Raw genomic sequence first — 110,696 nt, 5'->3', positions numbered from 1 at the left:
GACGACGCTGTCCATCGTGGCCGTGTTCCTGCCCATTGGCTTCATGCAGGGCATCATCGGCAAGTTCTTCCACGAGTTCGGCCTGACCATCGTGGTGGCGGTGCTGATCTCGATGTTCGTGAGCTTCACGCTCGACCCGATGCTGTCGAGCGTCTGGCATGACCCCAGCGTGCATGGCGAGGCGCGGCAGGACCGGCCCAGGAGCCTTTACGAACGCAGCATCGGCCGCGTCACCGCCTGGTTCGAGCGTGCCACCGACCAGCTCGCCGGCGTCTACCAGCAGATCCTGGCCTGGGCACTGGGCCACCGGCTGGCGACGGCAGTGGCGGCGCTGGCGATCTTCGCGGCCAGCGTGATGATGGTGCCGCTGCTGGGCACCGAGTTCGTGCCCAAGGCCGACTTCTCCGAGACCACGGTGCAGTTCCACACGCCCCAGGGCAGCTCCATCGAGGCCACAGAGGCCAAGGCGCGGCAGGTGGAGGCGGTGATCCGCGCGCTGCCCGAGGTGCGCTACACGCTCACGACCATCAACACCGGCTCGGCGCGCGGCAAGACCCATGCCAATATCTATGTGCGCCTCACCGACCGCAACCAGCGCACGCGCGGCGTCGAGGCGATGGCCATCGAGCTGCGCCAGCAGTTGCGCCGGATCGCGGGCATCACCGTGACCCAGGTCGGGCTGCTCGAGCCCGTGGGCGGGCAAAAGCAGATCGCGTTCTCGCTGCAGGGCCAGGACCTGGCCGAGCTCGGGCGGCTGAACCGGCAGGCAATGGAGCTGATACGCGATATCCCGGGGCTGGTCGATGTCGAATCGAGCCTGGAAAGCGACACCCCGCGCGTGACGCTGGCCATCAAGCGCGAGGCCGCGTCGGATCTGGGGTTGACGACGGGTGCGGTGGCCAGCGCGCTGCGCACGCTGCTGGCCGGCCAGGACGTGGGCAACTGGCGCGCCGGCAACGACGAGACCTATGACGTGCAGCTGCGCCTGGCGCCCGAGGACCGGCTGGCACCGCTGCAGCTCGCGCGGCTGCCTCTGCTGGTCACGGGCGCGGACGGCACGCGCCGCAACATCCGGCTGGACCAGGTGGTCGAGATCCGCGAATCCGCGGGCCCGAGCCAGATCAACCGCCGCGCGCTGACGCGCGAGGTATCGATCACCGCCAACGCTTCGCTGCGCTCGGTGGGCGAGGTCTCGGCCGATATCCGCGAGGCGCTCAAGGGCCTGGCGCTGGCGCCGGGCTACAGCTACCAGTTCAACGGCTCGACCAAGGACATGGATGAATCCTTCGGCTATGCGCTGTCGGCGCTGGCGCTGGCCGTCGTGTTCATCTACATGATCCTGGCCAGCCAGTTCAGGAGCTTCGTGCAGCCGCTGGCGCTGATGACCGCCCTGCCCCTGACGCTGATCGGCGTGGTTCTGGCGCTGCTGATGTTCGGCTCGGCGCTGTCGATGTTCTCGATGATCGGCGTGATCATGCTGATGGGGCTGGTGACGAAGAACGCCATCTTGCTGGTGGATTTCGCGATACGCGCGCGCATGGACAGCGTCGACGCCGCCACCGGCGCCGTCACGCCGGGCCTCGAGCGCGGCCCGGCGCTGCTGCTGGCGGCACGGGTGCGGCTGCGGCCGATCCTGATGACCACGCTGGCCATGGTCTTCGGCATGCTGCCCCTGGCGCTGGCCGTCACCGAGGGGTCGGAGCAGCGCGCGCCCATGGGCCAGGCCGTCATTGGCGGCGTCATCACCTCCTCGCTGCTGACACTGGTCGTGGTGCCCGTCATGTACTGCTATATGGACGATCTCGCCAACTGGGCGCGGCGGCTGGCGGGGCGAACACGCCACAAAGCCGGGCCTGACTGAAACCAGGAGCCCGCACCCTCGTAGAATCAAAGGTTTGTCGAGACAAGCCTTCCCCGAAAGTAACCCCATGAACATGCCCCTGAACACCCTGGCCAACACCGCCGACCCCGTCGAGCAAGCGCGCTTCAACATGATCCAGCAGCAGATCCGCCCCTGGAACGTGCTGGAGCAGGACGTGCTCGAGACGCTCACGGCCGTGCCGCGCGAGCTGTTCGTGCCGCCCGAGCACGAGGGCCTGGCCTTCATGGACATCGAGATCCCCCTGCAGGGCACGCCCGAGGAAGCCGCGGCCAAGGGCTGGACCATGCTGCAGCCGCGCGTCGAAGCACGCATGCTGCAGGACCTGAATGTGAAGTCCACCGACCGCGTGCTCGAGATCGGCGCCGGCTCGGGCTACATGGCGGCGCTGCTGGCGCACCATGCGCGCGAGGTGCTGACCCTGGAAATCGTGCCGGAGCTCGCCGAGATGGCGCGCGAGAACCTGGCCGGTGCCGGCGTGGCCAACGCCACCGTGCGCCTGGCCGATGGCGCCACCGACCCGCTGCCCGAAGGCCCCTTCGACGTGATCGTGCTCAGCGGCTCGGTCGCCGAGGTACCCACGGCGCTGCTGCAGCACCTGGCCGAAGGTGGCCGCTTCGGCGCGATCATCGGCAAGCAGCCCGTCATGCGCGCCACCTTCGTGCGCCGCCTGGGCAACTCCTTCGAGACGATCTCCCCCTGGGACACGATCGCCCCGCGCCTGCACGGCTTTGCCGAGCCCTCGCCCTTCAAGTTCTGAGGTGCATATGCTTGCCCAGGTCCGTCCCGCGCAATTCGATCAATGGCTCGAGCAATGCCGGGCGCAGGGAGTGACGCCGCTGGTGCTCGACGTGCGCGAACCCTGGGAATGCGCCACGGCCAGCGTCACGCCCGACGGCTTCGAGCTGCTGAACATTCCCATGCAGGACATTCCCGCGCGCCAGCAGGAGCTCGATCCCGAACGCCCCGTTGCCTGCCTGTGCCACCACGGCATGCGCAGCATGCATGTAGGCATGTTCCTGCTCAACCAGGGCTTCGAGCAGGTGACCAATATCACTGGCGGCATCGATGCCTGGACGCGCGAGCGTGACAACGCCGTCCCTCTGTACTAGAAAGAACGCAATGCCCCTGGCCCGCCGTGTTCCGCCCTCTTTCCGGCGCCATGCCGGCGCCCTGCTGGCCCTGGCGGTCGGTTGCGGCTTCATGCCGCTGGCATCGGCGCAGAGCCTGGTGGAACTGGTGGAGCGCGCGCGCGGGCATGATGCCATCTGGCAGGCGCGCCAGGCCGAAACCGATGCCGCCTACAGCCGCTCGGAGCAGGCGCGCGCGGGCCTGCTGCCCTCGGTGGGGCTGCAGGCCGGTGCGAACCGCACGCGCACCGAGGTCAGCCAGCCGGCGTTCACCCTGAACGCCAGCAGCCAGACCGCGACGCTCAGCGCCGCGCAGCCGCTGTACCGCCCCGCCAACCGCATTGCCTATACGCAAGGCCAGCGCAGCTTCGAGATCGCGCTGGCGCAGCGCGACGCGGCCGAGCAGGACCTGATCGTGCGCACCAGCCAGGCCTATTTCGATGTACTGGCCGCAGAGGACACCCTGCGCTTCGTGCAGGCGCAAAAGGAGGCGGTGTCGCAGCAGCTGGCGTTCGCGCAGCGAAATTTCGACGTGGGCAACGCCACCATCACCGACTCGCGCGAGGCGCAGGCGCGCTTCGACCTGATCGTGGCGCAGGAAATCGCCGCCGACAACGATCTGCGCGTCAGGCGCCTGGCGCTCGAGCAGCTGGTCGGCGTGCCGGGCGTGCGCCCGCTGCCGCTGGCACTGCCCGTGGCGCTGCCGGCGTTGTCGCCCGCCGATCCGCAGGCCTGGGTGGATGTGTCGCTCGGCACGCAGCCGCAGCTGCGCCAGGCGCAACTGGCGCTCGACGTGGCGCGGCTGGAGACACGCAAGGCCGAAACCGGCCATCTGCCCACGGTGGACCTGCAGGCCGGCTACAGCATCAACAACAACCCGCAGGGCACCGTGACCGCGCCCCAGGGCGGCTACAAAGCCAAAAGCGCCAGCGTCGGCGTGCAGCTGAACCTGCCGCTGTTTGCCGGCTTCTCGGTGCAAAACCGCGTGAAGGAAACGCTGTCGCTGGAGCGCAAGTCCGAAGCCGATCTCGATCAGGCGCGGCGCAATGTCGAGCAGTCCACGCGCACCGCCTTTTATGGCGTGCAGTCGGGCCAGGGCCAGGTGCGCGCGCTGGAAGCGGCCGAGGCCTCCAGCCAGAGCGCGCTCGAGGCCAACCGGCTGGGCTACGAGGTGGGGGTGCGCATCAACATCGACGTGCTCGATGCCCAGAGCCAACTCTTTCAGACCAAGCGCGACCTGGCGCTGGCGCGCTACAACGTGATCCTCGGCCAGCTCAAGCTGCGCCAGGCCGCGGGCACGCTGGGGGACGACGATGTGCAGGCCGTGAACGCGCTGCTGTCCGGCACGCCGGCCGGGTTGCCTGCCGTGCCGGCGGCTGCGCGCTGAGCGGCGGGCTTCAGCGCCGCGAACTGCGCAGCAGTTCGTCGACGGCCTGCGCAGTGGCCCGCGCCGCGCCGCGGTGCGCCTGGGCGAACTCGAGACAATGGGCCACGGCCGCGGTGCGCGCGGGCACATCGTGCACCAGCGCCAGCGCCGCCTGCAGCCCGGCATCGAGATCGGCCACGCGGTGCGCCGCGCCCGCCGCGCAGGCCAGCTCCGCGGCTTCGGCGAAATTGAAAGTGGACGGCCCGACCAGCATCGGGCAGCCGCAGGCCGCCGCCTCGATCAGGTTCTGCCCGCCCAGCGGCGCGAAGCTGCCGCCCAGCAGCGCGGCATCGGCCATCGCGTAGTACATCGGCATCTCGCCCAGCGAGTCGCCCAGCCACAGGCACTCCTCGCCGGCCTGGGCCTGCGCGCGCGGCGGCGCGCCCAGCCACTCGCTGCGCCGCGACACGCGCAGCCCCGCCGCCTGCAGCGCCAGCGCCACGCTCTCGAAACGCTGCGGATGGCGCGGCACCACCAGCCACTGCACCTTCAGCGCCTTCTCGCCCAGCCGGCGCAGCGCGGCGATGAACAGCTCTTCCTCCCCCTCGCGGCTGCTGGCCAGCATCACGACCGGCCGCGCCGAGCGCTGGCGCCACTGCGCACCCTGCGCCAGCTGGCCCGCATCGGGCAGCACATCGAATTTGAGATTGCCCAGCACCGCGCGCACCGGCGCCGCCAGCGCGCGCAGGCGGCGGGCATCGCCCTGGGTCTGCGCCCAGACGGCGGCCAGAGACTGGTAGGCCGGCATCGACAGCGCCGGGAACTTCAGCGCCTTGTCCAGCGAGTGCGCGTTGAGGCGCGCGTTGGCCAGCGCCAGCGGAATGCCGTGGGCGCGGCAGGCGGCGATCAGATTGGGCCAGACCTCGGTTTCCATCAGCAGCCCCACGGCCGGGCGGAACTGCTGCACGAAGCGTTCGACGGCGGCACGCGTATCCCAGGGCAGCCAGACCTGCAGATCGCCGTGGCGCAGCAGCCTGGCGCCCTCGGCGCGGCCCGTGGCCGTGCCATGGGTCAGCAGCAGACGCATATCGGGCCATTGCGCGCGCAGCGCGTCGATCAGGATGGCCGCGGCGCGGGTCTCGCCCAGCGAAACCGCATGGATCCAGATCCAGCGCCCGGCGCCATCGCGCCCCAGGCTCTCGGGCTCGTAATGGCCGAAGCGCTCCTCGACCTTGAGACCATAGCCTGGCTCGGCCTGCGCGCGCTGGCGCAGCTTGTGCCGCAGCAGCGGCTGGCCCGCCCAGGTCAGCGCCGAGTACAGCGCCAGCGCCCAACTCATTGGAAACTCCTGCCTATCTCAATGAACCACTGCACTTCGCATCGCTCGCAGTTCTTGGTATGGGCAGGGTCCAGCGCGGAGACACCGGGCAAGTGCCGCCCCGCGGCGAGGGTGTCGTCCCTATGGCGGGCCTCCCCTTCCACCGAAGGATGAGAGGGGGAAGCGACGAAGTCGCTCAGGTGCCTCATTCAATGTGCCGCGCTGCCGATCTGCGCCCCGGGCTTGACCTGCTCCAGCAGCGCCAGCATGTCCGCCTCGATGCGCTGGAGCGCCTCGGGTGTCTGTCCCTCGAAGCGCAGCACCAGCACCGGCGTGGTGTTGCTGGCACGGATCAGGCCGAAGCCATCGGGCCAGTCGACGCGCAGCCCGTCGATGGTATTGAGCTGGGCCGGGGCCGCGAAGCGGCTTGCGGCCAGCGCCTGCAGCTCGGCCGTGAGGCGGTGCGGTTCGCCCTCGGCGCAAGCGACATTCAACTCTGGGGTCGAATGGCTGGTGGGCAAGGCATTGAGCAGCGCGCTCGGATCCTGGCTGCGACTGACGATCTCCAGCAGACGGCAGCCCGCATAGGTGCCGTCGTCGAAGCCGAACCAGCGCTCCTTGAAGAAGATATGGCCGCTCATCTCGCCGCCCAGCGGGGAGCCGAGCTCCTTCATGCGCGCCTTCACCAGCGAGTGGCCGGTCTTGAACATGACCGGCTCGCCCCCGGCTTCGCGGATCGCGGGCGCCAGGCGCTGGCTGCACTTGACGTCGAACACGATGTGCCCGCCGGGCACGCGCGAGAGCACGTCGCGCGCGAACAGCATCATCTGGCGGTCGGGAAAGATATTGCTGCCATCCCTGGTCACGATGCCCAGCCGGTCGCCGTCGCCATCGAAGGCCAGGCCCAGCTCGGCATCGCTGCCTTGCAGCGCCGCGATCAGGTCGCGCAGGTTCTCCGGCTTGCTCGGGTCGGGATGGTGGTTGGGGAAATTGCCGTCGACTTCGGAAAACAGCTCGATGACCTCGCAGCCCAAAGCGCGGAAGATGCCCGGCGCCGAGGCGCCGGCCACGCCGTTGCCGCAGTCCACCACGATCTTCATCGGCCGCGCCAGCTTCACGTCGCCCACGATGCGCGCACTGTAGTCGGCCAGCACGTCGGCATGGCGCACCGCGCCGCCGGGCAGCGGCTGCCAGCTTTCCTCTTCCATGGTGCGGCGCAGCGCCTGGATTTCCTCGCCATGGATGGCGCGGCCGTTCAACACCATCTTCAGGCCGTTGTAGTCCTTGGGATTGTGGCTGCCCGTGACCTGGATGCCGCTCTGGCACAGCGTCGCGGCCGCGAAGTACAGCATCGGCGTGGTCGCCACGCCGATGTCGATGACCTCGATGCCTGCGGCCACCAGGCCCTCGATCAGCGCCGCCGACAGCGCCGGCCCCGACAGGCGGCCATCGCGCCCCACGGCCACGGTGGTCTGCCCCTCGGCGCGCGCCGCCTTGCCGAACGCCAGGCCGACGCCGCGCACCACGTCTTCGTTCAGGGTCGTCGGCACCACGCCGCGGATGTCATAGGCTTTGAAAATGGAAGGTGTCAGCTGCACGGAGGGCTCTCGAAGGGGAAGGGAAACCGGCACCGCCTGCGGCGCCGGCGCAACAGAAAAATCATTGTAGGCCGGCCCCGGGCGTTGGCGCCGCCGCGGGACCGGGCGTTCACTTGACCAGTGCCAGCAGGTCCTTGAATGCCGGATGCTCGCAGCCACGCAGCCACTCGAACACCACCATCTCGGTCGTGACCAGCTCCACGCCGGCGCCGGCCAGGCGGTCGAAGGCCGCGTCGCGGTTGCGCTCGGTGCGCGAGCTGCAGGCGTCGGTGACGACCCAGACGTCGAATTCCTCCTCGACCAGATCGAGCGCGGTCTGCAAAAGGCACACATGGGCCTCGCAGCCGGCCAGCACGATGGCCGGGCGCTCGGGTTCCTGGTTCTGCGGCTTCTGCAGGTGCTTGGGCAGGCTGCGCGCGTTGCCCCCCTGGGGGCGTGCCGGCGGGCGCAGCCATTCGCCCAGGCCTTCCTCGACGGCGCTGAACTGCATCTTGGCCAGTGTCCTCCCGCACAGCGCGCGCAGTTGCGCGTCGTTGGCGCCCAGCTTCGACGGGTTCTGCTCGGTGCCGAAGACCGGCACCTCGAGCAGCTCGGCCGCGCGCGCGAGCAGGCGCGCATTGGCCAGCACTGCCTCGCCCTCGAACATGGCCGGCATCAGCCGTTCCTGGTAGTCCACCAGCACCAGCTGGGATTCAAGCGCGTCAAGCAACATGGAATTCTTTCTCTACGGTCTGCAATGGCTGCATTGTCGCAGCCTGGACACACCCGGCTAGGTAAAAACGCTGCCATCTTCAGGACTGTGGCGCGGTGCACTGTAGGAAAAGACCTCCCGGATCCGTATCAATTTTCGCCAGGACGTTTTTTCCGTGTTACTCTCCGACCCCATGTCCAGATGGTTGTGTGTACTCCTCTTCACATGTGTCAGCGCCCACGCGGCGCCTGATGCCAGCTCCACCGACGACGACATCCAGCGCCTGCTGGTCAGCCGGGGACTGATTTCACAGATCAATACGCAGTTGCATGAAGCCGGCCACAGTGTCGCGGCGCGCACCTCCGAGCTGGTCGGCACCGCCATGGGCTTCCTCGGCGTGCCCTACCGCCGCGGCGGCAACAGCGCCGCCACCGGCTTCGACTGCAGCGGTTTCGTGCGCGCGATCTACTCGCAGACCGTGGGCCTGGTGCTGCCGCGCCGCGCCGACGAGCAGGCCAAGGCCACGCAGAAGATCGACAAGAACGAATTGAAGCCCGGCGATCTGGTGTTCTTCAACACCATGCGCCGTACCTTCAGCCACGTCGGCATCTACGTGGGGGAAGGCAATTTCATCCATTCGCCCCGCTCCGGCGCCTCCGTGCGCGTGGAGAGCATGCAGACGCCCTACTGGTCGCGCCGCTTCGATGGCGCGCGCCGCGTCGAGACGGCGGAGCTCACGGCTGACACCCTGGCTGCGGTCAGCCGCTGATCAGCCGCCGCCGTGCATGTTGCGGCGCGCCGCCCGGCGCGCCTTGGCCAGCAGCTGGTCGGCGCGCGCGCTGCTTCCCACCGGCATATCCACATCGGCGCTTTGCGCCACGCGGATGCAGTCACGGATATGCTGCTCACCCAGGAAACGCAGCGCCGCATAACCCATGGCGGCCGCCACGGCCGTCCCGACGATCGGCACGAACTTCCCCAGGCGCTTGGCGGCCATGCGCATCGCCACCTTCTGCACCATGCGCACGACCATCTCGCGCGTGACCAGCTTGCCGATCAGCACCGAGCCCACCACCGCCACCGCCTTCTGCACGCCCTCGCGCCGTGACGGCTCGAGCGCATCGATCTGCTCGGCGCTCAGGCCAAACTCCTGGCTGATGCGGGGGATGAGGCGTGCCAGCAGCGCGGCGTCCACAGCCCAGTCCAGCCCCGGGATGGGCAGGCTGCTGGCCACCGCGCCCGCGATGGCGCGGCGGTGCAGCAGCTTGCGCGCGCGCTCGGCCGCGGCGTCGATCTGCGATTGTCTGCCGGGCGGCATGGCGTCGGCGAATTCGGTGGATGCGCTCATCGGCCAGAGGTCTTTCCGCGCACGAATTGGTAGATCACCAGCAGCACGATGGCGCCCAGCACCGATGCGATCCAGCCCGCAGCGTCCCCTTGCTGGTACCAGCCCAGCGCCACGCCGATATAGCTGGCAAGAAACGCCCCGGCAATGCCCAGCAAGATGGTCATGATCCAGCCAAGGCTGTCATCGCCGGGTTTGATCGCGCGTGCGATCAAGCCCACGATCAGGCCCACGATCAGGGTTCCGAGAAGAGAGAACATGGACAAGCTCCTTGGGGTGATGGTTTTGACATGACTCTAGTCCTGGCCCGCCAAGCGCATGTGTCGGACAGAGGCTTAACCTGCCGGTGCCCGCACGCCCACAGCCGCAGGCAGCCAGGAGGCCTGTTCGCCCAGGGATGACGCTTCGCGTCCGCGCCCGCGTGGATCGATGCACACGCCAAGTCATCCGCGCCGGCAGGGCCTCTGGCGCCTGTAACCAGCGACGCATTTACCATGGTTTCGCGGCAGATCGAACGCATTTCGCGTCATTGCCCAGGGGATCGCGGCGCGCGCAGCGTTGCATGGGCCCAGCCTCCAACGCCTGCAGCCCGGCAGTGCCGCAAGTGGTCTGCGCCCATGTCCATGGGAGGCTCTCATCATGTACCGATGCCACTGCCAGTTCATTCCAGCCGACGTGCTGGAGCGCCTGGCTTGCGATCCGACGCTGTCGCAGGAGCTATGCAAGAACGCCGCCTACTCCGCACGGCTGACCCAGCATCTCCTCGACATCCGCCTGCAGACCGAGAAGCTCGCCGGTTTCGTGCTGGAAAATCACAATCTTCTCAAGCTCGGCGACAACCCCGAGGTGTCGGTATTCGACTGCAAGCGCACCCAGAGCCTGCCGGGCCTGCAGATCAGGACTCCGGCGGAGTCGAGCGACACCACGGTCAAACGCACCTATGTGGAAACCGACCACATGGCCACCTTCCTGCGCGAGGTGTTCAAGCGCAACTCCATCGATGATGCAGGAATGACCCTGATGTCCTCGGTGCACTATGGAAAGAAATACAACAACGCCATGTGGAACGGGTTGCAGATGATCTACGGCGATGGCGACGGCGAGCTGTTCCTGGATTTCACCCTGGGCACCGACGTGATCGGCCACGAGCTGGCCCACGGCATCACCCAGTACACGCTGCAGCTGGACTACGACGACGAAGCCGGCGGCCTCAACGAGAGCATGTCCGATGTCTTCGGCTCGATGTTCCGCCAGTGGCGGCTCAAGCAGGACGCGGCCAGCGCCGACTGGCTCGTCGGCAAGGAAGTGATGGGCCCGGTCACGCGCGAACGCGGCTACACCTGCCTGCGCGACATGTCCGCCCCCGCGGGCGAGCATTGCCTGGCGCCGCAGCCCGACCATTTCAGGGACCTCAAGCCCGGGCAGGACCCGCATTACACCAGCGGCCCGCCGAACCTCGCGTTCTGCACCGCCTGCAAGCAGCTCGGCGGCTACAGCTGGGAGACCATCGGCAAGGTCTGGTACCAGGTCATGACCACCGCCGGCCTGGTGCCGCGCATGAAGATGGCGGACTTCGCGGCAAGGAGCCGCCAGGCGGCGGGCGAGCTGTTCGGCAATGACTCGCCGGCGCAGAAGGCCGTGGACAAGGGTTGGAAGAAAGTGGGGTTGTGATGAAATCCCACCAGATGTCCTCGAGCCCGGTGGTCGGCTGGGGCCGCATCGATATCGAGCGCTTCGGCGGCCTGGCGGGCTACGGCATGCCCGGCTCGCGCATCCGCAGCCGCGGCTACATCCTCGCCAAGGACCTCAGCGTTTCCGATCAAGCGCTGCTGCGCGAAGTCTTCCTGGCGCCTGTGGAGGCCCCGACCTGGGTGCGCGATGCCTTCCGCTACCACCTCACGCGGCAAAGCGATTGCGGCCCGCAGACCGTGGTCGTGCCCGAATCGATGGTGCCCGAAGCCATCCGCGACGCCCTGCACGACGAGCTGCTGCCGCGCGAGCCGGCGCCGCCGCCCAAGACACCGCCCAAGACACCGCCCAAGACACCGCCCAAGGACGAGCCGCCCAAGGACGAGCCGCCCAAGGATGAGCCGGCGAAGGAGGTGCCTGTGAGGGACGGCCCCGCGAGGGAAACGCCACGCACGGGCCGGCCGCGTCATGATGAAACGCCGGATGCGAAACCCCCGTAATCGAGCCTCTGGACGCGTGCGGTCGTAAAAAAGCCGCGCAGCCCTCTTCAGGGCCTGCGCGGCTTTTGCTCCGGCGGCGCTTACTTCCGAGCCGGAGGAACGTCCGTGCAGCTGCCGTGCGCCACTTCCGCCGCCATGCCGATGCTCTCGCCCAGCGTGGGATGCGGGTGGATGGTCTTGCCGATGTCGACGGCGTCGGCGCCCATCTCGATGGCCAGCGCGATCTCGCCGATCATGTCGCCGGCGTGCGTGCCGACCATGCCACCGCCCAGGATGCGGCCGTGGCCATGGGCCTCGGGCGAATCATCGAACAGCAGCTTGGTCACGCCCTCGTCGCGGCCGTTGGCGATGGCGCGACCCGAAGCGGCCCAGGGGAACAGGCCCTTCCTGACCTTGATGCCCTGCGCCTTGGCCTGATCCTCGGTCAACCCCACCCATGCGACCTCGGGGTCGGTGTAGGCGACGCTCGGGATGACACGCGCATTGAACGCGGCGGCCGCCAGCTCCTTGTTGCCCTGCTGTTCGCCGGCGATGACTTCGGCCGCGACATGGGCCTCGTGCACCGCCTTGTGCGCCAGCATCGGCTGGCCGACGATGTCACCGATGGCGAAGATATGCGGCGCGCTGGTGCGCATCTGGATATCGACCGGAATGAAGCCGCGGTCGGTCACCGCGACGCCTGCGGCCTCGGCGGCGATCTTCTTGCCGTTGGGCGTGCGGCCCACGGCCTGCAGCACCAGGTCGTAGGTCTGCGGCTCGGGGGCAGTGCCGCCCTCTTCCGCCGCCGCGAACGTGACCTTGATGCCCTCGGGCGTGGCCTCGGCGCCCACGGTCTTGGTCTTGAGCATGATGTTGTCGAAACGCGGGGCGTTCATCTTCTGCCAGATCTTGACCAGGTCGCGGTCGGCGCCCTGCATCAGGCCGTCCATCATCTCGACCACGTCCAGGCGCGCGCCCAGCGTCGAGTACACGGTACCCATCTCCAGCCCGATGATGCCGCCGCCCAGGATCAGCATGCGCTTCGGAACTTCCTTGAGCTCGAGCGCACCCGTGGAATCCACCACGCGCGGGTCCTTGGGCATGAATGGCAGGTGCACGGCCTGCGAGCCCGCGGCAATGATCGCGTTCTTGAACTGCACGACCTGCTTGCCGCCGCTGCGCTCGGTGCCCTCGCCCTGCGTCAACTCCACCGACAGATGGTGGGTGCCGGCGAACTGGCCATAGCCGCGCAGCACCGTGACCTTGCGCATCTTCGCCATCTGCGCCAGGCCGCCGGTCAGCTTGCCGATGACCTTTTCCTTGTGGCCGCGCAGCTGGTCGATGTTGACCTGGGGCGCGCCGAAGTCCACGCCCACCGCCGACAGGTGCTTGACCTCGTCCATGACGGCCGCCACATGCAGCAGGGCCTTGGAGGGGATGCAGCCCACGTTCAGGCAGACGCCGCCGAGCGTCGCGTAGCGCTCGACCAGCACGACCTTCAGGCCCAGATCGGCGGCGCGGAACGCGGCCGAATAGCCGCCCGGGCCGCCGCCCAGCACCACGACGTCGCATTCGACATCGGCAGCGGCGCCAGCGTATTGCTGCGGCACGGGAGCGGCCACGGCGGGCGCGGCACCCTCGGCGGCCTTGGGCAGTTCCACTGCGGGCGCGGGTGCCGGTGCAGCAGGTGCAGGCGCCGCTGCTGCCTGCGGCGCGGGCGCCGCGGGCGCCGAAGCCTCGCCGGCCTCCTGCGCCTCGAGCGTCAGCACCACGCTGCCTTGGGCAACCTGGTCGCCGATCTTCACGCGCAGTTCCTTGACGACGCCGGCATGCGAGGATGGGATCTCCATCGAGGCCTTGTCGGACTCGACGGTGATCAGGCTCTGGTCCACGGCGACCTGGTCGCCAGGCTGCACCAGCAGCTCGATGACGCCGACGCTGTCGAAATCGCCGATGTCGGGAACCTTGATATCAATGATGGCCATCTGCATGACTCCTTACAGCACGATGCGGCGGTAATCCGCCAGCAGCTGGCCCAGATAGGCGTTGAAGCGCGCGGCCAGCGCGCCGTCGATGACGCGGTGGTCGTACGACAGCGACAGCGGCAATTGCAGGCGCGGCACGAACTGCTTGCCGTCCCAGACCGGCTTCATCGCGCTCTTGGACAGGCCCAGGATCGCGACTTCCGGCGCGTTCACGATGGGCGTGAAGTGCGTGCCGCCGATGCCGCCGAGCGAGGAGATCGAGAAGCAGCCGCCCTGCATGTCGCCCGCGCCGAGCTTGCCGTCGCGCGCCTTCTTGGCGAGCTCGCCCATCTCCTGGCTGATCTGCATGATGCCCTTCTTGTCGGCATCCTTGAGCACCGGCACCACCAGGCCGTTGGGCGTGTCCGCCGCGAAGCCGATATTGAAGTACTGCTTGTAGACCAGCGCGTCGCCGTCGAGGCTGGCGTTGAACTCAGGGAATTTCTTCAGCGCCGCGACCACGGCCTTGATCACGAAGGCCAGCATCGTGACCTTGACGCCGCTCTTCTCGTTTTCCTTGTTGGTCGACACGCGGAAGGCTTCGAGCTCGGTGATGTCGGCCTCGTCGTTGTTGGTGACGTGCGGGATCATCACCCAGTTGCGGTGCAGGTTGGCGCCGCTGATCTTCTTGATGCGCGACAGGTCCTTGCGCTCCACGGGGCCGAACTTCGCGAAGTCGACCTTGGGCCAGGGCAGCAGGTCCAGGCCCGCGCCGCCGCCAGCTGCCGGTGCCGCGGCCTTGGGTGCAACCGCACTCTGGGCCTTGGTCTGCACCGCGCCGGACATGACCTGCTTGGTGAAGGCCAGCACATCGGCCTGCGTGATGCGGCCCTTCTGCGCCGAACCAGTGACTTCCTCGAGCGGCACGCCGAGCTCGCGCGCGAACTTGCGCACCGAGGGCGAGGCATGGGGCAGCTTGCCCGTGGGCGCCACCGTGGGATTGTGTGCGGCCGGCGCAGGTGCGGCCGGCGCAGGTGCGGGCTGCGCCGCTGCAGGTGCGGGAGCCTGGGCAGCGGGTGCGGGCGCAGCTGCCGCAGGTGCGGGAGCGGCCGCAGCCGAAGCCGGAGCGGCTGCAGGTGCGGGCGCCGGAGCGGGTGCCGAGGCGCCCTGGCCTTCGGCGGCCGCGCCTTCGAGCTCACCCACCACGTCACCGATGTTGACCTTGTCGCCGACCTTGAGGGTCAGCGACTTGATCACGCCGGCCGCGGGCGACGGGATCTCCATCGAGGCCTTGTCGGACTCGACGGTGAACAGCGACTGCTCGGCCGTCACCGTGTCGCCGGCCTTGACCAGGATCTCGGTCACGGCCACATCCTTGAAGTCGCCGATATCGGGGACCTTCAGGGGCGTGGTCTGGGCTGCCGGGGCCGGGGCCGGGGCAGCCGGCGCAGGAGCCGGTGCCTCGGCTGCGGGCGCAGGGGCCGCAGGTGCTTGCGACTCGGCGGCAGGTGCCGGTGCCGCAGCAGCCTGCTCGGCAGGCGCTGGCGCCGGTGCAGGCGCGGCCGAAGCGGTTTCGATGACCGCGATGACCGAGCCCTGCTTGACCTTGTCGCCCAGCGCCACGCGCAGTTCCTTGAGCACGCCGGCGTGGCTCGAAGGGATCTCCATCGAGGCCTTGTCCGATTCCACGGTGAGCAGCGACTGCTCGGCCTTGATCGTGTCGCCGGCCTGCACCAGCACCTCGATGACCGACACCTCGTCGAAATCGCCGATGTCCGGAATTTGAATCTCTACCATTGCCATATTCGTCTCCCGGATTTCTTAGGCGTACAGCGGGTTGATCTTGTCGACCTGGATGCCGTACTTGGCAATCGCTTCGGCCACCTTGGTCATCGGCAGCTGGCCGCCGTCGGCCAGGCTGCGCAGCGCGGCAACCACGATGTAGTGGCGGTCGATCTCGAAGTGCTCGCGCAGCTTGCGGCGGAAGTCCGAGCGGCCGAAACCGTCGGTGCCCAGCACCTTGTAGATGCGGCCCTTGGGGATATAGGCGCGGATCTGCTCGGCATAGGCCTTCATGTAGTCGGTCGAGGCAATGACCGGGCCGGTGCTGGTGGCCAGCTGCTGCGTGACGAAGGCCTGGCGCGGCGTCTCCAGCGGGTGCAGCAGGTTCCAGCGGTCCACGTCCTGGCCGTCGCGCGTCAGTTCGTTGAAGCTCGGGCAGCTCCACACGTCGGCGGCGACGCCCCAGTCGCTCAGCAGCAGTTCCTGGGCGGACAGCGACTCGCGCAGGATCGTGCCCGAGCCGAGCAGCTGCACGCGCAGCCCGGTCGGCGGCACCTTGATGCCGGGCTTGCACTGGTACATGCCCTTGATGATCTGCTGCTCGGTGCCGGGCGTGAGGCCAGGCATCGCGTAGTTCTCGTTGAGCAGCGTCAGGTAGTAGAAGACGTTTTCCTGCTCCTGCACCATGCGGCGCAGGCCTTCCTGCATGATCACCGCGACTTCGTGCGCGAAGGTCGGGTCGTAGCTGATGCAGTTGGGCACGGTGTTGGCCAGGATGTGGCTGTGGCCGTCCTCGTGCTGCAGGCCTTCGCCGTTGAGCGTCGTACGCCCCGAGGTACCGCCCAGCAGGAAGCCGCGCGCCTGCATGTCGCCAGCGGCCCAGGCGAGGTCGCCCACGCGCTGGAAGCCGAACATCGAGTAGTACACGTAGAACGGGATCATGATCCGGTTGCTGGTGCTGTAGCTCGTGGCCGCGGCGATCCAGCTGGACATGCCGCCGGCTTCGTTGATGCCTTCCTGCAGGATCTGGCCGGCCTTGTCTTCCTTGTAGTACATGACCTGGTCCTTGTCGACCGGGGTGTACTGCTGGCCTGCGGGGTTGTAGATGCCGATCTGGCGGAACAAGCCTTCCATGCCGAAGGTGCGCGCCTCGTCGACCAGGATCGGCACGACGCGCGGGCCGATTTCCTTGTCGCGCAGCAACTGCGTGAGGAAGCGCACATAGGCCTGCGTGGTCGAGATCTCGCGGCCTTCGGGCGTGGGGTCGAGGATCGCCTTGAAGGTGTCGAGCGCGGGCGCGGTGAACTGCTCGTCGGCCTTCACGCGGCGCTGCGGCAGGTAGCCGCCCAGCGCCTTGCGGCGCTCGTGCAGGTACTTCATCTCCGGCGTGTCGTCGGCCGGCTTGTAGAACGGCAGGTCGGCAATCTGGCTGTCGGGGATCGGGATGTTGAAGCGGTCGCGGAAGGCCTTGATGTCCTCGTCGCTGAGCTTCTTGGTCTGGTGCACGGTGTTGCGGCCTTCGCCGATCTTGCCCATGCCGAAGCCCTTGACGGTCTTGACCAGCAGCACGGTGGGCTGGCCCTTGTGCTCGTTGGCCGCGTGGAAGGCCGCATACACCTTCTGCGAATCGTGGCCGCCGCGGCGCAGGTTCCAGATCTCGTCGTCGCTCATGTGCTCGACCATCTTCAGCGCGCGCGGGTCGCGGCCGAAGAAATTCTTGCGCACGTAGGCACCGTCATTGGCCTTGAAGGCCTGGTAGTCGCCGTCGTTGCACTCGGCCATGATCTTGCGCAGCACGCCGTCCTTGTCCTTGGCCAGCAGCTCGTCCCAGCCCTTGCCCCAGATCAGCTTGATGACGTTCCAGCCCGAGCCGCGGAACTCGCCCTCGAGCTCCTGGATGATCTTGCCGTTGCCGCGCACCGGGCCGTCCAGGCGCTGCAGGTTGCAGTTGATGACGAAGATCAGGTTGTCGAGCTTCTCGCGCGCGGCCAGCGAGATCGCGCCCAGCGATTCCACTTCGTCCATCTCGCCGTCGCCGCAGAACACCCAGACCTTGCGGTTCTCGGTGTTCGCAATGCCGCGGGCGTGCAGATACTTCAGGAAGCGCGCCTGGTAGATGGCCATCAGCGGGCCCAGGCCCATCGACACCGTGGGGAACTGCCAGAACTCGGGCATCAGCTTCGGGTGCGGATAGCTCGACAGGCCCTTGCCGTCCACTTCCTGGCGGAAGTTCAGCAGCTGCTCCTCGGAGATGCGGCCTTCGAGGTAGGCGCGCGCATAGATGCCGGGCGAGACGTGGCCCTGGATGTACAGGCAGTCGCCGCCGTGGTTTTCGCTCTCGGCGTGCCAGAAGTGGTTGAAGCCCGCGCCGAACATGTTGGCCAGCGAGGCGAAGGAGCCGATGTGGCCGCCCAGGTCGCCGCCTTCGGGCGGGTGGATGCGGTTGGCCTTGACCACCATGGCCATGGCGTTCCAGCGCATGTAGGCGCGCAGGCGGCCTTCGATCTCGAGGTTGCCGGGGCAGCGCGCTTCCTGCGCGGCTTCCAGCGTGTTCACGTAGCCGGTGTTGGCCGAGAAAGGACGGTCAACGCTGTTCTGGCGCGCGTGTTCCAGCAGTTCCTCGAGCAGTGCATGGGCGTACTCCGCGCCCTCGCGGTCGATCACGGCGGACAGCGCGTCCATCCATTCGCGGGTTTCCTGCTGGTCGGTGCTGGCCGCGGGCGTGGCGCCGGCGCCGGCCTGGGGGTCGGTCTGAGCTGTCATGGGTGTCTCCTGGCAATAGGCGGTAAACGAACAGTGCACGTTGGGCCCATTGTCATCGCGCAGGAACGCCCCTGCCAGATGCTCAACCAGTGGCCGTGCGCGCCAGGCCGCGGATCGGCCTTCACTGAATGAATTCGGCGGAAGTTTCGCACATTTTTTTCCAATTTCAAATTATGCTTTTCGTTTTCATAATGCGATAAATTGCTGCAATCGCACATTTCCACGCCGGCTGGCGCGGTCCCATCCCGATGCCGCTCCTCTACACTCCACCCATGGATCCGACCCCCGCCAAGTCCCCCGCGCCCAGCGCCCCGACCGACACCCTGGTGCCCTCGCCCGCGCGCTGGTGGCGCAGCTGGTGGCGCAGCCTCTCGCCCACGCGCCAGGACCGCTTCGCCGCGCTGGCGCCGCTGGCCGCCGTGCTGATGTTCCTGGCTGCGATCGTCGTGGCGTTCTGGTATCTGCGCGTGGAGGAAGTGGAGCGCGAGCAGGAGGCGTTGCGCCGGGATGTCGAATACGCACAGCAGCGCGTGCGCCTGCGCCTGCTCGAGCGCCAGGAGCAGCTGATGCGCGTGGCGCGCGACATCGCCAACCAGGAGATGAACAAGGGCGATTTCGCGCGCCGCAGCGAGGCGCTGATCACGCAGTACCCCGAGCTGCAGTCCATCACCTGGATCGACGAGCAGCAGCGCATCCGCGCCACCCATTCCGCGCCCACGGTGCACAGCGAGCAGTTGCGCATCGTCGGCGACACGCTCAAGCCCGGCGACACCGCCAAGACCTATGCGCTGGTGCAGGACCTGCAGCAGCCGGTCTACGCGCAGTCGCCGGCGGTGCCCGGCGAGCCCGCGCCGCTGCTGCAGCTGCAGGTGCCGCTCAACAGCACCGGCGGCTTCGGCGGCGTGGTGCTGGGCGAATATTCGGTCGACAGCCTGCTGCGCTACGGCACGCCGACCGAGGTGCTGGCGCGCTACGCCGTCACCATGCTGGACGGCAGCGGCCAACTGCTGGCCGGCACCGCCCTGCCCGAGCGTGCCGATGGCAACCCGCTGCCCTGGGCCCGCGACCGCGCCAACGAGTACGAGGTGCCGGTCTCGCCCGTGGGCAGCGGGCTGGTGCTACGTGCCCAGGCCTACCGCACCTCGCTGGGCTTCGTCGGCAACAGCCTGTTCTGGCTGGTCGGCACGCTCAGCGCGATGACCGCCTGGCTGCTGCTGGCCACCTGGCGCCATACGCGCCGACGCATGCGCACCCAGGAGGCGCTGGTGGCCGAGACCAACTTCCGCCGCGCGATGGAGAATTCGGTGCTCACCGGCATGCGCGCGCTCGACCTGGAGGGCCGCATCACGTACGTGAACGCCGCCTTCTGCCAGATGACGGGGTGGAGCGAGAGCGACCTGGTCGGCCAGCTGCCGCCCTACAGCTACTGGCCGAGCAACGAATACGACAGCCTGCGCCTGAAGCTGCGCGACGAGCTCAGCGGCAAGACCATCGTCGGCGGCTTCCAGGTGCGCGTGCAGCGCAAGAACGGCACGCAGTTCGATGCGCGGCTCTATGTCTCGCCGCTGATCGACGCCCACGGCCAGCACACGGGCTGGATGTCGTCCATGACGGACATCACCGAGCCCAACCGCATCCGCGAGCAGCTGTCGGCCTCGCACGAGCGCTTCACCATCGTGCTCGAGGCGCTCGATGCCTCGGTCTCGGTCGCGCCGCTGGGCAGTGCCGAGCTGCTGTTCGCCAACAAGCTCTACCGCCAGTGGTTCGGCTCGCAGACCGACGGACACCTGCAGCTCGTCGCCCAGGCCGGCGTGCTGCCCGCGCGCCATACCGACAGCATGGATGACGAGGACGGACTGATGGGCCTGCCCACCGACCCGCTCACCAGCGCGCGCAGCGAGAACGCCGAGATCTTCCTGCCCGAGCTGGGCAAATGGCTCGAGGTGCGCTCGCGCTACCTGAGCTGGGTCGACGGGCGGCTGGCGCAGATGGTCATCGCCACCGACATCACGCCGCGGCGCCTGGCGCAGGAGCAGGCGGCGCGCCAGGCCGAGCACGCGCAGTCGATCAGCCGCCTGATCACCATGGGCGAGATGGCTTCGAGCGTGGCGCACGAGCTCAACCAGCCGCTCACCGCCATCAGCAACTACTGCAGCGGCATGATCTCGCGCAGCCAGAGCGGCCAGCTGAGCCAGGAGATGCTGCTCACGGCGCTGCAGAAGACCGCGCACCAGGCGCAGCGCGCGGGCCAGATCATCCAGCGCATCCGCGCCTTCGTGAAGCGCAGCGAACCCAACCGCACGCTGGCGCGCGTGGCCGACATGGTGAGCGAGGCGGTGGAGCTGGCCGACATCGAGTTGCGCCGCCACAACGTGCGCCTGACGCACCGCGTGGCCGAGCGGCTGCCGCCGGTGATGGCCGACACCATCCTGATCGAGCAGGTGCTGGTCAACCTGATGAAGAACGGCGCCGAGTCCATCGAGAACTCGCAGCGCCCGGGCCACCAGCGCAGCGTGGACCTGAGCGTGCTGCCGCGCGAGATCGACGGCCAGCAGGTGGTGGAGTTCACCGTGCAGGACACCGGCAAGGGCCTGCCGCCCGAGGTGCTCGACCGCCTCTTCGAGGCGTTTTTCACGACCAAGAGCGAAGGCATGGGCATGGGGCTGAACCTGTGCCGCAGCATCGTCGAGTCGCACCATGGACGCATGCGTGCGGAGAACCTCTACAATGGTTCTGATGTCATAGGCTGCCGCTTCACTTTCTGGCTGCCTCTAGCGGCGCCTGTGGATGCGACACCACTCACCACACCGAGGACGATTGCATGAGTTTGATTCCCAAAAAAGGCACTGTGTATGTGGTGGACGACGACGAGGCCGTCCGCGATTCCCTGCAGTGGTTGCTTGAAGGCAAGGACTATCGCGTGCGCTGCTTCGATGCGGCCGAATCGTTTCTCGCGCGCTACGACCCGCGCGAGGTGGCCTGCCTGATCGTCGACATCCGCATGGGGGGCATGACCGGCCTGGAGTTGCAGGACCGGCTGATCGAGCGCAAGTCGCCGCTGCCCATCGTGTTCATCACCGGCCACGGCGACGTGCCCATGGCCGTCAACACCATGAAGAAGGGCGCGCTGGACTTCATCCAGAAGCCCTTCAACGAGGAAGAGCTGCTGGGCCTGGTCGAGCGCATGCTGGACCATGCGCGCGAGGCCTTTGCCGGCCACCAGCAGGCCGCCAGCCGCGACGCGCTGCTGTCCAAGCTCACCAGCCGTGAGGCGCAGGTGCTCGAGCGCATCGTCGCCGGCCGCCTGAACAAGCAGATCGCCGACGACCTGGGCATCAGCATCAAGACGGTGGAGGCGCACCGCGCCAACATCATGGAAAAGCTCAATGCCAACACGGTGGCCGACCTGCTGAAAATTGCGCTCGGACAAAACCAACCCGCAGGCAAGGTCCCGGCCTGACCCTAAAATCATGGCAGGTCCACGGCTGCTAGTGTCGCAAGACGCTAGCAGCATTTTTTATTGAGAATTCAGACATGACAGCCCAACTCATCGACGGCAACGCCCTCTCCCGCCAACTGCGCCAGGAAGTCGCCACCCGCGCCGCGGCGCTCAAGGCGCGCGGCGCCACCGCCGGCCTCGCCGTAGTGCTGGTGGGCGACAACCCGGCCAGCCAGGTCTATGTGCGCAACAAGGTCAAGGCCTGCGAGGAATCCGGCCTGCACTCGGTGCTGGAGAAGTACGATGCAGGCATGACCGAAGCCGAGCTGCTGGCGCGCGTCGAAGCGCTCAACAACGACCCCAGCATCCACGGCATCCTGGTGCAGCTGCCGTTGCCGGCGCACATCGACGACCACAAGGTCATCGAAGCCATCTCGCCGCTCAAGGACGTCGATGGCTTCCACGTCGCCAGCGCCGGCGCATTGATGGTCGGCGAGGTCGGCTTCAAGGCCTGCACGCCCTATGGCTGCATGAAGATGCTGGAGTCGATCGGCATGAAGGACCTGCGCGGCAAGCACGCGGTGGTCATCGGCCGCTCGAACATCGTCGGCAAGCCGATGGCCATGATGCTGCTGCAGGCGAATGCCACCGTGACCATCTGCCACAGCGGCACGGCCGATCTGGCAGCGATGACGCGCCAGGCCGACATCGTGGTGGCCGCCGTGGGCAAGCGCGACGTGCTGACGGCCGATATGGTCAAGCCCGGCGCGGTGGTCATTGATGTGGGCATGAACCGCAACGACGAAGGCAAGCTCTGCGGCGACGTGGATTTCGCTGGCGTCAAGGAAGTCGCGGGCTACATTACCCCTGTGCCGGGCGGTGTGGGGCCGATGACGATTACCATGCTTTTGGTCAACACCATGGAAGCTGCCGAACGTTCGGCAGCTTGATTCGGCGCCCCCGTTCGTCCTGCTCCCGGGCCTGCCCGGGATCGAAGGATGAATGGTCGAAGTGCAACCGATACTCACGCTTGAAATCACCAGTTACGCCGTCAAATAAACCCGCATGAGCAATCCACTTCTCGACAAAACCGACCTGCCCCTGTTCGACCGCATCCAGCCCGAGCACGTGCAGCCCGCGATCACTCAACTGATGGAGCAGGCCAGCCAGGCGCTGGAGACGGTGACCGCGGCGGACTTTCCCGCGCGGTGGGAAGCGATTGCCGGCGTGCTGGACGTCGCGACCGAGAAGTTCTCGAGCGCCTGGGGCGCCGTGAGCCACCTCAACAGCGTGGCCGACACGCCCGAGCTGCGCGCGGCCTACAACGAGATGCTGCCCGTGGTCACCGAGTTCTGGACCCGCCTGGGCGCCGACGAGCGGCTGTACGCCAAGTACAAGGCCATCGACCCCGATACGCTCAACCCCGAGCAGCGCCGCGCCTGGGACAATTCCATCCGCAATTTCGTGCTTTCGGGCGCTGAGCTGCAGGGCGAGGCCAAGCAGCGCTTCGCGCAGATCCAGGAGCGCTCGGCCGAGCTGAGCCAGAAGTTCAGCGAGAACGCGCTCGACGCCACCGATGCCTTTGCCTACTACGCCACGCTCGATGAGCTCGACGGCGTGCCCGCCGATGTGCAGCAGGCCGCGCGCGCCGCGGCCGAAGCCGAGGGCAAGGAAGGCTACAAGCTCACGCTGAAGATGCCCTGCTACCTGCCGGTGATGCAGTTCGCGCGCCGCAGCCGGCTGCGCGAGACGCTCTACAAGGCCTATGTGACGCGCGCCTCCGACCAGGCTCCGGCCGAGGCCACGAAGTTCGACAACAGCGCCAACATCCGCGAGATCCTGGCGCTGCGCCACGAGGAAGCGCAGCTGCTGGGCTATGCCAACTTCGCCGAGCTGTCCTTGGTCACGAAGATGGCCCAGTCGCCCGCCGAGGTCATCGCCTTCCTGCGCGACCTGGCGCGCCGCGCGCGCCCCCATGCGCAGAAGGACGTGGCCGACCTGCGCGCCTTTGCCGCCGCCGAACTGGGCCTGGCCGATCCCCAGCCCTGGGACTGGAGCTACGTGGCCGAGAAGCTCAAGGAAGCGCGCTATGCCTTCAGCGAGCAGGAGGTCAAGCAGTACTTCCCCGCGCCGAAGGTGCTCGCCGGCCTGTTCAAGATCGTCGAGGACCTGTTCGAGGTCCGCATCCGCCGCGATGTCGCGCCGGTGTGGAACCCGGCCGTCGAGTTCTACCGCATCGAGCGCATTGGCGCCGAGGGCCCGCAGCTGGTCGGCCAGTTCTATCTGGACCAGCCGGCACGCAAGGGCAAGCGCGGCGGCGCCTGGATGGATGACGTGCGCGCGCGCTGGCTGCGCCCCGACAACCACCAGCTGCAGACTCCGGTCGCGCACCTGGTGTGCAACTTCGCCGATGGCGTGGACGGCAAGCCCGCGCTGCTCACACATGACGACGTGATCACGCTGTTCCATGAAACCGGCCACGGCCTGCACCATCTGCTGACCCAGGTGAACGAGCGCGATGTCTCCGGCATCAGCGGCGTCGAGTGGGACGCGGTCGAGCTGCCGAGCCAGTTCATGGAGAACTTCTGCTGGGAGTGGAACGTGCTCGAGCACATGACGGCCCATGTGGAAACCGGCGAGCCGCTGCCGCGCGCGCTGTTCGACAAGATGCTGGCGGCGAAGAACTTCCAGAGCGGCATGGCCACGCTGCGCCAGATCGAGTTCTCGCTGTTCGACATGCTGCTGCACACTGCGACCCCGCCGGTCGAGGACATCATGCCGCTGCTGGCCCAGGTGCGCGAGGAAGTGGCGGTGCTGCCCGCTCCGCCCTACAGCCGCACGGCCCATACCTTCAGCCACATCTTCGCCGGCGGCTACGCAGCAGGCTACTACAGCTACAAATGGGCCGAGGTGCTGAGCGCCGACGCCTATGCGGCCTTCGAGGAAACCCAGCTGCCCGACGGCAGCAATGCGCCGGAGACCGGCCGACGCTACCGCGCCGCCATCCTCGAGGCGGGCGGCAGCCGCTCGGCCATGGACTCGTTCAAGGCCTTCCGCGGCAGAGAGCCCTCGCTCGATGCGCTGCTGCGCCACCAGGGCATGGCGGAACCCGAAGCCGCCTGAAGTACGTGTGGGCGGCCAGGCCACCTGCGCGCTTTGCAAGCCTCTTTGTCTGCCAGGATCCGCGATGCAATCCCTGCCCTCCTTCCATCGCCCCCTGCTGCTGGCTGCAGCCAGCCTGGCCCTGGCTGCCAGCCTGGTGCAGGCCGCCTCGGCGCAGATGATCTACCGCAGCGTGGGCCCCGACGGGCGCCTGACCTTTTCCGATCGCGAGCTCAGTGCCGCACGCCCTGCCGCCCCGGCGGATGTGCGTGCGCCTGCGCCGCCGGCGGGCGATGCGCTGCCCTATGCGCTGCGCGAAGTGCAGGCGCGTTTCCCCGTGACGCTTTACACGGCGGGCAACTGCAGCCCCTGCGCCAGCGCGCGCGCGCTGCTGACACTGCGCGGCATTCCCTTCACCGAATTCACCGTGCAGACCGACGCGGACGCGCAGGCGCTGCGCGCGCTCAGCGGCCAGGACCTGCTGCCCTTTGCCACCATCGGCCGGCAGCATGTCAGCGGCTTTGCAGCCGACGAATGGCGCCAATACCTCGATGCGGCGGGCTATCCGCAGACCTCGGGCCTGCCTGCCAACTATCGCCCGCCCGCGCCGCGCGCGCTGGCGCCGGTGACGCCTGCGCGGGCAGCAGCGGCTGCCGCCCCATCCTCAGGCACTGCCGGCCGCGGCGCACCCACGCCGCCGCCATCCACCAGCCGCGTGACCCCGACCAATCCCGCAGGGCTGAGCTTCTGAGCCGGATCAGTAGCTGATCGTGCGCACACCCTGCGCCGTGCCCAGCAGGCACACGGCGGCCTTCTGGTGTGCGAACACGCCCACCGTCACCACGCCGGGCCACTGATTGACTTCGCATTCGAAGGCCAGCGGATCGGTGATCGACAGCCCGCGCACGTCGAGGATGTGCTGGCCGTTGTCCGTGACCAGCGGCTGGCCGTCGCGCAGGCGCAGCGTGGCCTGCGCGCCCTTGACCTCGAAGCGGCGTGCGATCTGCTTGGCAGCCATGGGAATGACCTCGACCGGCAGCGGGAACGTGCCCAGCGCTTCGACCAGCTTGGATTCGTCGGCGATGCACACGAAGCGCTGCGCCAGGGCCGCCACGATCTTCTCGCGCGTCAGGGCCGCGCCGCCGCCCTTGACCATATGGCCGTTGCCGTCGATCTCGTCGGCGCCATCGATGTAGACCGACAGCGACTCGACTTCGTTGGCATCGAACACCTTGATGCCCAGCGCCTGCAGGCGCTCGGTGCTGGCCACCGAGCTCGAGACCGCGCCCTCGATCTGGCCCTTGATCGTGGCCAGCGCGTCGATGAACTTGTTCACCGTGGAGCCGGTGCCCACGCCGACGATCTCGCCGGGTTTGACGTACTGGAGGGCGGCTTGCCCCACCAGGGTTTTGAGTTCATCTTGGGAAAGGGCTGCGGCAGGTGTCGTCATGGGAGAAAATCGGTAGTAATCACCGGATTATCCAATGTCTCTCATTCCCTATGCCCTGGCCCGCCCCCTTTTGTTCCGCCTCGACGCCGAAGCGGCCCACGACCTGACGATGAACCTGCTGGCGCGCGGCCAGGGCACGCCGCTGCAGTGGGCCTGGTCGCAGCCCATGGTTTCCGATCCCGTGGAGCTGGCCGGCCTGCGCTTTCCCAACCGCGTGGGCATGGCCGCCGGGCTGGACAAGAACGCGCGCTGCATCGACGCGCTGTGCGCCATGGGCTTCGGCTTCGTCGAGGTCGGCACCGTGACCCCCAAGCCCCAGCCCGGCAATCCCCAGCCGCGCATGTTCCGCATTCCGCAGGCGCGCGCACTGGTCAACCGCCTGGGCTTCAACAACCAGGGGCTCGATGCGTTCGTCGCCAACGTGCGCCGCTCGCAGTGCCGCGCCAGCGGCAAGCCGATGCTGCTGGGCCTGAACATCGGCAAGAATGCCGCCACTCCCATCGAAGAGGCCACGAGCGATTACCTGATCGCGCTCGAAGGCGTGTATCCGCATGCCGACTATGTCACGGTGAACATCAGCTCGCCGAACACCAAGAACCTGCGTGCGCTGCAGACCGACGAAGCGCTCGATGCACTGCTGGGCGCCATTGCCGCGCGCCGCGAGCAGCTGGCGCAACAGCAGGGCCGGCGCGTGCCGGTGTTCGTGAAGATCGCGCCCGATCTCGATGCCGACCAGGTCACCGTGATTTCCGCCGTGCTGCAGCGCCATGGCATGGATGGCGTCATTGCCACCAACACCACCATCCGCCGCGAGGCCGTGGCCGGCATGCCGCATGCCGAGGAGGCGGGCGGCCTGTCGGGCGCGCCCGTGCGCGAGGCCAGCAACCAGGTGATCCGCCAGCTGCGCGCGGCGCTCGGCCCCTCTTTTCCCATCATCGGCGTGGGCGGCATCATGAGCGCCGGAGATGCGGTGGAGAAGATCCGCGCGGGCGCGGACGTGGTGCAGATCTACAGCGGACTGATCTACGAAGGCCCGGCACTGGTCGAGCGCGCGGCCAGGGCCATCCAGCAGATGCGCTGAATGCAAAAAGCCGCGGCTGCAGGCAGCGCGCGGCTTCTTGAAGGGGTGGCGTTTTCAGCGCCGGAACTTGGCGACCAGCGGCAGCACGATGCCGGCCCAGCGGATCAGGCGGCGCGGCCCGATCATCAGCGCCGCGCCGGCTGCCACGGCCGCAGCCATGGGATGCAGGCGCGCAAATGCCAGGGCACGCTCGGACAAGGGGCCGCTGTGCGGCATTGCCGGGCCATGGCTGCTGCGCAGCGCCAGGGCCTGCGCCCGGGCGTTGCGGCGTGCGGCCAGGCGCTCGCGCTGCGCCGCGATGCGCTGCAGCACGGCGCGCTGCTCGTCGGTGGCGGACACGTCCGCAATGGCGGTGTCCACCGTGGCGGAGACGGTTGCATTGGTGGCAGTGTTCACAGTCGCTCCTTCAGTGCACGCCAGTCCTGGGCCAGCTCGTTGCGCGTCAATGCAAACGGGTTGTTCACCTTGCGCAGCGTGGCGTACATCCATGCCAGCAGCCCGGCCCAGATGACCAGCCAGACGCCAGCCACGCTCCAAGCGACCGTGAGGCGCTGGGGCGTGTCCCAGAAATGCACCATCAGTGCGATGGACAGCACCGTCAACGTCACGATGGTGAGCGCCACCAGCACGGCGCCCAGGATCACGAGCCGGACCAGGCGCGTTTTCTGCTCCAGCAGCTCCAGCTTGGCGAGCTCCAGCCGGTCCTCCGCAGCAATCGCGCCCTCGATGACATTGGCGCGCCAGCGCGCGACGAATGCATCGATGCCTAGTATCGACAACCAGTTGACATCCATATCTATTGGACGGTGGTTGCCGGATCAGCGGCGGGACAGCAGGAAGCCGATGACCGCGCCGGCAGCCAGTGCCGCGCCGGCAACGCGCCATGGCTCGTCGTGGGCGTACTGGTCGGCGGCCTTGGCCGCATCCTTGGCCTGGCGCGCGGCTTCGCGTGCGGCGCTCAGGGCGGATTCACGCGCGCTGTCGATGCCTTCATCGAGTTTCTTGCGCAGCACCTCGATCTCGGGGACGGCATCCAGCGTCTTGCTGTCGAGCAGCCCGCGCAAATCACTCACCAGTTTTTCCAGGTCGGAAGGTGCATTGGCGATGGTTTGGGATACGGATTTCGTCATGGAGGCCTTTCGGATGGAAAAAGAATAGAACTGCGACAGTTTCCAGTCGCCATGGCGCTGGAAAAGTCTCGCAGCCATCTTAGCCAAAGCCATTGCGCGGACCTAGAGAATCCGGGCCGCTCGGCTGTCAGACGGTTCCTACCATCTGCGTGACCTCCTCCGCCAGCGCCAGGCAACTGGTCAGCCCCGGAGACTCGATGCCGAACAGGTTCACCAGGCCCGGCACGCCATGCTCGCGTGGTCCCTGCAGCACGAAGTCCGCGGCGGGCGCATCCGGTGCATTGATCTTGGGCCGGATGCCGGCGTAGCCCGGAGCGAGCGCGCCGTCGGGCAAAGCCGGCCAATAGGCACGCACGGCCGCATAGAACACATCGCCGCGGCGCGGGTCGACCACCAGGTCATCGGGGCTGCCGACCCATTCCACGTCCGGGCCGAACTTGGCCTGGCCGCCCATATCCAGCGTCAAATGCACGCCCAGGCCGGCGGCCTCCGGAACCGGGTAGATCAGGCGCGAGAACGGGCTGCGGCCGGCGAGCGTGAAATAGCTGCCCTTGGCGTAATGGGCGACGGGCACGGCTGCCGGCGGCAGCCCCTCGAAGCTGCGTGCCAGGTCCGGGGCCTGCAGGCCGGCGGAATTGACGACGGTGCGCGCCAGCAACTCCATGCCGTCGGCCGTGTGCAGCAGGATGCCCTCGGGCAGTACCTGCGCGCCGGTGACACGCGCATGCAAGGCCACCAGCCCGCCGGCATTTTCCAGATCGCCCTGCAGCGACAGCATCAGCGCATGGCTGTCGATGATGCCGGTGCTCGGCGAGTGCAGCGCCGCCACGCAGTGCAGCGCCGGCTCCAGCGCCTGGGCCTGGGCCGCGTCCAACAGGGCCAGGTCGTCGACCCCATTGGCAAGTGCCTTGGCGCGGATGGCCTCCAGGGTGCTGCGCTGCGCCTCGCTGGTGGCGACGATCAGCTTGCCGCAGCGCTGGAAGGGCACGCCGCGCTCCGCGCAATAGGCATAGAGCAGCTGCTTGCCGCGAACGCACAGCCGCGCCTTGAGCGAGCCCTCGGGGTAATAGATGCCGGCATGGATGACCTCGCTGTTGCGCGAACTGGTGCCGGTGCCGATCGCGTCGGCCGCCTCCAGCACCATCACCTCCCGCCCCTGCAAGGCCAGCGCACGCGCCACGGCCAGGCCCACGACTCCGGCGCCGATCACGACGCAATCCACACTTTCACGCATTGCCACCCCCGCTTGGAAAACAGGGATTTTGCCGCTGAATTGGCGACCGCGCGCTGATCCGGTGCGGCGCTCAGTCCAGCGCCACGCCGGTCACGGCCACGACCTCCTTCCAGCGCCTGAGTTCCTTTTGCAGGTAGGCGCCGTATTCCGCCGGGCTCGAGCCCAGCGCTTCGGTGCCCTGCTGCGCCAGCTTGGCCAGCACCTCGGGATCCTTGAGCGCGCGGTTCACCGCCGTGTTCAGGCGCGTGATGACCTCGGGCGGCGTGCCCGCCGGCACCATGATGCCCTGCCAGGCGCCGGCCTCGAAGCCGCGCAGGCCCGACTCGGCCAGCGTGGGCACGTCGGGGAACAGCGACATGCGCTCGGCCGTGGTGACGGCCAGCAGGTTCATGTGCCGGCTCTTGATGAACGGAACGACGGAGTTGATGGTGTCGGTAAGGAAGTCGAGCTGGCCGCTGGCCAGCGCCAGATCCGCGGGCGCGCTGCCCTTGTAGGGCACATGCGTGGCCTGCAGCTGCGCCGCGTGCAGCATCTGGAATGCCGCCAGGTGCGTCACATTGCCGTTGCCCGCGGAGCCGTAGGAAGCCTTGCCGTTCTGGGCCTTGAGCCAGGCCATGAACTCGGGCACGTTCCTGGCCGGCAGGTCCTGGCGCGTGACCAGCGCCAGCGGCACCACGGCCGTGAGCGCCACCGGTGCCAGCTCCTTGTTCACGTCGTAGCTGAGCTTCTTGTACAGCGCCGGGCTGAGCGCGATCGAGGAGGTGTTGTAGAGCACCGTGTAGCCATCGGGCGCGGCCTTGGCCACGGCGGCGTTGCCGATGTTGCCGTTGGCGCCGGGCTTGTTGTCAATGACGATGCCCTGCCCCAGTTGCTGCCCGATGTTCTGCGCCAGCAGCCGCGCGACGATATCCGTGGGCCCGCCCGGCGGGAACGGCACCACCATGGTGATCGGCTTGCTGGGCCAGGCGGTCTGCGCCCATGCCGTGGGCAGCAGGCACACACCGGCGATTGCGGCGGTGCCCAGCACCTGCCGGATACGTACTGCCTTGCTGTCGTTCTTCATGCTTGTCTCCTCTTGGGTGGTTTGCATTCGAAGCCGATGCCTCTGCGGGCACTGCGGCGGGGTTTCACTGCGCCGGGCGCCCGGCCAGCAGGCGCTTGGCCACATAGCTCATGACGAGCTGCTGCTTTTGGTTCCAGACATCGATGCGCGACGTGACCACCGCGCGGCCGCTGCGCGAGGTGGGGCGGATCTCGGTGACCTCGATCACCGCATGCACGGTGTCGCCCACGACCACGGGCGCGAAGATCTTCTGCTGCAGCTCCAGCATCGCCAGTCCGGTGCCCTGGATCATGGTCTGCAGGATCAGCCCCTCGATGAGGCAATAGGTCAGCGCGCCGGGCACGGGCCGCCCCGCCATTGCCGCGCCCTCATAGCCCTCCTCGATGAAGATCGCTTCGAGCATGCCGGTGACACCGATGAAGTTGACCAGATCGGTCTCGGTCACCGTGCGCCTGAAAGTGCGAAAGCACTGGCCGGTCTGCAGTTCCTGCCAGACATAGCCCTGCCCCAGCCGCGGCATGCCGGGGGCCGCGGCACGCGCGTTTTCCTGGGCCAGTTCTGTCGGTGTCGAGATATGCGAATTCATTGAATGCCTCAGTCTTGAAGGTTCGGTGTGGGACTGCGCTGGCCCGCAGCCAGCAGCTGGTCGATCAGCTCCGGCGCCAGCCCGGCCTCCAGCAGGCAGCCCCGGGTGTGCTCGCCCAGGCGCGGCGGCACGCGCAGCGGCAGGCGCTGGCCGTCGAAGCGCACCGGGTTGGCGGGAAAGTTCAGCGCGCCCATGGCGGGGTCGTCGAGGCGCTGGAAAAAGCCCGTGGCCTGCAGGTGTGGATCGGCCTGCAGATCGGCCAGCCGGGTGATCGGCGCCACGGGAATCTCCAGCCGTTCGCAGGTCTGCAGCCAGTACGCCGAGCTGCGCGCGCTTATCCGTTCGGCAGCGATCTCGAGCAGGGCATCGATATGCGCGGTGCGCTGCGCCATGCTGCAAAAGCGCGCGTCTTCGGCCAGCTCCGGACGGCCGGTCTCGGCAAAGAAGCGCTGCCAGTGCGCATCTGTGTAGGGCATCATGGCCACATAGCCATCGGATGTGGCATAGGGCCGGCGCGCTGGCGCCATGACGCGCGGATAGCCGGCGCCGGCCAGGGCCGGCGCGAAATGCTGGCCGTACAGGTGCTCGACCAGATTGAAGCCGACCATCGACTCGTACATCGGGATCTCGACGAAACCGCCGTGCCCGGTGCGCTCGCGCCGCATCAGCGCCGCCAGGATGGCATGCGCCGCGACATTGCCGCAGGTCTTGTCGGCGGCCACCATCGGCAGGTAGCGGGCCTTGCCGCCCTGCTGCTGCATCAAGTCGGCAATGCCGCTCATGCCCTGGATCACGTCGTCGTACGCGGGCTTGCCGGCATAGGGGCCGCCCTGCGCAAAGCCATGCAACCCGGCATAGACCAGGCGCGGATGGCGCTCCAGCAGGCTCTCGGGGTCTATGCCCAGGCGCGCCAGCTTCTGCGGTCGCATGCTGTGCATGAACACATCGGCGCGCGCGACCAGCTGCTGCAAGGCGGCGCGCGCCTGCTCCAGGCGCAGGTCCAGCACCACGCTTTTCTTGTTGCGGTTGGTGCCCAGGAACAGCGCGGCCATGCCCTCCTCGCGCGCCGGGCCGGTGCGGCGCGTGGAGTCGCCCTCGGGGGCCTCGACCTTGATCACGGTGGCGCCGTAGTCGCCCAGGATCTGGCTGGCCAGCGGGCCGAACACCACCGTCGAAAGATCCACGACAGTCAAACCTTGCAGCGGCAGCATGCAGCTCTCCTGCGTCACGCAAACTGCGGCTTGCGTTTTTCGATGAAGGCGGTGACCGCCTCGCGGTGGTCTGCGGTCTTGTGGGCCAAGGCCTGATAGCCCGCCGACAGCTCCAGCAGCGAAGCCAGCGAGCTGCCCTGCCCCTCGCGCAGCAGCCGCTTGGTCATGCGCATCACCGCACCGGGATTGGCGGCAATGCGGCGCGCCAGCGCCAGCGCCGTGGGCAGCAGCTCTTGGGCCGGCACCACGCGGCTCACGAGGCCACAGGCCAGTGCCTCCTGCGCATCGATGGCATCGCCGGTGAAAGCCATTTCCGAGGCCTTGGCCAGCCCGACGGCGCGCGGCAGCAGCCAGGCGCCGCCGTCGCCGGGCACGATCCCGACGCGCACGAAGCTTTCGGCAAAGGTGGCGCCGTCGCTGGCAATGCGGATGTCGCACATGCAGGTGAGGTCCAGCCCCGCGCCCACGGCCGGGCCGTTCACGGCGCAGATCACGGGCACGTCGAGCCGGGCCAGCGCCAGCGGCACCCGCTGGATGCCGTTGCGGTATTCGTTGCAGATCTGGTCGGGTGTCACCGCGTCGTCGAAGAAGCGCTGCATGTCCTTGACGTTGCCGCCCGAGCTGAATACCGGACCGGCTCCGGTGAGGATCAGCACCTTCGCGCTGCTGTCCAGGCGCAGCTCCTCGCACAGCTGCACCAGCTCCTGCACGGCGCTGTTGCCGGTGAGAGCATTGCGCGTTTCCGGCTGGTTCATGGTGGCGGTGACGATGCCGCCGTCGCGTTCGATGGAAAGAAATGCCATGGGGGTCTCCAAATTCAACTGATCGGGGAGTTCAGTGCGCCGGCGCGACATCGGTGATGCGCCTGAGCAGGTCCAGCGTCAGGCCCTGGTGTTGCAGCAGCCCTTCGCCCGCCACCCGATGCCAATAGGACTCGCTGCCCGCGGTCTGGCGCCAGGCGTGCAGCCGGCGCGTGTAGAGCTGCAGGTCGTATTCCTCGGTGAAGCCGATCGCGCCATGGATCGCATGTGCGGTCTCGGCCACGGCCAGCGCGGCCTCACTGCAGCGCGCCTTGGCCGTGGCCACGCGCAGGCGGTCGAGCTGCAGGCCCTCGCCACTGCCGCCCGGCGGAGTGCCGCCCAACTGCGCCGCCATGCGTGCCGCAAAGACCTGCTCGCTCATGACCGCCAGTTGATGCTGGATGGCCTGGAACTTGCCGATCGGCCGGCCGAACTGCTGGCGCTCGTTGGCGTACTGCAGCGTGCGCCTGAACACGCTGCCCAGCGCGCCCGCCATCTGTGCGGCAACGAGGGCTGCCTGCAGGGTGCGCATGTCGACGCCCGCAGCCATGGCCACCTGCGGCGCAGCCTGCACCTGCGCGGCGCTCCAATCCAGCGCTGCATCCTCGGCGCGTGCCTGCACGGCGCTGCGGGCATCGGCCACGGCCAGCAGGCGGCATTCGCTGCCCACCTGCACCAGCACCGCATCGGCCGCATGGGCGCTGCGCACCATCGCGCAATGCACCCCGCCATCGGCCAGGAGCCGGCCCGTGGCCAGCGCAATGATCTGTCCGGATTGCGGCTGCCCGCCCTGGTCCAGCACGGCGCGCGCGGCCATGGTCTCGCCCAGGGGCAAGGGCAGTGCGTGGGCTCCGCATTGCTCCAGCACGCCAAAGGCCTGCGCCAGGCCCAGGCCGGCTCCGCCCCGGTCTTCCTCCAGCATGGCATCGGCCAGGCCCGTGGCTTCGAGCTGCGTCCACAGCGCGCGCGCCTCGGGCGCCTGCAGGCCCCGGTCTTCGATGGCGCGCACGACGCCCGGCGTGCACCGGTCGGCCAGCACCGCGCGCGCGGCGTCGGCAAACATGTCGGTCTCGTTCATTTCATCTCCTTTCAGCGCAATCCCAGGCCGCGCGCAATCATTCCGCGCAGGATGTCGCGCGTGCCGCCGCGCAGCGAGAACGAGGGCGAGGCCTCGGTCACGTACTTGAGCGTCATCAGCAGCTCCACCGGCAGGTCTTCCGACTCGGCCGCAAACAGCGCGTCGGCTATTGACGCGGGAATGAACTGCTCGAGCGTGGTGCCCAGTTCCTTGACCAGCGCTGCCTCGATGATCGGGCTGCCTCCCTCGGCGAGCCTCTGCTGCACCGCCACCGACATCGCGCGCAGCGGCGCCAGCTGCGTCAGCACCTTGCCGGCCAGCAGCACGGCGGCTTCGCTGCGCCCGGCGGGCGTGCGCACCCAGTCGAGCCACTGATCGAACAGCACGATGCTGGAGAACAGCCGCTCGGGGCCGCTGCGCTCGAAGGCCAGCTCCGCTGTCACCTGCTCCCAGCCCTGGCCTTCGGCACCGATGAGGGCGTCCAGGCCCAGCTGCACGTTGTCGAAGAACACCTCGCAGAAATGGCTGTCGCCCGAAAGGTCCTCGATGGGCCGCACAGTGATGCCGGGCAGCGACAGATCGACGATCACCTGCGACAGGCCGCGCTGGCGGTCCTCGGCGCTGCCCGAGGTGCGCACCAGCGCAATCATGTATTGGCAGTGGTGGGCATTGGTGGTCCAGATCTTCTGGCCGTTGAGCAAGAAGCCCTGCGCATTGGGGACGGCGCGCGTGGCCACGCTGGCCAGGTCCGAGCCGGCGTTGGGCTCGCTCATGCCGATGCAGAAGAAAGCCTCGCCGCGGCATACGCGCGGGATGTAGAAGCGCTTTTGCGCCTCGGTGCCGTATTTCAGGATCAGAGGCGCGCTCTGCCGGTCGGCAATCCAGTGCGAGCCCACGGGCGCGCCGAAGTTCAGGAACTCCTCCACCAGCACATAGCGCGCAAAGGCGCTGCGCCCGCCGCCGCCATATTCCCTGGGCAGCGTCACGCCGATCCAGCCGCGCGCGCCCAGCTGGCGGCTGAACTCGGTGCTGTAGCCGCCCCAGGAGCGCGCGCGTAGGTGCGCCGGCATCTCCTTCGTGGCCTGCGCGAGGAACGCGCGCACCTCGGCGCGCAGCGCTTCGTCCTGCGCGGGAATGCATGTCAATGCAAGCGAATCAAGGGTACTCATCCCACCACTCCGTTGTCTCTGTAGGTCTGCAATTGCCCAGGGCCCAGGCCCAGCAGGCGCGCCAGCACCGCATCGGTGTGCTGGCCCAGCTGCGGCGGCGCATGGCGGTAGCGCACCGGCGTGTCCGACAGCCGTATCGGGCTGGCGACCAGCGGCACCTCCCCGGCGACGGGGTGCCGCATGCTGAACTGCATACCGCGCGCCTGCACCTGCGGGTCGGCAAACACATCCGCCACGGTGTTGATGGGGCCGCAGGGCACGGCATGCCGCTCCAGCAGCGCGATCCAGTCGCGCGTGCTGCGGGCCGGCGTGATGGCGCGGATGCGTTCCACCAATTCCGCCCGATGCTGCAGCCGCCCCGCATTGCTCTTGAAACGCGGGTCCTCGGCCCACCGCGGCTGCCCGATGGCCGTGCAAAAGCGCGCGAACTGGCCGTCGTTGCCTATGGCCAGGATCATGTGGCCGTCCTGCGTGGCGAAGTCCTGGTAGGGCACCGTGTTCGGGTGGGCATTGCCCATGCGCTGCGGCGTCTGGTGCCCGTACAGGTAATTCATGCCCTGGTTGGCCAGGCAGGCCACGCCGACATCGAGCAGCGCCAGATCGATGTGCTGGCCGCGCCCGGTGTGTTCGCGCGCCTGCAGCGCCGCCAGGATGGCGGTGCTGGCATACAGGCCGGTCAGCACATCGGTCAGCGCCACCCCGACCTTCATCGGCCCGCCCCCGGGCGCGCCATCGGGCTGGCCGGTGATGCTCATCAGCCCGCCCATGCCCTGGATCAGGAAGTCATAGCCAGCGCGGTGCGCATAGGGCCCGTCCTGGCCGAAGCCCGTGACCGAGCAATACACCAGGCGCGGATTGAGCGCGCTCAAGCTGGCGTAATCCAGCCCGTATTGCGCCAGCCCACCGGTCTTGAAATTCTCGATCAGCACATCGCATTGCTGCGCCAGCGCGCGCACCAGCGCCTGCCCCTCGGGCTGCGTGAAGTCCACCACGACCGACTGCTTGTTGCGGTTGGTGCACATGTAGTAGGCCGACTCGCCCGTGGACTCGCCGTCGGGCCCGGTGACATGCGGCGGGCCCCAGGCGCGCGTGTCGTCGCCGGTTTGCGGGCGCTCGATCTTGATGACTTCGGCGCCCAGGTCGCCCAGCGTCTGCGCGGCCCAGGGGCCGGCCAGCACGCGCGAGAGATCCAGCACCCTGACATGCTGCAGTGCTTGCGCCGGCATGGCGCTGGCCCGGCTCATTGCTGCGGCACCTTGGCCTGCACGACGATGCGCTTCCACAGCGCGATCTCCCTCTTCTGGAACTCGTGCATCTGCGCCGGCCCGCCGGTCATGGGCGTGGCGCCCAGGCGATCGTAGAACTGGCGCGTCTCGTCCATCCTGGAGATCGCGGTGAAATGCTCGGCAAGCCTGGCGGTTTCCGCCGCCGGCGTCTTCGCGCTGACCATGGCGCCCACCCAGGTGTAGGCCTCGAAGCCCGGCAAGCCCGCCTCGCTGGCCGTGGGCACCTCGGGCGAAGTGGCAACGCGCTTGTCGGAGGCCACCGCCAGCACCTTGACGCGGCCGCCCTTGGCCAGCTCCTGCACCGCCGTGACTTCGGCAAAGGTGTAGTCCACCGTGCCCGAAGCCAGCGCCGTCATGGCCTCGCCCGCGCCCTTGAACGGCACATGCACCGTGCTCAGCTGCGCCGCGTCGTTGAACAGCTCGCCCATCAGCTGGTAGCCGGCGGATCCCGCGCCGAAGTTGACCTGCCCGGGATGCGCCTTGGCATGGGCCATCAGCCCCTTGAGATCGGCATAGGGTGCCTGCGGCTTGACGGCCAGCATGGCCGGCGAGCGCATCATCATGGTGAGCGGCGCGAAATCCTTGAGCGGGTCGTAGGGCAGCTCGCGAAACAGCGCGGCATTGACGGCCAGCGTGGAATTGCTGCCGATGAATACCGTATGCCCATCGGCCGGCGCCGACAGCACCTGCTTGACGGCCAGAAAGCCATTGGCCCCGGGCTTGTTCTCCACCACCACCGCTTGGCCCGTGCGCTCCTGCAGCTTGCGCGCGAAGTAGCGCGCCGAGGTATCCGTGCCGCTGCCCGGGCCGAAGGGCACGACGAACCTGATCGGCTTGCCGGACGCATCCTGCGCCAGGGCCGGCAAAGGCGCCAGAGCGGCGCCGCCAAGCGCGCCCACGGCCAGCCAGCACCCCAGCTTTCTTCTATTGAGCATCTTGTCTCCTTCATTGCCTCTCAGGGCTTGTTGGGAGATGCCAATTTAGGGTGCGCACCTACATTAGGTCCAATATCAAAAAAAGTGCCTGCGATACCTAATCGATATCACCATGAACCTGCGCCAGCTCCAGCAATTCGTTGCGCTCGTCGAGACCGCGAACTTCCACCGCGCCGCGGAGATGCTGCACATGGCCCAGCCACCGCTGTCCGTCTCCATCCGGCGGCTGGAAGAAGAGCTGGGCGGCAAGCTGTTCGTGCGCACCTCCAGCGGTGTCGTTCCGACGCCGCTGGCGCTCACCATGCTGACGGATGCGCGCGCCGCGCTGTTCCATGCCCAGCAATGCAAGCTCAAGGCCCAGGAAGCGCTGGTCGGCCTGGGTGGCATGCTGCGCGTCGGCTTCATTGGCACCGCGACCTACCAGCTGCTGCCACGGCTGATTCCCGAGCTGCGCAGCCATTTCCCGCAGGCGGAGATGGAGCTCATGGAGATGACTTCACTGGAAATTCTGGAAGGCCTGCGCGCGCGCACGCTGGACCTGGGCTTCCTGCGCTTTCCGGTGCTGGACAGCATGGGCCTGACCATGACGCCGCTCGAACGCGACGATTTCGTGCTCGCCGTGCCCAGCGCCAGCGCGCTGGCATCGGCCCCGGGCCAATGCCTGGCCCTGTCCGAAGCGGCGCAGGAGAATTTCATTCTGTATCCCCAGCAGCGCGTGCCCAGCCTGCATGCGATGGCGCATCTGCGCTGCCAGATGTCGGGATTCACGCCGCATGTGGTGCAGGAAGCCATGCAGGTGCACACCATTCTGAGCCTGGTGGCTTCGGGCATCGGCGTGGGGCTGGTGGCCGGCGTGGCCCGCCAGCATGCCATGCCGGGCGTGGTCTGCCTCGAGCTCACCGACACCCCGGCGCAGTTCTGCGTGGGCCTGGCCGTGGCGGTGGCGGCCCGGCAGCGGGAGAATCTGGCGGACCGGGTGCTGCAGCATGTGCTGAAGCACCATCAGACGGTGGAGATGGCGCAGCGCTGCCAGCCGGCGTGAAACCTGCCGCGCCTCGATTCGTCAGAATGCGCCTGGCTTGACCGTCCCGGCGGGAAGGGCGGCCTTCGGCGGCACGGTGGCCGCATAGCTGACGCGCAGCTGGGCGGGGCCGCTGGGCACAGCCGCCGGCTGGCCGTTCGGACCCGGGGACAGGGGAATGCCGCTGGCCACGACCTCGACCATCGCGTCCTTGGGATCGATGCCGGCAAACAGCAAGATGCTGCCCGGGCCGTTGGCCACGGCAGCCACGCTGCCTTCGGGCTTCCAGCCCAGCTCTCGGAAGTAACGCGTCAGCTGCACTCCAGCCACCGCATACTGGTTGCGTTGCGCTTCGCTGGGCGCCGGGCCGCTTTGCCACACCACGTTGATGTGGCGCAACTGCTGCGTGGACTGGTTGAAGATATAGCTGACGATGGCCGGGCCGGGGCCGGGCTCCAGGGCCGCCAGCCGAAGCAGCACGATGCGCGTGCCCTCGGCCGGGTTGTCGACCTCCGACAGCGCATCGGCGCCGGCCTTGAAGTCCTGCGCGATGGCCTGCTTGACCTGGGATAAGGACATGCCGAAACGCGCGCTGCGAAAACCGTCGACCTGGTGCAGCGAAGCTGCGGCCGCGCCCTGCGCTGCCGCCGGCGCCGTGGGGACGATGGTCATGAAAGCAGCCGCCAGCAAGGGCCCGGTCAGAAAACGAGAGATGATATTCATGGAGAGATTTCCGGAAATCGGATGAATCAGAATGAACCGGGAACCAGCCGGTACACGTCCGGCCTTTCGACCTGCGACACCAGCGAGTAGCGCAGACGCGCCGCGCCGCCGGGCGCCGGCACCTTGACTGCAGGTCGCGCCGGAGCGCCGGCACTGGCAATGCGCTGCTCCATGTCCAGGGCCACGCCATCGAGCCGCACCTCGGCACCGCCGCCCTGCGCGTCGCGGCCGGAGAACATGATCAATGTCCCGGGCGCGGGCACGTGGCCGCGGATGAAGCTGCCCACGTCCCATTGGTAGCCAACGAGCCCGCTGGTCAGCTGCGTGCCCGCTGCCAGCAGGGCCTCGCGCTGCGCGGCGCTGGGCTCGCCTTCGAGCACCCAGGCAATGTTGATGGCCGCCAGGCGCTGGCTCCTGTGGCCGAACACAAAGCTGATGGTCGCACGGCCGGGCGCGGGAGCCAGTGCCGGCACCAGGATGGCCATGCTGCGCGTGCGATCCACCGCATTGTCATCCTCCCTGGTGCTGATGACCTGCGGGTAGTCCGCCGCGATGGAAGCCTTCACCTCGTCCATGGACATGCCCAGCCGCGCCCGGCCGAAGCCCTGCACGGCATAGGGTTCGGACTGCACCAGGAAACTGGTCGGCTGGCCCGAGAAGGAAATGCCTACGGCCGGCTGGGCATGGGTGGCAAGCGGCAGGGAGGACATCGACAGCGTAAGCATCAGGCCAAGCCAGCGGGAAACCGGTGCCGGGCGGATGGGAAGAGAGGGGACATTCATTGGGTTCTGCTCACGTAGGCCACTTTGCCATCCGCCACCGCGAGCTGCACGCCCAGGCGGGATGCGTCATAGGCCAGCTCGGACTGCGCCCGCTTCATCTGTGCCAGCTCGCCGGAGCGCGAATACTCGATGGCCGCGGCAGGGTCGGTTCTCAGCAGCTCCATGAACCGTGCCTGCACCTCGGTCTGCTTGGTGATCAGGCTGGCCGTGCGCTCCTGCATCGCCTGGTAGGCATTGTAGAACTCGGCGGCAGCGCGGTAGCTGGCATCGTTCTGCTCCGTGGAATAGCTGGCGTTGGTGCTGTACTCCCTCCAGGCCGGATGCTCTCCGGTATGTTCGCCAGTTCCACACGCTCGATGAACCCGTCGACCACCATCAGCCGCAGCGTGCCGCCGTCGTTCAACTGCTGGGGCGGCGCCGTGACGCGGACCAGCGCGTAGCCGGCATCGCGGTAGAGCTGCTCGATGGCCTCGGCCAGCTTGTAGAAGTCGGCAACGCTCAGGCGCTGGTCCAGAAGCGGCGCGATCAGTGCGCGCGAAGCCGACGCGAGTTCCGCAAAGCCATTGATCAGCTCGATCTCCGCCACGCGGACGAAAAGATTTTCGGCACCGGCGGGCGCCGTGGCCGGCGCCGGCTGAAGCACGGGTGCGGGAGCCACCGGGGAAGGAGCGGGACGCAGGTCCCGTGGAGTCACCTGCGGCGCGTCCTGCGCCAGCCCATAGGGCGTCGCGGCCAGCAAGGACAACACAGCAACCATCCACGGCGCCTGGAAGCGCACGCTTCGAAGCAAGGGGGTCATGAAAGCCACAACCCGCGCTCGCTACAGGTTACCTATTGAAACAGCAGCGATCTTACATACCGGTATTTCAATTGGATATAGGCGATTGATATTTAGGGTCTACCATTCGCCATTTCCATACGGTCCCGGCTTCCCTGCAACGCTGGAAAAAACAAAAACCCTCTTGAATCGATGATCCAAAAGGGTTTTATATTGGTGGGCGATACATGGTTCGAACATGTGACCCCTGCCGTGTGAAGGCAGTGCTCTACCACTGAGCTAATCGCCCGAGCGTCCGGCCTGAACCGAAACTCGCTGATCTGGTGGGTGATGCAGGGTTTGAACCTGCGACCCCTGCCGTGTGAAGGCAGTGCTCTACCGCTGAGCTAATCACCCGAGCATCCGGCCAAAGCCGGACCTCTGAATTGGTGGGCGATACATGGATCGAACATGTGACCCCTGCCGTGTGAAGGCAGTGCTCTACCGCTGAGCTAATCGCCCTGTCGTTACTGCGACAAGACCTAGATTATGGCACAGGTTTTCAAGCTGTCCGGCAGGTTGCGCCAAATAGTTTTGCCATCGCTGGCTTTGTCGATCTGCGCCAGCACCGCTTCATGCTCTGCGCATTCCTGCTCGCTGGCCTGGATCACCGGCAGGCTGATGCTGCGCAGGTCCAGCGCGACGATGGGCAGGCCCGAGGCGTCTTCCTGCGGCTCGTCGCTGATCAGCAGCGCATCCTGGCCGCGCGTCAGGTTGATGTAGACATCGGCCAGCAGTTCCGCATCCAGCAGCGCGCCGTGCAGCGTGCGCCCGGAGTTGTCCACGCCCAGCCGGTCGCAAAGAGAATCGAGCGAATTGCGCTTGCCGGGATAGCGCTCCTTGGCCATGACCAGGGTATCGATCACGCCCGTCACCCAGGACCTGAGCAACGGCTTGCCTGCGCGTTCGAGCTCCTTGTTCAGGAAGCCGATGTCGAAGGGCGCGTTGTGGATGATGATCTCCGCGCCCTGCAGGTAGTCCAGGATCTGGTCCACCTGCTGCTCGAAGCGCGGCTTGTCCTTGAGGAACTCGGTGGTGATGCCGTGCACCCGCAACGCGTCTTCATGGCTGTCGCGCCCGGCGTTGAAATACATGTGCAGGTTGTTGCCAGTGAGCTTGCGGTTGAGCAGCTCCACGCAACCGAGCTCGATGATCCGGTCGCCGTTGTCGGCCGACAGGCCCGTGGTCTCGGTATCAAGGACGATCTGGCGCGACATCTCAGTGGTTTTCCTTGGCGTGGTTGATCGAGTACTTGGGGATTTCCACCGTCACGTCCTCCTGCGCCAGGATCGCCTGGCAGCTCAGGCGCGACAGCGGCTCGAGCCCCCAGGCGCGGTCCAGCAGGTCCTCTTCCTCTTCCTCGGCCTCATTGAGTGAGTTGAAGCCCGCGCGCACGATCACGTGGCAGGTCGTGCAGGCGCAGCTCATGTCGCAGGCATGCTCGATCTTGATGTCGTTGTCCAGCAGGGCCTCGCAGATCGAGGTGCCGGCGGGCACCTGCAGCTCGGCGCCCTGCGGGCAGTATTCGGCGTGGGGCAATATTTTGATGACGGGCATGGTTCTTCTTCAGTGGCAATCAGGAAATGCTGTGGACGTTCTTGCCGGCCAGCGCCTGGACGATACCGCGGTTCATGCGCTGTGCGGCAAAGGCTTCGGTGCCCTTGGCCAGCGCCTGGGTCGCGGCTTCGACCACGGCCGGGTCGGTCGATGCCTGCTGCGCGCGCAGCTGCGCCATCAACGCGTCGATGGCCTCGCGCTCGGGCGCGGCCAGCAAATCGCCATCGGCATCGAGCGCGCTTTGCGTGGCGATCAGCATGCGGTCGGCATCGACGCGCGCCTCGGCCAGCGCCCGCGCCTGCATGTCCTCGGCCGCCGTGGCAAAGCCCTCCTGCAGCATGCGCGCAATCTGCTCATCCGACAGGCCGTATGAAGGCTTGACGTCGATATGCGCCTCGACGCCGCTGATCTGCTCCTTGGCGCCCACCGACAGCAGGCCGTCGGCATCCACCGTGAAGGTCACGCGGATGCGCGCCGCGCCCGCGGCCATCGGCGGAATGCCGCGCAGCTCGAAGCGCGCCAGGCTGCGGCAATCGGCCACCAGGTCGCGCTCGCCCTGCACCACATGGATGGCCAGCGCCGTCTGGCCGTCGACATAGGTCGTGAAGTCCTGCGCGCGCGCCGTGGGTATGGTTTCGTTGCGCGCCACGATGCGCTCCACCAGCCCGCCCATGGTCTCCACGCCCAGCGACAGCGGAATGACATCCAGCAGCAGCAGGTCGCCGCTCGCGCCATTGCCCGCCAGCTGGTTCGCCTGGATGGCCGCGCCCAGCGCCACGACCTCGTCGGGGTTGAGATTGGTGAGCGGCGTCTGTCCGAAGAATTCGCCGACGGCCGCCTGCACCTGCGGCATGCGCGTCGAGCCGCCGACCATGACCACGCCCTGCACTTCGTCCTTGGACAAGTCGGCATCGCGCAACGCGCGGCGCACCGCCGACAGCGAGCGCGCGGTCAGCGGCTGCGTGACGGCATGGAACTGCTCGCGCGTGACCTCGAGCTCGACCGTGCCGGCAGCCAGTTCCACCTTGAAGATTGCGCTGGGCGCATCCGTCAGCAACTCCTTGCAGCGGCGCGCGGCCAGACGCAGCGCAGCCTTGTCCTCGGCCGTCGATGCCTGCGAGCCGGTCTGCTCCAGCACCCATTGCGCCAGCGCCGCGTCGTAATCGTCACCCCCCAGCGCCGAATCGCCGCCCGTGGCAATGACCTCGAACACGCCCTGCGTCAGGCGCAGGATGGAGATATCGAAGGTGCCGCCGCCCAGGTCGTAGACCGCATAGACGCCTTCGCTGGCATTGTCCAGGCCGTAGGCAATGGCGGCCGCGGTCGGCTCGTTGATCAGCCGCAGCAGGTGGATGCCGGCGAGCTGCGCCGCATCCTTGGTGGCCTGGCGCTGCGCGTCGTCGAAATACGCAGGCACGGTAATGACGGCGCCGTAGAGCTCGTCATCGAAGCTGTCCTCGGCGCGAAAGCGCAGCGTGGCGAGGATCTCGGCGCTGATCTCCACGGGCGTCTTGACGCCGGCACGCGTTTGCAGCGACACCATGCCGCCCTGCCCCGGCTGCTGCACGAAGACATAGGGCAGCTTTTCGGCGTCGGCCACATCGGAGAGGCCGCGGCCCATCAGGCGCTTGACGGAAGCAATGGTGTTTTGCGGATCGCTGGTCTGGGCCGCCACGGCCGCGTCGCCGATCAGCCGCTTGCCCTGCTCGGCGTAGCTCACGATCGAAGGCAGCAGCACACGGCCTTGTTCATCGGGCAGGCACTCGGCCACGCCGTTGCGCACCGACGCCACCAGCGAGTGGGTCGTGCCCAGGTCGATCCCCACCGCAATGCGCCGCTGGTGCGGATCGGGGGACTGGCCGGGTTCGGAAATCTGCAAAAGCGCCATGGGAAGTCTCGAAAAATGAAATGCCGGCGCCTGCCCGTGCAGATCGCCTTGTAAACAGCGGCTGGCTCAGTGCCTTGCCGGGGGCAGGCCCAGCCGGGCAAGGCCCAGCCGGGCAAGGCCTATTGTTGCAGTTGCTCCCGCCGTGCCTCGATATCGCGCGCAAAACGTGCAACAAACATAAGGGCTCTCACCCGCTGGGCCGCGCCCACGGGGTCCCGCGCGTCGTCCAGCAGGCGCGCGCACTCGGCCAGCAGGCTGTGCCGCGCCGCCGAGACCTCGTCATCGAGCTGATCTACATCGGCTTCGCTGCCGGCATCCTCGAGCGCTTCGCGCCACTCCATCTGCTGCATCAGGAAGGCCGCGGGCATAGCGGTGTTGTCTTCCGCGCGCAACGGCGCACCGCGCAGCTCGCACAGGTAGGCGGCGCGCTTGAGCGGATCCTTGAGGCGCTGGTAGGCCTCGTTGATGCGCACCGACCATTGCATGGCCACGCGCTGCGCCGCCGCGCCCTGCGCCGCGAAGCGGTCGGGGTGGGCCTCGCGCTGCAGTTCCTTCCAGCGGCTGTCGATCTGCGCGCGGTCCTGGGCGAACCGCGCGGGCAGCGCAAAGAGTTCGAAGTCGTCGGATTGAAGATTCATATCAAGAAAAAACCGCCAGCACTTCACGCGGTGGCGGTTGTTCGGAGCGCAAAGGAAACGGCCGGAGCCAGGCGCCTTCAGACGCGGAAGCTCTCTCCACAGCCGCAGCGATCGCGCTCATTGGGATTGTTGAACTTGAAGCCCTCATTGAGGCCTTCGCGCACGAAGTCCAGCTCGGTACCGTCGATATAGGCCAGGCTCTTGGGGTCGATGATGACCTTCACGCCATGGTGCTCGAACACCAGGTCCTCGGGAGCCTGGTCGTCGACGTACTCCAGCTTGTAGGCCAGGCCCGAGCAGCCCGTGGTCTTGACCCCCAGGCGCACGCCCAGCCCCTTGCCACGCCGGGACAGATAGCGGCTCACATGCCGGGCCGCCGCCTCGGTGAGCGTGATGGCCATATCAGGCGGCCGCCACCGCAGCGTGCTTGGCGCGGTAGTCGTTGACCGCTGCCTTGATCGCGTCTTCCGCGAGGATGGAGCAGTGCACCTTCACCGGCGGCAAAGCCAGCTCTTCGGCGATCTCGCTGTTCTTCAGCGCCGCCGCCTGATCCAGCGTCTTGCCCTTGACCCATTCGGTCACCAGCGACGACGAGGCAATCGCCGAGCCGCAGCCGTAGGTCTTGAAGCGTGCGTCTTCGATCACGCCGGTTTCGGGGTTGACCTTGATCTGCAGCTTCATCACGTCGCCGCAGGCAGGCGCACCCACCATGCCGGTGCCGACCGAGCCGTCACCCTTGTCGAAGGAGCCCACATTGCGGGGGTTTTCATAGTGGTCAACCACTTTTTCGGAATAAGCCATGATGTCTACCTCTTCAATTCTTCAAATCGTCGATCCGTCACATCCGCAGCGCTCAATGCGCAGCCCACTGGATGGTGCTGATGTCGATGCCGTCCTGGTACATCTCCCACAGCGGGCTCAGCTCGCGCAGCTTCTCGACATTGGTGCGGATGGTGCCAATGGCGTAGTCGATCTCTTCTTCGGTCGTGAAACGGCCGATGGTCATGCGCAGGCTGCTGTGCGCCAGCTCGTCGCTGCGGCCCAGCGCGCGCAGCACATAGCTGGGCTCGAGGCTGGCCGAAGTGCATGCCGAACCGGACGACACCGCCAGGCCCTTGATGCCCATGATCAGCGACTCGCCTTCCACGTAGTTGAAGCTGATGTTCAGGTAATGCGGCACGCGCTGCGTCATGTCGCCATTGACGAACACCTGCTCGATGTCCTTCAGGCCGTCCAGCAGGCGTGCCTGCAGGGTGCGGGCCCGGGCGATGTCCTGGGCCATCTCTTCCTTGGCGATGCGGTAGGCTTCGCCCATGCCCACGATCTGGTGCGTGGCCAGCGTGCCCGAACGCATGCCGCGCTCGTGGCCGCCGCCGTGCATCTGCGCTTCCAGGCGCACGCGCGGCTTGCGGCGCACGTACAGCGCGCCGATGCCCTTGGGGCCGTAGGTCTTGTGCGCCGTCAGGCTCATCAGGTCGACCGGCAGCGTCTGCATGTCGATGGGCAGCTTGCCCGTGGCCTGGGCCGCGTCGACGTGGAAGATGATGCCCTTTTCGCGGCACAGCGCGCCGATGCGCTCGATGTCCTGCACCACGCCGATCTCATTGTTGACCAGCATGACGCTGGCCAGGATCGTGTCGGGACGGATCGCTGCCTTGAAGACCTCGAAGTCCAGCAGGCCGTTTTCCTGCACGTCCAGGTAGCTGACCTCGAAACCCTGGCGCTCGAGCTCGCGCATGGTGTCAAGCACCGCCTTGTGCTCGGTCTTCACCGTGATCAGGTGCTTGCCCTTGCCCTGGTAGAAGTGCGCTGCGCCCTTGATGGCGAGGTTGTCGGACTCGGTCGCGCCGCTGGTCCAGACGATCTCGCGCGGGTCGGCATTGATCAGCGCCGCGACATGGCCGCGCGCCTTTTCCACGGCCTCCTCGGCTTCCCAACCCCAGGCATGGCTGCGCGACGCGGCGTTGCCGAAGTGCTCGCGCAACCAGGGAATCATGGCATCGACCACGCGCGGGTCCACCGGCGTGGTGGCGCCGTAGTCGAGATAAATGGGGAAGTGCGGGGTCATGTCCATGGCTGGCTCAATGCAATGTCTGGCTGGCAAATAAACGAAATTTTTCCTGCACCGCTCTCGGCGCCCCGCCCCCAGGCGTTGACACCGGTGCGCGGTGCGGAATCAGGACTTGGCGAAAACGTTGCCCAGGGCAAACACCGAATTCGGCGCATTCACGCGGATCGGCTTGACCACGGGGGCGGTAGAGATGGCGCGCCGCACCACCGGCTTGTCTTCGATCTGCACGCCCTTGGCGATCTGTTCGTCGACGAGCTTCTGCAGTGTCACGGAGTCCAGGAACTCCACCATGCGCTGGTTCAGCGCGGCCCACAGCTCGTGCGTCATGCAGCGGCCGGCTTCGCCCAGGCAGTTTTCCTTGCCGCCGCACTGCGTGGCATCGATGGGTTCATCCACCGACACGATGATGTCGGCCACGGTGATGTCGCCGGCCTTGCGCGCCAGCGTGTAGCCGCCGCCCGGGCCACGGGTCGACTCGACGAGTTCGTGGCGACGCAGCTTGCCGAACAGCTGCTCGAGATACGACAGGGAAATCTGTTGGCGCTGGCTGATGGCAGCCAGCGTGACGGGGCCGTTGTTCTGGCGCAGGGCCAGATCGATCATGGCAGTGACCGCAAAGCGGCCTTTGGTTGTGAGACGCATCGCGAGCTCCTTTGTCAGGCTTGTTCGTTACAGAAATACCCATGGCAGGTTCATGACCCGTCGGGGCACCGTCTCCGCCCATTACTCCGCCCTGCAAAAGGTCCAGAGCCCTTCTTTCATCGAAGTCTTTGTTGTTATTGAGTGTGGGGTCGAGTATAGCACAATCCCCATCAAATTTGTCGGGTACCCCGGGCAATACAATTTCAGCCCTCAAACTACTGGCGACTCGCGGCCGGACGCACCGAAAAAGCGCGCCTTGAGTTGCGCCAACTGGTCGCGCAGCCGCGCCGCCTGCTCGAATTCCAGGCTGCGGGCGTGTTCGAGCATCTGCTTCTCGAGCCGCTTGATCTCCCGCGCCGCATCCTTCTCCGACATTTCCTCGACGCGCTCGCGCTGGGCATCGGCCTGCTCCAGCCGCTGCGCTTCCTTGCCGCTCTTCTCGCTGTAGACCCCGTCAATGAGGTCTTTCACCTGCTTGACAATGGCCTGCGGCGTGATGCCGTTGTCCAGGTTGAACTGGACCTGCTTGGCGCGCCGGCGTTCGGTCTCGTCGATGGCGCGGCGCATGGAGTCGGTGATCTTGTCGGCGTAGAGGATGGCCTTGCCGTTGAGGTTGCGCGCCGCGCGGCCGATGGTCTGGATCAGGCTGCGCTCGGCACGCAGGAAGCCTTCCTTGTCGGCGTCGAGAATCGCCACCAGCGAGACCTCGGGAATGTCCAGGCCCTCGCGCAGCAGGTTGATACCCACGAGCACGTCGAACAACCCCAGCCGCAGGTCGCGGATGATTTCCACGCGCTCGACGGTGTCCACGTCGGAGTGCAGGTAGCGCACCTTGACGCCGTTGTCGGTCAGGTAGTCAGTCAACTGCTCGGCCATGCGCTTGGTCAGCGTGGTGATCAGCACGCGCTCGTCGCGCTCGGTGCGCAGGCGGATCTCCTGCAGCACGTCGTCCACCTGGTGGGTCGCGGGGCGCACCTCGATCTCGGGATCGACCAGGCCGGTCGGACGCACCACCTGTTCGACCACCTGGCTGGCATGGGTTTTCTCGTATTCCGCGGGGGTTGCAGATACGAACACGATCTGGCGCATGCGCTGCTCGAATTCGTCGAACTTCAGCGGGCGGTTGTCCAGCGCCGAGGGCAGCCGGAAGCCATATTCGACCAGCGTGGTCTTGCGCGCGCGGTCGCCGTTGTACATGGCATTGAGCTGCCCGATCATCTGGTGGCTCTCGTCCAGGAACATCAGCGCGTCGCGCGGCAGGTAGTCGGTGAGCGTGCTCGGCGGCGAGCCGGGCGCCGCGCCCGACAGATGGCGCGTGTAGTTCTCGATGCCCTTGCAGTGCCCGATCTCGCTGAGCATCTCCAGGTCGAAACGCGTGCGCTGCTCCAGGCGCTGGGCCTCGACCAGCTTGCCCTGCCCCACCAGCTGCGCCAGGCGGTCGGACAGCTCGAGCTTGATGCTCTCCACCGCCGTGAGCACCTTGTCGCGCGGCGTGACGTAATGGCTGCTGGGATAGACCGTGAAGCGCGGAATCTTCTGCTTGATGCGCCCTGTGAGCGGATCGAACAGTTGCAGGGTCTCGACCTCATCGTCAAACAGCTCGATGCGCAGCGCCAGCTCCGAATGCTCGGCCGGGAACACATCGATGGTGTCGCCGCGCACGCGGAACTTGCCGCGGCTGAAATCCTGGTCGTTGCGCTGGTACTGCATGCGGATCAGCTGCGCGATGACGTCGCGCTGGCCCATGCGGTCGCCCGCGCGCAGCGTCATGATCATGCGGTGGTAGCTCTCGGGCTCGCCGATGCCGTAGATGGCCGAGACCGTGGCGACGATCACCACGTCGCGGCGCTCCATCAGGCTCTTGGTGCACGACAGTCGCATCTGCTCGATGTGCTCGTTGATCGCGCTGTCCTTCTCGATGAACAGGTCGCGCTGCGGCACATAGGCCTCGGGCTGGTAGTAGTCGTAGTAGCTGACGAAATATTCCACCGCGTTCTTCGGGAAGAACTCGCGGAATTCGCTGTAGAGCTGGGCCGCCAGGGTCTTGTTCGGCGCGAAGACGATGGCCGGGCGCCCCATGCGGGCGATGACGTTGGCCATGGTGTAGGTCTTGCCCGAGCCCGTGACGCCCAGCAGCGTCTGGAACACCTCGCCGTCTTCCAGGCCCTCGACCAGCTTGTCGATGGCTTGCGGCTGATCGCCCGCCGGCGGATAGGGTTGGTACAGCTCGAAGGGCGAGCCTTCGAAGGTGACGAATTGGCCGGATTGGGACAGATCAGTAGCTTCTTGCATAACGTGGTGATACTGGCCTGCCGCACAGGCCGCTAAAATTCGCGGGCTAACCCAAAAGACTAACTCAGCTTGGGGCTGGCAGCCACTTTTTCATCCTCCAAGGATTTTTTTCATGTCTTTGTTTACCGCCGTCGAAATGGCCCCCCGCGACCCCATTCTGGGTCTGAACGAGCAATTCGCCTCTGACACCAACCCCAACAAGGTCAACCTCGGCGTGGGCGTGTACTTCGATGACAATGGCAAGCTGCCCTTGCTGCAGTGCGTCCAGACCGCTGAAAAGAATCTGATGGCCCAGCCCACGGCGCGCGGCTACCTGCCCATCGACGGCATTGCGGCCTATGACAATGCCGTCAAGGCGCTGGTGTTCGGTGCGGACAGCGAACCCGTTACTTCGGGCCGGGTGGCCACGGTTCAAGCCATCGGCGGCACGGGCGGGCTGAAAATCGGCGCCGACTTCCTGAAGAAGGTCAGCCCCGGCGCCAAGGTGCTGATCTCCGACCCGAGCTGGGAGAACCACCGCGCGATCTTCGTGAACGCCGGCTTCGAAGTGGACAGCTATGCCTACTACGACGCCGAAAAGCGCGGCGTGAACTTCGAGGGCATGCTCGCCAGCCTCAATGCCGCTGCTGCCGGCACCATCGTCGTGCTGCACGCCTGCTGCCACAACCCGACCGGCTATGACATCACCGCCGAGCAGTGGGACCAGGTAATCGAAGTCGTCAAGGCCAAGCAGCTCACGGCCTTCCTCGACATGGCCTATCAGGGCTTTGGCGAAGGCATTGCCGAAGACGGCGCCGTGATCGGCAAGTTCGTGGCCGCGGGCCTCGACATCCTGGTCTCGACCTCGTTTTCCAAGAGCTTCAGCCTCTACGGCGAGCGCGTGGGCGCCCTGTCGGTGGTGGCCAAGGACGCCGAGGAAGCCAAGCGCGTGCTGAGCCAGCTGAAGATCGTCATCCGCACCAACTATTCCAACCCGCCGATCCATGGCGGCGCCGTCGTCACGGCCGTGCTCACCAACCCCGAGCTGCGCGCGCTGTGGGAAAAGGAGCTGGGCGAGATGCGCGTGCGCATCAAGGCCATGCGCCAGAAGCTGGTCGACGGCCTCAAGGCCGCGGGCGTGCAGCAGGACATGTCCTTCATCACCACGCAGGTCGGCATGTTCAGCTACTCCGGCCTGAGCAAGGACCAGATGGTGCGCCTGCGCAGCGAATTCGGTGTGTACGGCACCGACACGGGCCGCATGTGCGTGGCTGCGCTCAACAGCAAGAACATCGACTACGTCTGCCAGGCCATTGCCAAGGTGGTCTGATGCGACCTCAGGGGCGACAAACAGCCGTCAAGTACGCGCTGCTCCAGCCCACTGGGCCGTTCGTGGTGAGCCTGTCGAACCATGGACGGCTACCTTTTCTATGGCAAGCCCGTCCATCCTTCGGCAAGCACAGGACGAACGGATCTTGACTGAATGAAAAAACCGCCCTCGGGCGGTTTTTCTTTTCGCGAATTCCGCGGCCGGCGCGGAAATCACGCTGCGTCAGTCGGCGATCGCTCCCGAATCGCGCACCACCTTGCCCCACTTCACGCTTTCCTTCTGGATGAAGGCGGCGAATTCGGCCGGCGTCTCGCTGTAGGCTTCGGCGCCCTGGTCGTTGATCTTCTTCTTGACGTCGGGCTGGGCCAGCACCTTGACCAGCGCGGCGTTGAGCTTGGCGACGATGGGCGCGGGCGTGGCGGCGGGCGCCAGCATGCCGAACCACGAGGTCGCCTCATAGCCGGGAACGCCGGCTTCGGCAATGGTCGGCACGTCGGGCAGTTCGGGCGAACGCTTGGCCGTGGTCACGGCCAGCGGCACCAGCTTGCCCGAGCGCACATGCTGGATGGCGGAAGGCATGTTGTCGAACATGATGCCGATCTGGTTGCCCAGCAGATCGGTCACGGCCGGCGCGCTGCCCTTGTAGGGTACGTGCACCATGTCGACCTTGGCCATCGAGTTGAACAGCTCGCCCGACAGGTGGATGGAGCTGCCGCTGCCGGACGATCCGTAGTTCACCTTGCCCGGATTGGCCTTGGCATAGGCAATCAGCTCCTTGACATTCTTGAAGGGCTGCTTGGGGTTGGCGACCAGCAGGTTCGGGACATTGGCCACGCGCGTCAGCGGAGCGAAGTCCTTGACCGGATCGAAGGCCATCTTCTTGTAGAGCGTGGCGTTGATCGCATGCGTGCCCACGGTGCCCATGAACAGCGTGTAGCCGTCGGCCGGGGCCTTGGAGGCCAGGAGGCCGCCGATATTGCCGCCCGCGCCGGGGCGGTTGTCCACCACGACCGACTGGCCCAGCTCGGTGGTGAGGCCCTGTGCCACGATGCGCGCCAGGATATCGGTCGTGCCGCCGGCCGAGAAGGGCACGATGATGGTGATCAGCTTGCTCGGGTAGTTGCCCTGCGCCAGCGCGCCCATGGGCAGCGCGGCCGCACCAAAGGCCAGGGTGGCAAGAACGGCCAGGGCCGTACGGCGGGGGGTGATTGTCTTCATCATTATGGTCTCCGTCTCTGTGTCTCTATATATATGTAGCAGGATGGGCCTGCGGCCTTGCAGCCGCAGGCAGGGCCCAGGCCCCGGGATCAGACGCCGGCGACGCCCACGGTCATGCCGCCGCAGACATAGATCACCTGTCCGGTGACGAAACCGCTGCGTTCGTCGAGCAGGTAGCTCGCGGTATGGGCGATGTCGTCGGGCGTGCCCACGCGCTTGACCGGCACCGAGTCGATGATGGCACGCGTGCGCGGCGCATCGGGCGGGTTGGCGCGGTCGAACAGCTCGGTGCGGATGGGGCCCGGGCCGATGGCGTTGGCGGTGATGCCGTAGCGGCCCAGCTCCAGCGCCCAGACGCGCGTCATGCCGATCAGGCCGGCCTTGGTCGCGGAATAGGCGGTACGCAGTTCCTTGCCCAGCGCGGCGCGCGAGGACATGTTGACGATGCGTCCGAAACCGGCTTCCTTCATGCCCGGCAACAGCGCCTGCATGCACTGGAGGGCGCAGCGCAGGTTCAGCGAGATGGCCAGGTCGAACTCGGCCAGGGTCTGGCTTTCCGCATCGGCGGGCACGACCACGCCGACGTTGTTGACCAGCCGCGTGATCGGGCCGCCGGCCAGCGCCTCGCGCAGCGCGCGCTCGGTGTCGGCCGCATCGGACAGGTCGGCGCGGATGCCGTCGCCCACGCGATCGATGACCACGGGCTCGAAACCTTCGGCGCGGCAGCGCTCGGCGATGGCAGCGCCGATGCCGCTGGCGCCGCCAGTGATCAGCACGCGCTGGCGCGCGCTGGCGGAGTGGATAGCACTATTCATGAAATCTCCTCAGACCCGCTCGAGGATCACGGCAATGCCCTGCCCCACGCCGATGCACATCGTGCACAGCGCGTAGCGCCCGCCGGTGGCATGCAGGCGGTTGACGGCCGTCGTCGCCAGGCGTGCGCCGCTGGCGCCCAGGGGGTGGCCCAGGGCAATTGCGCCGCCCCAGGCGTTGACGCGTGCGTCGTCATCCTTGAGGCCCAGTGCGCGCAGCACGGCCAGGCCCTGCGCCGCAAAGGCTTCGTTGAGCTCGATCACGTCCATCTGCTCGAGCGTGAGGCCGGTCTGCGCCAGCACCTTGAGGGTGGCAGGCGTGGGGCCGAATCCCATGATGCGCGGGGCGACGCCGGCCGTGGCCATGCCGACCACGCGGGCGCGCGGCGTCAGGCCGTACTTCGCGGCATTGGCTTCGTCGGCCAGCAGCAGCGCGCAGGCGCCGTCATTGACGCCGGAGGCATTGCCTGCGGTCACGGTGCCGTCGGGGCGCACCACGCCCTTGAGCTTGGCCAGCGCCTCCAGCGTGGTCGCGCGGGGATGCTCGTCCTGACTGACGATGATCGGATCGCCCTTTTTCTGCGCAATGGAGACCGGCACAATCTCGCGCGCCAGATGGCCCGCCGCGATGGCCGCCGCGGCATTGAGCTGGCTGGCCAGCGCCATGCGGTCCTGGGCCTCGCGTTCGATCCTGAAGTCGTCGGCGACGTTTTCTGCCGTTTCGGGCATGGAATCCACGCCGTACTGCGCCTTCATCAGCTTGTTGACGAAGCGCCAGCCAATGGTCGTGTCATAGACCGCATTGCTGCGGCTGAAGGCGCTCTCGGCCTTCGGCATGACGAAGGGCGCGCGGCTCATGCTCTCGACGCCGCCGGCGATCATCAGGCCGGTCTCGCCCGACTTGATGGCGCGCGCGGCGCTGCCCACGGCGTCCAGACCCGAGCCGCACAGGCGGTTGATGGTGGCGCCGGGAACGTCGAGCGGCAAGCCGGCCAGCAGGCCCGCCATGCGCGCCACATTGCGGTTGTCCTCGCCGGCCTGGTTGGCGCAGCCGTAGAGCACATCGCTCACGGCAGCCCAGTCCACGCCCGGGTTGCGCTCCATCAGCGCCTTGATCGGCAGCGCACCCAGATCGTCGGCGCGCACGCTCGACAGCGCGCCGCCGTAGCGGCCGAAGGGGGTGCGGATGGCGTCGCAGATGAAAGCCTGGTTCATGTTGTCTCCTCGAATGGGTTTGCAAAGGAAGGCTGCGCAGCCGCACTTGCTTCAAATGCGGCAGCGGCGCGCAGCCATGGGTATCAAACCTGCACGGGCAGGCCCACCAGCTGCTCGAGCTCGGCGTGGGTGAGGCCGGGCACCAGATCGACCAGCTTCAGGCCGTTGGGCGTGCACTCCAGCGTGGCAAGGTCGGTATAGATGCGCTTGACGCAGGCGATGCCGGTCAGCGGATAGCTGCATTCCTTGACGATCTTGCTCTCGCCCTTCTTGGTCAGCAGGTCCATCATCAGCCAGGTCTGCTTGGCGCCGATCGCCAGGTCCATGGCGCCGCCCACCGCGGGTATGGCGCCGGGCTCGCCCGTGCTCCAGTTGGCCAGGTCGCCGGTGGCCGACACCTGGAACGCGCCCAGCACGCAGATGTCGAGGTGGCCGCCGCGCATCATGGCAAAGCTGTCGGCGTGGTGGAAGTAGGCGCCGCCGGGCAGCAGCGTCACGGGCTGCTTGCCGGCGTTGATCAGGTCGTAATCTTCCTGGCCCGGGGCCGGCGCCGGGCCCATGCCCAGGATGCCGTTCTCGCTTTGCAGGATGACTTCGCGGCCCGCGGGAATGTGGTTGGCGACCTGGGTCGGCATGCCGATGCCCAGGTTCACATAGGCGCCGTCATGGATGTCCTCGGCGACGCGCTTGGCAAGCTCTTCCTTGCTGCGTTTCTGATAGCTCATGCTCTACTTTCCTCAGGCTGCCTGCTTGATGCCGCCGGCCTGGGTCGCGACGCGGTCCACGCGCACGATCTGGCTGACGAAGATGCCGGGGGTGACGATGCTTTCCGGCTCCAGCTGGCCCAGCTCGACGATGTCGTGCACCGTCGCCACCGTGTGGCGCGCGGCCATGGCCATCACCGGGCCGAAATTGCGCGCCGACATGCGGAAGGTGAGGTTGCCCCAGCGATCGCCCTGCTCCGCCTTGATCAGCGCGACGTCGCCATGGATCGGGTACTCGAGCACATAGTGCTTGCCATCGATCTCGCGCGTTTCCTTGCCCGCGGCCAGCTCGGTGCCGTAGGCCGTGGGACAGAAGAACGCGCCGATGCCGGCGCCGGCGGCGCGCAGCCGTTCGGCCAGGTTGCCCTGGGGCACGAGTTCCAGCTCGAGCTGGCCGCTGCGGTACAGGCCATCGAAAACATGGCTGTCGACCTGGCGCGGGAAGCTGCAGATGATCTTGCGCACGCGCCCGGCCTTGAGCAAAGCAGCGAGGCCCTGTTCCCCGTTGCCGGCGTTGTTGTTCACCACCGTGAGCTCGCGCGCGCCGTGCTCGATCAGGCCGTCGATCAGTTCGTTGGGGATGCCGGCCGTGCCGAAGCCGCCGATCAGCACCGTGTCGCCGTCCTTCACGCCGGACAGCGCCTGGGCCGCCGAGTCGGCAATCTTGTTGATCATTGTTCGTCTCCAAAATGAAAATACGAAGCAAATGTTCGCCTAAAGAACAAATGTTCGTATAATGAATTATAGGCACGCACACCATGACCGTCCAGCCCCCAGCCCAAGACCCCAAGCCCGGCGACAGCTACGTGCAATCCTTTGCGCGCGGACTCGGCGTGATCCACTCCTTCAGCGCCGACGCCCCGCAGCAGACGCTCAGCGAGGTGGCAGCGCGCACCGGCCTCACCCGCGCCGGTGCGCGCCGCATCCTGCTGACGCTGCAGACGCTGGGCTATGTGGAAAGCGACGGCCGGCTGTTTCGCCTCACGCCGCGCATCCTCGAGCTGGGCTTCGCCTATCTGTCCTCGATGCCGCTGTGGAACCTGGCCGAGCCGATCATGGAAACGCTGGTCGATGAGGTGCGCGAATCGTGCTCGGCCGCCGTGCTGGACGGCCTCGATGTCGTCTATGTGATGCGCGTGCACACGCACAAGATCATGCGCACCCACCTGGGCGTGGGATCGCGCCTGCCTGCCTGCTGGACTTCCATGGGACGGGTGCTGCTGGCCGGGCTGCCCGACGCGGAACTGGAGCGCCGCCTGCAGGGCCTCAAGATGCAGCGCTTCACGCAGCACACCGAGGTCGACCTGCCATCCCTGACTGCGCGCATCCGCGAGGCGCGCAGCCAGGGATGGTGTCTGGTGAACCAGGAGCTCGAAGAAGGATTGATCTCGCTGGCGGCGCCGCTCACCAACCGCGCGGGCCAGACCGTGGCGGCGCTCAATATCAGCGGCCAGGCCAACCGCACCAGCGCTGAAGTGATGCAGGCGCAACTGCTGCCGGCGCTGCTGCAGGCGGCGCGCGCCATTTCCCAGCGCATGGGGGCCGCGCTGGACTGACGGCGCTTTGCGCAGTTGTAACAACAACGCACAATTGCAAGGTGTTGCAAGTATCGCAAGAGGGCTTGTACCAAGGGCCGGGTAGCGCCGCTGTGCTTATAAAGACAGCAGAACCGATGCTCGACGACTATGCACACAACCTCTTCCTGGTCTGCCCTGCCCCTGCAGCCGCTGCGCGGCACCCGTATCCTCAGCCTGGCACTGAACCTTCCCGGCCCGGCTGCACTGCTGCGCTGCGCAGCCATGGGGGCAAAGTGCACCAAGCTGGAGCCATTGCCTGCGCCAGGCAATGGCTGCGGCGATCCCATGCACGCCTATTGCGCCCCGGCCTATGAACACCTGCACGCTGGCGTGGAGTGCCTGCAGATCGACCTCAAGACGCCGCAGGGCCAGGATCAGCTGCATGCCGAGCTCGCCCGGGCCGACGTCCTCATGACCTCGTTCAGGCCCACTGCCCTGCGCAAGCTGGGGCTGGAATGGGAAACACTGCAGGCGCGCCACCCGCAGTTGTCCATGGTGCGCATCTTCGGCATGACCGGGGTCGGTGCGGATACCCCCGGCCACGACATCACCTACCAGGCTGAAGCGGGCCTGCTGCCCACGGGCCAGATGCCGGCCTCGCTGCTGGCGGACATGACCGGCGCGCTGATGGCCAGCGAGGCGGTGCTGCAGACCCAGATGCACCGGCTGCGCTGCGGCGCGGGCGCGCTGCTGGACATCGGACTGTTCGAGGCGGCGCAGTGGCTGGCGCAACCGCTGCACTGGGGACTGTCGGCGCCGGGCGGCGTGGTGGGCGGCGCGCATGCCGGCTACCGTACCTACCGCTGCCGCGACGGCATGGTCGCGGTGGCCGCGCTCGAGCCGCATTTCGCCGCGCGGCTGTGCGCGGCAGCCGGCCTGTCGTCGCCGGGAGACGTCGCCACCATGCAGGACCCTGCCACGCACGAGGCCATTGCCAGCTTCGTTCAGCAGCGCTCCATGGCGCAACTGCAGGAAATCGCGCTGCAGCAGGATATTCCGCTGCACGCCATTCACGCCGCGGTCGCCTGAAGCCGCTTCTCAGCGCTTGCCTGTTCCAGGGCGCGAAGCTCCAGCCATCGGACGGCCGTTGCCCGGCCGGCCCGCGGGCTTAGACCCCGTGCCGGCGCGCGGCGGCAGCCCGGTGTGCTGGGTCAGCAACTGGCCCTTGACCGGCTGGGCCTGGCGCCCGCCTGCAGCCACGGCCTGGGGCCGGGCCAGGGGCTTGGCCGGCGCGGTGCTGTTCTTGCGGCGCGCGCTCTGGTAGGTGCCGTCCGTCACCGGCTGGAAGGTCGGGATCAGATGCTGCTTGCCATTGCCGATCAGGTCGGACCGGCCCATGGCCTTGAGCGCCTCGCGCAGCAGCGGCCAGTTGTTCGGGTCGTGGTAGCGCAGGAAGGCCTTGTGCAGCCGGCGGCGCTTTTCGCCGCGCACGATATCGACCGACTCGTCCTCGCTGAGCATGCTGCGGCGCACGCGCTTGAGCGTGTTGCGCCCCGAGTGGTACATCGCGGTGGCCGTGGCCATCGGACTCGGGTAGAAGGTCTGCACCTGGTCGGCGCGGAAACCGTTCTTCTTGAGCCAGATCGCGAGGTTCATCATGTCCTCGTCGCTGGTGCCCGGGTGGGCCGCGATGAAGTAGGGAATCAGGAACTGCTTCTTGCCGGCCTCTTCGCTGAACTGTTCGAACATCCTCTTGAACTTGTCGTAGCTGCCGATGCCCGGCTTCATCATCTTGGTGAGCGGACCCTGCTCGGTATGCTCGGGCGCGATCTTCAGATAGCCGCCCACATGGTGCTGCACCAGCTCCCTGACGTACTCGGGCGACTGCACCGCGAGGTCGTAGCGCAGGCCCGAGCCGATCAGGATCTTCTTGATGCCCTTGAGCGCGCGCCCGCGGCGGTAGATCTTGATCAGCGGATCGTGGTTGGTGGTCAGGTTCTGGCAGATGCCCGGATAGACGCAGCTGGGCTTGCGGCACGCGGCCTCGATCTCGGGCGTGCGGCAGCCCAGGCGGTACATGTTCGCCGTGGGGCCACCCAGGTCGGAGATCGTGCCCGTGAAGCCCGACACCTTGTCGCGGATGTCCTCGATCTCCTGGATGATGGAGTCTTCGGAGCGGCTCTGGATGATGCGGCCCTCGTGCTCGGTGATCGAGCAGAAGGTGCAGCCGCCGAAGCAGCCGCGCATGATGTTGACCGAGAAACGGATCATCTCCCAGGCCGGGATCTTGGTGGCGCCGTCGTGGCTGCCATTCTCGTCGGCATAGCGCGGGTGAGGCGAACGCGCGTAGGGCAGATCGAACACGTAGTCCATCTCGGCCGTGGTCAGCGGGATCGGCGGCGGGTTGATCCAGACGTCGCGCGCGGTCGTGCCTTCGCCATGCGCCTGCACCAGCGCGCGCGCATTGCCGGGGTTGGTCTCGAGGTGCAGCACGCGGTTGGCGTGGGCGTAGAGGATCGGGTCGCTCTTGACCTGCTCGTAGCTCGGCAGGCGGATCACCGAATGATCGCGCGGCGGCGCCTTGAGCTTGCTGCGCAGCGCCGGGTTGGCGACGAACTGGATGGGCTGGACCGCATCGCCCTCCTCCACGCCGGCGACCAGCGGAGAGTCGTACTGGCGCCGGGCCGGAGTGTTCTTGCCAGTGCCGCAGCTCGGACCCATCACTTCTGCCGGCGCCGCGTCTTCCTTGCTGCAGCTGGCGCCCTGGGCCGCGGCCTGTTCGCTGGTGGTCTGGTAGGGGTTGATATGCGGCTCGACGCGGCCCGGTTCGTCGACAGTGGTCGAATCGATCTCGAACCAGCCGTCTTCCGAGGCGCGGCGCACGAAGGCAGTGCCGCGCACATCGGTGATGCTTTCCACGGGCTCGCGCGCCGCCAGGCGATGGGCGACTTCGACCAGCGCCCGCTCGGCATTGCCGTACAGCAGCAGGTCGCACTTGGAGTCCACCACGATGGAGCGGCGCACCTTGTCGCTCCAGTAGTCGTAATGCGCAATGCGGCGCAGGCTGCCCTCGATGCCGCCCAGCACCAGCGGCACGTCCTTGAAGGCCTCGCGGCAGCGCTGGCTGTAGACGATGGCCGCACGGTCGGGACGCTTGCCGGCGACATCGCCCGGCGTATACGCATCATCCGAGCGGATCTTGCGGTCCGCCGTGTAGCGATTGATCATGGAGTCCATGTTGCCCGCCGTGACGCCCCAGAACAGGTTCGGCTTGCCCAAAGCCTTGAACGCGTCGGCGCTTTGCCAGTCGGGTTGGGCAATGATGCCCACGCGAAAGCCCTGTGCCTCCAGCACCCGGCCGATCACGGCCATGCCGAAGCTCGGATGGTCCACATAGGCATCGCCCGTGACCAGCACCACATCGCAGCTGTCCCAGCCGAGCTGCTCCATTTCCTGGCGCGTGGTCGGCAGGAATTTGGCCGTGCCGAAACGCTTGGCCCAGTACGGGCGGTAGCTGGTCAGCGGCTTGGCGGCGCGGGCGAAGAAGGAAACGTCAACGGGGGCGTTCATGGCGATGGGCAATCGTGGGGACAGGAACCTGCCAGTGTACTTTTGCCTGGGTAGCATTGCAGGGACAGGGTCTTGGAAGCCACCTCCTGCGCGGGGCGCCGGCTCGGCAGCACATCAAGCCATGGCACAGACCGCGGCGCGCCGATGTCGGAGCCCCACCCTTGCCCAGGTGGTTGAATGATCAACGCCCGAAACAGTACCGCCGGCGAGATGCCGGCGGTACTGTTTTCACCATTCGCCTACGTTGCGAATGCGTTGGTCGAGATCGAGGTCGGGAGTGAAGGAGAACTGGATGTCCTGCGCTCCCAATGCCGAAGGGCGCTCGAGCTGCTCGGGCAGCGGCGGCGGAGAGAAATGGTGGCGTCCAAACGTGTGCGCGGCCAGATCTTGGGTGGGGGGTGTGGTGCTGGACATGGTCGATCACTCCTATGGACTTGATCCTAGGTCATCAGCGCTCTCCTGTGCGTAGGACAAGCTCCAGCCGGAATGTCCCAAATGGGCATGCGTGGCTGCGTTAAGCTTAGCGCTGCCATGCCCCAGACCCTATCCGTACCTGCGCACAGCGAGCTTCTGATCAAGAAAAGCCGTTTCATCGGCTGCGTGCAGCCGATGGGCGACCGCTCCAGCGCCCAGCAGGTGGTGGACGGCTTGCGGCGTGCCCACCCCGGCGCGGCGCATGTCTGCTGGGCGCTGCTGGCGGGCGGACAATCGGCTGCAGTGGACGACGGCGAGCCCAGCGGCACGGCCGGCCGCCCGATGCTGGATGTGCTGCGCCACCAGGAGCTCGAGGGCGTGCTGGCCACCGTGGTGCGCTACTTCGGCGGCGTCAAGCTGGGCGCGGGCGGCCTGGTGCGCGCCTATACCGACTGCGTGGCGCAGGCGCTGCTGACCGCCCCCAAGGTCCAGCTGCAGCGCATGCGGCTGCTGCGCTGCAGCGTGCCCTATGCGCTGGAGGGCCTGCTGCGCCGCGAGATTGCCGCTGCCCAGGCCGAGCTGCTCGATGTGGCGCATGGCAGCCTTGTCACGCTGCAGTGGCGCCTGCCCGAGACCGCAGGTGCGGCCATGGTGGCGCACCTCAATGAGGTCTGCCAGGGGCGGGTCGGCTGGCTGGACCCCGCGTAAGCCGGGTCTGGCGGTCGTGCTCCGCGGGCGCCTACAGGGCGCCCCGCGCAAGCCATGCAAAGTGGCTGCATGCAAGAGCCCCATTCCTTCGATTACGACGTCCTCATCATCGGCGCCGGCTCTGCCGGCCTGAGCGCGCTGCGCGCGGTGCGCCGCCATACCGAACGCTTCGCGCTGATTGACGCCGGCCCCTGGGGCACCACCTGCGCGCGCGTCGGCTGCATGCCCTCCAAGCTGCTGCTGGAAGCCGCCCATGCCTTCAACCGCCGCCACCAGTTCGAGGCCTTCGGCCTGCGCGGCGCGCAGCAGTTGCATGCCGACATTCCCGCGGTATTGCAGCGGGTGCGCGACGAGCGCAATGCCTTTGTCGCCGGGGTGCTGGAATCCACCGAGGATCTGGGCCCGCGCGCCATCACCGGGCGGGCGCGCATCGTCGACCCGCATACCGTCGAGATCGATGGCGAGCGGCGCCTGAGCGCGCGCAGCCTGGTCATCGCCACCGGCTCGAAGCCGCATGTGCCCGAGGAATGGCGTGTCCTGGGCAAACGCGTGCTGACGACCGACACCCTGTTCGAGCAAGCCGACCTGCCGCGGCGCATGGCCGTGCTGGGCCTTGGGCCGCTGGGCACCGAGATGGCGCAGGCGCTGGCGCAGCTCGGCATCGAGGTCACGGCCTTCCATGCCGGCGAGCATGTGGCGGGGTTGGCCGATCCGCAGGTCAATGCCGCGCTGCAGCAGACCTTGCGCGCCAGCATGCAGCTGCAGCTGGGCCATAGGCCCTCGCTGGGCGCGGTCCAGGATGACGGCATCACGATCCATGCGGGAGACTTCTGCACGCAGGTCGATGCGGTGCTGGCGGCCACGGGCCGGCGGCCGGTCGTCGATGGCCTGGGCCTGGAAAATCTCGGCCTGCCGCTCGACAGGCACGGCCTGCCGGAACTCGACCGCCACACGCTGCAGCTGGGAGAGCTGTCGGTGTTCTGGGCGGGCGACGTGAACCCCGACCGCGCGCTGCTGCACGAGGCCGCCGACGAAGGCGAGATCGCCGGCAGCAACGCCGTGGCCGCCCAGCCGCAGGCCTATGCACGGCGCACGCCGCTGGCCATCACCTTCACCGAGCCTTCCGTGGCCACCATCGGCCTGCCCTACGATCCCCAGTGGACCGACGAGGTGGCCATCGGCGGCGTCGATTTCGCTCGCCAGGGACGCGCGCGCATGGGCCTGCGCAACCAGGGCATGCTGCGCCTCTACGCGCGGGCACAGGGCGGCGAGCTGCTGGGCGCCCAGCTGTGCGCACCCGCGGGCGAGCATCTGGCGCATCTGCTGGCCTGGGCCATCGGGCGCAAATGCAGCGTCGCCGACCTGCTGGAGCTGCCCTTCTACCACCCGGTGATCGAGGAAGGCCTGCGCACCGCGCTGCGCGATCTGCAAAAGCATGTGCATGCGCCGCCAGCGCCCGGCGGGCTGCGCTTCTGTGCACAGCCCGGGCTGGGTGGGCTGGACTGAGGGCAACACGGGCACGGCGCGCCTGCGGGCCCGTTTTGCCCGATGATCGCCCCATGACCCATCCCCTGATAGAACAACTGACCCTGGCGCGCAAGGCAGCGCAGATGACCCAGGCCGAGCTGGCCGAACGCGCCGGCCTGTCGCGCATGACGGTGCAACGCCTGGAAAGCGGCGGATTGGACCCGCGCCTGTCCACCTTGAGCGAGATGGCGCGCGTGCTGGGATTGCAATTCCATGTCGGCGCCAGCAGCAGCGCCCCGGACGACAAGGCATAGCCACACGCCTGCCCATAATGGACCTTCCGCAACGCGCGAGGACTTCCATGACCGCATCGCCGCTTCGACCATTGGGCCGCTCCGGCCTGCAGGTTTCTCCCCTGTGCCTGGGCGGCAATGTGTTTGGCTGGACCGTCGATGAAGCCGACGCGTTCTCGCTGCTCGACGCCTGGCTGGATGCGGGTTTCAATTTCATCGATACCGCGGATGTGTATTCGCGCTGGGTGCCCGGCCATGCGGGCGGCGAATCCGAACGCATCCTGGGCCGGTGGCTGTCGCGCAGCGGCCGGCGCGCGCGGGTGGTGCTGGCCACCAAGGTCGGCAAGGACATGGGCGAAGGCCGGCGCGGCCTGCGCCCCGAATACATCCGCACGGCCGTCGAGGCGTCGCTGCGGCGCCTGCAGACCGACCATATCGATCTCTATCAGTCGCATGAAGACGACGCACAGGTGCCGCTGGCCGACACGCTGGGCGCCTATGCCGACCTGATGGCCGCGGGCAAGGTGCGGGCGATCGGTGCCTCGAATTACAGCGCGGTGCGCTTCAAGGAGGCTCTGGTGACCTCCGAGCGCCTGGGGCTGCCGCGCTATGAAAGCCTGCAGCCGCTGTACAACCTCTATGACCGCGCGGCGTTCGAGCGCGAGCTGGCGCCCCTGTGCCAGTCGCAGCAGATCGGCGTGATCAACTTCCATGCCCTGGCGGCCGGGTTCCTGACCGGCAAATACCGCAGCCCTGGCGATGCAGGCAAGAGCCCGCGCGGAGCGAATACGGTGAAGACCTATCTGAATCCGCGCGGCCTGGCCGTCCTGCAGGCGCTGGACGCCGTGGCCGAGCGCCTGGGGGCACAGCCCGGACAAGTGGCGCTGGCCTGGCAACTGCAGCGCCCCGCGGTCACCTCGCCGATCGCCAGCGCCAGCTCGCTGGCGCAGCTCGGGCAACTGGTGCAGGCCGCGCAGCTGCAGCTTTCGGCGCAGGACATGGAGCAGCTCACTGCCGCGAGCTCCGAGGATGGAGCGCGCGACTAGTCCGCGCTCAGTTGCCCTTCAGGCCGCACCGATGCGCTGGCGCACGGCCTCGAACAGGCACACGCCGCTGGCCACGGACACGTTGAGGCTCTCGACCGCGCCCTGCATGGGAATGCTCACCAGCTCGTCGCAGGTCTTGCGCGTGAGCTGGCGCATGCCGTCGCCTTCGGCGCCCAGCACCAGCGCCACCGGTCCCTTGAGGTCCATCTGGTAGATGTTCTTGTCGGCATCGCCGCTGGTGCCGATGATCCAGATATTGCGCTCCTTGAGCTCATTGAGCGTGCGCGCCAGGTTCGTGACCATGAAATAGGGCACGGTCTCGGCCGCGCCGCTGGCGACCTTGGCCACGGTGGCGTTGATGCCGGCCGCGTGGTCCTTGGGGGCGATGACCGCATGCGCGCCCGCGCCGTCGGCCACGCGCAGGCAGGCGCCCAGGTTGTGCGGGTCGGTGACGCCATCGAGCACCAGCAACAGCGGGTTCTTCACGCCGCTTTCCTCGAGGTCTTCGAGCAGCTCGTCGAGCGAGGTGACCTGCTTGGTCGGCTCGACGCGCGCCGCCACGCCCTGGTGGCCATGGCTGCCGGCGAGCTTCGCCAGGCGCTCGCCGTCGGCTTCGATAAGGCGCGCGCCGGCTTCGCGCGCGCGGTCGAGGAACTGGCGCATGCGCGCGTCGCGGCGCGTGGCCTCGTAGTAGATTTCAACGATGGATTGCGGCGCGGTCTTCAGACGCACGCCAACGGCGTGGAAGCCGAAGAGAACTTTGGGGGACGACATAGGGCGCGATTATCAGTGCTGCGGCATGACCAGCGGGTTCCCGGTGGCATCGAGCGCCCGGCCCATGCGCAAATGCAGCGCCCAGTGGGTTTAATGCGCAACGCTTAAACTCCCGGCTCCCGCAAAGGCGGCCTGGGCTACCGCGCCCTGCCCTGCCGCGCTCCACCGCTCCTCAACCCATCGTTTCCCATGATTCTCAAGCCCTTGTTGCACTGGCTGCAGCGCACCAGCCTTGTTAAGCAGATCGTGATCGCTCTGATTGCGGGCATTGCCTTTGCCTACGTCTGGCCCCAAGCCACCGCCAGCGTCGGCGTGCTCGGCCAGCTGTTCATCTCGGCGCTCAAGGCCGTGGCGCCGGTGCTGGTGCTGCTGCTCGTCATGGCCTCGATCAGCAATCACCGGCCCGGAGACGCCACACTGATCCGTCCGGTGCTGTGGCTGTATGCGATCGGCACGCTCACGGCGGCCATCGTCGGCGTGCTGGCCAGCACGCTGTTCCCCTCGACGCTGGTGCTGCAGACGGCCGCTGCGACCGAGGCCACGCCGCCGGGCAATGTGCAGGAGGTGCTGATGGCGCTGCTGCTGAGCGCCGTGGACAACCCGGTCAATGCGCTGCTCAAGGCCAACTACATCGGCATCCTGGTCTGGGCCGTGGGCCTGGGATTGACGCTGCGCCATGCCAGCGCCGGCACGCGCCAGATGCTGGGCGACCTGTCGAATTCCATCTCCACGATCATCCAGGGCGTGATCCGCTGCGCGCCGCTGGGTATTTTCGGGCTGGTGGCCACGACCTTTGCCGATGCCGGCACGGCCGCGCTGCTGGGCTATGCGCACCTGCTGACGGTGCTGGTCGGCTGCATGCTGTTCGTGGCGCTGGTGGTGAACCCCCTGATCGTGTTTGCCAAGATCCGCCGCAACCCCTACCCGCTGGTGCTGCTGTGCCTGCGCGAGAGCGCCGTCACGGCCTTCTTCACGCGCAGCTCGGCCGCCAACATCCCGATCAACCTGGCGCTGGCCAAGCGCCTGAATCTGGACGAAGACACCTACAGCATCGCCATTCCGCTGGGTGCAACGATCAACATGGCGGGCGCGGCGATCACCATCAGCGTGCTGTCGCTGGCGGCGGCGCATACGCTGGGCATCGTCGTGGACATTCCCACCGCCATCCTGCTGTGCGTGGTGGCCTCGGTCTGCGCCTGCGGCGCGGCCGGCGTGGCCGGCGGCTCGCTGCTGCTGATTCCGCTCGCCTGCAGCCTGTTCGGCATCTCCAGCGATGTGTCCATGCAGGTCGTGGCCATCGGCTTCATCATCGGCATCGTGCAGGACTCGGCGGAAACCGCACTGAACTCTTCCACTGACGTGATCTTCACTGCCGCCGCCTGCCAGGCCGAAGAGCGCAGGAACGCGGCGCTGGCCTGAGAGCGGCCTTGCACCGCAACGGGGATTGGCGCAAAGTCAGCCCTGTGACGGCGTCCGGCCAGGGGCTTTCGCACCCGGCCGGACGCACCCATGAAGCGCTGGCGTGGCCGGCGCCAACCGTGTTTCTTCATGACTATCTCCCTTCGAACCCACGCCCTGGCGATGGCGGCCATCGGCGCGTGCGCCGCGGCCGCGGCGCAACCGGCATCCACACTCGACACCGTGGTGGTCACCGCTGCACGCGACGCCCAGCTGCTGCGCAGCGTCACCGCCGACATGAGCGTGATCGAGCGCGAAGCCATCGAGCGCAGCGGCGCCACGGGCGTGGCCGACCTGCTGGCGCAGGTGCCGGGCGTGCAGATCACGCGCAACGGCGGCCCGGGCCAGGTCACCTCGGTGTTCCTGCGCGGCATGGGCAACCAGCACACGGCCGTGCTGATCGACGGCGTGCGCTACAACAGCCAGGAACTGCAGGGCGGCGCCCAGTGGGCCGGGCTGCCGCTGGCGCAGATCGAGCGCATCGAGATCCTGCGCGGCCCGGCCGCGGCCATCTATGGCTCGGATGCCATGGGCGGCGTGGTGCAGATCTTCACGCGCCAGGGCGATGGCCCGCCGCGCGCCTATGCCGAGGCCGGCTTGGGCAACCAGGGCACTTCCAAGCTGGCGACCGGCATTCAAGGCGGCGCCAATGGCTGGCGCTACGGCGTGCATCTGGCCGATGAACGCAGCGACGGTTTCGATGTGAATCCCGGCAACCCGTATACGCCCAATCCCGACCATGATGGCTATTCGCATGGCTCGCTCGGCCTGAATGCGGGCCTGCGCCAGGGGATCCACGATTTCGACCTGCGCCTGCAGCACAGCCGCCTCAGGGCCGAGTATGACCAGAGCCCCGCGCCTTTTGAAGATCACGATGTAGTGAGGAACACCACGGGCACGCTGCGCTGGCAGGCGGCCTGGAGCGATGCCTACCAGAGCGTGCTGCAGCTGGGCCATGCGCGCAGCGACAACCAGCGCTTCACCGCCTCGCCCGAGAGCGCCGACGGCTCCAGCAGCAACTATCTGCTGCAGAACCAGTGGAGGCTGGGCAACAGCCGCTTCAATATCGACCTCGAGCGCCGCGAGGACCGACTGCGCACCGATTACGCCTGGACGCAGAACACCGACAGCCGCCGCGTGCAGGATTCGCTGTCTGCCGGCTGGCGCTTCACCCGGAGCGCGCACCAGATCGACGCCAATGCGCGCCACGACCGCGTGCGCGGCCAGCAGAGCAAGACCACAGGCGGGCTGGGCTATGGGCTGCAGATCAATGACGAATTGCGCTGGGTGGTGTCGGCGGGCACGGCCTTTCGCACGCCCACGCTGTACGAACGCTTCACGGGCCAGGCCGCGGCCGACCTGCGCCCGGAAAGCAGCGCCAATGTCGAGACCGGCCTGCATTACCGCGCCGGCGCGCGCCAGCTGTCGGCAGTGGCTTTCCGCAACCGCATCCGCAACCAGATCACCTATGACTGGACCAGCTCGCCGGCCTGCAATTGCTACCGCAACTGGGAAAGCGTGGAGATCAAGGGACTGTCCTTGAGCGGATCCACGCGCGTGGACCGCATGCACCTGGGCCTGTCGCTGGACTTTCTGGATCCCAGAAACCTTGAAAACGGCAGGCTGCTGCCCTACCGCTCCAAGCGCATGCTCAAGCTCACGGCAGATACCCTGGTCGCGGGCTGGACGCTGGGCACCGAAGCCCAGCTCTACAGCGCGCGATTTGCCGACACCGAGAACTCGGCGCTGCTGGGCGGCTATGGCGTCGTCAATCTCTATGCGCAGCGTGCATTGGGCAAAGACTGGACATTGCTCGCCCGTCTGAACAATCTGGCCGACCGTGGCTATGCGCCGACCCAGGGCTATGCCAATGCCGGGCGCACGCTGTTCGTGAGCGTCAAATGGGCGCCCGCGCAATGAGGCGGCGCGCGGTTGCCCTGGCCCTGGCGGCTTGCACGCTGGCCGGCCCGCCGGTGCCGGCGCTGGCCTATGGCGTGCGCGACATGCAGGGGCGCACGGTGGAGATCGCCCGGGTGCCGCAGCGCATCGTGTCGCTGCTGCCCTCGGTCACGGAGTCGCTGTGCGCGCTCAGCGGCTGCGCGCGGCTGGTTGGCGTGGACCGCTTCTCGAACCATCCGCCCCAGGCCAAATCCCTGCCGCGCCTGGGCACGGTGCTGGCGCCGCAGCTCGAGGCCATCGTGCGCCTGCGCCCCGACGTGGTGCTGATGTCGCATTCGCCGCCGCTGATGGCGCAGCTGGCGAAGTTCGGCATTCCGGTGCTGGTGCTCGATGCACATGACCTGGCGGGCATGCGCGCGCAGTGGCAGGTGCTCGACGCGCTGCTGCAGCAGGAGCGCACCGATGCGCTTTTCACGCGCCTGCAGGCCCAGTTGGACCAGACAGCCGCCGCGGCGCGCGGCGCAGCCGGGCGCAGCGTGTATTTCGAGGTCGATGCCACGCCCTATGCGGCGGGAGCAGGCTCCTTCATCGGCGAGCTGCTGGCGGCGCTGGGCGCGCGCAACATCGCGCCGCCGGAGCTCGGACCCTTCCCGCGCCTCACGCCGGAATACGTCGTGCGCCGCAACCCGCAGGTGATCATCCACACGCCCGAAACGCCGGCGCGCGCCTTTGCGCAACGCCCGGGCTGGAGCGCGGTCGACGCGGTGCGCAGCGGCCGCATCTGCACGCTCAGCAGCGCCGAAACCGACCTGGTCTCGCGTCCCGGGCCACGCCTGGGCGAGGCGGCGGCGGTGCTGGCGCGCTGCCTGTGGCTCTCGCCCCGGCGCCCGCAATAGGCCGCAAAAAAAGCGCCCGAAGGCGCTTGGGACAAGTGGCGCGCGACAGCGCTTACCTGTAGAAAGCCTCCACCTTGCCCTTGATCTTGATCAGCAGCGGGCGGCCCTTGCGGTCGAGCGTCTTGCCGGCAGGCACGCGCACCCAGCCTTCGCTGATGCAGTATTCCTCGACATCGAAACGCTCCACGCCATTGAAGCGGATGCCGATGTCATGCTCGAACACGGCGGCCACATGGTGCGGGCTGCGGGGGTCGATGGAGAGGTGGTCGGGCAATGCGGGGGCTTGGGCTTGGTCGCTCATGGAAACTTTCGTAGATCGGTAAATGCGTGCAATCCATGATTTTCGCGGATTTCGCGAGACCATATGCGCTCGGGCAGGATCAGGACCTGTGCGGCTGCAGCCGGTGCGCCTCCTCGCGCAGCGTGTCCTTCAACCAGCGCCACACCGCCTGGATCCGCGGCACCGATTGCGCCTCCTGCGGCATCGACATCCAGAAGGTGCGCGTGAAGCGCGCCTGCGGCTGGTGCACGCGCGCCAGCCGCGGATCGCGGTCGGCAAGGAAGGCGGGCAGCACGCCCAGCCCGGCCCCCGCGCGCACGGCCTCGTACTGCGCGGTGATGCTGGTGCTGCGAAAGGCATAGCGCTGCGGCTGGAACAGCCCCTCGATCAGCTGCAACTCCTTGGTGAACAGCAGGTCGTCGACGTAGTGCACGAATGCATGGTGGCGCAGGTCCGCGGTCTCGCGCACCAAGGGACGGCGCGCCAGGTATTCGCGCTCGCCGTAGAGATAGAGATCGTAGTCCGCCAGCCGGCTGACGATCACCGAACCGCGCTTGGGGCGCTCCAGCGAGATGACGATATCGGCTTCGCGCCGCGACAGGTGCAGCAGGCGCGGCAGCGCCAGCAGGTCGACCGACAGCTGTGCATGCCTGCAGGTGAGCGCGGCCAGCTTGCCCGCCAGCAGCGCCGTGCCCAGCCCCTCGGTGGTGCCCACGCGCACCAGGCCGCTCGGGCCCTCGGCAGAGGTGGCGGCCTGGTCGGCGCTGCGCTCGATGCCGCGCGCCGCCTCGGCCATGGCCTGCACCGCGGGCAGCAATGCGCGTCCGGCCTCGCTGGGCCGCAGCCCGCCTGGCGTGCGTGTGAAGAGGGGCTGGCCAAGGCTCTTTTCCAGCGCCTGGATGCGGCGTGCCACGGTGCTGTGCTCGACCTGCAGCACCCGCGCGGCGGCGGACAGGCTGCCGTGCTGGCCCACGGCGGCGAAATAGCGCAGATGTTCCCAGTCCATGAAAACCCTAGATGAATGGTGGCAATCCCAGGCGGGGCGCGGCTCGCGCGGGCTGTGCATTTTTGCAAGGCGCAAATGCGCAAAACGCTGTTGCCCAGCGAAATACGCACAACTAGCATAGTGCATCGACGCCGCTTTCTCACACTACGAACGGAGACATTGCCATGAACGCCCCCACTGCCCATTCGGTACTGGCCCCCAGCGTCAAGCTGCTGATTGACGGCCAGCTGGTCGAATCGCGCACCACCCAGTGGCGCAATGTGGTCAATCCGGCCACGCAGGAAGTGCTGGCGCGCGTGCCCTTTGCCACGCCGGAGGAAATCAATCTGGCCGTGAGCAGCGCCAAGAAGGCGTTTGCCATCTGGAAGAAAACGCCGATCGGCACGCGCGCGCGCATCTTCCTCAAGCTGCAGCAGCTGATCCGCGAGCACATGGGCGAGCTGGCCGCGCTGCTCACTGCCGAGCAGGGCAAGACGCTGGCCGATGCCGAGGGCGATGTGTTCCGTGGCCTGGAGGTCGTCGAGCATGCCGCCGGCATCGGCAATCTGCAGCTGGGCGAGCTGGCCAACAACGTCGCCAATGGCGTGGACACCTATTCGATCCTGCAGCCGCTTGGCGTGTGCGCGGGCATCACGCCCTTCAACTTCCCGGCGATGATTCCGCTGTGGATGTTCCCGATGGCCATTGCCACCGGCAACACCTTCGTGCTCAAGCCCTCCGAGCAGGACCCCATGGTCACCATGCGCCTGTGCGAGCTGGCCATGGAAGCCGGGCTGCCGCCGGGTGTGCTCAACGTGGTGCATGGCGGCGAGGATGCGGTCAATGCCATCTGCGACCACCCCGACATCAAGGCCGTCAGCTTCGTGGGCTCGACCCAGGTCGGCACGCATGTCTACCACCGCGCAAGCCTCCATGGCAAGCGCGTGCAGTGCATGATGGGCGCCAAGAACCACGCCATCGTGCTGCCCGATGCCAACAAGGAGCAGACGCTCAATGCCCTGGCCGGCGCGGCCTTTGGCGCGGCAGGCCAGCGCTGCATGGCGGTGTCCACCGCGGTGCTGGTGGGCGAGGCGCAGGCCTGGATTCCCGAGATCGTGGCCAAGGCGCGCACGCTCAAGATCAGCGCTGGCGTCGAGGCCGGCACCGATGTGGGCCCGCTGGTGTCGTGCGCGGCGCTGGCGCGGGTCGAGGGGCTGATCGCGCGTGGCGAGGCCGAGGGCGCGACGCTGGAGCTCGACGGCCGCAAGCCCGAGGTGCCGGGCTATGCGCAGGGCAATTTCATCGGGCCCACCATCTTCAGCGGCGTGCAGCCCGGCATGGCCATCTACGATCAGGAAATCTTCGGCCCGGTGCTGTGCCTGCTGGCGGCCGATACGCTGGACGACGCGATCGCGCTGATCAACGCCAACCCGAACGGCAACGGCACGGCGATCTTCACCCAGTCGGGCGCGGCGGCGCGCAGGTTCCAGGAGGAGATCGACGTCGGGCAGGTCGGCATCAACGTACCCATTCCCGTGCCGGTGCCGATCTTCTCCTTCACCGGCAGCCGCGCCTCCAAGCTCGGCGACCTGGGGCCCTACGGCAAGCAGGTCGTGCTGTTCTACACGCAGACCAAGACCGTCACGGCGCGCTGGTTCGACGACGACACGACATCGGCGCGGGTGAACACGACCATCAACCTCCATTGATGGCGTGGCCAGGCGCTGGGATGATCGGGGCATGAATGCTTTGTTCTCCCCTTCCCTTCTTGGCACCGCCATCCTGGCATTGGCGCTGCTGCCCGGCAGCAGCCACGCGCAGGCCGGCGGCGCCTGCGACCGTGCAGCGGCCGATGCCGCCGCGCGCAATGCCTGCGCGGTGCAGGACTTCCAGGCCGCCGATACCGCCAACACCATCCTCTATGGCGACGTGATGCGCGCATTGTCGGCGCACGAACGCCCGGCGCTGCGCCGCGACCAGTCGGCCTGGTCACGCCAGCGCACCCAGGGCTGCAAGGCGGCCCACGCGCGCGACGAGGCACTGGAAGACTGGCCCGCACGCTTGCACCACTGCCTGCGCCAGGCCACCGAGGCGCGCCGCGCCGCCCTGCTGCACTGGCTGCAGCACGGCGAAGCCCCGGCACAACGATAGGAACCCTTCATGGACTTTGAACTCAGCGAAGATCAACGCGCCTTTGCCGATACGGCGCGGCAGTTTGCCCAATCCGAACTCGCGCCCCACGCCGCGCGCTGGGACGCCGAGGGCCATTTCCCGCGCGAGGCCATCGCCCGGGCGGGCGCGCTGGGCTTTTGCGGCCTGTATGCGCCCGAAAATGCCGGCGGCCTGGCGCTGCCGCGGCTCGATGCCACGCTGGTGTTCGAGGAGCTGGCCGCCGTCGATCCATCGACCACGGCCTTCATCACCATCCACAACATGGCGACCTGGATGCTGGGCACCTGGGCGCAGGCTGCCGTGCGCGAGGAATGGGGCCCGCAGCTGGCCAGCGGCGCGAAGCTCGCCTCCTACTGCCTGACCGAGCCCGGCGCGGGGTCCGACGCGGCGGCGCTGGCCACGCGTGCCGAGCGCGAGGGTGACAGCTGGCGCATCAGCGGCAGCAAGGCCTTCATCTCCGGCGCGGGCAGCACCGATCTGCTGGTACTGATGGCGCGCACGGGTGAGCCCGGTTCGGGCGCGGCCGGCATCAGCGCCTTTGCAGTTCCGGCCGATCTTCCCGGCATCAGCTACGGCAAGAAGGAAGAGAAGATGGGCTGGAACAGCCAGCCCACGCGCGTGATCCATTTCGACAACGTGCTGCTGCCCGCGCGCAACCTGCTGGGCCGCGAGGGCGAAGGCTTCAAGATCGCCATGAAGGGCCTGGACGGCGGGCGCATCAACATCGCCTGCTGCTCGGTGGGCGCGGCCCAGGGGGCGCTAGCCCAGGCGCAGGCGCATCTGCATGCGCGGCGCCAGTTCGGCAAGAGCCTGGCGAGCTTCCAGGCGCTGCAGTTCAAGCTGGCCGACATGGTGACCGAGCTGGTGGCCGCGCGCCAGATGGTGCGGCTGGCAGCGGCCAAACTGGACGCCGGCGCGCGCGATGCCTCGACCTACTGCGCCATGGCCAAGCGCTTTGCCACCGATGCCGGCTTCATGGTCTGCAACGAGGCGCTGCAGCTGCATGGCGGCTATGGCTACATCCGCGAATACCCGCTCGAGCGGCTGATGCGCGACGCGCGCGTGCACCAGATCCTCGAGGGCACCAACGAGATCATGCGCGTGATCATCGCGCGGCGCATGCTCGACGCCGACGCCCCCGATGCCATCCGCTGAGCGCCAATTTCATCGACAACAACAGGAGACAACATGCAAATCGCCTTCATCGGTCTGGGCCACATGGGCGGCCCGATGGCCGTCAACCTGCAAAAGGCCGGCCACGGCGTCGCGGCCTTCGATCTGTCACAGCCCGCCTGCGCGAGGTTCGCGGCTGCGGGCCTTCGGATTGCTGCCAGCGCGCGGGACGCCGTGCAGGGCGCGGAGATCGTGATCAGCATGCTGCCGGCGAGCCGGCATGTGCAGACGCTGTATCTGGGCGAGGCTGGCGAAGGCGGACTGCTGACGCACATCGCGCCGGGCACGCTGGTCATCGATTCCTCCACGATTGCCGCCGCCACGAGCCAGCAGGTGGCGCGCGCGGCCGAGGCCGCGGGCATCGATTTCATCGACGCGCCGGTCTCGGGCGGCACGGGCGGCGCCGTTGCCGGCACATTGACCTTCATGGTCGGCGCCAGCCCGGAGCAGCTCGAGCGCGCGCGACCGGTGCTCGAGAAGATGGGCAGCAATATCTTCCACGCCGGCGCCGTGGGCGCGGGGCAGACGGCCAAGATCTGCAACAACATGCTGCTCGGCATCCTGATGATCGGCACCAGCGAGGCCATTGCCCTGGGCGTGGCCAACGGGCTCGATCCCCAGGTGCTGTCGGAGATCATGCGGCGCAGTTCGGGCGGCAACTGGGCGCTGGAGAAATACAACCCCTGGCCCGGCGTGCAGGAGAACGCGCCCAGCAGCAAAGGCTATGCAGGCGGATTCGGCACCGACCTGATGCTCAAGGACCTGGGTTTGGCGCAGGAAAGCGCGGGTGCCGTGCAGGCCAGCACGCCGCTCGGGGGCCTTGCGCGCTCGCTGTATGCCATGCATTCGATGGCCGGCCATGGCGGCCTGGATTTCTCCAGCGTGCTGCAAAGCCTGCAATGGCGCAGCGCCTAGTTTCACCGCCAAAGGCAGGCTGCACAGGGCAAGGCGGCAGGCGGCGCGCCGACAGCGCTGCGCCTGCGCGCGCCGCACAATCGAGCGGCGCGGCTTTGCGCATTGGCCTTGAAAGGGAAACCCCATGAAACACCTCGCACCTTCTGCCATGGGCCCGGCGCTGCGCGCCGCCAGCCTGGGTCTGGCCAGCCTGGCCTTCATCGCTGCCGGCAGCGCGCCAGCCCATGCCGAGACGCCGGCGCAATGGCAGGCCGCACTGCAGCAGACCCGCATCACGCTGGCGCAGGCCATCGACAACGCCGAGGCCGCCGCTGCCGGGCGCGCCATCGATGCCCAGCTGGAGATAGACGAAGGCGCGCCCCGCTTCGAAGTCGAGCTCATCACGCCCCAGGGGGCGCATACCGAAGTGCATGTCGATGCCGGAACCGGCGCGGTGCTGCGCCAGCAGGACAAGGGGCCGGCTTCGACAAAGGACCGGCAGCGGCTCGAAGGCAGCAGGATCACGCTTCAGCAGGCCATCGACGCCGCGCTGCGCCACACGCCCGGCACGGCGGTGGACGCCGACTTCGGCAACGACTGGGGCCGCAGCGTGATTTCCGTCGACGTGCTCACGCCCACGGGCCAGCGCATGGAAGTCAAGCTCAACCCCGCCAATGGCGCATTGATAGGCGCCAAAGCCGACTGAACGCGCTGCGCGATCGCTTGCCCGCGCCCACCATACACGCCAGAATGGGCCATTCCCATTCTGGAGCACATGCCATGGCGATTCCCCACGCTTTGCCCGCACAGGCCATCGACGTCCAACCCTTCGGGCCGCGGCTGGCCGGCGAGAAGAGCGTGGCCCTGTTCAAGTCGGATGACCTGGAGGTGATCCGCATGGTGCTGCCCGCGGGCAAGCGCATGCCCGAGCACAGCGTGGCGGGCGGCATCGTGCTGCACTGCATCGAAGGCCGGCTGCAGGTCGAGATCGATGACACGGCGCATGCGCTGGCCGCGGGCCAGCTGCTGCACCTGCCGGGCAACGTGGCGCATGCGGTCTGCGCGCTCGAGGACTCATCGGCGCTGCTGACGCTGGTGGTGCGCCGCAACGACGCGGACTAGCGCGGCTGACGGCCCAGCACCTGGGTGAAGAGATCCCAGGACAGGGTGTCGTCCACCATCGGCACCGCCACGCGCAGCATGCGGCTGGGCGCGGATTGCGGCGAAAACAGCATGCCCGGCGCCAGCAGCAGGCCCAGCGCAATGGCCTCGCGCGCCAGCTGCTCGGAGTCGCGCCCGCAATCCGCCCACACGAACATGCCGGCGGGCGGCCGGTGCTCGATCCTGCAGCCCAGTTGCTCGAGCTGGTCCAGGCAGCGGTTGCGCGTCGCGTCGACGCGCTCGCGCAGCCGGCCCACATGGCGCCGGTACTGCCCCTCGGCCAGGATGCGGTGCACCACCTGCTCGCCAAGCTCCGGCGAGGTCGGGCAGGCCAGCAGCTTGGACTCCACGAGCTGGCGCATCAGCGGCGCCGCGCCCGCGACATAGCCCACACGCAGGCCGCCGCCCAGCGTCTTGGCGTAGCCGCCGATCAGCAGCACGCGCCGCAGTCGATCGAGCGCCGCGAGCCGTACCGGCACCCCGGGGTGGAAGTCGGCGAAGGTATCGTCCTCTATCAGCAGGAAATCCAGGCGCTCGGCAACGCGCAGCACCTCATGCGCGATCCCCGCCGACAGGCTCGAGCCCGTGGGGTTGTGCACGGCCGAGTTGACGATGAAGACGCGCGGCCGGTGGCGCTCGGCCAGCCGCGCCAGCGCCTCCACATCCGGCCCGTCGGCGCGGCGCGGCACGCCCACCACCTGCAGCCCCTGGGCCCGCAGCAGGCCGCAGACCACGTACCAGCCCGGGTCCTCGACGAAGACCGTGTCGCCCGGGCGCAGCAGGCTGCGCACCACCAGGTCCAGCCCCTGGGTCGCCCCGGAGACGGTCATCAACTGCGTGTCCGGATGGACCGGCACGTCCTGGGACTGCAGCATGGTGGCGATCTGCTGGCGCAGCGGCCGGTAGCCATGCAGCGTGCCATAGCTCAGCAGCGTGGAGCTTGCGGTGCGGCCCACGCTGCGAATGGCCGCCCCCACCAGCTCGATGTCCAGCCAGGCCGGTGGCAGCACGCCTGCGGCCGCGTTGTGCGCGCCGCGCCCCGGCGCGCTGAACATGCTGCCCATCAGGAACAGCGCATCGAAGGCCGCCGGCGCCACTGGCGTACTGGGCGCCGTCGGAATGCTGCCGGACGGGGCCATCGGCGGCGCGCAGACGAAGAAGCCCGCGCCTGCGCGCGAGCGCACCAGGCCCTGGGCTTCGAGCTGGCCGTAGGCCTGCACCACCGTGCAGCGGCTCACGCCCGCCGCATCGGCCATCGCCCGCACCGAAGGCAGGCGCATGCCCGGACGCAGGCCCTGGTTGCGGATCAGTCCGGTGACATGCGCGGTCAACTGCTCGACCAATGACAGCTGCGTGCCGCGCAGAGGCCGCCAGCCCTGCGCAAACGCGTCCTCCATTGCGACCGCTGCGGGCGTCGGCGCATGCTCCGTGGCATCAGGCGTCATGGTGATCCGTGCAGGCCAGTTCGGCCAGATTATTGAACAACTGTATTGATATTGAAGTGTCAATAGTCAATAGCATGACATGCATCGGCCCGTTTGACTAGACAGGCCGCCCCTTCAACCCGTCAGGAGCCCGCATGCATCCGTCTTCCTTCTATCCACTGCTGATCTACACCTTCGTCTACTCGATCACGCCCGGCCCGAACAACATCCTGCTGGCGGCGTCGGGTGCCGCCTTCGGCTACCGGCGCAGCCTGCCGCACATGCTTGGCGTCAGCCTGGGAGCGGCGCTGATGCTGATCGTCGTCGGCTGCGGCCTGTGTGCGACGTTCACCCGGATGCCGCTGCTGCACACCGTGCTGCGCTACGGGGCCGCCCTGTATCTGCTGCGCCTTGCATGGTGCATCGCGCACACGGGAACCGAGGGCGGGAATGAGGTGCTTCCCCAGCCGATGCGCTTCTGGCAGGGACTGGCGCTGCAGTGGATCAACCCCAAGACCTGGATGATGGCCGTGGGCGTGGTGGCCGCCTACACGCCGCGCGAGGGCTACTTCACGCAGCTGCTGCTGGCCGGTGCGCTGCTGGCGCTGGTCAGCTTTCCCAGCATCAGCATGTGGACGCTGTTCGGCCAGTGGGTGGCGCGCATGCTGCGCTCGGGCGCGGCCCGCCGGCGCTTCAACCGGCTGATGGCCGGGCTGCTGCTGCTGTCGCTCTACCCCTTTGTCGCCGAGCTGTGGAAAGACCTGGCCTAGGCAGATGCCACCTGCTGCGCCAGCCGCGCGATGCCGGCGTCGCTCAGGTCGTCGCAGCCAATGCGCGTGCGCTCGGCCCAGCGGCGGAAGTGCCGCGCCTGCGAGCGCTCGTACTGCGGGTCGTAATGCAGCGCCATCAGTTCGGCGAACAATGGCTCGAGCGCGCTTTCGCCGGCCCAGCTCTGCCAGCGCGCGATGGTGGCATTGCCTTGCAGCTCCTTGAGGCGGCCGAGCTGCTGCGACAGCGCCGGCGCATCGTCTCCCAGGTAGGCATAGTCACGCAGCAGGTAGGCCAGCCGGGCCTCGGGCGAGGCCTCGATCTCGATGCAGGGGGCATCGCGCATGCGCTCGACCAGCGCCAGCGGCAGCGCGATGCGGCCGATGCGCGGACTCTCGCCTTCGATATAGACGGGCCGTTTCGGGTCCAACCGCTCGAGCTGGTCGGCCAACTGGGTCTCGAAGGCTTTCTGCGAAGGCTGCTCGATGCCCGGCAAATGCCCCAGCAGCGACCCCTTGTGGCGCGCATGGCCCTCCAGATCGAGCACCTGCTCGCCCTGCGCCGCCAGCGCATGCAGCACGCGTGTCTTGGCGCTGCCGGTGGCGCCGCAGAGCACGCGCAACTGGAGCTGCGGCACGAGGGTCTCGAGCTGGGCCATGACATGCTGGCGGAAATACTTGTAGCCGCCGGCGAGCTGCTGCGCATCCCAGCCCACGAGCCGCAGCCAGGTGACCATCGAGCCGCTGCGCAGGCCGCCGCGCCAGCAGTAGACCAGCGGCTTCCAGTTCGCGGGCTTGTCGGCAAAGGTCTCGCGCATGTGGCGCGCGAGGTTGGCCGAGACCATGGCCGCGCCCAGGCGCCTGGCTTCGAAGGGGCTGACCTGCTTGTAGAGGGTGCCGATGGTGGCGCGCTCCTCGTCGTCGAGCACCGGGCAGTTGATGGCGCCGGGAATGTGGTCGAGCGCGAACTCGGCGGGCGAGCGGGCGTCGACCAGCGTGTCGAACTGGTGCTTGTCGGTGATGCGGACGGGCGGGCGAGGAGACACGGCGAGGCTTTCTGCAGGCGGGTGGGCGTTGCGCGATCGAGCCTCGATACGAGCGCAGCGCCGGGGTGGCGCAGGCAGGGCCATGGCGTGGCCCCGCTGCGGGGGCGGCCATTGTCGCACCGCATGCCGGGCATTGCACAAAGGCTTAGCATTCATCCGCATGCCTTTTCCGGCCATCGATTACCCATTCGCCCACGCCATGCCCTCCTCCCCCGCTCCCGTGCTGCATTACATCTTCGATCCACTGTGCGGCTGGTGCTATGCCGCCGCTCCGCTGCTGGCCGCCGCGCGCGCGCTGCCGGGGCTGGCGGTGCAGTGGCATGCGGGCGGCATGCTCAGCGGCGCGGCCCGGCGCACCATCACGCGCGAGTGGCGCGCCCATGTGATACCGCACGACGAGCGCATCGCGGCGCTCACCGGCCAGCCTTTTGGCGACGCCTATTACAACGGCCTGCTCAACCAGGTGGGCGCGACGCTGGACTCCACGCCGCCGATCGCCGCCATGCTGGCGGCCGAAGCCATGGACGGCCGCGGGCTCGATCTGCTGGCGCGCGCGCAGACCGCGCACTATGTCGAGGGCCAGCAGATTTCCACGCTGGGCGTGCTGCAGTCGCTGGCGGGCGAGCTCGGGCTCGACATCCGCACCTTCACCGCGCATTGCCAGGAGGTGCTGGCGGACACGGTGCAAAGCCATATCCAGGAAAGCCGCGAATGGCTGCAGGCTTCGGGCGGCCAGGGCTTTCCGACCTTCGTGCTGGAATTCACCGACCGATCCAGTGGCCAACGCGTAGCCCAGCGGGTCGATATCGGTCCCTGGCTGGGCAACCCGGCGGGCTGGGCGGAGCATTTGCAGCAAGGGCTGGAGCGGGCGGCGGGTGCGCTGCCTCGGGACTGAGAAAGCGGGCGCCGGCCTGGTCGCGGGGCAAGGCGGCCCTGCGCCATGCGATGAGAAAAATTCTCATTACAATTTCGGGTTCCGCACTTTTATCCACTTCACGTCGGGCCGCGCGCCCCGGCCCTTCCAGATATGCACAAACTGCTGTTGATTGCCGCCCTCGTTGCCGCTCCCGTGGCTGCCCCGCTGGCCCAGCCCGCCACCCCCGCCACCGCGCCCGCTGCAGCGCAGCAGTCCGCGCTGAGCGCCAACCAGGTCGCGGCGCACTATGCCCAGCTGGTCCACGCGGGCTACAGCGATTCGCTGCAATCGGCGCAGGCCATGCAAAAGGCCATCGACCGGCTGCTGGCAAAGCCCAGCGCCGACACGCTGGCCGCGGCGCGCAAGGCCTGGCTGCAGGCGCGCGACTACTACGGCCAGACCGAGGCCTTCCGTTTCTACGACGGCCCCATCGACAGCGAAGACGGTCCGGAAGCGCGCATGAACGCCTGGCCCATGGACGAATCCTATGTCGACTACGTGCAGGGCAACGACAAGGCCGGCATCATCAACGACCGCCAGCAGGCGATCACCGCCGAGGCGCTGTCCGAGCTGAACGAAAAGGATGGCGAGGAGAACATCGCCACCGGCTGGCACGCCATCGAATTCCTGCTCTGGGGCCAGGACCTGAGCGCCACCGGACCGGGCGCGCGCCCGCACACCGATTTCGTCGATGGCAGGAAGCCCAACGCCGACCGCCGCCGCCAGTACCTGAAGGTGATCACCGATCTGCTCATCGAGGACCTGCGCAGCGTGCAGGCCGCCTGGGCGCCTAACGTGGCCGGCAACTACCGCGCCGAGTTCGTCAATGGCGGCAACGAGTCGATCCGCCGCATCTTCGTCGGCCTGGGCTCGCTGTCGCGCGGCGAACTCGCGGGCGAACGCCTGGAAGTAGCGCTGGCCAGCCAGGACCAGGAAGACGAGCACTCGTGCTTCTCCGACAACACCCACAACGATGCGATCGCCAACGCCAAGGGCATCGAGAACGTCTGGCTCGGCGAATACAAGCGCCTCGACGGCTCGATGCTGCGCGGCCCGGGCGTGCGCGCTCTGGTGGCGCAAAAGGACGCAGCGCTGGCCGAGGAAACCACGCGCCACATCCGCGCCTCGGTGGCCGCGGCGCAGCAGATCCCCGCGCCCTTCGACCAGGCCATCCAGGGCGAACGCTCGGCGCCTGCGCGCGCCAGGATCCAGGCCGTCATCGACCACCTGATCGAGCAGAGCAAGGACCTCGCGGCCTCGGCCCAGGCCGTGGGCATCGAGCGCCTGAACATCGTGCAACCCAAGTAAGCACCCAGCATGAAGAAATCCACCGGCGGGCTGCTATTGGCCTGCAGCCTGGCAGCGGCCCTGGCCGCGCAGGTTCTGGCGCAACCCAAGACCGAAGCGGCTGCCGCCACCGCAGCGGCGCCAATCGCTGCCACGCCGGCGGAGCACCTGCCCGGCGGCAACACCACGGTGTATGCCACCGGGCGCAACGCCTTCTCCTTTCCCGCCGCCAACCTCAGCGATGCCGAGCGCACGCGCTTCGTCATCGGCAATTCCTTCTTCAAGCGCAACTGGGTGCAGGCGCCGGCGTCGACCACGGCGCGCGACGGCCTGGGCCCGCACTTCCTGGCGCGCTCGTGCGGCGGCTGCCACGTGCAGGACGGCCGCGCGCAGCCGCCCGACTTCCACAACGGCCTGGCGCCGCGCAACGTGGCCGGGCTGCTGATGCGCGTTTCGGTGCCCGGCAAGAATCCGCTGGGCGGGCCGGCGCTCGAGCCCACCTATGGAGACCAGCTCAACGACCAGGCCGTCGACGGCGTGCGCGCCGAGGGCCGGCTGCACATCCGCTACGAGACCATCAAGGGCAAGTTCGCCGACGGCACGCCCTACGAACTGGAGAAACCCATCTATTCAGTGCGCGAGCTGGGCTATGGTCCGCTGGCGCCCGACGCGCAGTTCAGCCCGCGCATCGCGCCGCAGGTGATCGGCCTGGGCCTGCTCGAAGCCATTCCCGCGGCCGAACTCGAGGCCAACGCGCGCGCGCAGGAGGCTGCGGGCGGCCCGGTGCGCGGCAAGGTCAACCTGGTCTGGGACAGCTATGCCAATGCCATGCTGCCCGGTCGCTTCGGCTGGAAGGCCAATGTCGCCAGCCTGGCGCACCAGACGGCTTCGGCGTTCCAGGGTGACATCGGCATCACCTCGCGGCTGTTCCCCAACGAATCCTGCACCGCTCCCCAGAAGGACTGCCTGGAAGCGCCGCGCGGCGCCAAGGGCCAGGCCGTGGAGATCGACGACAAGACGCTGGACGATGTGATCTTCTACCAGAGCACCCTGGCGCCGCCGGCGCGCCGCGACCCCACCGATCCGCAGGTGCTGCAGGGCCAGAAGATCTTCGAGCGCGCGCAGTGCGCGGCCTGCCACCGCCCCAGCTATGTCACCGGCGAGCCGCTTTTTCCGCGCCTGAGCAGCCCGGCGCTGTCGGGGCAGGTCATCTTTCCCTACACCGACATGCTGCTGCACGACATGGGCCCCGATCTGGCCGACGGCCGGCCCGACTTCCTGGCCGACGGCAACCAGTGGCGCACGCCGCCGCTGTGGGGCCTGGGGCTGATCAAGGCCGTCAACGGCCACAGCCGGCTGCTGCACGACGGCCGCGCGCGCGACATGCTCGAAGCCGTGCTCTGGCACGGCGGCGAGGCCAGCGCCTCGCGCGACGCGGTGCTGCAACTCAATGCGCAGGAGCGCGACGCGCTGGTGCGCTTTCTCGAATCGCTTTGAACCGCAATCCCATGAACCACAAGCTGCATACCGCCCTCCGCCCGCTGGCCTGGGCCTGCACCTCGCTGGCCCTCGCGGCCGCCACGCTTGCGCCCGCCGCGGCGCAGGGCATCCCTGCGGCCTATGCCGAGGTGGCGCTGCCCTTCTACACTCCCGTGCACCTGAGCGCCGGGCTCACCAGCCAGTGGTACAACGCCAACGCCGCCGCGTTTGCCGGCAGCGCCCAGGCACTGGTCGAAGGCTGGCAGCAGTACTGCGCGGGCCAGGGTTCGATCGGCGCCGTGCAGCAGCGCTGGCGCGCCGCCGCCACCGACTGGGAGCGGCTGTCGGCGGTCGCCCTGGGGCCGCTGGTCGAACGCCGCTCGATGCGTCTGCTGGACTTCCAGCCGCTGCGTCCGGCGGCCGTGCGCAAGGCCATCGCCACCGCCCCCACGGACCTGCGCGGCATGGAGCGCGTGGGTGCGCCGGCCAAGGGTTTCCCGGCGCTGGAATGGCTGCTGTGGACCGAACCGGCGGCGCCCAACACGCCCGCCTGCAGCTACGCGCTGATGGCAGCGCGCGAAGTCCAGTCGGAAGCGCAGGCGCTGCAGCAGGCCTTTACCCGGCTGGCGCAAACGCCCTGGGACGAGGAGGACTCCACAGCCGCGCCGACGCTGATGGCCGAGTTCATCAACCAGTGGATCGGCGGACTCGAGCGCCTGCGCTGGGCACAGATGGAAAAGCCGGTGCGCAGCCAGGGCAAGTCCGCAGCCCCCGACTTCGCGCGCAGCGCCAGCCAGACCAGCCTGCAATCATGGCGCGCGCAATGGGCGGCGCTGCAGGCGCTGGCGGTGCACCGCGCGGGTGCCGTGCCCGTGCCGGGCAAGGATATCGTGCCCATCGAACTCTATCTGCGCGGCCGCGGGCTCAACGATCTGGCCCAGCAGTGGGTCGATGCAGTGCAGGCCGCGGACCAGGCGATGGCGCAGCTGGCCTCGACCGACAGCGAGGCGGTGCTGAAGGCGGTGCGTGCGCTGAATCAGGTCAAGCAGCAGATGCAGGACCAGGTGGCGCCGGCGCTTGAAGTCAATATCGGCTTTTCCGACGCCGACGGAGATTGAGCCATGGGTGAATCGATGCACCGCAGGCAGTGGCTGCTGCAGGCACTGGGCTGGTCGATGCTGCCAGCGTTCCCGCTGGCCGCGAGCGCGCAGATCCGCGCCGACAATTCAACATTGCCCCGCTTCATTGCCGCCTGGCAAGCCAGCGGCCAGCAGCATATCGGCCAGCTGGCCTGGTCAAGCGCTACCGCCAGCAAGCCGCAACTGCGCCCGCTGCACACCCTGGAAGTGCCCACGCGCGCCCATGCCCTGCTGCAGGAGCCATCGGGCGCGATCGTCTCCGTGGCGCGCCGGCCCGGCGACTGGCTGGTGCGCTGGCATCCCGGCCAGGAGCCGCAGTGGCTGTGGATCGAAGCCGACCGCGTCTTCAACGGCCATGTGCTGGCCAGTGCCGACGGGCGCCACATCTACACCACCGAAACCGATCTCGCCGACAGCCAGGGCCTGATCGGCGTGCGCGACGCACGCAGCCTGGAGAAGGTGGCCGAATGGCGCACCGGCGGCATGGACCCGCACCAGCTGCTGCTCGACGGCGACGGCAGCCTGATCGTGGCCAATGGCGGCATTCCGACCCAGCCCGAGACCGGCCGGCGCAAGCTGCGTCTGGACCACATGGACTCCTCTGTGGTACGCCTCGCGCCGCAATCGCAGGGCGAAACGCTGGGCCTGTGGAAGCTGGACGATCCGCGCCTGAGCCTGCGCCATCTGGCCTGGGGCAAGGCGCTGCGCCCGGGCGCGGCGCGGCGCTGGCTCGGCGTGGCGCTGCAGGCCGAGCACGATGATGCCGAAGCCAAGCGCCAGGCGCCGGTGCTGGCGGTGTTCGACGGCGAGGCGCTGCGCGCGGTGCCGGCGCCGCAAGCGCTCAATGGCTATGGCGGCGATATCGCCTTCACCGGCCGCGGCTTTGCCGTCAGCTGCCCGCGCGTCGATGGCGTGGCGCTGTTCGGCCCCGGTGCGCCGGGGGCGCAGATTGCCTGGCAAGGGCTGCATGCGCTGCCGGGCGCCTACGCGCTGGCGGCGTCGCCCACGGGCCCGCAGCTGTGGGTCGGTGGTGGCGATCAGGCCGAAGGGCTCGACGCTGCAGGGCAGCTTGCAAGCCTGGCACCCGCCGAACTGGGTACGATCCAGTTGGACAACCACTGGCTGCGCGCGCAGCACGGCTGAAGCACAGTGCGACTGGCGCGCCGCCTGTCGCGCCAGATCAGCCGGACTGCAATGGCGCAGGCTCCTACAGCGGCCGGGAGTACCGGATGACGTCGGCAACAGGATGAAAAGCGGACACTTGCAGGATCACATTCCCTGCATAGCCGGTCATGGACTTCCAACACGCATCGCCACTTCCACCCTGCGCCATTTCCTTGCAAGGCCTGGACACGCACATTGCCACGGGCCTGGGGGCATGGCAAACCCAGTCCCAGGTCGCACTGCGCGACTTCGCTCCCGGTTCGGTGGCTGTCAGCCAGACGGCCGGTGCGCCGATGCATATGCATGAATGGCATGTGCGCAGCACCCCTATGCCACAGTGGTCCTAGGCGTATGTCGCCACTTGCAGCAGCTTGTCACTCCGCAGTTTCGGAATTCAGAGAAAGTGATCGCCTGGTGGGCATCGGCGTGCACGTGGAGTCGCCGGCCCACTGAAGCGGCGTCAGGCGCAGGCCCTGCCCAGGCTGTCGCCTCTCCCCATCAATCCTTGATATTGGCGAATTTCACCAGCTCCGCATACTTCTTTCCATCCTGCTGGATGACGGCGGAGATATCCTCGTTGCCCGTCGCAGGCACCAGGCCGCCGTCCTCGAGCCGGCGGCGGTAGGCCGGATCCTGCAGCCGGGCGCGCAGGGCAATGCGCAGCCGCTCGGCAATCTCCTCCGTCAGGCCGCGCGGCGCGGCCAGCGAGAGCCATCCGGTCAATTCGTAGCCGGAAAGCGCGGGATGCTCGGCAATGGCCGGCACATTGGGCGCCGCCGGGCTGCGCTTCGCCGATGTGACACCCAATGCCACCAGGCGGCCATTGGCGACAAAGGAATTGGCGGCCGTGGTCGTGATCATCGCGAAGTCCAGATTTCCACCCACCAGATCGGTCAGCAGCGGCGCGGTGCCGCGGTAGGGGATATGGCTCATGAAAAGGTTGCCGCGCTTTTTCAGCAGCTCGCCGGCGAAATGCAGCGTGGAGCCCACGCCCGAGCTGCCGTAGCTGTATTTGCCCGGGTGCTTCCTCACCAGCGCCAGGAACTCGTCCATGTTCCTCACGCCCAGCTTGGGGCTGGCGACGAACAGCACCGGCGAATCGCACACCATGCCGATATGGGTGAAGCCTTTGACGGGATCGTATTTCTGCGCCGGGTTGACATGCGCCGTGGCGCAGAACTCGTTGCTCGAGCCGACCATCAGCGTGTAGCCGTCGGCCGGCGCCTGCGACACGCGCTGCGCGGCAATGACGCCGGCCGCTCCGGAGACGTTTTCCACGGTGACGATCGCGCCCGGCAGCTTGGCTGCGAGGTAATCGGCCGTCGCGCGGCAGGCGAGATCCACGGAGCCGCCGGGCGCATAGCCCACCACCATGTTGATGGGCCGGCCCGCGGGCCACGCGGTCTGGGCATGCAGGGCCAGGGGACTGGCAGCCAGGGCGCCAAGCAGGGTGCGTCGTGTGAGGTTCATGGGGTCACCAAGGAAGAAAGGGATCAGGCGGCAGGCGCGAGGAAGCTCCGCACCAGCTGCACCCAGTAGCTCGAGGCAATGGGCAGGATCGCGTCGTTGAAGTCGTAGCCGGGGTTGTGCACCATGCAGCCGCCGGTGCTGTGATGGCCGCCCTCGCCGTTGCCGACGATCAGGTAGCAGCCGGGCACCTGCTCCAGCATGAAGGAGAAATCCTCGCTGCCGGTGAGCGGCTGCATGTCCGGGATCAAGGCCTCCTCGCCCAGCCAGTCGGCGGCCACGCTGCGCGCAAGCTCCGTGGCGGCGTGGTCGTTGATCAGCGCCGGATAGCGCCAGTGGTAGTCGACTTCCGCACGCACCCCGAGCGTCACGGCCTGCGCCTGGACCACCTCGGTGATGCGCTCGCGCAGCCGCTGGCGCACCTCGGGGCGGTAGGCGCGCACCGTCAGGCGCATCTGCACGCTATCGGGGATCACGTTCGGGGCATTGCCGCCGTGGATCGCGCCCACGCTCACCACCGCCATCTCGCGTGGGTCGGTGTTCCTGGAAACGATGGTCTGCAGCGCCACCACGATATAGGCCGCGGCCACGACCGGGTCGGCCGCCTGGTGCGGCGCAGAGCCATGCCCGCCCTGGCCCTGCACGGTCACCGTCACGGAGTCGGAAGACGCCATGAACGAGCCGCCGAGAAAGCCGAACCTGCCCACCGGGAAACCCGGCATGTTGTGCAGCGCGAAGACCATGTCGCAGGGGAATTTCTCGAACAGGCCGTCCTCGACCATATGCCGGCCGCCGCCAAGCCCTTCCTCTGCGGGCTGGAAGATCAAATGCACGGTGCCGTCGAAATCCGTCGACTGGGCGATCACGCGCGCAGCGGACAGCAGAATGGCGGTATGGCCGTCATGGCCGCATGCATGCATCTTGCCCGCATTACGGCTGGCATAGGGCAGGCCCGTTTCCTCGTGGACCGGCAGCGCATCCATATCGGCGCGGATGCCAATGGCACGCGGGCTCGTGCCGCGCTTCAGCGTCCCGACGACACCGGTGCCGCCAAGCCCGCGGTGCACGCTGAAGCCCCAGCGGGCCAGATTCTCAGCGACCAGATCGGCGGTGCGGAACTCCTCGAAAGCCAGCTCCGGGTGGGCATGGATGTCATGGCGCAAGCGCACCATCTCGGCGGCGGTGTCTTGGATGGCCGGCAGGACTTTGTCTGCCAGTGCGAATTCAGGTAGGGGATGCATGTTTTAAGTGTATGCATCGATGCTTGTTTGCTATAGATAGGCAAAGCCGTTCAATGACAGGAACCACCATTCAGTTGTCTACCGCGGTGATAAGGTCGCCTCATGACACTCACTCAATTGCGCTATCTGGTGGCGCTGGGCGCCGAAGGCAGCATCCGGGCCGCAGCGCGCTCGCTGGGCCTGGCGCAGGCCACGGTCACGCAGGGGCTGGGGGAACTGCAGGCTGGCACCGGAGTCATGCTGCTCGAGCGCCGGGGCCGCGGCGTGCAGTTCACGGCGGCCGGCAAGGAACTGCTGGAGCAGGCCAGGAGCATCGTCGGGCAGGTGGGCCGGGCGCAGGAAAACCTGGAGCGCCACCGGCAGGCCGGCGCCGAGCGCCGGCTGGCGGTGGGAGTCACGCCCTGGGTCGGCCAAACGCTGCTGGCGCCGGTCGTTTCGGCTTTCAGGAAGGCGCTGCCGCATGTGGGACTGGAATTCGTCGACGGCTTTGCCGCTCTCACCTACCCGCGGCTGCGCGAAGGCACACTGGACCTGATGATCGGCCGCATCGGCCCGGCGCACACCATGCAGGGGCTGCAGGCCGAAGCGCTGTTCCGCTACGAGATGACGGTGGTGGCGCGGGCGCAGCATCCCCAGGCCCACGCGCGCTCGCTGGCGCAGCTGCTGCAAAGCGACTGGATACTCAGCCACGGCCAGCTGGAAAACGAAAGCGTCATGCAGGACCTGTTTGGCAAGCATGGCCTGACACCGCCGCACGAGCGCATCCAGCTGGCGCATTCGGGCTGGCTGGCGCTGTCGCTGATGAAGCGTGTGGACATGTTGAGCTTCTGGCCCTGGCCGCTGCTGGAAACCGAGAACTTCAATGGCGACTTCATTGCGTTGAACCTGCAGGAGCGCTTCGCACACCACGAGGTGGGCATCGTGCGGCGCGCGCACGAGTCGGCCAGCCATGCCGCCGCGCTGTTCATCGATCTTTTCAGGCAGCAGGTGCGCCAGGCGGCGCTCAGCACCGATCCGGCGTGGAAGCGCTTTTTCTATACGCTCGACTGGCTGCCCGGCGAGAATTGAAAGCGCGCAAAGGCGCGGTCTCCTACGCTACCCGGCAGGCGAGGACGACGGCTCCTGTGTGAGAAGCCATGGACATTTGCTTGTCTTTATCTCACTTTCACACAACATGAACGCCAAAACGCCCACGTCGCCTGTGCCGCCCTACCCGCATCCCGCCGGCGGCTGGGGATCCGTGAAGGCGCTGGGCATCAGCCTCATGCGCGACGGCGCGCCGCTGGCGACCGCCAGTGCATTGCGCAAGCAGAACAAGCCAGGTGGCTTTGCCTGCGTGGGCTGTGCGTGGGCCAAGCCGGCGAAACCCCATCTGGCCGAGTTCTGCGAGAACGGCGCCAAGGCCACGGCCTGGGAGCTGACCGACAAGCGCGCCACACCCGAATTCTTCGCCAGGCACTCGCTGGCCGAGCTGCGCGGCTGGAGCGAGCTGGAGCTCGAGGGTGCGGGGCGACTCACCGAGCCGCTGCGCTACGACGCGGACAGCGACCGCTACCTGCCCGTGAGCTGGGACGAAGCCATTGCCGGCATCGGCCGGGCGCTGGCCGCGCAACGCGCCGCCGACCCGCGTGCCACGGTGTTCTACGCCTCGGGCCGTGCCTCGCTGGAGGCCAGTTACATGTACCAGCTGCTGGCGCGCCTGTATGGCAACAACAACCTGCCCGACAGCTCCAACATGTGCCACGAGAGCACCTCGGTGGCGCTGCCCGAGACCATTGGCGTGCCCGTGGGCACGGTGCGGCTCGACGACTTCGAACAGACGGATGCCATCTTCTTCTTCGGCCAGAACGTCGGCGTGAGCAGCCCGCGCATGCTGCACCAGCTGCAGGAGGCACGCCAGCGCGGCGTGCCCATCGTCACCTTCAATCCGCTCAAGGAAGTGGGCCTGGTGCATTTCGCCAATCCGCAGTCGCCCGCGCAGATGCTCACGCCGGGCGAGACCACCATCAGCACCCAGTACCTGCAGGTGCGCAACGGCGGCGACCTCGCCGCCCTCACCGGCCTGTGCAAATGGCTGATCGAAGCTGACGACATCGCGCAGGCCCGGGGCGGCGCGCGCGTGCTGGACGCGGCCTTCATCGCGGAACATACGCAGGGTTTCGGGGCCTTTGCGCAAGCCATGCGCGCCGCCGACTGGAGCGCCATCGAGCGCGGAAGCGGCCTGCCGCGCGACGCGCTCGAGCGCGCTGCAAAGACCTATGCCCATGCCACGGCGGTGTTGGGCATCTATGGCATGGGCCTGACCCAGCACCGCGAAGGCGTGGCCAACGTCCAGATGCTGAGCAATCTGCTGCTGCTGCGCGGCAACATCGGCCGGCCCGGCGCGGGCATCTGCCCGGTGCGCGGCCACTCCAACGTCCAGGGCCAGCGCAGCGTGGGCATCACCGAGAAGCCCGAGCTGGCGCCGCTCGACAGGCTGGCCGAGCTCTATGCCTTCGAGCCGCCGCGCGAGAGGGGCCGCGACACGGTCGCCACCTGCGAGGGCGTGATCGACGGCTCGGTGCGTGCCTTCGTCGGCCTGGGCGGCAACTTCCTGCGCGCCGCGCCGGACAGCCAGCGCCTGGCGGCTGCCTGGGCCGGCCTGGATCTCACGGTGCATGTGGCCACGCGGCTGAACTTCACGCATGTGGTGCCAGGGCGCGAATCCTATCTGCTGCCCTGCCTTGGCCGCATCGAAATAGACCAACAGGCCGGTGGCGCGCAGACCGTCGCGGTGGAGGATTCCACCGGGTGCTTCCATGCCTCCGATGGCGTGGCCGAGCCTGCCGTGCCCACCCTGCGCTCCGAGGCCGCGATCGTCGCCGCCATCGCCCAGGCCTGCCTGCCACCCAACCCACGGGTGCCATGGAACGACTGGGTAGCCGACTACGCCAAGGTGCGCGACGCCATCGAAGCCACCTGGCCCGATGTGTTCCAGGGCTTCAACCAGCGCTTTCGCGACCCCGGCGGCCTGCCCAAACCCAACGCGGCGCGCGAACGCAGGTGGGAAACCGACAGCGGCAAGGCGCAATTCATCGTGCCGCCACCCACCGAGCACGAGAGCGATCCCAGCGTGCTGCGGCTGATGACGCTGCGCAGCGACGACCAGTTCAACACCAGCATCTACAGCCTCGACGACCGCTTCCGCAACGTCTGGGGCACGCGCCGGGTGCTCTTCATGCATCCCCACGACATGCGCGCGCGCGGCCTGGCCGAAGGCGACATGGCGCACGTGACGACGGTCGCACACGACGGCCACCGGCGCGAGCTGGCAGGCCTGCGCGTGGTGCCCTACGACCTGCCGCGCGGCAGCGTCGGCGGCTATTTTCCCGAGTGCAACCCCTTGCTGCCGCTGCAGCACCATGCGCACGGGAGCCACGTGCCCGCGGCCAAGAACATTCCCGTGCGCGTCAAAAGCGCCGTGGCCTGATCCCCCCGCCCTACGAAAGCCGCCATGAACGAAACCACCGCACCCCGCCAGCCCCTGGCCTACCGTCCGGAGTATGAATCCCTCGAAGACGACGAGGCGCAGACCACCCGGGAACTGATGGAGGCCATGCAGCGCATCAGGGAGACCGTGGCCAGGGACGAAGGGCACGCCTTTCGCAGCGTGCACGCCAAGACGCACGGCATCCTGCACGGCACGCTGGAGATACTGCCCCTGCCCGACACCTTCGCGCAGGGCCTGTTCGCCAGGCCCGGCACGCATCCCGTGACGCTGCGCATGTCCAGCACGCCCGGCGATCTGCTCGACGACAAGGTCTCGACGCCGCGCGGTGTGGCTCTCAAGATCCTGAAGACCGAAGGCGCGCGCCTGGACCCGGCCGATGGGCTGCAGGAGCAGGATTTCCTGATGGTCAACGGCCCGGTCTTCAACGCGCCGACGGCCAGGAAATTCCTCAAGAGCCTGAAGCTGCTGGCGGCCACCACCGACAAGGCGCCCAACGCCAAGAAGCTGCTGTCGGCCGCGCTGCGCGCCATCGAGACCGTGGTGGAGAAAGCCGGCGGCGAGAGCGCCACGCTCAAGGCCATGGGCGGCCACCCGGCGACGAACCCGCTGGGCGAGACCTATTTCACGCAGGTGCCGCTGCTGATGGGACCCTACATGGCCAAGCTGTCGCTGGCGCCCGCGGCGCCGCAGCTCACCGCGCTGAAGGGTGCGCCCGTGGACCTGTCGCAGAGCACCCACGCGCTGCGTGATGCCGTCAGCAGCTACTTTGCCGCGCAGGGCGGCACTTGGGAGCTGCGCGCGCAGCTGTGCGTGGACCTGCAGCAAATGCCCATCGAGGATGCCTCGGTCGAATGGTCCGAGGGGCTCTCGCCGCATGTGCCCGTAGCGATTCTTACCGTGCCGGCGCAGGCCTCCTGGGACAACGCGCGCTCGCCCGCCGAGGACAACGAATTGTCCTTCAACCCCTGGCGCGGCCTTGAAGCCCATCGGCCGATCGGCTCGATCATGCGCGTGCGCCGCCCGGCCTATCCCGCGGGCGCGGGTTTCAGGCAGCGGTTCAACGCCGGCAGGTCGCCCAAGGCACCCGATCCGGCGGAGTGATCTGCAAGCCATCGGGCAAGCGCCCGATGCCGCAATGCAAAAAGCCCAGCAAAGCTGGGCTTTTTGGGTTCCGGCCGAAGCCGAATCAGGTTGGTTGCGCGAGGAGGATTTGAACCTCCGACCTTTGGGTTATGAGCCCAACGAGCTACCAGACTGCTCCATCGCGCGGTAATTCTTCACGCCGGGGAAGCATCACTGCAAACCCTGCGTCGATGGAGGAATTGTAGCACAGACTTTGCGCAGCTCGCGCCCTGCGCGAAACAAAAAGGCTGTTGGCGCGTTGGCAGGCAAAACTTCTTTCGGCACGCCGCGGCGTGGCATCAATCCATCTGCGCGATCATCACCTCGCCAAACCCGGAGCACGATACCTGGATCGCCCCCTCCATCAGCCGCGCGAAGTCATAGGTCACCTGCTTGCTCAGGATGGCTCTTTCCAGCGAACGGATCACCAGATCGGCGGCCTCGGTCCAGCCCATGTGGCGCAGCATCATCTCCGCCGAGAGGATTTCCGAGCCCGGGTTCACATAGTCCTTGCCCGCATACTTGGGCGCGGTGCCATGGGTGGCTTCGAAACACGCGACCGAATCCGACATGTTGGCGCCAGGCGCGATGCCGATGCCGCCGACCTGTGCCGCCAGCGCATCGGAGATGTAGTCGCCGTTGAGGTTGAGCGTCGCCACCACCGAATACTCCGCCGGGCGCAGCAGGATCTGCTGCAGGAAGGCGTCGGCAATGGAATCCTTGATCACGATGTCCTTGCCGGTCTTCGGATTAGTGAACTTGCACCACGGCCCGCCGTCGATGGGCTGCGCGCCGAACTCCTTCTGCGCCAGCGCATAGGCCCAGTCGCGGAAACCGCCCTCGGTGAACTTCATGATGTTGCCCTTGTGCACGATGGTCACGCTGGGCTTGTCGTTGTCGATGGCGTACTGGATCGCCTTGCGCACCAGCCGCTCGGTGCCCTCGATCGACACCGGCTTGACGCCGATGCCCGAAGTCTCGGGAAAGCGGATCTTCTTGACGCCCATCTCCTGCACCAGGAAATCGATGAGCTTTTTCGCCTTGTCGCTGCAGGCCTCGTATTCGATGCCGGCGTAGATGTCTTCGGAGTTCTCGCGGAAGATCACCATGTTGGTCTTCTCCGGCTCCTTCAGCGGCGAAGGCACGCCCTTGAAGTACTGCACCGGACGCAGGCAGACATAGAGGTCGAGCTCCTGGCGCAGCGCCACGTTGAGCGAGCGGATGCCGCCACCCACGGGCGTGGTGAGCGGCCCCTTGATCGAGACCACATACTCGCGCAGCACCTGCAGCGTCTCGTCGGGCAGCCAGACATCGGGGCCGTAGATGCGCGTGGACTTCTCGCCCGCGAACACCTCCATCCACTGGATCTTCCGGGCTCCGCCATAGGCCTTGGCCACGGCCGCGTCCACCACCTTGAGCATCACCGGCGTGATGTCCTGCCCCGTGCCGTCGCCCTCGATATAGGGAATGATGGGCTCGTCCGGCACGTTCAGCGACATGTCGGCGTTGACCGTGATCTTCTGGCCTCGGGCGGGCACCTGGATATGCTGGTAGCTGGTCATGGGCAAATTTCTCCGGTCATGGGGCTGAGGGCGTTCAGCGGAAATGGCCCGATGATTCTAACGACAGAGCCAAGCCCGTTTGCACCATCTCGGCGCAGGACAGCCGGCCGAATTCCTGCGCTGCAGGGTCGATGAGACTGCGCTAAGCTCGAAGCCGGCGCGCTGCCTCGCACATGCGCCCTCCCCTGCATCGTCCGGACCCTCTAAACCATGCCTGCTTCCACTGCCCGCCTTCCCCTGCTGCGCACGCAGCGCCCGCGCCGCGCGGCGCTTTCCCTTGCCGCCCTGTGCCTGGCGGCATGGCTGGGCGGCGGCGCTTCGGCCCATGCGCTGGAGGGTGCGCCGCAGCTGCATCTGCCGCGCACCGAGCTGCGCGCCGGCATGTACCGCATCGACGCCCAGGTGGCACAGTCCTTCGGCGAGCGCCAGACCGGGCTGATGCATCGCCGGCAGATGCCCGCGCACGAAGGCATGCTGTTCGTGTTCGAGCAGCCCGGGCGCCAGTGCTTCTGGATGAAGAACACGCTGCTGCCACTCACGGCGGCCTTCGTCGCCGACGACGGCACCATCGTCAACCTGGCCGACATGCAGCCGCAGAGCGAGCAGTCGCATTGCTCGGCCAAGCCGGTGCGCTATGTGCTGGAGATGAACCAGGGCTGGTTCGCGCAGAAGAAGATCGGCGCCGGCGCCAGGCTCACGGGCGCACCTTTCGTCAGCCGCTGACCGCCAACGCAAAAGGCCGCAGCCCCCCCCCCCAAGGGAGCTCCGGCCTTTTCAAATGGCCCCGCGCCAGGCGGGGCGTCAGGCATCAGGCCTGTGCAGATTCCAGCGCCTTGTTGAAGGTCTGGCTCGGGCGCATGACGGCATCCAGCTTGTCCAGCTCGGGCTGGTAGTAGCCGCCGATGTCCACCGGCTTGCCCTGCACTTCCAGCAGCTCCTGCACGATGGCCTCCTCGTTCTCGGCCAGCTGCTTGGCCAGCGGCGCGAAATGCGCGGCCAGCTCGGCGTCTTCGGTCTGCTCGGCCAGGGCCTGGGCCCAGTACAGCGCCAGGTAGAACTGGCTGCCGCGGTTGTCGAGCTCGCCGGACTTGGGACGAGGGTTCTTGTTGTTGTCCAGCAGCTTGCCCGTGGCTTCGTCTAGGGTCTTGGCGACCAGCTTGGCCTTGGCGTTGCCGTTCTTGATGCCCAGATCTTCCAGCGACACGGCCAGCGCCAGGAACTCGCCCAGCGAATCCCAGCGCAGGTGGTTCTCCTCCACCAGCTGCTGCACGTGCTTGGGAGCCGAGCCGCCGGCGCCGGTCTCGTACATGCCGCCACCGGCCATCAGCGGCACGATGGACAGCATCTTGGCGCTGGTGCCCAGTTCCATGATCGGGAACAGGTCGGTCAGGTAGTCGCGCAGGATGTTGCCGGTCACCGAGATGGTGTCCTGGCCGCGGATCACGCGCTCGAGGGTGTAGCGCATGGCGCGCACCTGCGACATGATCTGGATGTCGAGGCCCTTGGTGTCGTGGTCCTTGAGGTAGGCCTCGACCTTCTTGATCATCTCGGCTTCGTGCGGGCGGTAGGGGTCGAGCCAGAACACGGCCGGCATGCCCGAGTTGCGCGCGCGCGTCACGGCCAGCTTGACCCAGTCGCGGATCGCGGCGTCCTTGACCTGGCACATGCGCCAGATGTCGCCGGCTTCGACGTTCTGCGACAGCAGCACTTCGCCCGTCGCCAGGTCGACGATGTTGGCCACGCCGGCTTCGCTGATCTCGAAGGTCTTGTCGTGCGAGCCGTATTCCTCGGCCTGCTGCGCCATCAGGCCCACGTTGGGCACGGTGCCCATGGTCACGGGATCGAAGTTGCCGTTGGTCTTGCAGAAGTTGATGACTTCCTGGTAGATACGGGCAAAGGTCGACTCGGGAATGACCGCCTTGGTGTCCTTGGGCTTGCCGTCGGCGCCCCACATCTTGCCGCCGATGCGGATCATGGCCGGCATCGAGGCATCGACGATCACGTCGTTGGGTGCGTGCAGGTTGGTGATGCCCTTGGCCGAATCGACCATGGCCAGCTCCGGACGGTGCTCGTGGCAGGCATGCAGGTCGCGGATGATCTCCTCCTTCTTCGAGGTCGGCAGCGACTCGATCTTGTCGTAGAGATTGACCATGCCGTTGTTGACGTTCACGCCCAGCTCGTCGAACAGCTTGCCGTGCTTGGCAAAGGCTTCCTTGTAGAAGATGCGCACGGCGTGGCCGAAGACGATCGGGTGCGAGACCTTCATCATCGTCGCCTTGACGTGCAGCGACAGCATGACGCCGGTCTTGCGTGCGTCTTCGAATTGCTTCTCATAGAAGTCGCACAGCGCGGCCTTGCTCATGAACATGCTGTCGATGATCTCGCCGGCCAGCAGCGACACCTTGGGCTTGAGCACCAGCGTCTTGCCGCTGGCGGTGACCAGTTCCATCTTGACGTCGCAGGCCTTGGCCAGCGTCATCGACTTCTCGCCATGGTAGAAGTCGCCCTTGGTCATGTGCGCCACGTGGGTGCGCGAAGCCATGCTCCACTCGCCCATGCTGTGCGGGTTCTTGCGCGCGTAGTTCTTCACGGCGGCAGGCGCGCGGCGGTCCGAATTGCCTTCGCGCAGCACCGGGTTCACGGCCGAGCCCAGGCACTTGGAGTAGCGCTGGCGGATGGCCTTTTCCTCTTCCGTCTTGGGATCTTCGGGATAGTCGGGCACGGCGTAGCCCTTGCCCTGCAGTTCCTTGATCGCGCTGACCAGCTGGTGCACCGAGGCGCTGATGTTGGGCAGCTTGATGATGTTGGTGTCCGGCAGCAGCGTGAGGCGGCCCAGCTCGGCGAGGTTGTTCGGAACCTTCTGCTCGTCGGTCAGGAAATCGGGGAACTCGCCCAGGATGCGTGCCGCCACCGAGATGTCGCTGGTCTCGACGTTGACGCCCGCGGGTGCGGTGAAGGTACGCACGATCGGCAGGAAAGCGCTGGTGGCCAGGCGCGGCGCCTCATCGGTCAGCGTGTAGATGATGGTGGATTGCTGGGTGCTCATCTCTTGTCTCAGGGGTAGTGAAAAGGGTGGTCGGGCCGCCGGCCTGGCGCCAAACCTTGGGCATTGTGCGCGTCCTGCGAAAACTGTTCCAAAAATATTTTGCAACTGGTTCCCACAATGCAAAAATTCTAACCTGAGCCAACTGTTTTTTTGCCATGTCTTGTATAAGACTTGGGTATTTCCGGCATCCTCCGCAGCAGCGGACGCAAAAAAGGCCCGGCGCTTGGCGCTCGGGCCTTCGAATGGCAGCGGCAGCCTGCGCTGCCGGTCGCAATCAGGCGAAGTTGGCTTGCGCGAACTTCCAGTTCACCAGCTTGTCGAGGAAGGTTTCGACGAACTTGGGGCGCAGGTTGCGGTAGTCGATGTAGTAGGCGTGTTCCCAGACGTCCACTGTGAGCAGCGCCTTGTCGTCGGTCGTCAGGGGCGTGCCGGCGGCGCCGGTGTTGACGATGTCGACCGAGCCGTCGGCCTTCTTCACCAGCCAGGTCCAGCCCGAGCCGAAGTTGCCCACGGCCGACTTCACGAAAGATTCCTTGAAGGCGGCGTAGCTGCCCCACTTCTGGTTGATGGCATCGGCCAGCGCGCCGGTGGGCTCGCCGCCGCCGTTGGGCGTCATGCAGTTCCAGAAGAAGGTGTGGTTCCAGATCTGGGCCGCGTTGTTGTAGATGCCGCCGGACGAGCGCTTGATGATCTCCTCGAGCGTCATGGTCTCGAACTCGGTGCCCTTTTGCAGGTTGTTCAGGTTCACCACATAGGCGTTGTGGTGCTTGCCGTGGTGGTACTCCAGCGTTTCCTGGCTGTAGTGCGGTGCCAGGGCGTCGATCGCGTAAGGCAGGGGTGGCAGGGTATGTTCCATCGTGGTTCCTTGTGGTGGTTTGAATTTCTCGCATGCCAGGCCGGGCCTGGCCGCTCGCACGGCTGATGGGCACGGGCCGCTGCACTGCAGGGTGCGGTGCCGCAACAGCCATTGTAGAAAGAACCGGAGCGCATTTGCCGGGGCGCCCGCATGTTTCGCAGGAGTCCGGCACCGGCAGCGCGTTTTTTGTGGTGCGGCTTCCTCAGAGCAGCCGCGGCTGGACCACCGTGAGATCGATGTCGCCATCTGTGAGCATCGCGCGCAGCGCGTCGCCCGGGCGGGCCTGCGCCACGCGCGTCACGGCCTGCCCGTTGGCATCCGTGAGCAATGCATAGCCGCGCTGCAGCGCATGGCGCGGATCGAGCAGCTCCAGGCGCAGCGCCGCGCGCTCCAGCCGGCGCCGCTGGCTTTCCAGCCCGCGCAGCAGGCCCTGGGGCAGCTGCTGCGCGCGCTGCGCCAGCTGGTGGTCCTGCTGCTGCAGCCGCAGCTGCAGCGCATGGCGCAGGCGCTGGGCGCTGCGCGCGAGCTGCAGCTGGTTGCGGCCGATCTGCCCGGAGGGGCGGCCCAGGCGCTGCGTGGCATGGTCCAGGCGCTGCTGGTGGCGGTCGAGATGGCGCTGCGCCGCGGCCTGCAGGCGCCGCGCCTGCTGCGCCAGCTCGGCCAGCCAGCTGTCGCGCGGCAGCGAGACCATCTCGGCCGCCGCCGTGGGTGTGGGCGCGCGCAGATCGGCACAGAAATCGGCAATGGTGAAATCGGTCTCGTGCCCCACGCCGCTGACCAGCGGCACCGGGCTCTGCACGATCAGGCGCGCGAGCTGTTCGTCGTTGAAGGCCCACAGGTCCTCGATCGAGCCGCCGCCGCGCACCAGCAGGATCACATCGATCGCCGGTCTTTGCCCGGTCGGCTCCTCCTGCGCCATGCGGTAGAGCTGCGCCAGCGCCTCGCGCAGCGACTGCGGCGCCTGTGCGCCCTGCACCAGCGCCGGCACCAGCACCACGGGAATGTGCGGCACGCGCCGGCGCAGCGCCGTCACCACGTCGTGCAGCGCCGCCGCGCCCGGCGAGGTGACGAGGCCGATGCCGCGCGGCATGGCCGGCAGCGGGCGCTTGCGTTCGGCATCGAACAGGCCCTCGGCCTGCAGCTGGGCCTTCAGGCGCAGGAACTGCTCGAACCAGGCGCCCTGCCCAGCGCGCTGCAGGCTGTCGACGATCAGCTGCAGGTCGCCGCGCTGCTCGTAGATGCCCAGCTTGCCGCGCAGCTCGACGAGCTCGCCATCGCGCGGCGAGAAGTCGAGCTGCTGCGCCGCGCGCTTGAACATCGCGCAGCGGATCTGGCCCTGCGCATCCTTGATGCTGAAATAGCAGTGCCCGCTGGCGGCGCGCGAGAAGCCGGTGATCTCGCCGCGCACCGTGACGGGGTTGAAGCGCGCCTGCAGCGCATCGGCCACGGCCCGGCACAGCGCACCCACGCCCCAGACGGTGGGCCGTGGCGGCAGCTCGGAAAAATCATACATACGGCAAGACGCTTTCTAAAGATACCCGCACGCGCGCGGCGCACGCTAGGCCATAATCCCGGGCTGCAACCATCGCGTGGAGAGAGTAATTGCTGTCGATCATACAAGCCGCAGGCTGGCCCATCTGGCCGCTGATTGCCTGCTCCATCCTGGCGCTGGCGCTGGTTTTCGAACGTTTCATGGCGCTCAAGACGGCGCGCGTCGCACCGCCGCAGCTGCTCAGTGAGGCGCTGGCCGTTTCATCGCGCGGCGTGCCCGCGCCCGACGTGGTGCAGCAACTGGCGCAAAGCTCGGTGCTCGGCGAGGTGCTGGCCACCGGCCTGCGCACGCTGCACGTGCACCCCAACGCCTCCGAGGAAGAACTGCGCGCGTCCGTCGAGGGCGCGGGCCGCGCCGCGGCGCACAGGCTGGAGAGATACCTGAGCGCGCTGGCCACGATCGCCTCGGCCGCGCCGCTGCTGGGACTGCTGGGCACGGTGATCGGCATGATCGAGATCTTCGGCTCGCAAGGCGCCTCGACCACGGGCACGGGCGACCCGGCGCAGCTCGCGCACGGCATCTCGATCGCGCTCTACAACACCGCCTTCGGATTGATCGTGGCCATTCCGGCGCTGATCTTCTGGCGCTACTTCCGCGGACGGGTCGATGAATACCTGTTGGCGCTGGAGTTGTCGGCAGAACAGTTCGTGCGCCATCTGTCGCGCCTGCGCAAGTGACAGGCAGGGCCGGCCCGATGAACTTCCGTCCCCGCCACCGCGACGAGCCCGAGATCAACCTGATCCCGTTCATTGACGTGCTGCTGGTGATCCTGATCTTCCTGATGCTGTCCACCACCTACAGCAAGTTCACCGAGATCCAGCTCACTCTGCCGGTCGCCAACGTCGAGCAGCAGCGCAACCGCCCACAGGAAATCATCGTTTCCGTGGCCGCGGACGGGCGCTATTCCATCAACAAGGCCGCGCTGGCCGATACCGGAGTGGCCGCGCTGACCCAGGGCCTGGCGGTGCTGGCGCAGGGCCGCCCCGACAGCGTGCTGATCATCAGCGCCGATGCCACGGCGCCGCACCAGGCGGTGATCTCGGTCATGGAAGCGGCGCGCCGCTCGGGCCTGTCGCAGATCACCTTCGCCACCCAGGCGTCGGAGGCAGCGCGTCGCTGAGCGCACGCGCCGCCTTCCCCGCATGAGTTCCTCTTCGCTGCGCAGCGCCTGGCGGCGGCGCGGCGCGCTGGCCTGGGCGCTGTGGCCGGTGTCGCTGCTGTATGGCGCGCTGGTGCGCCTGCGCCGGCTGCTCTATGCCGCGGGCCTGCTGCGCCGGCAGCATGCGGGCATTCCCGTCGTGGTGGTGGGCAACGTGATTGCCGGCGGCGCAGGCAAGACGCCCGTCACGCTGGCCGTGGTGCGCGATCTGCAGCAACGCGGCCTGGCCGTGGGAATCGTCTCGCGCGGATATGGCCGCAGCACCGATGACTGCCGCGAGGCCAAACCCGACAGCCGCGCCGACAGCGTGGGTGACGAGCCCGCGCTGCTGGCGCGCAGCAGCGGCGCGCCGGTCTTCGTCGCGCGTGCGCGCATCGACGCGGTGCGCGCATTGCGCGCCGCCTACCCCGCCACCCAGGTCATCGTCTGCGATGACGGCTTGCAGCATTTGGCCCTGGCGCGCGATGTGGAGCTGTGCGTGTTCAACGACGAGGGCACCGGCAACGGCTTCCTGCTGCCCGCAGGCCCGCTGCGCGAGCCCTGGCCGCGCAAGGTCGATCTGGTGCTGCATGCGGGAGCGCGTCCGTCCGGCACGGCGCCGGCCTATGCGCTGCGGCGCCAGCTGGCGCGCCAGGCGCACAACGCGCGCGGCGAGCGGGTGCCGCTGGCGGCATTGCGCGGCCAGCCCCTGCATGCGCTGGCGGCCGTGGCACGGCCGGCGGACTTCTTTGCCATGCTGCGGGCCCAGGGGCTGACGCTGGCGCGCGCCGAGGCCCTGCCCGATCACTATAATTTTGAGAGCTGGGGCGGAATGGACGGCGCCGCAAGCGCGCTGGTCTGCACGGAGAAAGACGCCGTGAAGCTGTGGACCCGCCACCCCGAAGCCTGGGCCGTGCCCCTGGAAATCTCCATTGCCGAGGGATTCTTTCCGGCACTCGCGCAGGCACTCTCACTATCATCGAAACACTGACTCTCACTTCGCTATTGCCATGGACGCCAAATTCCTCGAACTGCTCGTCTGCCCCGTGACCAAGGGCCCTCTGACCTATGACCGCGAGCGCCAGGAACTGGTGTCGCGCAACGCCCGCCTGGCCTATCCGGTGCGCGACGGCATGCCGGTATTGCTGGAAAACGAGGCCCGTACCCTGAGCGACGAGGAGCTCGAGGCGTGACTGCCGCCGCGCCAACCCACGCCGCGCCCGCGCTGTTCGCCAGCAGCGGCTTCACGGTGCTGATTCCTGCGCGCATGGCTTCGAGCCGCCTGCCGAACAAGCCGCTGGCCGATATCGCGGGGCTGCCGATGGTGGTGCGCGTGGCGCAGCGCGCGCTGCTGAGCCGGGCTGCGCGCGTCGTGGTGGCCGCGGACGATGCGCGCATCATCGAAGCCTGCGAGGCCCACGGCGTGCAGGCGCTGCTCACCCGTCCCGACCATGCCAGCGGCAGCGACCGGCTGGCCGAGGCCTGCGGGCAGCTTGGCCTGGATGGCGGCGACTGCGTGGTCAATGTCCAGGGAGACGAGCCGCTGATCGACCCGCAGCTGATCGACGCCGTGGCCGCGCTGCTGGGCAACGTGCCCGAAGCCAGCATGGGCACCGCCGCCCATCCCATCGGGGGCCTCGAAGACCTACACAACCCCAATGTGGTGAAGGTGGTCTGCGATGCGCAGGGCCTGGCGCAGTACTTCAGCCGGGCACCGATTCCTTTCGCCCGCGACCATGCCGGCCAGCCATGGTGGAACGACCCGGCGGCGCTGGCCGGCCACGCGGGCTTCGCGCCGCTGCGCCATGTGGGCATCTACAGCTACCGCGCGGGTTTCCTGCGCCAGTTCCCGAAGCTCGCGCCGGCGCCCACCGAGGCGCTGGAGGCGCTGGAGCAGCTGCGCGCGCTCTGGCATGGGCACCGCATCGCGGTGCATGTCACGCACGATGCGCCCGGAGCGGGAGTCGACACGCCAGCCGATCTCGAACGCGTGCGCGCCTTGCTGGGCTGAGGAGCAAGCTTCTTGCGGGCGCCTCGCGGGACAAGCCCGCGCGCCGCTTCGGGCTCTCGGCCAAGAAGAACAGTTATTTCTGAAATAACAGAAAATAGGAAATATTACAGGCAAGGAAACGCCATCCGGCCGATGAAGCCGGTTGCGCGACTGTCACGAAACCATCACGGTGTAGGTCCCCACAAGGGTGCACGCGTGCTATCCTTGCCGCGAAAAAACGCGACATGGAGCCGGCCGGCGCGCTGCCCGCCGGCTCCTTTGTTGTCCAAAAGAATTTCAACTCTTCGAGGATCTCCATGAAACTGATCTTGTTGGGCGCGCCCGGCGCCGGCAAAGGCACACAGGCTGCTTTCATCTGCCAGAAGTACGGCATCCCGCAGATTTCGACCGGCGACATGCTGCGCGCCGCCGTCAAGGCCGGCACCCCGCTGGGCCAGCAGGCCAAGGCCGTGATGGACGCGGGCCAGCTGGTCAGCGACGACCTCATCATCGGCCTGGTCAAGGAACGCATCCAGCAGGAAGACTGCGCCAACGGCTTCCTGTTCGATGGCTTCCCGCGCACCATTCCGCAGGCCGACGCCCTGAAGACCGCGGGCGTCAAGCTCGACTTCGTGCTGGAGATCGATGTGCCCTTCGAGGCCATCGTCGAGCGCATGAGCGGCCGCCGCTCGCACCCGGCTTCGGGCCGCACCTACCACGTGAAGTTCAACCCGCCCAAGGTGGCCGGCAAGGACGACGAGACCGGTGAAGACCTGGTGCAGCGCGAGGACGACAAGGAAGAAACCGTGCAGAAGCGCCTGCAGGTCTACAGCGACCAGACCCGTCCGCTGGTCGATTACTACCGCAACTGGGCACTGCAGGATGCGGCCCAGGCGCCCCAATACCGTGCGATCAGCGGCATGGGCACGGTGGAAGAAATCACTGCGCGCGCCTTCGCCGCTCTGGAAAGCTGACTGGCTTGACCGGCGCTGCCTGCGGCGCCGGGTCAAGGAACGACTTCAGGCCGCGTCTTCGGACCGCGGCCTTTTTGCGTCGTGCGCTAGTGCTGCGCGGCCAGCAGTTCCAGCTGCAACAGGATGCGCGCCTTGAGCGGCGGCAGATCCACGGGGCGGGGCTGCATCGGCACATCGGCTGGCGGCGCGTCCTGTGCCGCCACCAGCTGCCCTTCGCTGCAACGGGTGCCGACCCGAACCGGCACGCCCGCGCTCAACGCGCGCTGAAGCGCCGGCTCGAGCGTTCGATGCAGCGTGCCATTGCCCGTCGCGGCCACCACGAATCCCTGCACGCCCTGTGCCAGCAGTGCATCGACCGCGCGACCATCGCAGCCCGCATGGCTGCTGACCAGTTCGACCCATGGCCATGCCGCTGGATCCGGCAGGCGCCGCAGCAGTGCGGCAAATGCCCCGCGCTGCGCATCCACCGGCTCGGGCGGCCGCTGCCAGCGCACCCGGCCCTCCTCGACCCAGCCCAGCACGCCTTTATCGTCCGATGTGAAGGCATCGACCCTGTAGGGATGGAACTTGCGCACGGCGCGCGCGCTGTGCACCTGCCCCGCAGCCACCACCAGCACGCCCCGCGCTTGCGCATCCACCGCGCATGTCACGGCATCGCGCAGATTCTGCGGGCCGTCGGCCAGCAAGGCCGTGGCCGGCCGCATCGCGCAGGTCAGCACCACCGGCTTGCCTGGAGGCAGCACGAGATGCAGGAACCAGGCGGTCTCTTCCAGCGTGTCCGTCCCGTGGGTGATCACGAGCGCACCCACCTCGTCCTGTGCCAGCCAATGCATGCAGCGGTGGGCAAGCGTGGTCCAGGTGGCGCTGTCCATATCCTTGCTGTCGAGCTGTGCCACCTGCTCGGCCAGCAGATCGCCACCCGCCACCTGCGCGAGATCGGGCACCGCAGCCAGCAGTTGATCCACGCCCAGCTGCGCTGCCGTATAGCCTACCGTCTGCGAAGCATCCGCAGCCGTGCCCGCGATCGTTCCGCCTGTGGCCAATATCACCACACTATTTGAATTGCCCACTTGCGGCCCCTTGAAAACTGGTGAAAAATACAGCCACTGTATAAAAAAACATAGAGAATTCAGCCTGCCGCTGACACCCATTGAAGGACTGCCATGCTCGACCATCCGAAGCTCACGCCGCGACAGCAGCAAATCCTGGATCTGATCCAGTCCGCCATCGAACGTACCGGGGCGCCCCCGACCCGGGCCGAAATTGCCGGCACGCTGGGTTTCCGTTCCGCCAACGCTGCCGAAGAGCACTTGAAGGCCCTGGCGCGCAAGGGCGTCATCGAGCTGGTCAGCGGCACCTCGCGCGGCATCCGCCTACGCCACGACACCGTGCGCAACATCAACGCCGCACGCGGCGCAAGCTTTGGCTCGCCCATCACGGCAATCGCCTCGCTGGTGCTGCCGTTGGTCGGCCGCGTTGCCGCCGGCTCGCCCATCCTGGCCCAGGAGCATATCGACCAGACCTATGCCGTCGAGCCCAGCCTGTTCCAGGCCAAGCCCGACTACCTGCTGAAGGTGCGCGGCATGTCGATGCGCGATGCCGGCATCATGGACGGCGACCTGCTGGCAGTACAGGCCAGCAAGGAAGCGCGCGACGGGCAGATTGTAGTCGCGCGCCTAGGCGACGAAGTCACCGTCAAGCGCCTGCGCCGCACGCGCAGCGGCATCGAGCTGCTTCCGGAGAACCCGGACTTCCCGGTCATCCATGTCCAGCCCGATGAACCCTTTGCCATCGAGGGCCTGGCCGTCGGCCTGATCCGCAACACCCTGTTCATGTAACAGGCCTCGCTTTCCCCGCAGGGCCTCTGGCCCATGCATTGCACCCTCGGCCTTTCGGGCTGAAGCACGGCTGCGCCCGAATGTGTGCGGCTGTCTTATCACTTTGCTGGAGTTACCACATGCAATTCGCTTTGCAGGCCCTGCCTTACTCGCGCCATGCCCAGAACGACATGCTTTTCGGGCAATCCCCGGCGGCGCTGGACTTTCCTTCCCTGCCTTTGACCCGTGTCGCGTCCAAGCGCCCTGCCCCGCGTCCAGCCAGCCTGCCGCAGGCCGGCCTGCCCGTGCACAGTGGTGTGCGCATCCTGCGCAACGAAGGCCAGACCCAGGGCGGCCGGCTGCTGATGTCTGGGCGCATGGCGGATGTGTGTGCGGCGCTCAACCGAATGGAGTTCAATGAGTACGCTTGCGGTTGACACCCTCGCCGCCTTGACGAGACGCTTATTCCTTCTGCAAGACGGCGATGCCCCGCCGCGAGAATGTTTTTGGCAGCATTCACATCTCCGTCGTGCACAGTGGCGCAATCGCTGCAAACCCATTCTCTTATTCGCAAACCTGCTCTACCTGGCCGGCCGCACCCTGTCATCGGCGAGGATGCTCTCGAGACGCTGCGCCCGATGCCAGGCGGGGCCGGCCAGGCGCGGCCGGCCAGGCTTGTATCAGGCATCGAGTTGACTGCACGCCGCGCCATCCCTCCCCGTCCAAACCAGACGCCTTTGCTTCCAAGCCGCAAGCGGCCTACTGGCTTGGACCAGGCTTCTCGCGCATTTTGGCGATGACTGCAAAGCCTTCGCGGGTCGCAAGGTCCTTGCGTTCACACCCGGCCTGTCGAAGTGCGTCTTCAGTCAAGAGCCGGAGACATTCATCCTTCGACAAGCTCGGGACGGACGGGCCATGGGCTTGGCGCCCGTTTGGCCTGAGCCTATCGAAGTATGTCTTGATTGGTCGAGACCGCAGCCGTTCGGCCGAGCCACGTCAGGGCGCAAGCGGCGGCAATGGAGCCGCCTTCTTGGTGGATTCCGCCGCCTTGGCGCGCTGGCGCTCGCGCCGTTCCGCGGCTTCGCGCTGTTTTTTCTCATAGCGCTGGCGCGCTGCCGCGCGATCCTCTGCGTCCTTGGCCTGCTTGCGGGCTTGCTCGGCAGCATGGGCCTGCTGGCGCTGCGACTGGGCCTGGGCGCGTTCTCGTGCCTCCCGGGCGCGCGCGGCCTGGACTTCGACCAGGTCCTGGGCGGTGGGCGCCTCGGTCGCCCTGGGCCTGGGCTGCGGGGCAGTGCGTATTTTGCCTTCCATGCCACTGGATGCGTCGGGAGCCTGCCGCCTTTTCTCCTCGACCTTGCGCTCCACGGCACGCAACTGCTCGGCCGATTTCTCGCGCCGCTCGGCACTGTTGATGGCGCTTTCCTCAGCGCGCAGCGCGTTGTCGGCCAGGCGCGCGCGGGTGCGCGCCGCGTTCAGGCAATCCTCGACCGCGAAACGCTGGTAGCACGCGGTCTCTTCCTCGCTGCGCCGCTGGGCGATGGCCGCGCGTTCGGCAGCAATACGCTTGCGCGTTGCGGCGCGCTCGGCCTTCACTGCATCTGACACGACCTGGGTATCGGCGGCTGCAGGCTGCGCGTGGACCAAGCCCGACAGCAACGGCAAGGCCAGCGCCAGTGCGCCGGCACGCGGCCACAGCGCGGTGGTGGGAAAAAGGAAAGACACACGGTGCATGGGCAAGGGCCTCAGGTCAGGCTGGTATCCACCAAGCGGTGCTCGAGCGACAGGAATTCCTGCGACTGCATCTCGTTGAGACGCGAGACGGTGCGCGGGAATTCGTGGGCCAGGGGACCTTCAGTGTAGAGCTGCTCGGGGGGCACCGCAGCCGACAGGATCAGCTTGACCCTGCGGTCATAGAGCACATCGATCAGCCAGGTGAAGCGCCGCGCGGGCGAGGCCATGTTGACCGGCATGAAGGGCACGTCGGACAGCAGCACGGTGTGGAACTGCGTGGCGATCTCCAGGTAATCGTTTTGCGAGCGCGGGCCGCCGCACAACGTCTTGAAATCGAACCACACCACACCGCCGGCGCGCCGGCGCGCGCGGATCTCGCGGGCCTCGATATGCAGCACCGGGTCCTCGTCGTGCACCTCCGCCAGCCGGTCGAAGGCTTCCTCCATGGCCGCATCGGCCTCCGGGCCCAGCGGCGTATGGTAGAGCTTGACCATCTCCAGGGTGCGGCGGCGGTAGTCGGTGCCGTTGTCGACGTTGACGACTTCCATGCGCTCATTGAGCAGGTCGATGGCCGGCAGGATGCGGTCGCGGTGCAGGCCGTTGGGGTAGAGGCCATCGGGCGTGAAGTTCGATGTCGTGACGAAACCCACGCCGTTGTCGAACAGCGCCACCAGCAAACGGTGCAGGATCATCGCGTCCGTGATGTCCGCGACGTGGAACTCGTCGAAGCAGATGAGCTTGTATTTCCTGGCGATGCTCGCGCCCAGCACTTCGAGCGGGTCCTGCACGCCCTGCAGCGTCGCCAGTTCGCGGTGCACCTCGCGCATGAACTCGTGGAAGTGCAGGCGCACCTTGCGCTTGAGTGGCACGGCGTTGAAGAAGCACTCCATCAGGAAGCTCTTGCCGCGGCCCACGCCGCCATACATATAGACGCCCTTGGGAATCTCGGGACGGTTGATCAGCTTCTTCAGCGCGTTCGAGCGCTTGCTCTTGTAGACCGCCCATTCGTCGGCGCAGCGCTGCAGGGCCTCGACGGCGCGCAGCTGCGCGGGATCGCTTTGAAAGCCTTTGGCAAGCAATTCGGCCTCATAGGCCTCACGGACGGACTGGGACATGCGGGCTCACGGTGCTGGTGTGAAAAGACAAAAGCCGAAAGCGCCCGATACCCAGGCACTTTCGGCGGATGCGGCGGTGTGCTCACCGCCGCTCAAGAGCAGGCTGATCAGAAGTTCAGCGTGCGCTTGTCCACGGCCAGTGCCGCTTCCTTGGTTGCTTCGGACAGCGAAGGATGGGCGTGGCAGATGCGTGCGATGTCTTCGCTCGATGCCTTGAACTCCATTGCCACCACGGCTTCGGAGATCAGTTCCGAAACGACCGGGCCGACCATGTGCACGCCCAGGATCTCGTCGGTCTCGGCGTCGGCCAGGAACTTGACCATGCCGGTCGTGTCGCCCAGCGCGCGCGCACGGCCGTTGGCCAGGAACGGGAAGGTGCCGGCCTTGTACTTCACGCCATCGGCCTTGAGCTGCTGCTCGGTGCGGCCGACCCATGCGATCTCGGGGCTGGTGTAGATGACCCACGGCACAGTGGCGAAGTTCACATGGCCGTGCTGGCCGGCGATGCGCTCGGCCACGGCCACGCCCTCTTCCTCGGCCTTGTGCGCCAGCATCGGGCCGCGCACCACGTCGCCCACTGCCCAGACGCCAGGCAGGTTGGTCTTGCAGTCATCGTCGACGACGATCGCGCCGCGCTCGTCCAGCGCCAGGCCCACGGCTTCGGCGTTCAGGCCGATGGTGTTGGCGGTGCGGCCGATGGACACGATGAGCTTGTCCACGGACAGCGTCTGCGCTTCGCCCTTGGCATCCGTGTAGTTCACGTTCACGCCCTGGTCGCTGACCTGGACTTCGCCGATCTTGACGCCCATCTCGATCTTCAGGCCCTGCTTGTCGAAGGCCTTCTTGGCTTCCTTGGCGATCTGTTCGTCCACCGCGGCCAGGAACTTGTCCATGCCCTCGAGCACAGTGACTTCCGCGCCCAGGCGGCGCCAGACCGAGCCCATTTCCAGGCCGATGACGCCGGCGCCGATCAGGCCCAGCTTCTTGGGGGTGGCGCCCACGCGCAGCGCGCCGTCGTTGGACAGCACGTTGACTTCGTCGAAGGGCACGCCGGGCAGCGCACGCGCGTTCGAGCCCGTGGCGATGACGATCTGCTTGGCCGTCAGCGTTTGCTCTTCCTTGCCGGCAACGCGGATCTCGTAACCGCCGTCAGCCGCCTTGACGAAGGAGCCGCGGCCATGGAAGAACGTGACCTTGTTCTTCTTGAACAGGTACAGGATGCCGTCGTTGTTCTGCTTCACGATCGCGTCCTTGCGGGCGATCATCTTCTGCACGTCCATCGCCACTTCGCCAGTGGAGATGCCGTGGTCGGCAAAGTGCAGGCGGGCATGCTCGAAATGCTCGGACGACTGCAGCAGCGCCTTGGAGGGAATGCAGCCGACGTTGGTGCAGGTGCCGCCGGGTGCGGGGCCGCCGTTTTCGTTCTTCCACTCGTCGATACAGGCGACGTTGAAGCCCAGCTGGGCGGCGCGGATCGCGGCGATGTAGCCGCCGGGGCCGGCGCCGATCACGATGACGTCAAATTGCTTGCTCATGTCTCAATCTCTCTCAATGCATTTGGAAGAAACCCACCGCCGGGCATCGCGCCGCTGGGGTGGGTTTCATTGGAACAGTGGACCTGACCGCAGGGGATTTACAGGTCGAACAGCAGGCGTGCGGGATCTTCCAGCGCGTCCTTCATGGCCACCAGGCCCAGCACGGCTTCGCGGCCATCGATGATGCGGTGGTCATAGGACATGGCGAAGTAGTTCATTGGACGCACCACGACCTGGCCGTTCTCGACCACGGCGCGGTCCTTGGTCGCGTGCACGCCCAGGATCGCCGACTGGGGCGGGTTGATGATGGGGGTGGACATCATCGAGCCGAAGGTGCCGCCGTTGGAGATGGAGAAGGTGCCACCGGTCATGTCGTCGATGCCCAGCTTGCCGTCCTTGGCCTTCTGGCCGAACTCGGCGATCTTCTTCTCGATCTCGGCAAAGCTCATCTGGTCGGCGTTGCGCAGGATGGGCACCACCAGGCCGCGCGGCGAGCCGACGGCGATACCGATGTCGAAGTAGCCGTGGTAGACGATGTCGTTGCCGTCCACGGAAGCGTTCAGCACCGGGTACTTCTTCAGCGCGTGCACCGCGGCCTTCACGAAGAAGGACATGAAGCCCATCTTCACGCCGTGTTCCTTGGTGAAGTCGTCCTGGAACTTCTTGCGCATGGCCATGACGGGCGCCATGTTCACTTCGTTGAAGGTCGTCAGGATGGCGTTGGTCGACTGCGACTGCAGCAGGCGCTCGGCGACGCGCGCGCGCAGGCGGGTCATCGGCACGCGCTGCTCGGGACGCTCGCCCAGGTCTTGCT

106 protein-coding genes, 4 tRNA genes and 1 pseudogene (2 of these 111 running past the window's edge) are annotated in these 110,696 nt (G+C 67.5%); 48 read left to right on the top strand and 63 right to left on the bottom strand.

Translation table 11 applies throughout. The features are described 5' to 3' along the window. The 4 genes from M9799_RS16280 to M9799_RS16265 all read left to right on the top strand — a co-directional run. Positions 1-1,861, top strand: the 3' portion of a protein-coding gene (locus tag M9799_RS16280; RefSeq protein WP_231042357.1) for an efflux RND transporter permease subunit. The gene continues 1,331 nt to the left of window position 1, outside the view; 1,861 of the gene's 3,192 nt are visible here — the last part of the coding sequence; the start codon falls outside the window, past its left edge; its stop codon occupies positions 1,859-1,861. Between the two features lie 67 nt (positions 1,862-1,928). Next, on the top strand, positions 1,929-2,639 hold the full coding sequence (locus tag M9799_RS16275; protein ID WP_231042356.1) for a protein-L-isoaspartate O-methyltransferase family protein: 711 nt from the start codon (positions 1,929-1,931) through the stop codon (positions 2,637-2,639). A 7-nt stretch (positions 2,640-2,646) separates the two neighbouring features. Then, complete coding sequence (locus M9799_RS16270) at positions 2,647-2,991, top strand: rhodanese-like domain-containing protein (RefSeq protein WP_231042355.1); 345 nt, start codon at positions 2,647-2,649, stop codon at positions 2,989-2,991. Positions 2,992-3,001: 10 nt separating this feature from the next. Beyond that, positions 3,002-4,396: a TolC family outer membrane protein gene (locus M9799_RS16265; RefSeq protein ID WP_377008515.1), complete on the top strand. Its 1,395-nt coding sequence runs from the start codon at positions 3,002-3,004 to the stop codon at positions 4,394-4,396. A 10-nt stretch (positions 4,397-4,406) separates the two neighbouring features. Here the strand turns inward: M9799_RS16265 and M9799_RS16260 are convergent, their stop codons facing one another. The 3 genes from M9799_RS16260 to M9799_RS16250 form a co-directional block, all read right to left on the bottom strand. Further along, positions 4,407-5,714, bottom strand: a complete 1,308-nt coding sequence (locus M9799_RS16260) for a 3-deoxy-D-manno-octulosonic acid transferase (RefSeq protein ID WP_231042354.1) — start codon at positions 5,712-5,714, stop codon at positions 4,407-4,409. Positions 5,715-5,902: 188 nt separating this feature from the next. After that, positions 5,903-7,291 (bottom strand): phosphomannomutase/phosphoglucomutase, encoded by a 1,389-nt coding sequence (locus M9799_RS16255; RefSeq protein WP_231042353.1) that lies wholly within the window; start codon positions 7,289-7,291, stop codon positions 5,903-5,905. Positions 7,292-7,400: 109 nt separating this feature from the next. Further along, on the bottom strand, positions 7,401-8,003 hold the full coding sequence (locus M9799_RS16250; RefSeq protein WP_231042352.1) for an isochorismatase family protein: 603 nt from the start codon (positions 8,001-8,003) through the stop codon (positions 7,401-7,403). Between the two features lie 172 nt (positions 8,004-8,175). Between M9799_RS16250 and M9799_RS16245 the strand changes: the two genes are divergently transcribed. Then, positions 8,176-8,751 carry a C40 family peptidase gene (locus M9799_RS16245; protein ID WP_231042351.1) on the top strand — a complete coding sequence of 192 codons (576 nt, stop codon included), beginning with the start codon at positions 8,176-8,178 and terminating at the stop codon, positions 8,749-8,751. On the opposite strand, the gene M9799_RS16240 is transcribed toward M9799_RS16245, so the two are convergent. After that, the gene (locus tag M9799_RS16240; RefSeq protein WP_231042350.1) at positions 8,752-9,330 is read right to left on the bottom strand and encodes a hypothetical protein; all 579 of its coding nucleotides are present in this window, start codon (positions 9,328-9,330) and stop codon (positions 8,752-8,754) included. After that, positions 9,327-9,587, bottom strand: a complete 261-nt coding sequence (locus tag M9799_RS16235; protein ID WP_231042349.1) for a GlsB/YeaQ/YmgE family stress response membrane protein — start codon at positions 9,585-9,587, stop codon at positions 9,327-9,329. Before M9799_RS16235 ends, M9799_RS16240 begins: the two co-directional genes overlap by 4 nt. 379 nt (positions 9,588-9,966) lie before the next feature. Here M9799_RS16235 and M9799_RS16230 point away from each other — a divergent pair, with 379 nt between their 5' ends. Together M9799_RS16230 and M9799_RS16225 are read left to right on the top strand one after the other, a co-directional pair. Continuing rightward, positions 9,967-10,998, top strand: a complete 1,032-nt coding sequence (locus M9799_RS16230; RefSeq protein WP_231042348.1) for a M4 family metallopeptidase — start codon at positions 9,967-9,969, stop codon at positions 10,996-10,998. Further along, a complete protein-coding gene (locus tag M9799_RS16225) occupies positions 10,998-11,516 on the top strand; it encodes a protealysin inhibitor emfourin (protein ID WP_250621325.1) in 519 nt (172 codons plus the stop codon). The genes M9799_RS16230 and M9799_RS16225 overlap by 1 nt, the downstream gene beginning before the upstream one ends. Positions 11,517-11,596: 80 nt before the next feature. Here the strand turns inward: M9799_RS16225 and lpdA (M9799_RS16220) are convergent, their stop codons facing one another. Genes lpdA (M9799_RS16220) through aceE form a run of 3 tightly spaced genes read right to left on the bottom strand, consistent with a single transcriptional unit; the run spans position 11,597 to position 18,004 of the window. Continuing rightward, positions 11,597-13,480, bottom strand: coding sequence for a dihydrolipoyl dehydrogenase (gene lpdA, locus M9799_RS16220; RefSeq protein ID WP_231042346.1), 1,884 nt, complete (start codon positions 13,478-13,480; stop codon positions 11,597-11,599). A gap of 12 nt (positions 13,481-13,492) precedes the next feature. Then, on the bottom strand, positions 13,493-15,262 hold the full coding sequence (aceF, locus tag M9799_RS16215; RefSeq protein ID WP_231042345.1) for a dihydrolipoyllysine-residue acetyltransferase: 1,770 nt from the start codon (positions 15,260-15,262) through the stop codon (positions 13,493-13,495). Between the two features lie 18 nt (positions 15,263-15,280). Further along, positions 15,281-18,004 carry a pyruvate dehydrogenase (acetyl-transferring), homodimeric type gene (gene aceE / locus M9799_RS16210; RefSeq protein ID WP_231042344.1) on the bottom strand — a complete coding sequence of 908 codons (2,724 nt, stop codon included), beginning with the start codon at positions 18,002-18,004 and terminating at the stop codon, positions 15,281-15,283. A gap of 272 nt (positions 18,005-18,276) precedes the next feature. On the opposite strand from aceE, the gene M9799_RS16205 reads away from it, so the two are divergent. From M9799_RS16205 to M9799_RS16185, 5 genes are all read left to right on the top strand, one after another. After that, on the top strand, positions 18,277-20,829 hold the full coding sequence (locus M9799_RS16205) for a PAS domain-containing sensor histidine kinase (protein ID WP_231042343.1): 2,553 nt from the start codon (positions 18,277-18,279) through the stop codon (positions 20,827-20,829). After that, positions 20,826-21,464 (top strand): response regulator transcription factor, encoded by a 639-nt coding sequence (locus tag M9799_RS16200; RefSeq protein ID WP_231042342.1) that lies wholly within the window; start codon positions 20,826-20,828, stop codon positions 21,462-21,464. Before M9799_RS16205 ends, M9799_RS16200 begins: the two co-directional genes overlap by 4 nt. A 74-nt stretch (positions 21,465-21,538) precedes the next feature. Next, the gene (gene folD / locus M9799_RS16195; protein ID WP_231042341.1) at positions 21,539-22,393 is read left to right on the top strand and encodes a bifunctional methylenetetrahydrofolate dehydrogenase/methenyltetrahydrofolate cyclohydrolase FolD; all 855 of its coding nucleotides are present in this window, start codon (positions 21,539-21,541) and stop codon (positions 22,391-22,393) included. A gap of 115 nt (positions 22,394-22,508) precedes the next feature. After that, positions 22,509-24,566 (top strand): M3 family metallopeptidase, encoded by a 2,058-nt coding sequence (locus M9799_RS16190; protein ID WP_231042340.1) that lies wholly within the window; start codon positions 22,509-22,511, stop codon positions 24,564-24,566. Between the two features lie 64 nt (positions 24,567-24,630). After that, a complete protein-coding gene (locus M9799_RS16185; protein ID WP_231042339.1) occupies positions 24,631-25,296 on the top strand; it encodes a glutaredoxin family protein in 666 nt (221 codons plus the stop codon). Positions 25,297-25,302: 6 nt separating this feature from the next. On the opposite strand, the gene rpiA is transcribed toward M9799_RS16185, so the two are convergent. Then, complete coding sequence (gene rpiA / locus M9799_RS16180) at positions 25,303-25,995, bottom strand: ribose-5-phosphate isomerase RpiA (protein WP_231042338.1); 693 nt, start codon at positions 25,993-25,995, stop codon at positions 25,303-25,305. Positions 25,996-26,029: 34 nt separating this feature from the next. Here rpiA and M9799_RS16175 point away from each other — a divergent pair, with 34 nt between their 5' ends. Then, entirely contained in the window at positions 26,030-27,076 is a 1,047-nt protein-coding gene (locus M9799_RS16175) for a quinone-dependent dihydroorotate dehydrogenase (RefSeq protein ID WP_231042337.1), read from the top strand. Between the two features lie 54 nt (positions 27,077-27,130). Here the strand turns inward: M9799_RS16175 and M9799_RS16170 are convergent, their stop codons facing one another. From M9799_RS16170 to M9799_RS16115, 12 genes are all read right to left on the bottom strand, one after another. Further along, the gene (locus M9799_RS16170; protein ID WP_231042336.1) at positions 27,131-27,472 is read right to left on the bottom strand and encodes a hypothetical protein; all 342 of its coding nucleotides are present in this window, start codon (positions 27,470-27,472) and stop codon (positions 27,131-27,133) included. Further along, a complete protein-coding gene (locus M9799_RS16165) occupies positions 27,469-27,870 on the bottom strand; it encodes a phage holin family protein (protein ID WP_231042335.1) in 402 nt (133 codons plus the stop codon). Before M9799_RS16165 ends, M9799_RS16170 begins: the two co-directional genes overlap by 4 nt. Before the next feature lie 24 nt (positions 27,871-27,894). Continuing rightward, a complete protein-coding gene (locus M9799_RS16160; RefSeq protein WP_231042334.1) occupies positions 27,895-28,206 on the bottom strand; it encodes a DUF883 family protein in 312 nt (103 codons plus the stop codon). A gap of 127 nt (positions 28,207-28,333) precedes the next feature. Beyond that, positions 28,334-29,440, bottom strand: a complete 1,107-nt coding sequence (locus M9799_RS16155) for an NAD(P)/FAD-dependent oxidoreductase (protein WP_231042333.1) — start codon at positions 29,438-29,440, stop codon at positions 28,334-28,336. 70 nt (positions 29,441-29,510) lie between these two features. Continuing rightward, positions 29,511-30,503, bottom strand: coding sequence for a Bug family tripartite tricarboxylate transporter substrate binding protein (locus tag M9799_RS16150; protein ID WP_231042332.1), 993 nt, complete (start codon positions 30,501-30,503; stop codon positions 29,511-29,513). Positions 30,504-30,567: 64 nt separating this feature from the next. After that, on the bottom strand, positions 30,568-31,023 hold the full coding sequence (locus tag M9799_RS16145) for a MaoC family dehydratase (protein ID WP_231042701.1): 456 nt from the start codon (positions 31,021-31,023) through the stop codon (positions 30,568-30,570). 74 nt (positions 31,024-31,097) lie between these two features. Continuing rightward, positions 31,098-32,300 carry a CaiB/BaiF CoA transferase family protein gene (locus M9799_RS16140; protein WP_231042331.1) on the bottom strand — a complete coding sequence of 401 codons (1,203 nt, stop codon included), beginning with the start codon at positions 32,298-32,300 and terminating at the stop codon, positions 31,098-31,100. Positions 32,301-32,314: 14 nt separating this feature from the next. Next, positions 32,315-33,103, bottom strand: a complete 789-nt coding sequence (locus M9799_RS16135; RefSeq protein WP_231042330.1) for a crotonase/enoyl-CoA hydratase family protein — start codon at positions 33,101-33,103, stop codon at positions 32,315-32,317. A 31-nt stretch (positions 33,104-33,134) separates the two neighbouring features. Next, entirely contained in the window at positions 33,135-34,178 is a 1,044-nt protein-coding gene (locus M9799_RS16130; RefSeq protein WP_231042329.1) for an acyl-CoA dehydrogenase family protein, read from the bottom strand. A gap of 11 nt (positions 34,179-34,189) precedes the next feature. Next, positions 34,190-35,347 (bottom strand): acyl-CoA dehydrogenase family protein, encoded by a 1,158-nt coding sequence (locus tag M9799_RS16125; RefSeq protein ID WP_231042328.1) that lies wholly within the window; start codon positions 35,345-35,347, stop codon positions 34,190-34,192. Continuing rightward, positions 35,344-36,591 carry a CaiB/BaiF CoA transferase family protein gene (locus M9799_RS16120; RefSeq protein ID WP_231042327.1) on the bottom strand — a complete coding sequence of 416 codons (1,248 nt, stop codon included), beginning with the start codon at positions 36,589-36,591 and terminating at the stop codon, positions 35,344-35,346. Before M9799_RS16120 ends, M9799_RS16125 begins: the two co-directional genes overlap by 4 nt. After that, positions 36,588-37,568, bottom strand: coding sequence for a Bug family tripartite tricarboxylate transporter substrate binding protein (locus M9799_RS16115; protein ID WP_231042326.1), 981 nt, complete (start codon positions 37,566-37,568; stop codon positions 36,588-36,590). The genes M9799_RS16120 and M9799_RS16115 overlap by 4 nt, the downstream gene beginning before the upstream one ends. Before the next feature lie 112 nt (positions 37,569-37,680). Between M9799_RS16115 and M9799_RS16110 the strand changes: the two genes are divergently transcribed. Beyond that, a complete protein-coding gene (locus M9799_RS16110) occupies positions 37,681-38,610 on the top strand; it encodes a LysR family transcriptional regulator (protein WP_231042325.1) in 930 nt (309 codons plus the stop codon). Between the two features lie 21 nt (positions 38,611-38,631). On the opposite strand, the gene M9799_RS16105 is transcribed toward M9799_RS16110, so the two are convergent. From M9799_RS16105 to uvrB, 16 genes are all read right to left on the bottom strand, one after another. Beyond that, a complete protein-coding gene (locus M9799_RS16105) occupies positions 38,632-39,312 on the bottom strand; it encodes a hypothetical protein (protein ID WP_231042324.1) in 681 nt (226 codons plus the stop codon). A gap of 26 nt (positions 39,313-39,338) precedes the next feature. Beyond that, positions 39,339-40,094, bottom strand: a complete 756-nt coding sequence (locus M9799_RS16100; RefSeq protein ID WP_231042323.1) for a hypothetical protein — start codon at positions 40,092-40,094, stop codon at positions 39,339-39,341. Beyond that, a complete protein-coding gene (locus M9799_RS16095) occupies positions 40,091-40,315 on the bottom strand; it encodes a hypothetical protein (protein WP_231042322.1) in 225 nt (74 codons plus the stop codon). Before M9799_RS16095 ends, M9799_RS16100 begins: the two co-directional genes overlap by 4 nt. Continuing rightward, a complete protein-coding gene (locus M9799_RS16090; RefSeq protein ID WP_231042321.1) occupies positions 40,291-40,851 on the bottom strand; it encodes a POTRA domain-containing protein in 561 nt (186 codons plus the stop codon). Before M9799_RS16090 ends, M9799_RS16095 begins: the two co-directional genes overlap by 25 nt. A 235-nt stretch (positions 40,852-41,086) precedes the next feature. Then, positions 41,087-41,161, bottom strand: a tRNA-Val gene (locus M9799_RS16085). A 32-nt stretch (positions 41,162-41,193) separates the two neighbouring features. After that, positions 41,194-41,268 (bottom strand) — tRNA-Val (locus M9799_RS16080). A gap of 30 nt (positions 41,269-41,298) precedes the next feature. After that, a tRNA-Val gene (locus M9799_RS16075) sits at positions 41,299-41,373 on the bottom strand. Positions 41,374-41,393: 20 nt separating this feature from the next. Beyond that, the gene (gene dnaQ / locus M9799_RS16070) at positions 41,394-42,128 is read right to left on the bottom strand and encodes a DNA polymerase III subunit epsilon (protein ID WP_231042320.1); all 735 of its coding nucleotides are present in this window, start codon (positions 42,126-42,128) and stop codon (positions 41,394-41,396) included. Position 42,129: 1 nt separating this feature from the next. Beyond that, positions 42,130-42,468 (bottom strand): ISC system 2Fe-2S type ferredoxin, encoded by a 339-nt coding sequence (gene fdx / locus M9799_RS16065; RefSeq protein WP_231042319.1) that lies wholly within the window; start codon positions 42,466-42,468, stop codon positions 42,130-42,132. A 19-nt stretch (positions 42,469-42,487) separates the two neighbouring features. After that, complete coding sequence (gene hscA, locus M9799_RS16060) at positions 42,488-44,356, bottom strand: Fe-S protein assembly chaperone HscA (RefSeq protein WP_231042318.1); 1,869 nt, start codon at positions 44,354-44,356, stop codon at positions 42,488-42,490. Between the two features lie 119 nt (positions 44,357-44,475). Then, the gene (gene hscB, locus M9799_RS16055) at positions 44,476-44,994 is read right to left on the bottom strand and encodes a Fe-S protein assembly co-chaperone HscB (RefSeq protein ID WP_231042317.1); all 519 of its coding nucleotides are present in this window, start codon (positions 44,992-44,994) and stop codon (positions 44,476-44,478) included. 77 nt (positions 44,995-45,071) lie between these two features. Continuing rightward, complete coding sequence (gene iscA, locus M9799_RS16050) at positions 45,072-45,395, bottom strand: iron-sulfur cluster assembly protein IscA (RefSeq protein WP_231042316.1); 324 nt, start codon at positions 45,393-45,395, stop codon at positions 45,072-45,074. A gap of 1 nt (position 45,396) precedes the next feature. Next, positions 45,397-45,795, bottom strand: coding sequence for a Fe-S cluster assembly scaffold IscU (gene iscU, locus M9799_RS16045; protein ID WP_175503869.1), 399 nt, complete (start codon positions 45,793-45,795; stop codon positions 45,397-45,399). A gap of 52 nt (positions 45,796-45,847) precedes the next feature. Next, on the bottom strand, positions 45,848-47,068 hold the full coding sequence (locus M9799_RS16040; protein ID WP_231042315.1) for an IscS subfamily cysteine desulfurase: 1,221 nt from the start codon (positions 47,066-47,068) through the stop codon (positions 45,848-45,850). 102 nt (positions 47,069-47,170) lie between these two features. Continuing rightward, the gene (gene iscR, locus M9799_RS16035; protein ID WP_231042314.1) at positions 47,171-47,707 is read right to left on the bottom strand and encodes a Fe-S cluster assembly transcriptional regulator IscR; all 537 of its coding nucleotides are present in this window, start codon (positions 47,705-47,707) and stop codon (positions 47,171-47,173) included. A 210-nt stretch (positions 47,708-47,917) separates the two neighbouring features. Beyond that, positions 47,918-49,999 (bottom strand): excinuclease ABC subunit UvrB, encoded by a 2,082-nt coding sequence (uvrB, locus tag M9799_RS16030; RefSeq protein ID WP_231042313.1) that lies wholly within the window; start codon positions 49,997-49,999, stop codon positions 47,918-47,920. Between the two features lie 112 nt (positions 50,000-50,111). Between uvrB and M9799_RS16025 the strand changes: the two genes are divergently transcribed. Next, positions 50,112-51,308, top strand: a complete 1,197-nt coding sequence (locus tag M9799_RS16025) for an amino acid aminotransferase (protein ID WP_231042312.1) — start codon at positions 50,112-50,114, stop codon at positions 51,306-51,308. 222 nt (positions 51,309-51,530) lie between these two features. Here the strand turns inward: M9799_RS16025 and M9799_RS16020 are convergent, their stop codons facing one another. The 5 genes from M9799_RS16020 to M9799_RS16000 all read right to left on the bottom strand — a co-directional run bounded on the left by M9799_RS16020 (position 51,531) and on the right by M9799_RS16000 (position 55,992). Next, positions 51,531-52,526, bottom strand: a complete 996-nt coding sequence (locus tag M9799_RS16020; protein ID WP_231042700.1) for a Bug family tripartite tricarboxylate transporter substrate binding protein — start codon at positions 52,524-52,526, stop codon at positions 51,531-51,533. 89 nt (positions 52,527-52,615) lie between these two features. Further along, entirely contained in the window at positions 52,616-53,341 is a 726-nt protein-coding gene (locus M9799_RS16015) for an SDR family NAD(P)-dependent oxidoreductase (RefSeq protein WP_231042311.1), read from the bottom strand. A 9-nt stretch (positions 53,342-53,350) separates the two neighbouring features. Beyond that, positions 53,351-54,553 (bottom strand): 3-oxoadipyl-CoA thiolase, encoded by a 1,203-nt coding sequence (pcaF, locus tag M9799_RS16010; protein WP_231042310.1) that lies wholly within the window; start codon positions 54,551-54,553, stop codon positions 53,351-53,353. 83 nt (positions 54,554-54,636) lie between these two features. Then, a complete protein-coding gene (locus M9799_RS16005; RefSeq protein ID WP_231042309.1) occupies positions 54,637-55,278 on the bottom strand; it encodes a 3-oxoacid CoA-transferase subunit B in 642 nt (213 codons plus the stop codon). 12 nt (positions 55,279-55,290) lie between these two features. Further along, positions 55,291-55,992, bottom strand: coding sequence for a 3-oxoacid CoA-transferase subunit A (locus tag M9799_RS16000; RefSeq protein WP_231042308.1), 702 nt, complete (start codon positions 55,990-55,992; stop codon positions 55,291-55,293). An 83-nt stretch (positions 55,993-56,075) separates the two neighbouring features. Between M9799_RS16000 and M9799_RS15995 the strand changes: the two genes are divergently transcribed. Together M9799_RS15995 and M9799_RS15990 are read left to right on the top strand one after the other, a co-directional pair. Continuing rightward, the gene (locus M9799_RS15995; RefSeq protein WP_231042307.1) at positions 56,076-56,873 is read left to right on the top strand and encodes an IclR family transcriptional regulator domain-containing protein; all 798 of its coding nucleotides are present in this window, start codon (positions 56,076-56,078) and stop codon (positions 56,871-56,873) included. A 129-nt stretch (positions 56,874-57,002) separates the two neighbouring features. Next, positions 57,003-57,923, top strand: a complete 921-nt coding sequence (locus M9799_RS15990; protein WP_231042306.1) for a CoA transferase — start codon at positions 57,003-57,005, stop codon at positions 57,921-57,923. A 9-nt stretch (positions 57,924-57,932) separates the two neighbouring features. Here M9799_RS15990 and M9799_RS15985 read toward each other — a convergent pair whose 3' ends face one another. Further along, a complete protein-coding gene (locus M9799_RS15985) occupies positions 57,933-60,404 on the bottom strand; it encodes a YgiQ family radical SAM protein (protein WP_231042305.1) in 2,472 nt (823 codons plus the stop codon). 228 nt (positions 60,405-60,632) lie between these two features. Further along, positions 60,633-60,818, bottom strand: coding sequence for a hypothetical protein (locus M9799_RS15980; RefSeq protein WP_231042304.1), 186 nt, complete (start codon positions 60,816-60,818; stop codon positions 60,633-60,635). 117 nt (positions 60,819-60,935) lie between these two features. Between M9799_RS15980 and M9799_RS15975 the strand changes: the two genes are divergently transcribed. The 4 genes from M9799_RS15975 (at position 60,936) to M9799_RS15960 (ending at position 64,332) form a co-directional block, all read left to right on the top strand. Further along, positions 60,936-61,526: an IMPACT family protein gene (locus M9799_RS15975; protein WP_231042303.1), complete on the top strand. Its 591-nt coding sequence runs from the start codon at positions 60,936-60,938 to the stop codon at positions 61,524-61,526. 69 nt (positions 61,527-61,595) lie between these two features. Continuing rightward, the gene (locus tag M9799_RS15970; RefSeq protein ID WP_231042302.1) at positions 61,596-63,032 is read left to right on the top strand and encodes a dihydrolipoyl dehydrogenase; all 1,437 of its coding nucleotides are present in this window, start codon (positions 61,596-61,598) and stop codon (positions 63,030-63,032) included. A 53-nt stretch (positions 63,033-63,085) separates the two neighbouring features. Further along, positions 63,086-63,307 carry a helix-turn-helix transcriptional regulator gene (locus tag M9799_RS15965; RefSeq protein WP_377008494.1) on the top strand — a complete coding sequence of 74 codons (222 nt, stop codon included), beginning with the start codon at positions 63,086-63,088 and terminating at the stop codon, positions 63,305-63,307. 47 nt (positions 63,308-63,354) lie between these two features. Next, on the top strand, positions 63,355-64,332 hold the full coding sequence (locus tag M9799_RS15960) for an aldo/keto reductase (protein ID WP_231042301.1): 978 nt from the start codon (positions 63,355-63,357) through the stop codon (positions 64,330-64,332). Between the two features lie 18 nt (positions 64,333-64,350). Here the strand turns inward: M9799_RS15960 and rlmB are convergent, their stop codons facing one another. Continuing rightward, positions 64,351-65,106, bottom strand: coding sequence for a 23S rRNA (guanosine(2251)-2'-O)-methyltransferase RlmB (gene rlmB / locus M9799_RS15955; protein ID WP_231042300.1), 756 nt, complete (start codon positions 65,104-65,106; stop codon positions 64,351-64,353). A gap of 189 nt (positions 65,107-65,295) precedes the next feature. On the opposite strand from rlmB, the gene sstT reads away from it, so the two are divergent. The 3 genes from sstT to M9799_RS15940 all read left to right on the top strand — a co-directional run bounded on the left by sstT (position 65,296) and on the right by M9799_RS15940 (position 69,359). Beyond that, complete coding sequence (gene sstT / locus M9799_RS15950) at positions 65,296-66,525, top strand: serine/threonine transporter SstT (protein ID WP_231042299.1); 1,230 nt, start codon at positions 65,296-65,298, stop codon at positions 66,523-66,525. 129 nt (positions 66,526-66,654) lie between these two features. Beyond that, on the top strand, positions 66,655-68,484 hold the full coding sequence (locus tag M9799_RS15945; protein WP_231042298.1) for a TonB-dependent receptor domain-containing protein: 1,830 nt from the start codon (positions 66,655-66,657) through the stop codon (positions 68,482-68,484). After that, positions 68,481-69,359, top strand: a complete 879-nt coding sequence (locus M9799_RS15940) for an ABC transporter substrate-binding protein (RefSeq protein WP_231042297.1) — start codon at positions 68,481-68,483, stop codon at positions 69,357-69,359. The genes M9799_RS15945 and M9799_RS15940 overlap by 4 nt, the downstream gene beginning before the upstream one ends. 52 nt (positions 69,360-69,411) lie before the next feature. Here M9799_RS15940 and M9799_RS15935 read toward each other — a convergent pair whose 3' ends face one another. Both M9799_RS15935 and M9799_RS15930 read right to left on the bottom strand, forming a co-directional pair. After that, the gene (locus M9799_RS15935) at positions 69,412-69,660 is read right to left on the bottom strand and encodes a DUF3297 family protein (protein WP_231042296.1); all 249 of its coding nucleotides are present in this window, start codon (positions 69,658-69,660) and stop codon (positions 69,412-69,414) included. Between the two features lie 79 nt (positions 69,661-69,739). Next, the gene (locus M9799_RS15930; protein ID WP_231042295.1) at positions 69,740-70,645 is read right to left on the bottom strand and encodes a LysR family transcriptional regulator; all 906 of its coding nucleotides are present in this window, start codon (positions 70,643-70,645) and stop codon (positions 69,740-69,742) included. Between the two features lie 164 nt (positions 70,646-70,809). On the opposite strand from M9799_RS15930, the gene M9799_RS15925 reads away from it, so the two are divergent. From M9799_RS15925 to M9799_RS15900, 6 genes are all read left to right on the top strand, one after another. Next, on the top strand, positions 70,810-72,333 hold the full coding sequence (locus M9799_RS15925) for a CoA-acylating methylmalonate-semialdehyde dehydrogenase (RefSeq protein ID WP_231042294.1): 1,524 nt from the start codon (positions 70,810-70,812) through the stop codon (positions 72,331-72,333). Between the two features lie 31 nt (positions 72,334-72,364). Next, complete coding sequence (locus M9799_RS15920; RefSeq protein ID WP_231042293.1) at positions 72,365-72,775, top strand: lysozyme inhibitor LprI family protein; 411 nt, start codon at positions 72,365-72,367, stop codon at positions 72,773-72,775. 9 nt (positions 72,776-72,784) lie between these two features. Further along, the gene (locus M9799_RS15915; protein ID WP_231042292.1) at positions 72,785-73,951 is read left to right on the top strand and encodes an acyl-CoA dehydrogenase family protein; all 1,167 of its coding nucleotides are present in this window, start codon (positions 72,785-72,787) and stop codon (positions 73,949-73,951) included. A 33-nt stretch (positions 73,952-73,984) separates the two neighbouring features. Continuing rightward, a complete protein-coding gene (gene mmsB / locus M9799_RS15910; RefSeq protein WP_231042291.1) occupies positions 73,985-74,884 on the top strand; it encodes a 3-hydroxyisobutyrate dehydrogenase in 900 nt (299 codons plus the stop codon). A 124-nt stretch (positions 74,885-75,008) separates the two neighbouring features. After that, the gene (locus tag M9799_RS15905; protein WP_231042290.1) at positions 75,009-75,569 is read left to right on the top strand and encodes a PepSY domain-containing protein; all 561 of its coding nucleotides are present in this window, start codon (positions 75,009-75,011) and stop codon (positions 75,567-75,569) included. A 74-nt stretch (positions 75,570-75,643) separates the two neighbouring features. After that, positions 75,644-75,985 carry a cupin domain-containing protein gene (locus M9799_RS15900; RefSeq protein WP_231042289.1) on the top strand — a complete coding sequence of 114 codons (342 nt, stop codon included), beginning with the start codon at positions 75,644-75,646 and terminating at the stop codon, positions 75,983-75,985. On the opposite strand, the gene M9799_RS15895 is transcribed toward M9799_RS15900, so the two are convergent. After that, positions 75,982-77,469, bottom strand: coding sequence for an aminotransferase-like domain-containing protein (locus M9799_RS15895; RefSeq protein WP_377008486.1), 1,488 nt, complete (start codon positions 77,467-77,469; stop codon positions 75,982-75,984). The genes M9799_RS15900 and M9799_RS15895 overlap by 4 nt on opposite strands. Positions 77,470-77,603: 134 nt before the next feature. Between M9799_RS15895 and M9799_RS15890 the strand changes: the two genes are divergently transcribed. After that, positions 77,604-78,218: a LysE family translocator gene (locus M9799_RS15890; RefSeq protein WP_231042288.1), complete on the top strand. Its 615-nt coding sequence runs from the start codon at positions 77,604-77,606 to the stop codon at positions 78,216-78,218. Here the strand turns inward: M9799_RS15890 and mnmH are convergent. After that, positions 78,215-79,261 (bottom strand): tRNA 2-selenouridine(34) synthase MnmH, encoded by a 1,047-nt coding sequence (gene mnmH, locus M9799_RS15885; RefSeq protein WP_231042287.1) that lies wholly within the window; start codon positions 79,259-79,261, stop codon positions 78,215-78,217. The two genes, M9799_RS15890 and mnmH, sit on opposite strands and share 4 nt — an antisense overlap. A gap of 199 nt (positions 79,262-79,460) precedes the next feature. Here mnmH and M9799_RS15880 point away from each other — a divergent pair, with 199 nt between their 5' ends. The 5 genes from M9799_RS15880 to M9799_RS15860 all read left to right on the top strand — a co-directional run bounded on the left by M9799_RS15880 (position 79,461) and on the right by M9799_RS15860 (position 85,225). Next, the gene (locus tag M9799_RS15880) at positions 79,461-80,156 is read left to right on the top strand and encodes a DsbA family protein (RefSeq protein WP_231042286.1); all 696 of its coding nucleotides are present in this window, start codon (positions 79,461-79,463) and stop codon (positions 80,154-80,156) included. A 132-nt stretch (positions 80,157-80,288) separates the two neighbouring features. Beyond that, a complete protein-coding gene (locus M9799_RS15875; protein WP_231042285.1) occupies positions 80,289-81,485 on the top strand; it encodes an imelysin family protein in 1,197 nt (398 codons plus the stop codon). Between the two features lie 9 nt (positions 81,486-81,494). Beyond that, the gene (locus M9799_RS15870; RefSeq protein WP_231042284.1) at positions 81,495-82,961 is read left to right on the top strand and encodes a di-heme oxidoreductase family protein; all 1,467 of its coding nucleotides are present in this window, start codon (positions 81,495-81,497) and stop codon (positions 82,959-82,961) included. Positions 82,962-82,972: 11 nt separating this feature from the next. Beyond that, the gene (locus M9799_RS15865) at positions 82,973-84,061 is read left to right on the top strand and encodes an imelysin family protein (protein WP_231042283.1); all 1,089 of its coding nucleotides are present in this window, start codon (positions 82,973-82,975) and stop codon (positions 84,059-84,061) included. A 3-nt stretch (positions 84,062-84,064) separates the two neighbouring features. Continuing rightward, entirely contained in the window at positions 84,065-85,225 is a 1,161-nt protein-coding gene (locus M9799_RS15860) for a DUF1513 domain-containing protein (RefSeq protein ID WP_231042282.1), read from the top strand. Between the two features lie 519 nt (positions 85,226-85,744). On the opposite strand, the gene M9799_RS15855 is transcribed toward M9799_RS15860, so the two are convergent. Together M9799_RS15855 and M9799_RS15850 are read right to left on the bottom strand one after the other, a co-directional pair. Beyond that, on the bottom strand, positions 85,745-86,716 hold the full coding sequence (locus tag M9799_RS15855) for a Bug family tripartite tricarboxylate transporter substrate binding protein (protein WP_231042281.1): 972 nt from the start codon (positions 86,714-86,716) through the stop codon (positions 85,745-85,747). 23 nt (positions 86,717-86,739) lie between these two features. Next, entirely contained in the window at positions 86,740-87,954 is a 1,215-nt protein-coding gene (locus M9799_RS15850) for a M20 aminoacylase family protein (RefSeq protein ID WP_231042280.1), read from the bottom strand. Between the two features lie 102 nt (positions 87,955-88,056). Here M9799_RS15850 and M9799_RS15845 point away from each other — a divergent pair, with 102 nt between their 5' ends. The 3 genes from M9799_RS15845 to M9799_RS15835 all read left to right on the top strand — a co-directional run bounded on the left by M9799_RS15845 (position 88,057) and on the right by M9799_RS15835 (position 92,545). Next, positions 88,057-89,022 carry a LysR family transcriptional regulator gene (locus tag M9799_RS15845; RefSeq protein ID WP_231042279.1) on the top strand — a complete coding sequence of 322 codons (966 nt, stop codon included), beginning with the start codon at positions 88,057-88,059 and terminating at the stop codon, positions 89,020-89,022. A gap of 106 nt (positions 89,023-89,128) precedes the next feature. Continuing rightward, the gene (locus M9799_RS15840) at positions 89,129-91,423 is read left to right on the top strand and encodes an FdhF/YdeP family oxidoreductase (protein WP_231042278.1); all 2,295 of its coding nucleotides are present in this window, start codon (positions 89,129-89,131) and stop codon (positions 91,421-91,423) included. Between the two features lie 24 nt (positions 91,424-91,447). Continuing rightward, positions 91,448-92,545: a catalase family protein gene (locus tag M9799_RS15835; RefSeq protein ID WP_231042277.1), complete on the top strand. Its 1,098-nt coding sequence runs from the start codon at positions 91,448-91,450 to the stop codon at positions 92,543-92,545. A 91-nt stretch (positions 92,546-92,636) separates the two neighbouring features. Here the strand turns inward: M9799_RS15835 and M9799_RS15830 are convergent. Together M9799_RS15830 and icd are read right to left on the bottom strand one after the other, a co-directional pair. Further along, a tRNA-Met gene (locus tag M9799_RS15830) sits at positions 92,637-92,713 on the bottom strand. A gap of 152 nt (positions 92,714-92,865) precedes the next feature. Further along, positions 92,866-94,128 (bottom strand): NADP-dependent isocitrate dehydrogenase, encoded by a 1,263-nt coding sequence (gene icd / locus M9799_RS15825; protein ID WP_231042276.1) that lies wholly within the window; start codon positions 94,126-94,128, stop codon positions 92,866-92,868. 210 nt (positions 94,129-94,338) lie between these two features. Between icd and M9799_RS15820 the strand changes: the two genes are divergently transcribed. Then, entirely contained in the window at positions 94,339-94,851 is a 513-nt protein-coding gene (locus M9799_RS15820; protein WP_231042275.1) for a DUF192 domain-containing protein, read from the top strand. 85 nt (positions 94,852-94,936) lie between these two features. On the opposite strand, the gene M9799_RS15815 is transcribed toward M9799_RS15820, so the two are convergent. The 3 genes from M9799_RS15815 to xseA all read right to left on the bottom strand — a co-directional run bounded on the left by M9799_RS15815 (position 94,937) and on the right by xseA (position 99,543). Further along, positions 94,937-97,174 carry an NADP-dependent isocitrate dehydrogenase gene (locus M9799_RS15815; protein ID WP_231042274.1) on the bottom strand — a complete coding sequence of 746 codons (2,238 nt, stop codon included), beginning with the start codon at positions 97,172-97,174 and terminating at the stop codon, positions 94,937-94,939. A 274-nt stretch (positions 97,175-97,448) separates the two neighbouring features. Then, positions 97,449-98,030, bottom strand: a complete 582-nt coding sequence (locus tag M9799_RS15810) for a Fe-Mn family superoxide dismutase (RefSeq protein ID WP_231042273.1) — start codon at positions 98,028-98,030, stop codon at positions 97,449-97,451. 202 nt (positions 98,031-98,232) lie between these two features. Next, complete coding sequence (xseA, locus tag M9799_RS15805; protein ID WP_231042272.1) at positions 98,233-99,543, bottom strand: exodeoxyribonuclease VII large subunit; 1,311 nt, start codon at positions 99,541-99,543, stop codon at positions 98,233-98,235. Positions 99,544-99,632: 89 nt separating this feature from the next. Between xseA and M9799_RS15800 the strand changes: the two genes are divergently transcribed. The 5 genes from M9799_RS15800 (at position 99,633) to kdsB (ending at position 102,731) form a co-directional block, all read left to right on the top strand. Continuing rightward, positions 99,633-100,259, top strand: coding sequence for a MotA/TolQ/ExbB proton channel family protein (locus tag M9799_RS15800; RefSeq protein ID WP_231042271.1), 627 nt, complete (start codon positions 99,633-99,635; stop codon positions 100,257-100,259). 17 nt (positions 100,260-100,276) lie between these two features. Continuing rightward, positions 100,277-100,702, top strand: a complete 426-nt coding sequence (locus tag M9799_RS15795; protein ID WP_231042270.1) for an ExbD/TolR family protein — start codon at positions 100,277-100,279, stop codon at positions 100,700-100,702. 22 nt (positions 100,703-100,724) lie between these two features. Beyond that, positions 100,725-101,711, top strand: coding sequence for a tetraacyldisaccharide 4'-kinase (gene lpxK / locus M9799_RS15790; RefSeq protein WP_231042269.1), 987 nt, complete (start codon positions 100,725-100,727; stop codon positions 101,709-101,711). 19 nt (positions 101,712-101,730) lie between these two features. After that, positions 101,731-101,913, top strand: a complete 183-nt coding sequence (locus M9799_RS15785; protein WP_231042268.1) for a Trm112 family protein — start codon at positions 101,731-101,733, stop codon at positions 101,911-101,913. 74 nt (positions 101,914-101,987) lie between these two features. Next, complete coding sequence (gene kdsB / locus M9799_RS15780; RefSeq protein WP_231042698.1) at positions 101,988-102,731, top strand: 3-deoxy-manno-octulosonate cytidylyltransferase; 744 nt, start codon at positions 101,988-101,990, stop codon at positions 102,729-102,731. Positions 102,732-102,804: 73 nt separating this feature from the next. On the opposite strand, the gene M9799_RS15775 is transcribed toward kdsB, so the two are convergent. Then, positions 102,805-103,029: a hypothetical protein gene (locus tag M9799_RS15775; RefSeq protein ID WP_263725523.1), complete on the bottom strand. Its 225-nt coding sequence runs from the start codon at positions 103,027-103,029 to the stop codon at positions 102,805-102,807. Here M9799_RS15775 and adk point away from each other — a divergent pair. Further along, positions 103,028-103,684: an adenylate kinase gene (gene adk, locus M9799_RS15770; RefSeq protein ID WP_231042267.1), complete on the top strand. Its 657-nt coding sequence runs from the start codon at positions 103,028-103,030 to the stop codon at positions 103,682-103,684. The genes M9799_RS15775 and adk overlap by 2 nt on opposite strands. A gap of 86 nt (positions 103,685-103,770) precedes the next feature. Here the strand turns inward: adk and M9799_RS15765 are convergent, their stop codons facing one another. Next, entirely contained in the window at positions 103,771-104,754 is a 984-nt protein-coding gene (locus M9799_RS15765) for an asparaginase (protein WP_377008475.1), read from the bottom strand. Between the two features lie 93 nt (positions 104,755-104,847). Between M9799_RS15765 and lexA the strand changes: the two genes are divergently transcribed. Both lexA and M9799_RS15755 read left to right on the top strand, forming a co-directional pair. Beyond that, complete coding sequence (gene lexA / locus M9799_RS15760) at positions 104,848-105,522, top strand: transcriptional repressor LexA (protein WP_231042265.1); 675 nt, start codon at positions 104,848-104,850, stop codon at positions 105,520-105,522. Positions 105,523-105,641: 119 nt separating this feature from the next. Further along, positions 105,642-105,938, top strand: a complete 297-nt coding sequence (locus tag M9799_RS15755; protein ID WP_231042728.1) for a hypothetical protein — start codon at positions 105,642-105,644, stop codon at positions 105,936-105,938. A 101-nt stretch (positions 105,939-106,039) separates the two neighbouring features. Here the strand turns inward: M9799_RS15755 and M9799_RS20665 are convergent. The 5 genes and pseudogenes from M9799_RS20665 to odhB form a co-directional block, all read right to left on the bottom strand. Beyond that, positions 106,040-106,108 (bottom strand): annotated as a pseudogene (locus M9799_RS20665) (hypothetical protein); the annotation flags it as partial. A 389-nt stretch (positions 106,109-106,497) separates the two neighbouring features. Then, positions 106,498-107,232 (bottom strand): hypothetical protein, encoded by a 735-nt coding sequence (locus tag M9799_RS15745; RefSeq protein WP_231042264.1) that lies wholly within the window; start codon positions 107,230-107,232, stop codon positions 106,498-106,500. 11 nt (positions 107,233-107,243) lie between these two features. Further along, positions 107,244-108,347, bottom strand: coding sequence for a cell division protein ZapE (zapE, locus tag M9799_RS15740; protein ID WP_231042263.1), 1,104 nt, complete (start codon positions 108,345-108,347; stop codon positions 107,244-107,246). A 107-nt stretch (positions 108,348-108,454) separates the two neighbouring features. Further along, positions 108,455-109,882: a dihydrolipoyl dehydrogenase gene (lpdA, locus tag M9799_RS15735; protein ID WP_231042262.1), complete on the bottom strand. Its 1,428-nt coding sequence runs from the start codon at positions 109,880-109,882 to the stop codon at positions 108,455-108,457. A 98-nt stretch (positions 109,883-109,980) separates the two neighbouring features. After that, positions 109,981-110,696: the 3' portion of a 2-oxoglutarate dehydrogenase complex dihydrolipoyllysine-residue succinyltransferase gene (gene odhB / locus M9799_RS15730; protein ID WP_231042261.1), read on the bottom strand. It continues 547 nt past the right edge of the window; the window shows 716 of its 1,263 coding nt (coding positions 548-1,263); its start codon lies off the right edge, out of view; its stop codon occupies positions 109,981-109,983.

The organism is Comamonas endophytica, from assembly GCF_023634805.2.
GTDB lineage: Bacteria > Pseudomonadota > Gammaproteobacteria > Burkholderiales > Burkholderiaceae_C > Comamonas > Comamonas endophytica.
The sequence above is the reverse complement of the archived record's forward strand: the minus strand, read 5'-3'. Positions and strand labels throughout refer to the sequence as shown.

Coding starts and splice junctions, on each gene's coding strand:
- M9799_RS16275 (WP_231042356.1), top strand. CDS start 1,929: ATGAACATGCCCCTGAACACCCTGGCCAACACCGCCGACCCCGTCGAG.
- M9799_RS16270 (WP_231042355.1), top strand. CDS start 2,647: ATGCTTGCCCAGGTCCGTCCCGCGCAATTCGATCAATGGCTCGAGCAA.
- M9799_RS16265 (WP_377008515.1), top strand. CDS start 3,002: ATGCCCCTGGCCCGCCGTGTTCCGCCCTCTTTCCGGCGCCATGCCGGC.
- M9799_RS16260 (WP_231042354.1), bottom strand. CDS start 5,714: ATGAGTTGGGCGCTGGCGCTGTACTCGGCGCTGACCTGGGCGGGCCAG.
- M9799_RS16250 (WP_231042352.1), bottom strand. CDS start 8,003: ATGTTGCTTGACGCGCTTGAATCCCAGCTGGTGCTGGTGGACTACCAG.
- M9799_RS16245 (WP_231042351.1), top strand. CDS start 8,176: ATGTCCAGATGGTTGTGTGTACTCCTCTTCACATGTGTCAGCGCCCAC.
- M9799_RS16240 (WP_231042350.1), bottom strand. CDS start 9,330: ATGAGCGCATCCACCGAATTCGCCGACGCCATGCCGCCCGGCAGACAA.
- M9799_RS16235 (WP_231042349.1), bottom strand. CDS start 9,587: ATGTTCTCTCTTCTCGGAACCCTGATCGTGGGCCTGATCGTGGGCTTG.
- M9799_RS16230 (WP_231042348.1), top strand. CDS start 9,967: ATGTACCGATGCCACTGCCAGTTCATTCCAGCCGACGTGCTGGAGCGC.
- M9799_RS16225 (WP_250621325.1), top strand. CDS start 10,998: ATGAAATCCCACCAGATGTCCTCGAGCCCGGTGGTCGGCTGGGGCCGC.
- lpdA (WP_231042346.1), bottom strand. CDS start 13,480: ATGGCCATCATTGATATCAAGGTTCCCGACATCGGCGATTTCGACAGC.
- aceF (WP_231042345.1), bottom strand. CDS start 15,262: ATGGCAATGGTAGAGATTCAAATTCCGGACATCGGCGATTTCGACGAG.
- aceE (WP_231042344.1), bottom strand. CDS start 18,004: ATGACAGCTCAGACCGACCCCCAGGCCGGCGCCGGCGCCACGCCCGCG.
- M9799_RS16205 (WP_231042343.1), top strand. CDS start 18,277: ATGGATCCGACCCCCGCCAAGTCCCCCGCGCCCAGCGCCCCGACCGAC.
- M9799_RS16200 (WP_231042342.1), top strand. CDS start 20,826: ATGAGTTTGATTCCCAAAAAAGGCACTGTGTATGTGGTGGACGACGAC.
- folD (WP_231042341.1), top strand. CDS start 21,539: ATGACAGCCCAACTCATCGACGGCAACGCCCTCTCCCGCCAACTGCGC.
- M9799_RS16190 (WP_231042340.1), top strand. CDS start 22,509: ATGAGCAATCCACTTCTCGACAAAACCGACCTGCCCCTGTTCGACCGC.
- M9799_RS16185 (WP_231042339.1), top strand. CDS start 24,631: ATGCAATCCCTGCCCTCCTTCCATCGCCCCCTGCTGCTGGCTGCAGCC.
- rpiA (WP_231042338.1), bottom strand. CDS start 25,995: ATGACGACACCTGCCGCAGCCCTTTCCCAAGATGAACTCAAAACCCTG.
- M9799_RS16175 (WP_231042337.1), top strand. CDS start 26,030: ATGTCTCTCATTCCCTATGCCCTGGCCCGCCCCCTTTTGTTCCGCCTC.
- M9799_RS16165 (WP_231042335.1), bottom strand. CDS start 27,870: ATGGATGTCAACTGGTTGTCGATACTAGGCATCGATGCATTCGTCGCG.
- M9799_RS16160 (WP_231042334.1), bottom strand. CDS start 28,206: ATGACGAAATCCGTATCCCAAACCATCGCCAATGCACCTTCCGACCTG.
- M9799_RS16155 (WP_231042333.1), bottom strand. CDS start 29,440: ATGCGTGAAAGTGTGGATTGCGTCGTGATCGGCGCCGGAGTCGTGGGC.
- M9799_RS16150 (WP_231042332.1), bottom strand. CDS start 30,503: ATGAAGAACGACAGCAAGGCAGTACGTATCCGGCAGGTGCTGGGCACC.
- M9799_RS16145 (WP_231042701.1), bottom strand. CDS start 31,023: ATGCCGCGGCTGGGGCAGGGCTATGTCTGGCAGGAACTGCAGACCGGC.
- M9799_RS16140 (WP_231042331.1), bottom strand. CDS start 32,300: ATGCTGCCGCTGCAAGGTTTGACTGTCGTGGATCTTTCGACGGTGGTG.
- M9799_RS16135 (WP_231042330.1), bottom strand. CDS start 33,103: ATGGCATTTCTTTCCATCGAACGCGACGGCGGCATCGTCACCGCCACC.
- M9799_RS16130 (WP_231042329.1), bottom strand. CDS start 34,178: ATGAACGAGACCGACATGTTTGCCGACGCCGCGCGCGCGGTGCTGGCC.
- M9799_RS16125 (WP_231042328.1), bottom strand. CDS start 35,347: ATGAGTACCCTTGATTCGCTTGCATTGACATGCATTCCCGCGCAGGAC.
- M9799_RS16120 (WP_231042327.1), bottom strand. CDS start 36,591: ATGAGCCGGGCCAGCGCCATGCCGGCGCAAGCACTGCAGCATGTCAGG.
- M9799_RS16115 (WP_231042326.1), bottom strand. CDS start 37,568: ATGCTCAATAGAAGAAAGCTGGGGTGCTGGCTGGCCGTGGGCGCGCTT.
- M9799_RS16110 (WP_231042325.1), top strand. CDS start 37,681: ATGAACCTGCGCCAGCTCCAGCAATTCGTTGCGCTCGTCGAGACCGCG.
- M9799_RS16105 (WP_231042324.1), bottom strand. CDS start 39,312: ATGAATATCATCTCTCGTTTTCTGACCGGGCCCTTGCTGGCGGCTGCT.
- M9799_RS16100 (WP_231042323.1), bottom strand. CDS start 40,094: ATGAATGTCCCCTCTCTTCCCATCCGCCCGGCACCGGTTTCCCGCTGG.
- M9799_RS16095 (WP_231042322.1), bottom strand. CDS start 40,315: ATGCAGGAGCGCACGGCCAGCCTGATCACCAAGCAGACCGAGGTGCAG.
- M9799_RS16090 (WP_231042321.1), bottom strand. CDS start 40,851: ATGGTTGCTGTGTTGTCCTTGCTGGCCGCGACGCCCTATGGGCTGGCG.
- dnaQ (WP_231042320.1), bottom strand. CDS start 42,128: ATGTCGCGCCAGATCGTCCTTGATACCGAGACCACGGGCCTGTCGGCC.
- fdx (WP_231042319.1), bottom strand. CDS start 42,468: ATGCCCGTCATCAAAATATTGCCCCACGCCGAATACTGCCCGCAGGGC.
- hscA (WP_231042318.1), bottom strand. CDS start 44,356: ATGGCGCTTTTGCAGATTTCCGAACCCGGCCAGTCCCCCGATCCGCAC.
- hscB (WP_231042317.1), bottom strand. CDS start 44,994: ATGAATCTTCAATCCGACGACTTCGAACTCTTTGCGCTGCCCGCGCGG.
- iscA (WP_231042316.1), bottom strand. CDS start 45,395: ATGGCCATCACGCTCACCGAGGCGGCGGCCCGGCATGTGAGCCGCTAT.
- iscU (WP_175503869.1), bottom strand. CDS start 45,795: ATGGCTTATTCCGAAAAAGTGGTTGACCACTATGAAAACCCCCGCAAT.
- M9799_RS16040 (WP_231042315.1), bottom strand. CDS start 47,068: ATGGACATGACCCCGCACTTCCCCATTTATCTCGACTACGGCGCCACC.
- iscR (WP_231042314.1), bottom strand. CDS start 47,707: ATGCGTCTCACAACCAAAGGCCGCTTTGCGGTCACTGCCATGATCGAT.
- uvrB (WP_231042313.1), bottom strand. CDS start 49,999: ATGCAAGAAGCTACTGATCTGTCCCAATCCGGCCAATTCGTCACCTTC.
- M9799_RS16025 (WP_231042312.1), top strand. CDS start 50,112: ATGTCTTTGTTTACCGCCGTCGAAATGGCCCCCCGCGACCCCATTCTG.
- M9799_RS16020 (WP_231042700.1), bottom strand. CDS start 52,526: ATGAAGACAATCACCCCCCGCCGTACGGCCCTGGCCGTTCTTGCCACC.
- M9799_RS16015 (WP_231042311.1), bottom strand. CDS start 53,341: ATGAATAGTGCTATCCACTCCGCCAGCGCGCGCCAGCGCGTGCTGATC.
- pcaF (WP_231042310.1), bottom strand. CDS start 54,553: ATGAACCAGGCTTTCATCTGCGACGCCATCCGCACCCCCTTCGGCCGC.
- M9799_RS16005 (WP_231042309.1), bottom strand. CDS start 55,278: ATGAGCTATCAGAAACGCAGCAAGGAAGAGCTTGCCAAGCGCGTCGCC.
- M9799_RS16000 (WP_231042308.1), bottom strand. CDS start 55,992: ATGATCAACAAGATTGCCGACTCGGCGGCCCAGGCGCTGTCCGGCGTG.
- M9799_RS15995 (WP_231042307.1), top strand. CDS start 56,076: ATGACCGTCCAGCCCCCAGCCCAAGACCCCAAGCCCGGCGACAGCTAC.
- M9799_RS15990 (WP_231042306.1), top strand. CDS start 57,003: ATGCACACAACCTCTTCCTGGTCTGCCCTGCCCCTGCAGCCGCTGCGC.
- M9799_RS15985 (WP_231042305.1), bottom strand. CDS start 60,404: ATGAACGCCCCCGTTGACGTTTCCTTCTTCGCCCGCGCCGCCAAGCCG.
- M9799_RS15980 (WP_231042304.1), bottom strand. CDS start 60,818: ATGTCCAGCACCACACCCCCCACCCAAGATCTGGCCGCGCACACGTTT.
- M9799_RS15975 (WP_231042303.1), top strand. CDS start 60,936: ATGCCCCAGACCCTATCCGTACCTGCGCACAGCGAGCTTCTGATCAAG.
- M9799_RS15970 (WP_231042302.1), top strand. CDS start 61,596: ATGCAAGAGCCCCATTCCTTCGATTACGACGTCCTCATCATCGGCGCC.
- M9799_RS15965 (WP_377008494.1), top strand. CDS start 63,086: ATGACCCATCCCCTGATAGAACAACTGACCCTGGCGCGCAAGGCAGCG.
- M9799_RS15960 (WP_231042301.1), top strand. CDS start 63,355: ATGACCGCATCGCCGCTTCGACCATTGGGCCGCTCCGGCCTGCAGGTT.
- rlmB (WP_231042300.1), bottom strand. CDS start 65,106: ATGTCGTCCCCCAAAGTTCTCTTCGGCTTCCACGCCGTTGGCGTGCGT.
- sstT (WP_231042299.1), top strand. CDS start 65,296: ATGATTCTCAAGCCCTTGTTGCACTGGCTGCAGCGCACCAGCCTTGTT.
- M9799_RS15945 (WP_231042298.1), top strand. CDS start 66,655: ATGACTATCTCCCTTCGAACCCACGCCCTGGCGATGGCGGCCATCGGC.
- M9799_RS15940 (WP_231042297.1), top strand. CDS start 68,481: ATGAGGCGGCGCGCGGTTGCCCTGGCCCTGGCGGCTTGCACGCTGGCC.
- M9799_RS15935 (WP_231042296.1), bottom strand. CDS start 69,660: ATGAGCGACCAAGCCCAAGCCCCCGCATTGCCCGACCACCTCTCCATC.
- M9799_RS15930 (WP_231042295.1), bottom strand. CDS start 70,645: ATGGACTGGGAACATCTGCGCTATTTCGCCGCCGTGGGCCAGCACGGC.
- M9799_RS15925 (WP_231042294.1), top strand. CDS start 70,810: ATGAACGCCCCCACTGCCCATTCGGTACTGGCCCCCAGCGTCAAGCTG.
- M9799_RS15920 (WP_231042293.1), top strand. CDS start 72,365: ATGAATGCTTTGTTCTCCCCTTCCCTTCTTGGCACCGCCATCCTGGCA.
- M9799_RS15915 (WP_231042292.1), top strand. CDS start 72,785: ATGGACTTTGAACTCAGCGAAGATCAACGCGCCTTTGCCGATACGGCG.
- mmsB (WP_231042291.1), top strand. CDS start 73,985: ATGCAAATCGCCTTCATCGGTCTGGGCCACATGGGCGGCCCGATGGCC.
- M9799_RS15905 (WP_231042290.1), top strand. CDS start 75,009: ATGAAACACCTCGCACCTTCTGCCATGGGCCCGGCGCTGCGCGCCGCC.
- M9799_RS15900 (WP_231042289.1), top strand. CDS start 75,644: ATGGCGATTCCCCACGCTTTGCCCGCACAGGCCATCGACGTCCAACCC.
- M9799_RS15895 (WP_377008486.1), bottom strand. CDS start 77,469: ATGACGCCTGATGCCACGGAGCATGCGCCGACGCCCGCAGCGGTCGCA.
- M9799_RS15890 (WP_231042288.1), top strand. CDS start 77,604: ATGCATCCGTCTTCCTTCTATCCACTGCTGATCTACACCTTCGTCTAC.
- M9799_RS15880 (WP_231042286.1), top strand. CDS start 79,461: ATGCCCTCCTCCCCCGCTCCCGTGCTGCATTACATCTTCGATCCACTG.
- M9799_RS15875 (WP_231042285.1), top strand. CDS start 80,289: ATGCACAAACTGCTGTTGATTGCCGCCCTCGTTGCCGCTCCCGTGGCT.
- M9799_RS15870 (WP_231042284.1), top strand. CDS start 81,495: ATGAAGAAATCCACCGGCGGGCTGCTATTGGCCTGCAGCCTGGCAGCG.
- M9799_RS15865 (WP_231042283.1), top strand. CDS start 82,973: ATGAACCACAAGCTGCATACCGCCCTCCGCCCGCTGGCCTGGGCCTGC.
- M9799_RS15860 (WP_231042282.1), top strand. CDS start 84,065: ATGGGTGAATCGATGCACCGCAGGCAGTGGCTGCTGCAGGCACTGGGC.
- M9799_RS15855 (WP_231042281.1), bottom strand. CDS start 86,716: ATGAACCTCACACGACGCACCCTGCTTGGCGCCCTGGCTGCCAGTCCC.
- M9799_RS15850 (WP_231042280.1), bottom strand. CDS start 87,954: ATGCATCCCCTACCTGAATTCGCACTGGCAGACAAAGTCCTGCCGGCC.
- M9799_RS15845 (WP_231042279.1), top strand. CDS start 88,057: ATGACACTCACTCAATTGCGCTATCTGGTGGCGCTGGGCGCCGAAGGC.
- M9799_RS15840 (WP_231042278.1), top strand. CDS start 89,129: ATGAACGCCAAAACGCCCACGTCGCCTGTGCCGCCCTACCCGCATCCC.
- M9799_RS15835 (WP_231042277.1), top strand. CDS start 91,448: ATGAACGAAACCACCGCACCCCGCCAGCCCCTGGCCTACCGTCCGGAG.
- icd (WP_231042276.1), bottom strand. CDS start 94,128: ATGACCAGCTACCAGCATATCCAGGTGCCCGCCCGAGGCCAGAAGATC.
- M9799_RS15820 (WP_231042275.1), top strand. CDS start 94,339: ATGCCTGCTTCCACTGCCCGCCTTCCCCTGCTGCGCACGCAGCGCCCG.
- M9799_RS15815 (WP_231042274.1), bottom strand. CDS start 97,174: ATGAGCACCCAGCAATCCACCATCATCTACACGCTGACCGATGAGGCG.
- M9799_RS15810 (WP_231042273.1), bottom strand. CDS start 98,030: ATGGAACATACCCTGCCACCCCTGCCTTACGCGATCGACGCCCTGGCA.
- xseA (WP_231042272.1), bottom strand. CDS start 99,543: ATGTATGATTTTTCCGAGCTGCCGCCACGGCCCACCGTCTGGGGCGTG.
- M9799_RS15795 (WP_231042270.1), top strand. CDS start 100,277: ATGAACTTCCGTCCCCGCCACCGCGACGAGCCCGAGATCAACCTGATC.
- lpxK (WP_231042269.1), top strand. CDS start 100,725: ATGAGTTCCTCTTCGCTGCGCAGCGCCTGGCGGCGGCGCGGCGCGCTG.
- M9799_RS15785 (WP_231042268.1), top strand. CDS start 101,731: ATGGACGCCAAATTCCTCGAACTGCTCGTCTGCCCCGTGACCAAGGGC.
- kdsB (WP_231042698.1), top strand. CDS start 101,988: ATGGCTTCGAGCCGCCTGCCGAACAAGCCGCTGGCCGATATCGCGGGG.
- adk (WP_231042267.1), top strand. CDS start 103,028: ATGAAACTGATCTTGTTGGGCGCGCCCGGCGCCGGCAAAGGCACACAG.
- M9799_RS15775 (WP_263725523.1), bottom strand. CDS start 103,029: ATGGAGATCCTCGAAGAGTTGAAATTCTTTTGGACAACAAAGGAGCCG.
- lexA (WP_231042265.1), top strand. CDS start 104,848: ATGCTCGACCATCCGAAGCTCACGCCGCGACAGCAGCAAATCCTGGAT.
- M9799_RS15755 (WP_231042728.1), top strand. CDS start 105,642: ATGCAATTCGCTTTGCAGGCCCTGCCTTACTCGCGCCATGCCCAGAAC.
- M9799_RS15745 (WP_231042264.1), bottom strand. CDS start 107,232: ATGCACCGTGTGTCTTTCCTTTTTCCCACCACCGCGCTGTGGCCGCGT.
- zapE (WP_231042263.1), bottom strand. CDS start 108,347: ATGTCCCAGTCCGTCCGTGAGGCCTATGAGGCCGAATTGCTTGCCAAA.
- lpdA (WP_231042262.1), bottom strand. CDS start 109,882: ATGAGCAAGCAATTTGACGTCATCGTGATCGGCGCCGGCCCCGGCGGC.